Raw genomic sequence first — 112,247 nt, 5'->3', positions numbered from 1 at the left:
CACGGACGCAGGCATTTATTGACTTGTTCAGGCAGGAAATGCAAAACACCTGAACAAACCCAATGAACAGGCTGTTATTGCCTGGCTATTACTTCATTCTTAAAGACAATGAGACAATGAGATAAACCGGTATTCTGCTAGTGGAACACCGGTTCTTGCCTGATATGAAACCGGGCATTTAAAAGCGAGGAAAAGTCGATTTTTATTTAAATGCATTCACCGGCAATTTCAAATAAACCAGCCCGTTATCTTCGGCTTCTGGCATATTGCCTGCCCTGATATTAACTTGCAGTGACGGCAAAATAAGGCGTGGCATGCCAAGCGTCTTGTCACGGGCCTGGCGCATTGCTACAAATTCTTCCTGGCTAATACCTTCCCTGACATGAATATTATGTGTTAACTGGTCTGCCACCGTGGTTTCATAGACATATTCCCGATCGTTAGGCGCATAATCGTGGCACACAAATATACGGTAATCTTCCGGCAGACTTAAGATTTTATGAATCGAGCGATAAAGCTCAGCGGCGTCACCACCCGGAAAATCGGCACGGGCCGTACCGCCATCGGGCATGAAAATAGTATCACCCACAAAAATAGCATCACCAATAATATGACTCATGCAGGCAGGCGTATGGCCCGGCGTATATAGGGCAGTACCTGTTAAATGACCGATTTTATAGGTTTCATTATCCTTGAACAGGTGGTCGAACTGGCTTCCATCACGTGCCAAAGCCGGGCCATCGTTAAATAATTCACCAAAAGTTTGCTGAACGGTGGTTATTTTTTCACCAATGGCGATTTTTCCACCCAGTGCCTGCTTGATATAAGGGGCGGCGGAAAGATGGTCAGCATGGGCATGGGTTTCAATAATCCACTCTGTTTGCAAATCCTGCTGTTTAACCGCGGCAATAATGGCATCAGCCCCTTCATAACTGGTTGTACCGGATGGAGAATCAAAATCCAGAACCGGGTCTACAATAGCGCAGGCCCTGGAAAGCGGGTCTTGTACAATATACGAATAGGTATTGGTTTGTTCATCAAAAAAAGCAGTCACAATTGGTTTAATTAATTGATCAGCTTGCGGGATGTTTAAATCATTCATGGCGGAGCACTCCTGTAATGAGGTAATATTTTTATTATTATATCAAAAAATCATGAAGTTTAAATATACTGATATATATTGATTATTGCTATGGTAATGTCTATAATTACAGTATTTTTAATTATACGAGCTCATTATGCAAGACATGGCTGCCAGTGCCGAAAAAGCGGCCCGCTTTTTAAAGCTCATCGCCCACCCTCACCGCTTGCTAATTTTATGCACGCTTCTTGAGGGCGAGCGTAACGTAACAGAATTAACCAAAATTGTTGGTATCAGCCAAACATCCATGTCCAATCATCTAGCCAGGTTACGCAGTGAAGACGTGGTTGATTTCACACGCGAGCAGCGCACCTTAACCTACCGCTTAAGTACGGCAAACGCCGAACCCATTATTGCCGCCCTGTACAAAATTTACTGTTCCGGCCCTGAAGCTGAAACGGACAAATAAATACCGTTTAAGGACAATAGCCTTAAGCAATGCTTTCCACAATACCACCTTCAACACGCAAAGCAGCGCCCGTTGTTGCGCTAGCCTGTTCAGACGCAATATAAACGGACATATTGGCCACTTCCTCGGGGTTGGCAAAACGATTAAGCAAGGTGGAAGGCCTGTTTTCTTTCAAAAAAATACTTTCCATTTCCAATGCAGACACACCACGCTCATCCGCCATTTTTTTCATCATATTGATGGCGCCTGTTGTTCGGGTTGGTCCTGGCAAAACAGTGTTCACGGTTACGCCTGTACCCGCCAATACTTTGGCAAGCCCACGTGAAACACCCTGCAAAGCGGCTTTACTTACCCCATAATGAACCATTTCAGCAGGAATATTAAGGGCTGATTCACTGGAAATGAACTGAATCCGTCCCCAGCCTTTTTCTTTCATGCCTTGGGCATAATGACGGGATAAACGAATGCCACTTAGTACATTAACCTGGTAAATTTCTTCCCAATCGGCATCAGTAATATCAAAAAATTCTTTGCCGCCATAAATACCTAGCGCATTAATCAGAATATCAGCCTGAGGTTGGGCCGCGATTAACGTTTGGCAGCCTTCTGCAGTACCAATATTGGCAAGCACACCCAGCACTTCAGGTGCATTGGCAGCGGCAGCGTGAATTTTTTCCAATGCGTCATCAAGACGTGATTGGGTACGCCCGGTAATGATGACGCTGGCTCCTGCTTGGGCAAGCCCAGTGGCAATCGCCAAACCAATACCATCGGTAGAGCCAGTCACAATGGCAGTTTTACCTGTAAGATCGATATTCATTATTATCCTTTTCTGTTGTTAATACTTAGTGGAAATAACATTCTAGGGTAACCTGTCCCAAAACAGAACCCCATAAAATGAACTTGTCAATTCCATTAGCGGAACAATAAGCTTGAATATCAGTTATTTAGCATGGGTACGTTCATTCCCCGTTTTAGACAAACGGGGTCGACCAGATGACCGCTTAAGCTTTTCGCTTCATGCCCAACAAGGGCCATACCAGCAAGGCCCCATAGGCACCAATGCCTATTGCCATTGATGTATTAAACAACCAATCAGGAAGATAGTTTAATTCGGTCACCGAAGAATCCACCCACAGAGGGACTCCGAAAAACGCTGCAATCGCCACCAACAAACCCACCTTCCAGCTTAGTGGCCAGCTGCCTTTCCAGTTAAGCGGTTTCCTGGCCACCGCCCACACATAAGCAACAATTAACAAAATGGCCATCACTGTTGGCAAAACAGGACTTAACAAAAACCATTCATACAGGATATTCAGGCCCAGTAACAATTCAGTCATTATGTTCTCCTAAACTAAGCCTTACCTTTAAGGACAGCCATATAAGCGGGTTTTAACAATTCATCTTCAAGGAACCAGGCCAGGTAACTATCCTTTAAGGGATCAATAAGTGGCATGGTGGGGGTCAGCTCTCCGGCATAGTTGAATTCAACCAGCCAGGCCGAACCACGACGAATCAGCATGGGGCACGAAGTATAACCATCAAATATCTGGTCTGCCGGTTTGCCTTGCATTTGTTGCAACAAGTTATGCACCATAAGGGGGGCACTTTTCTTGATGGTGGCCGCTGTTTTTCCGCGTGGCGTACCATTGACATCACCCAATCCGAACACATTCGGGTAACGGGTGTGCTGAAGGGTTCCCTTATCAACATCCAGCCAGCCTTTTTGCACACCATCGGGAACTACCAGGCTGCTTTGCCTTACTGCATCGGGGGCATACATGGGAGGCACCACATGCAGGAAATCATAATCTTCTTTATGAACCGCACCGTTCTGATCGGTAAAGTAGGCGGTTTTGGCCGAAATATCAACCCCGGTCAGTTGCCGATGGAAATGGACATTGGTGGTAACCGGCAAGGCAGTCCAGCGCTTTAACACCAGATCATTAACCGTTTTCACACTGAAAATAGAGGTGGATGGCGCAAAAAAATCAACCTGTGAATTGTTTTTAACGCCTGACTCATTAAGCCAGTCTGCCACCATAAATGTCATTTTCAGGGGCGCACCAGCACATTTCATGAATGTTGGCGCCAGTGTCATGACGGCGCGGCCGCCTTTCTGGCGAAACGCATCCATAGCTCTCCAGGTATTGGCGGCGGCATCGGGACTATGATAAACACTGCCCACACCATCCTGGCCAATAATGGACGTATCCATGCCTTCAATTTCGTCGTATTTTAAAACCAGCCCCGTGGCGACAACCAAGTAATCATAATCAAATTTTTTGCCAGAGACGGTTTGGACCTGGTTCAGTTCGGGCTCAAAACTGGCAACGGCTTCTTGCACCCAATCAACCCCGGGTGGCATTAAACGTTCATTGCGATCACGAACACTATTGGTTGAATGCCAGATACCAGTTGCCAGCAAAGTATATCCCGGCTGGTAATTATGTTCTTTCTTGGCATCAATGATGGTGATTTTTGCATTGGGAAGCTGCTTGCGCAAACGATGCGCAGCTGCCAGACCTGCCAGGCCACTGCCAGCGATCACAATACTGACGTTAGCCTCTAGTACTGTTTGCGCAGAGGCAAGTTGAGTAGTAGAAACCATGCCAGACATGCCAAGACTGGAAGCTCCCATGATTTTAATAAATTTTCTTCTGGCTGTTGATAACTCTGTCTTGGTGTTAGCCATATTATCTCCTTGGTGATGCTTATGTAAAACATAAAGACCTATTCACAAATATTATAGGTTGTAACAAAAAATATATCAATATATTTAAACGTATAGATATAAATAATCGTCATGGCACATTTTCAAATACCTAAAATCATTTTTTTAGATAAACCCATCAATTTGCTCAAAAAATCATCAAAAAAGAGGGAATAAAATAAAAAAGAGCCTGTGGATAACTACTAAGAAAGCAGCTTGTGGATAATTTTTGTATGAAAAGTTCATAAGCGACAGGTGAAAATCAATCTGCCAACTTGTTCAACTTTATCCAAATTCAAAAAGAACAGGAGTAAACAGCAAAATTTTACTGCAATTCATTGAAAATAAAGGAAATTATAGGGTAAACAGACTTATCCACAGAGTATCTATCTATTAATCATTTATATATAAATAAGTTTAATAACATTAAAGAAAAGCCGAAAAACAGCATAAACACCTGTTTTTCGGCTTTTTCTAAAATTATCTTAAAAATATAAAATTGATCAATAAAAAAGCTGTATTTATTGATTTGGAATATAAATCCAACGATAAATACAGCTTTGAAAAAATATTGCTATTAAAAATGGTTTGTTAAGACAAGAAAAACCTGTTTTTATAGTTTTGCAGGTTCAACACCCGCCGCTTTTGCCGCTTTCCCCCAACTTTCAATTTCCTTTTCAATAAATGCCTGGCTTTCTTGCGGACTGGCAATAAAAACCTCATTGCCAATAGTGGCCAGTTTGGCGTTAAGTTCAGGATCCTGCAGAATTTTGCTCATAGTTTTGTTTAATGTCTGAATGGCTTCATCGGGTGTACCGGTTGGCGCAATTAATGCGATCCAGGCAGTGGCATCAAAGTTGGGTACGCCCAGTTTATCCAGTGGCTGTACGCCTTCAAAAGCCTGGGCACCACTTTTATTGGCAACGGCAAATACTTTCAGGCGACCATCCTGAATCAGCGGTTTAATAGCAGGAGCCGCTTCAAACATGACACTGGTATCGCCACCTACCAGACCGGAAACCGCAGCAGTGGCACCCCGGTAGGGAACGTGCAGCAAGCTAAGACCAGTCGCTTGCTTGAACATTTCCATGGTTAAGTGATTGGTTAAGCCAATACCGCCAGAACCATAATTGATTTTGTCCGGATTTTTTTTGATATGCTCAATCAGTTCGGGGACCGTATTTGCCGGAAAATCGTTACGGGTAACCAGAAACAAAGGCACCATGGAAACCATCCCAACGGCCGTGAAATCCTTAACGGGATCATAAGGCAGGTTGGTATAAAGAGATGGGTTAATACCCAGTGGACCCGATGCGGCAATAAGCAAATTATAACCATCGGGTTTGTCACGTTTAGCGGCTTCCACACCAATAATGCCACCGGCCCCGCCTTTGTTTTCAACCACAAAAGGCTGGCCCAGTTCTTTTGAAAACTGTTCTGCCAGCAAACGGGCAATCACATCGGTAGTTTGACCGCTTGGATAGGGTACGGTAATACGAACGCTTTTTTCAGGGTAAGCGGCTAATGCCGCACCAGTACTAAGTGTGCAGCCAAGTAAGGCTGAAGCTATAAATTTTTTCATATATTGTCTCCATAAGGAAGAATGAATGAGCTCTTATATTGAATAACATTATTTAATTAAACTTGTGGTTTACTCATTTTCTTTCTGCCACGTGGTAATCAGGCGGAAATTGTTTTCAATATAGAAGTTGTCTGAAGCCGCCAGCAGGCGGTTTGATTTGTCAAAATAAACACGGGTAATGCGTAAAGCCAGGCAATCTGGTTTGAGTTGCAGTGCCTGTATGCCTTGATGGGGCATATGGCATGCCTCTACTTCCTGGTGAATTTTCACGATTTCCTGATTGAATTCTGTTTTTAAAAGCTCAAAAATGCTGGGGTGGTTACCTTTAAGGCGGTTTTTAAGGCTTTTGAAAGCAGGATTCAGGTAAATGTGCGAATAGGAAATTAGTAAATCATTCTTGACCAGTTTGCGATAGGCGTGTAAACGGAGCAGTTTTTCGTTAAGTGGTATAAGCAGTTGTTGTGCGATGTCCTGATCGGCCTGAATGATTTCATGGGCAAATGGCTCAATCCGGGTTTGTGCGGTATACAGCATGAGGTCATTCATGGAACCAAAGGTTGACACATAAACGGACTGGTTTTGTATGGGGGTTGCCGAATTGACCACCGTACCGGTGCTGGGAGACCGGGTAATCATCCCTTTTTCAGCCAGACGACGGGTTGCCTCACGTACCGTATGCCGGCTGACACCGTATAGGGTGCCCAATTGTTCTTCGGTTGGCAAATGACTGCCTACCGGATATTTACCTGATTCAATATCTGTGAGCAAAGTTTGATGCAACCAGGCATAGCGGGGCATCCGCTTGTTGCCGGATTCCCTGGGAGGAGACTTTTTTAGGGGAACAGATTTTTGTTGCATGACCGGGCTCTTGATTATCTGGATGGAAGATCTGAATTTATTTTAATATACGTACAATTTTAAATTGTATAAGATAATTGATTTAATTGAATTTAATCAAACTTTATTTATAATGTACGTACAAAGAATAGTAAATATTAATGCCTGTGAAAATAAATTTATATAGGGACAAACATGGCTTTTGATTTAACTGGATATGAAACCATCACAACAGAACTGCATAATGAGCATATTCTGGTGGTCACGCTTAACAGGCCGTCTGCCGGCAATTCCTTAAATACCCAAATGGGCCATGATTTACTGGATTTATGGAATCGCCTGACGGCGGATGCCGGTCCGGTTCGTTGCGTGATTCTGACCGGCGCACAAGAAAAAATATTCTGTGCCGGGGGCGACCTTAAAGAACGAAATGGCATGAGCCGGGAACAGTGGCAAAAGCAGCATGAACTGTTTGAGCGTATGTACTGGACGCTGGTTGATTTGCCGATTCCCGTGATTGCGGCTGTTAACGGTCATGCCTACGGGGGCGGTTTTGAAATGGCCTTAAGCTGCGATTTTATTTATGTTGGCAGCCATGTCCGGTTTGCCTTGCCCGAGGTTGGACTGGGTATCATGCCAGGGGCGGGCGGAACACAAAACCTGCCACGTGCCATTGGTGAGCGGCGTGCTAAAGAAATTCTCATGACAGGTAAACCTTTTACGGCCGAACAGGCACTTGAATGGGGCTTGGTCAATCAGGTTTGTGCACCGGCTTCAGTGTTTGAAGAAGCCCTGGAAACGGCAACGGTGATTGCCGGTAATGCGCCACTTTCGGTTAAACAAATCAAGAAATCAGTTCGCTATGGCGGTCAGATGGAATTGCGTACTGCTTACCGTTTTGAAGTGGAAGCCTACAACCATTTGATTGAAACCGAGGATCGTTACGAGGGCGTGCTGGCTTTTAATGAAAAGCGCAAGCCGGTCTTCAAGGGTAAATAAACATAATTTTATTCAGGATGAGACAAATGAGTAGTTTGACGCAGGATATTGTTCATTTTATTAGTCAGTTTGATCAATACAAGGTAGATCCAGCGGCGTATCGGCTGGCCAAAATGGGCATTATGGACAGCATGGCTTGCATGTTTGCGGGTAGTGAAGAGCCGGTGGTGCAAATTCTGGCAAGGCATTTTGGCCAGCAGGCAGGTAATGGCCAAGCCGATGTAGCTGTGCCATTTCTGGGGCAAAAAAAACTGCCGCTAGAGCAGGCGGCTTGCCTGTGGGCAACCGCAGCGCATGCACTTGACTACGACGATGTGGCCATGTCGGCCCACCCCAGTACGGTATTAATGCCGGTGGTCATGACGGGGGCGTTCAAGATGTCGGCCTCAGGGCAAGAGGTGTTAAACGCCTATGTGGTGGGTTATGAGGTGTGGGCTGAATTGTTTACCCGTGAAAAAGACCCTTATCACATCAAGGGTTGGCATCCGACCGCTGTTTTTGGCATTATTGCAGGTGCCGCTGCTTACGCTTATTTAAACCGTTTGCCTCAAGAGCAACTGCTTAATGCATTGGGTATTGCTGCCAGTATGGCCAGTGGTCTGGTAGCCAACTTTGGTACCATGACTAAACCTTTTCATGCTGGCCGCGCGGCCAGCATGGCTATAGAAGCGGTAGAACTGGCGCGGGCTGGCATGACGGCTTGTCCGGATGTATTCGAGCACAAAGCGGGTTTTCTGAAAGCCATATCACCGGCAGGTAATGTAGATACGGATAAACCGGCGGAATTGGGCAAAACCTGGCGTCTGGCTCAGCAGGGACTGAATATCAAGCAATACCCGGTGTGTTATTCGGGTCATCGTGTCATAGACGGTGCATTGGATATTATCAATAAAGAAAATTTTGATCTCGAAGAGATAGCCACTATTGTCGCCACGATTGGTCAGCCACAGGCGTCCATGCTAAGGAATCCCTGCCCTGAAACAGGGCTTGAGGCCAAATTCAGCCTGGAGTTTGATATTGCCTGTGCCTTGCTGCTGCGCAAAGTGGGGCTGGCTGAATTAAGTGATGATTTTGTAAAAAGGGCGGATTTACGTGCTATTTACCCCAAAATAAGTATCGCTATTACCGATGCGCTTGATCCGGCGGATGCCGCCTTTGCCTTGCATGACCGAATTGTCATTAGCTTGAAAAACGGCCAGGTTTTTGATTCGGGTGATATTCGTTATCCGGTTGGGCATGCCAATTTACCACTTGATGCCGAAACACTGAAAGCCAAATTCATGGATTGCCTGCAGATCTGGCACAACCATACGGGTATTGCCGACAAAGCCCAGCCCTTGTTTAAGGCGCTGTCCGGGCTGGAGCAGCAGGACAATATTCGCGTCACCCTGGACGGGATTTTTGCCTGAATATGACATGATCAACCTCCTGTCCGTTATGTCCGGAAAGTTTGTTAATGATGAAGAGATTATGACTATGCTTGCTTCAGAACCCCGCGGCCCCCTTAAAGGTATCCGCATTATTGACCTGACATCGGTAGTGATGGGGCCTTTCAGCACGCAGATTCTGGCGGATCTGGGGGCGGATGTTATCAAGGTTGAGTCGCCCGCCGGGGATACCACCCGGAATATGGGTTATTGGCAGCATAAAGGCATGGGCGCCAATTTCCTGCACCTTAACCGCAACAAGCGTTCGGTCATGCTGGATCTTAAAACACAGGAAGGGCGTGAGGCCTGCCTGGCGCTGGCCAAAACCGCCGATGTTTTTTTATACAATGTGCGCCCACAGGCAATGGCGCGTCTGGGGCTGTCTTATGAGGCGGTAAAGGCTGTTAATCCGCAGATTGTATATGTGGGTGCCTACGGATTTAGCGATAACGGTCCTTATGCCGGCAGGCCGGCCTATGATGATCTTATCCAGGGCATGACGGGTATTCCAGCCCTGTACAGCCAGCATACGGGCTTGCCACCCCGTTATGTACCCCTGACTATAGCCGATCGTATTGTGGGCCTGCAGGCGGGCGTTGCCTGCCTGGCAGGCGTACTGGAAAGCCGGCAATCGGGGCAGGGGCAATCAATTGAAATTCCCATGTTTGAAACCATGGCGCAGTTTGTCCTGAATGACCATCTTGGTGGTGCCACATTTGAGCCGTCCAAAGGTGAAATGGGTTATTCCCGTCTGCTGGTGGAACCTCGCAAGCCTTATCAGGCTGCTGACGGCTATGTGTGCGTGATTGTGCATACCGATGGGCACTGGCAGCGTTTTCTGGCTCTGGTAGGGCGACAGGACCTGTTGGTAGCTGGTTCTGTGTTTGAGTCGGTAGAGTCCCGGGCACGGCATGTGAACCAGGTGTATGGTTTTCTGGCCGATGTGGTGTTGGGCAATACCGTTGCTTATTGGGTTGAAGCCCTTTCGGCAGTGGATATTCCGGTTGCCCCCTTGAACACGGTGGAAGACCTTTTGCTTGACCCACATTTGCAGGCCACGGGGCAAATAGTAAAACTGGAACATCCCACCGAAGGCAGTTTGCGTACGGTGGCACCAGTGGGTAATTATTCGCGTACGCCGCCCGGTATTTACCGGCATGCACCCAATTTGGGCGAACATACCGAAGAAATCTTGCGTGAAGTGGGTTTTTTGCCCGAATCCAGCCCGCCTTGCGAAACGTAAAATCCAGTCGTGGCGACCTGAATGTGGATGTAAGGGGGTCATTAACATGGCTGGTGATCTGTCATGCGTAAAACTCGGGTCGCAATTGCGGTTAAAATTGTTTTCTTTAAACGGAGAACGATTGCATGAGTGAAAAAATCAGAGTGGGTATTGCCGGTTACGGCAATTTGGGCCGTGGTACGGAACTGGCCATTGCCAAAACACCCGATATGGAATTGGTGGCTGTTTTTACACGCCGTGACCCGGAAAGTGTTTCATTGGTCAATCAAAATGTGCCGGTTTACAAGCTGGATGACATTGGCCAATTCCAGGACAAAATAGATGTTCTGGTGTTATGTGGTGGTTCAAAAAGCGATTTGCCCGAACAGGGGCCGGCCCTTTCTGCCTTGTTCAATACGGTTGACAGTTTTGACACCCATGCCAAAATTCCCGAGTATTTTGAAGCGGTTAACAATTCGGCCGAACTGGCAGGCAATACTTCTTTAATTGCCATTGGTTGGGACCCGGGCCTGTTTTCAATTAATCGCCTGTTTGGCGAGGCCATTTTGCCAGAGGGCGCCACTTATACGTTTTGGGGCAAGGGTTTAAGCCAGGGGCATTCTGATGCCATTCGCCGCTTGCCGGGTGTCAAGGCCGGTGTGCAATACACCATTCCGGTTACCGAGGCAATGGACAAAGTGCGCAGTGGCAGCATGCCTGTTTTAAGCACCCGTGAAAAACACAAGCGTGATTGTTATGTGGTGTTGGCTGAAGGCGCCAGTGCCAGCGAAGTGGAACAGTCTATTGTGACCATGCCCGATTATTTTGCCGATTACGATACCACGGTTAGCTTTATTACCGAAGAAGAACTCAAGCGTGACCATGCCGCCATGCCGCATGGCGGGTTTGTGATTCGCAGTGGTAAAACCGGTGCCGGCACTAACCAGGTGATGGAATATTCACTGGCGCTGGATAGCAACCCCGAATTTACCTCCAGTGTGCTGGTTGCGTATGCCCGCGCGGCTTATAAGCTGAACCAGATGGGGCAAACTGGCGCGAAAACCGCTTTTGATGTGCCACCCGGCCTGTTGTCGCCCAAAAGTGCGGCACAGTTGCGCAAAGAGTTGCTGTAAAAATATTTAATATTTAAAGTATATATTTTATCAAAGCCCTGCCTGTAAATGGCGGGGCTTTTTTTTTGAGTTAAGCCTGGATGGTAATCAGGTTGCGCACCGTTCTGGCGGCTTCCAGCACTTCACCTGCGGTCATGCCAATGGGGCCAATACCCTGTGATACCAGATAATCGGCAGCGGCACCATGCAGCCAGACGGCACCGGCAATGGCCTGTTCTGCCGTAATGCCCTGTGCCAGGCAGGCGCCAATCATGCCTGCCAGCACATCACCGGTACCGGCTGTGGATAAACCCGGGTTGCCGCTATGATTAACTGTGATCTCACTTGCAGGGGTACAGATAACCGTTTGATAACCTTTTAACACCGTCCAGGCCGCATATTTGGCAGAAATCTGGCGGGCAGCCTGCTGGCGGTCTTTTTGAATGTCAGCGGCCGTGCAGCCCAGCAGCCTGGCGGCTTCGCTGGGATGGGGTGTTAGCACCAGGGGTGCTTTTTCATGGGAAAGCGAAAAAGCATGTTCGGACAGCAGGGTTAAGGCATCGGCATCCAGTACGATGGGGGCATTGGGGTAACGGTTGAACAGGGTGGCCAGGCAGTTTTGTGCCAGGGGGGTCAAGCCCATGCCACAACCGGCCACCCATACGGTGATATCGTCTTTACCCAGCAGTTTGCCGGCTGTATTCAGCATTAATTCGGGCTGTATCGGGTCTGCTTCCAGTGGCTGGTTTTCTTGTGAAAACCCGATATGAACCCGGCCGGTTCCTTGCTTGAGGGCGGCCCGGGCTGCCAGCAGGGCGGCGCCCACCATGTTTTTGCCTCCGGCCAGAATGCCGAGCGTGCCAAATGTGCCTTTATGGGTGTCAAGCGGGCGGGCACGGCACAGGTCAGGAAAATGTTGTTGGGCAAAACTGGCAATTTCAGTAATCATTTAAAGTTAAAATTTATTATGGGTGATTGGGTTGAGAGGAAGCATCTGCCGAAAAAACGACATAGCTCCAGTGGATGTCATTACGCCCCAGGGTGTCGCCTTTATGGACACTATGGTGCAGCAGCTGTAGGCCATGCGCCTTGCCCAGTGCGATCACTTCTTCATCGGGCACATCAAACATATGGCGGTCGGGTGGAACCGGGCCGTGGCGCAGGGACAGGGAAATCACGCCTTGGGGCAGCAACAGGCTTTTGCAGGTGGTCATGGCGGTTTCCCTTTCTGCGGGGGTAAGGTGCATCCATACTGCGGTTAGCAGTAGCAGATCATATTTTTTGTGGCTGGCGGTAATCTTGTGCAAATGCGGCAGGTTGTCGTCAATCCAGTTGATCTGTTCATTGGCATGTAATTGTTGGCCGTTTTCACGCATGCCAGCGGTGGGTTCCACGGCATCTACAAAGTGGCCTGCCCGTGCTAAAGCGGCTGCATCGCGACCGGTACCGGCACCAATATCCAGAATGCTGGCCAGTTTGTCATGAATGGGATAATGGCGTATGACAGGTTTGTGAACTTTTTCAAAGCTGACGCTCTCGTAGTCTTTGGCAAATTTTTCAGGCCTTTGTGCATAGCCACGGGTACCGGGAACAGGGGACATAATAGTAAAGTGCTATAAAGAATGTTAAAAAAGATAGGATAATCATAGCGTATTAAAAACTCAGGGAAAAGCATGAAAGATGCAGATGTAATCGTTTCTGTCAGGCAGTTGAATAAAACGTACAAAAATGGCTTCAGCGCCCTTAAAGGGGTGGATCTGGATATTAAACGAGGTGAGCTTTTGGCTTTACTGGGCCCCAATGGTGCCGGTAAAACCACCATGATTGGCATTATCACGGGGCTGGTGAATGCCAGCAGCGGTTCGGTGACCGTAGACGGCTATGATATTGGCCGTGATTTCAGGCAGATAAGGCCCAAAATTGGCCTGGTGCCACAAGAGTTGCTGACCGATTCATTTGAAACGGTATGGGCAACGGTCAGCTTCAGCCGGGGCCTGTTTGGCAAACCTGCCAATCCGGAACTGATTGAAAAAATATTGCGGGATTTATCGTTGTGGGACAAACGTAACAATAAAATCCTGAGCCTGTCGGGTGGCATGAAAAGGCGGGTATTAATTGCCAAGGCCCTGGCCCATGAGCCTGTTTTGCTGTTTCTTGATGAACCCACTGCCGGGGTTGATGTTGAGCTGCGCCATGATATGTGGCGCATGGTGCGAAAGTTACAGGAAAATGGCGTCACCATCGTTCTTACCACGCACTATATTGAAGAAGCGGAAGATATGGCCGACCGTATCGCCGTGATTAATCAGGGTGAAATCATGTTGATTGAAGAAAAGGAAAAACTCATGCATCAGCTGGGTAAAAAAGAATTGCATATACAGCTGGACAAGGCCTTAATGTTTATCCCGCCTGAACTGGCAAGCTATCAATTGGGCCTGGTTAATGAGGGTAAAACACTGATTTATACCTATGATACGCAACAAGAACATGGCCAGCAGCTTGGTATTGCTTCATTCATGAAAAGGCTGGATCAATTAAAGATTGAGTTTTCTGACCTGAAATCAAAAGAAAGCTCACTGGAAGAAATTTTTGTGAATCTGGTTCGGGAGGCAAAATGAACTGGTACGCCATCAAATCCATTTATCTGTTTGAAATGGCCCGGGCCCTGCGTACCTTAACGCAAAGCATTGTTTCACCGGTATTGTCCACCTCCCTGTATTTTATTGTTTTTGGTGCGGCAATCGGTTCCCGTATGGGTGAAGTGGATGGCGTCAGTTACGGGGCTTTTATTATTCCCGGTCTGGTCATGATGTCTTTGTTAAGTACCAGCATTGCCAATGCCTCGTTTGGTATTTATATGCCGCGCTGGTCTGGCACCATTTATGAAGTGCTGTCGGCACCGGTGTCGTTTATAGAGGTTATCCTGGGTTATGTGGGTGCCGCCGCCAGTAAAACCATTTTACTGGGCCTGTTAATTTTACTAACCGCCCGGCTGTTTGTTGATTATGAGGTTTTGCATCCGGTCTGGATGCTGTTTTTTCTGGTGTTAACCGCCGTTACGTTTAGCATGTTTGGCTTTATTATTGGCTTATGGGCCGATGGCTTTGAAAAACTGCAAATTATTCCCCTCATGGTGATTACACCCTTGACCTTCTTGGGCGGTGCGTTTTATTCCATTGATATGCTGCCCGAAGTCTGGCAGAAGATTGCTTTGCTTAACCCGGTCGTGTATTTGATTAGCGGTTTTCGCTGGAGTTTTTACGGGGTGTCTGATGTCAGCCCGGTGATTAGTTTGACGATGATTGCCGTTTTTTTAATTGTATGCACGGCATTTATCGCGTGGATATTCAAGACGGGATACAAGCTTAAGCAGTAGGATAGGTGTTCACTGGTAGGCATTCCTACGCTGGAGTGAACTGACCCCAATAAGTTAAATAGGTGTCCAACTTTTTGGGGTCAGTTCAGAGCATGGGAACGAGGACCCGTCCTTTCTTGGACGGGGGGAGTATTAAGCGCTCAGGCAGCCGGTTTCCTGGGCTCTTCAGAAGCCGGTTTTTCTGCGTTGATTTTTTCTGTATCAACGTCCACTTCCGGGGCTACCACGGTTTCAGGGTTGGCGGTAGATGGCGCGGTTTCTGCTGGGGCCGTGCCGCCCGTGTTACCACTGTCGCTTTGTCCGGCCTCAGGGGTTGCTGAAATAGGCTGCTTGCCTTCATCTGGCGATTCAGTATTGGGTGTATCGGTGGATACCAGTTCCACCACTTTGGCCCGTGACATCATGCCCAGAAATTGGTCGTTTTCATCGGTAACCGCAACTGGCTGGGTTGACTGTAGCATATGGGTCAGCACGGCATCCAGACCGGTACTGGCCGGCACACTGATAATATCCTTGACCATGCTGGAAATATCGCGCAGCCCGCTTTTGACTGCCTGTTCGGTATCGCTAAAATGCAGGATACCGGCAATCAGGTTGCCATCCAGGACCGGTGCGAACTGGTAGTCATACTGCTTCATTCTTTCCAGTGCCAGCGCTGGACGGGTCCGCATGGTTAAGGTTAAGCGGGTTTTATTAACGGCATGCCCTGCATTCAGGATTTTGCTGCGGTTGACGTCATGCAGGAAGGCTTCAACATATTCATTGTTGGGCGACAGCAGGATATCTTCAGGGGTGCCTTCCTGAATGAGTTCACCGTCTTTTAAAATGGCAATCCGGTTACCCAGCCGCAATGCTTCATCCAGGTCGTGGGTAATGAACACGATGGTTTTGTTCAGGCGTGATTGCAGTTCCAGTAGCTGGTTTTGCATTTCACGGCGAATCAGCGGGTCAAGGGCCGAAAAAGCCTCGTCCATGAGCAAAATTTCAGCATCGGTGGCCAGGGCGCGGGCCAGACCAACCCGTTGCTGCATACCACCCGACAACTGGTTGGGGTATTGATTTTCAAAACCCGCCAGCCCAACCTGTTCAAGCCAGTAACGGGCGGTTTCCTGTGCCTTGTCTTTGCTAACACCCTGGATATTCAGCCCGTAAGCCGCGTTTTCCAGAGTGGTTTTATGGGGTAGCAGGCCGAAGCGCTGAAACACCATGCTCATGGTTTTCTGACGGAATTTTTCCAGCTCTTTTTTGCCCAGCTGTGTGACATCGGTGCCATCGACCAGAATCTGTCCCGAAGTGGGTTCGATGAGCCGGTTAAAGTGCCGGATCAGGGTGGACTTGCCAGAACCTGACAGGCCCATGATGACATAAATGCTGCCTTCTTCAATATTCAGGGAAATATCTTTCAGGCCCAGGGTATGCTGGCTTTTGGCCAGCAATTCTTCTTTGCTCATGCCCTGTTTAACGGCATCCAGCCATTTTTCAGGGTGCTTGCCGAATATTTTGTAAATATGCCTGATTTCTATTTTGCTCATTGAACACCCCTGATTTGCTTGCGTTTTCCATAAGATTGGGTAATACGGTCAAAAATGACAGCCAGAATGACAATACCTAGACCGGCCAGTAAACCGCGTCCCACTTCAAGGCGGTTGATACCCAGCAAGACTTCATACCCCAGGCCACGGGCACCAATCATGGAGGCAATAACCACCATTGAAAGTGCCATCATGGTGGTTTGGTTAATGCCCGCCATGATATTGGGCAGGGCCAGGGGAATTTGCACACCAAACAACTGTTGGGTGCTGGAGGCGCCAAAGGCACGCGAGGCTTCAAGCACTTCGGCGTCAACCAGGCGAATGCCAAGATCGGTTAAGCGGATAACCGGTGGCACGGCATAAATAACCGTGGCAATAATGGCCGGAATTTTACCCAGGCCAAAAAGCATCACGACCGGGATCAGGTAGACGAAGCTGGGCATGGTTTGCATGATGTCCAGTATAGGCAGCATAACCGAGCGTAAACGGTTAAATTTGGCCATGAAAATACCCATGGGAATGCCAATAATAATGGAAATGCCGGTAGCCATAATCATGAGTGACAGGGTTTGCATGCCAGCATCCCATAGCCCCATGGCGCCCAGCAAAAAGAGCAGGGCACCCATGCCAAAACTGAATGCAATGCGACGGCTCATGCCATAGGCAAGAAGCATGGTGAGGATAATGATGCTCCACCAGGGAGCGTTACGTAACAGTTGCTCAAGCCATACCAGGGCGGCCAGAATGGGTTCGGACATGCGGTTCAGGCCATCGGCATAATTGATGACCAGGTAATCGACAAAACCGTCGATACTGTCACGAACGCTGCGTGAGGAAATGATTTCTGGGAACATATAAGGTCCGTTTTTTCTAATTAATGATGTGACAAGCCGCAACCTTTTTCCTGTGGAGGAAAAAGGCCGGGCGTTATCATGTTTTTATTGTGACGGGTTATATTACAGTGAAGCCTGAACGCGTTTTGCAACGTCTTCAGGAACCCATTGTGTCCATGTTTCGGCATGGTTTTTCAGGAACCATGTGGCGATGTCGCTGGCGTCATCACCCGTTTCTTCCATACGTGCCAGCGCTGCATCAAGAACGTTAACTGGCAGGGCTATTTTCGAGAGAAATTCGGCTAATTTAGGAGCCTGTTTGGAAAACTCTACGTTAATACCGGTATAAACAGGCGTGGTGGGGTAGGCGGATGGTTGCGGATCGGGACAGTCGATGGCCGTTAGGCAAGTGAATGTTTTTTCATCGTGTACAGGCATTTCAAGCTCTACCAGGTCAAGCGAACCAACCAGCGGGGTTGGATACCAGTAGTAGAAGGCAATATCCTGCTTGCGTTTATAGGCAGACATGAGGGCGGCTTTTTGTGCGGCACCCGTGCCTGGTGAATACATATTGAAATCGTTGTTCAGCTTAAGGGCTTTATGCAGGTTATTGGTAACCACTTCGCAGCTCCAGCCGGCCGGGCAACCAAAGATACGGCCTTTGGAAGGGTCTTCGGGGTCTTTGAATTTGTCTTTGTATTTAAGCAGGTCGGTGGGGGTTTTGATGTCAGGGTATTTTTCTGCCGTGTATTTTGGTATGTACCAGGCTTCACCGCCCGTGAAAAGTGAACCGATGGCTTTGACTTTACCGCTTGCTACCGCTTTTTCCCAGGGGTCTCGTTCGCTATTGAGCCAGATTTCGGGTTTGATATCGAGATCACCGCGCTCAAGGGCGGCAATGGCTGACAGGGTTTCGGTAGGCAGGATATCGGTTTTGCAACCATAGCCTTTTTGCAAGATATAGCTTTCTACTTCGGCCAATATGAGATTGGATTCCCAGGTCATGCCACCAATATTGACAGGCCGGTTAACTTCACATTGAGGGGTGTCAGCAGCCTGAGCAGATTGGGCCAGGCCCAGGATAGCCAGGGAAAAAATACTTGCTGAGATGAATTTATTAGGTTTAAGCATGGCGCTAAGCCTCCTTAAGTGTCGCAGGTTACTAAGTAATAACTGTGCTTGCCAAAGAGGGTGTGCGGAAAACGGCGCTGCCGTCGATACATACCAACATTAATTGAAGGGTGAAATAAATTTACCCATTGACAGGTTAAATCATGTGATTTTTACATGATGAACACAATTTGAAAAATAAATTTTTATTAAGACCGCTAGTTTAACAAAAATAACCATATTTATCAAATGTTTCCATGCGATAGTTTTTATTTCATATGTAAATGAATAATTATTTAATATTTAAAATTATTTTATTTATTGGTTTTTTATTGAATAAATATGTGACAAATTTCTTATGGAAAATGTTTTTCCTGTCAATTTTTCAATTAAAAATTTTACTTTTCAAATTGCAGGTGCCAGCAGTGCCGTTTACGCCAGAAAAGGGAAATGTGATTGGCTGAATCGTATCTGCTTGTGTCTGGCAGGATTGGTCTTAACAAAAAGCCAAATTAAGCTATGATTAGGGGGCAGGAGGACGGGAAAAATCGGATTTCGGCTCTTATCAATCAAACATACGCCAAATAAATTTTATGGGTACCGATAATAAAATTCTTTTCTTTGGAGATACGCACGGTGGGTTTGATCATTGCGCTGATATTGTCAGGCAAATCAGACCACAGGCCATTGTGTTTCTGGGAGATATACAAACCCCGTATCCGTTTCACGAGCAGTTGGCCAATATCATCAACCTGACTGAAGTCTGGTGGATTCATGGCAATCACGATACCGATACCGAACAGCAATACGATAACCTGTTTCTTTCCGAACTGAAACACCGGAATTTAAGCGGTCGTGTATGCGAGGTGGCTGGCGTGCGGATTGCCGGTTTGGGGGGTGTTTTTCGCGGAAAAATCTGGGACCCGGCCAAATCCGCGTGGAATTTTTACTCTCCTGAAGAATTTATCGCCAAAGGCGGTTTTCGGGCAGCCTGGCGAAATGGCGTGAATTTACGGCACCGTAGCAGCATTTTTCCTTCCGAGTACGAAGCCCTATTAAAAGAAAAAGCCGATGTATTGGTGACGCATGAGGCCCCTTCATGTAACCGTTTCGGCTTTCAGGTGCTGGATGGTCTGGCCGGCCATTTGGGCGTGCAGACGCATTTTCATGGGCATCATCATGATAATTACAATTACAGTGCTCATTACGCCCGTATGGGTTTCCGCACCTATTCAGTGGGTTACCGGGGGGTAACGGCCCTTGATGGCCGCATCGTAAGGCCCGGTGAAATGGATGGGCAGCATGAAAACCGGGTGGCCAGGATATCGGTGGGCAGTTAATGCACGGCAATGGCTTTTTCTGGCGGGTGCTGGCAGGCGGGCAGTGCCTGGCCAGGATAAATAATGGTTTGAGGATTATTTCAATTTTTTGCCTTGACACTACAGCCATGGGAAGGTTTAAGATAAGCCTGTATGTTCAACCTTGTTTAAGCAATAGGAAGCAATCATGGAAAAGGAACTGGAATTTAATGTAGAGGGCATGACTTGTGGCAATTGTGTTGCGCATGTCAAGAAGGCGGTAGAGGAAATCAACGGGGTAGAGGCCGCCCTGGTCAGCCTTGAAGAAAAAAAGGTGAAAGTCCGTACTAACGGGCAGGTTAACCCGGCGCAAATCAGGGAAGCAATTGAAGAAGCTGGCTATGATGTAGTTTGAAAAAACAGTCAATAGAACAATATGAAACCGCCCCGTTACCAGACGGGTGTCCGTGTGGCAGGGCGTTTTCAGGCCAGTACAGGCCGTTTGTTGCCTTGGTTAACTGCTAAAACAGGCGAGTTAATGTCAGTAACGACGGTTGTCCCAGTACCTTCGGTTATCCCTGTATCGGCGGTCATTATCGTAACTGCGCCGGTAGTATCTATCATCACGATCGCGGCTACGGCGATATGAACGGTCATCATCGCGGTAAAGCTGGTTGCCAATGAGGCCACCAAGGGCCGCGCCACCGACGGTAACCAAAGGATCTCCTTCAGAAACAACAGCACCGGCCACACCACCCAATGCGGCACCACCAATAGTGGCGGTTGTACGCTGGTTACCGTTGTAGCCATAACGGTCATATCCGGCACATCCGGTAATGGCGAGGCTAAACAGACCGATCAAAATAATGCGACTTTGGCTTTTGAGGTTCATTATCAACTCCTTGCAATGTCAAACCATGTCAAGTTGATCATCTCAAATGCAAGGGTGCCAGACTGTTATTGTCAGCAACAGTTGTTTCCATACTTGGCTATTACGCTTTTTGGAAACCTATTGAAAAAACAAGAAAAATTAGTGGGTTGCTGATTATGCCGATTATTCCGTTTCCATGGGAAATTGCATGAACAGCGCTTTCCCCAGGGAAGGGTTAAGATGGTTATCCAGGAAGCCTTCTTCCTCATATAACTGGCGCGCGATGGTATTGCCCTCCAGGACTTCAAGGGTAATTTTGCAACAACCCAGGTTTTTGGCCAGTTGTTTGACCCGGGCAAGCATAAGTTTGCCAATACCCTGGCCACGGTAAGGCCTTAATACTGCAAAATCATGAATATTAAGCAGAGGTTTACAGGCAAAGGTGGAAAAGCCTTCCATGCAAAGGGCAATACCGGCCGGCTGTTGTTGGCGGAAGGCCAGAATCGTGTAAATATTGCTGCGTTTTTTCAGGGAGGCAATCAGGTTTTTCTGTACATGGGCTGATAATTCCTGTGCACCACCGGTAGGGCTGGAGGCGTAATCATTCAAGACAGTTAATATTGCCGCAGCGTGAGCCGGGTTTTCCAAATCGGCAATAATGAGGTCAATCATGCGTATTCCTTACTTTTATTTAATTTGGGTGTATTTCAAATCGATATAGCCAACGGGATGACGCAGTATTCCACTGATATTATCTTTTTGCAGATAAATTTGATTATAGAAAAAAAGCGGAAAAATGGGCATTTCGTCAAACAGGATCTTTTCAGTCTGCAAAAGCAGGTCCCAGCGTTTTTGGGCATCCGGTTCGGTGTTGGCCTGGCCAACCAGCCTGTCGTATTCGGGGTTTGTCCAACCGGTACGGTTCATGGACGAATCGCTCAGGAAGCTTTCCAGCGAATTGTAAGGGTCGGCATAATCATTAACGAAAGAACTGCGGGAAAACTGCAGCTCAAGGCCGCGTTGCTTGGCATAAAAAACCTTGCTTTCGATGCTTTGCAGCTGGATATCCACGCCAAGGACTTCCCGGTACATGTTTTGCATGGTTTCGGCAATTTTCCGGTCGCTGGGGTTGTTAATATAGCTAAGCGTTACAGGGGGCAGGGTGCGGTAGTTTTCATCGGCCATCCCCTTGGCAAGATGCTGTTTGGCGGCATCGGGATTGGTATTTAGCAGATGACCGTTTTCTTCACGGAAATCGTTGCCATTGGGGCCGGTAAAACCCGGTGCCACAAAACCGTAAGCGGCCTGGCGTCCTTGTTTGGTGACATATTTCACAATGTCATCCTGGTTGATGGCCAGGGCAAATGCCTTGCGGATATCCGTATTCTGGAAAGGCGGCATCTGGGTATTGAACCTGAAGAAATAACCCCCTGCCTGCGGCACATTCCTGAAGTCTTTATGGTCCTTGACTTTGTCATACAGGGCAGAGGGCAAGGGGGACGGTGTCATGTCCAGTTCGCCGGTACGGTACATTTGGTACGAGGTATTCGGGTCATTGACCATGGCAAAGTCGATGGCATCAATGTGCACATTGCCAGCATCCCAATAATGCGGGTTTTTTTCAAAACGCATGCTTTGCGCATGTTTCCAGTTTTTCAGCAAAAAAGGCCCGTTGCCCACATAGGTCTTGGCTTCGGTATGCCATTTAGGGTTGGCGTTGGCCACTTTTTGGTTAAGGGGGGCAAAGTTGGGGTTGGTAATAATATTAAGGAATGACACATTGGGCGCTTCCAGCGTGACTTCCAGGGTGTGGTCATCAAGTGCTTTAAGGCCCAGGTCCTGGCCTTTGCCTTTGCCTTCATTGAAGGCTTTGGCCCCGGCAATGGGATAAGCCAGAAACGCGGCCGGAGAGGCGGTTTCGGGATTGAGCATGTGGGTCCAGCCATAGACAAAATCATGGGCGGTTAACGGATCGCCATTGGACCATTTGGTATTGGCACGCAACTTGAAGGTATAGGTTTTGCCATCGTTGGAAATTTGCCAGCTTTCGGCGGTGGCCGGGGCGGCCAGATGTTTGTCATCCAGCCTGACCAGGCCTTCAACCAAATTGTTAAGGGGCTCCCATGAAATCAGATTGAAACCGGCGGCCGGATGCAGCGAGGTGGGCTCTTCGGTATTATTCAGGCGCAACACTTTTTCGGCAAAAGCGGGGCCAGACAGGGCAAAACCCAGAACCGTCACCAGACAGGCAGCCAACAGTTTTTGTTTCATAACTAGAATCCTTCAATAAGCAGTTGCGAGATGGCCCGTTTTGTTTTACGGCTGGATTGATAAATTACTACGGGTGCGTAAGTCTTGCAACCAGCACAGGCTTTGTTGAGTGTGACTGATTGTAGTCAGTTTGGGGGGCACTTTGTTGCAAACCACCAGAGCATGGGGACATCGCGGGTAAAAACTGCAGGCCGGTGGGGGTGAAAACAGGTCAGGCGGCTGGCCCGGAATGGGACGCAGGCTTTCGCGCGTCATGTCCAGTCTTGGTACAGATTGCAGCAGACCCTGGGTATAAGGGTGTTGCGGATGATAGAAAATGTCCCGCTGGGAACCCGACTCTACGCATTGCCCGGCATACATGACGGCTACCTGATTGGCAATTTGCGCTACCACGCCCAGATCATGGGTGATCAGGATGATGGCAATACCGGTGGCGGCCTGGATCTGGCTGAACAAGTCCAGGATTTGCGCCTGAATGGTCACGTCCAGTGCGGTGGTGGGTTCATCGGCAATCAGCAGTTCGGGTTCGCACATTAAGGCAATGGCAATCACCACGCGCTGGCGCATGCCGCCCGATAACTGGTGCGGATACTGACCCAGCCTTTCTGGCGGATTGGCAATGCCCACCAGGGACAGCATTTGTTCGGCTTTGCGCCTGGCCTCATCGGGTGTCAGGTTTTGATGCTTGATAACGCCTTCGGTCAATTGCTCGCCGATGGTCAGGGTGGGATTGAGTGCCGTCATCGGATCCTGGAAGATCATGGAAATCCGGTTGCCCTGCAACTGGCGCATGGCTTTGGCATCCAGATCCAGCAGGTTTTGCCCTTTAAACAGGATTTCACCCTGGGTAATAGTGGCGGTTTGACGGGGCAACAGCCCCATGATCGCGTTGCAGGTCACCGATTTCCCGCAGCCTGATTCACCCACAATAGCCAGGGTTTGGCCGGGGTGCACAGACAGCGACAGGTCACGTACGGCATGGATGTGTCCACCATGGGTACGGAACTGGATTGAAAGATGTCGAACTTCAAGCAAGGGAAGTGTATTCATGGCTATTTCTTCAGTTTTGGATCCAGGGCATCCTGCAGGCCATCGCCCAGCACATTGAAGGCAAACATGGTGAGGGAAATGAACAGGGCCGGGAAAAACAATTGCCACCAGTCACCCGACAAAATAACGGGTAGGGCATCATTAGTCATGACGCCCCAGCTGGCATGGGGAGCTTGTATACCCAATCCCAGGAAGCTTAAAAAAGCTTCCGCAAAAATCGCGCTGGGTACGGTTAGGGTCATTTGCACAATAATGGGGCCCATGGTGTTGGGCAGCAGGTTCTTGCGGATAATGCGGCCGGTGCTGGCACCGAAGGTTCGTGAGGCGGTGACAAACTCAAGGTTTTTAAGTTGCAGCACCTGGCCGCGCACAATGCGTGCCATGCTGATCCAGCCGGTAATAGTCAGGGCAATAATAATGGTTAACAGGCTGGGCTTCATGACCACCATTAACAGGATGACCATCAGCAAATAGGGTAGGCCATACAGGATCTCGACAATACGCATCATGATGGCATCGGTTTTGCCGCCTTTCAGGCCGCTGTATCCACCGTATGCAACTCCAATCACAAAATCAATCAGGGCCGCCATGAATCCGACAAACAGGGAGATCCGGGCGCCCTGCCAGGTTCGTGTAAATACATCGCGGCCCAGATCATCGGTGCCAAACCAATGTAGGGCTGAAGGGGGCAGGTTTTGGTTTCTAAGGTCCTGGGCGGTGGCGGAATACGGGGAGAACAGGGGAGCAAAAATGGCCATGCTGACCAGGGCCAGCAAAAATACCAGTCCAAGCATGGCCAGTTTATTGCGTCGCAGGCGTTGCCAGGCATCCTGCCAGTAGGAAACATAAGGGCGTTCAATCGTATTGTGGAGATCGCCGGTATTCCTGATGGCCGGTTGCAGCCATTCGGGTGGGAAAAGGTCTTGCTCGTGCGGCTTCATGCTTGCCCCTTGTGATGGTGAAGCCGTATGCGAGGGTCTAGCAGGCAATAGGCCATGTCAACCAGAAACAGCATGAAAACCAGAATGGTACTGTAGAAAACGGTGGTGCCCATAATAACGGGATAGTCCCGGGTGCTGATGGAGTCGATGAAATAGCGGCCCATGCCGGGAATGGCAAAAATCTTTTCGATCACGAACGTGCCGGTTAAGATAGACGCCATCAGGGTGCCCAGCAGGGTAACCACCGGCATTAAGGCATTGCGTAAGGCGTGCCGGATAACCACCCGCATGGGTGACAGGCCTTTGGCACGGGCCATTTTGATGTAGTCTTGCGTAAGCGTTTCAAGCATGCTGGAACGAATTAGCCGGGCAATAATAGCCATGGGGGCGGTTGCCAATGCAAGCACTGGCAAGACCATATGCATGGGGGTGCGCCAGGTGGCGGCCGGAAACCAGCCCAGATTGACGGCAAATTCCTGGATCAGCAGGGTGGACAGCACGAAATTGGGGATGGAAATGCCCAGTACGGCAATACCCATGCACAAGTGGTCAAGCAGGCCATTATGGTGCAGCGCAGCCATGACGCCCAGCACCAGGCCGGAAACCAGGGCAATGCCAATGGCCCATAAGCCCAGTTCGAATGAAACCGGAAAACCGCGACCAATTAATTCATTGACGGTGGTGTCAGGGCTGGCAATGGAGGGCCCGAAGTTGAAGGTGGCAATGGATTTCAGGTAGCTGAAATACTGGATGTACAGGGGCTGGTCAAGCTGGTGGAAGGCACGCAGGTTTTCTTGCACGGCGGCGCTGGTTTGCCGGTCCTGCTCAAAGGGAGAGCCCGGAATCAGGTGCATCAGGATAAAGGTGAGCGAGGCGATGATAAAGATCGTGCCAATCATGAGCAGGAATCGTTTGATGACGTAGTTTTTCATGTTAGCGATTTCTTTCGGCAATAAGGTGGCAGGCGGCAAAATGACCGGGCGCGTGTTCTTGCCAGACAGGGAGCTGTTGCCGGCAGATAGCCTGTGCCTGCGGGCAGCGGGTATGAAACACACAGCCGGCGGGCGGGTTGATGGCACTGGGTAGTTCACCCTTGAGCAAAATGCGTTGGCGTTTTTTTTCCAGGTCGGGATCGGGAACCGGAATAGCGGAAAGCAATGCCTGTGTATAAGGGTGCAGGGGGTTGGTATACAACTCATGGCTGCTGGCCAGTTCAGCCATCTGGCCCAGGTACATGACGCCGACCCGGTCTGACAAGTATTTCACCATGGCCAGGTCATGCGCAATAAACAGGTAGGTTAGTTTTTTATCCTGTTGCAGGCGTTGCAACAGCAGCACGATCTGGGCCTGGATTGAGACGTCCAGGGCTGAAATCGGTTCATCGGCAATGATGATGTCCGGTTCAAGGGCCAGTGCACGGGCAATGCCTACCCGCTGGCGCTGCCCACCCGAGAATTCATGCGGATAGCGATGGGCGTGGGCGGGATTCAGGCCCACTTCTTTAAGCAAGCTGTCAATGTGTTGGCGCAGGTCATTTTTGTTTTTGTGAACCCGGTGAATTTCCAGCGGTTCGGCAATAATTTCAAAAATGGTGGCGCGTGGGTTAAGCGAGGCGTAAGGATCCTGGAAGATCATCTGGATCTGGCGCTGCCTGATTTTGTTTTCTTGCGCGCTGGCTTGGTGGATGTCTTTGCCATGAATGTAGACCTGGCCCGCAGTTGGCGGGTACAGGCCCATGATGGTGCGTCCAACCGTGGATTTGCCGCAGCCCGACTCACCCACCAGACCGAAGGTTTCCCCTTTATGGATCTCAAACGAAACACCGTTCAGGGCTTTGATGGTTTGATGCTTGTTGAGGAAGAAATGTTTTTTGAGTGCCTGGACTGATACCAGCGGCAGCTTATTGTTCTTATGGATGGCCATGACAATGGAATGAAAAAAGTCTTGTTGGGACGATTTTAACAGCAATGTTGGCGTAAACCATGGTCTGGCGCAGGGGTAAGGGTTAGGCCTGATCGATTTTTTGCATGGCCAGGCGCATGACCGGACGGGTCAGCAAGGCATAGATGCCCGCCAGGGCAGCGCAGGCAAGGCAGAGCCAGGATAAATGGGTGCTGACATAAAGCCATTTGAACGCCTCGATGCTGATGGCGGACATGAACATCATGATCAGGCTCATGGCACCGGCCACCACGCCTTTAGGGGCCGTTGAGGAGAGTAGGGTAAGGCGGTACAAGACCGCAAAACTCAAGCCTTGGGCAAAAGACAGCAGGCTCATGCCCAGAATCAGGCCGGTCAGGGTAAAGGCAGGCAGCAGGCCGGCCAGCAGCAGGCTAAGCCCGCCTAGCAATACCAGTGGTAGCGCATGGTAGACAGTTTGGCCAAGCGGCACTTTGCCAGACAGGCGGGACAGGGCCAGGTTGCCCAGGATCAGGCAGGCAAAAATGGGAAGCTGAGATTTGGCATAGCCCAGGTTGTCCAGGCCCAGGTCTTTGACCAGAAAGACCGGAGACAGTCCAATCCAGACCAGCATCGGCAATCCGATAATGGGACTGAACAGGGCCAGTTGCATGAATTTGTGGTTGCGCAAGGTGGCTTTATAGTGATTCAGGACGGTACTGATGGACTCTTTGGGGGCGTCAAGGTTGACGGTTTCCGGCATGTGGCGGAACAGGCCAATCAGGCTCAGGCAGCTAATGCCGGCAATCAGGATGAAGCCCCAGTGCCAGGACACATAGCTGATGAGGGCAGCACCGGCCAGCGGACCCAGCAGGGGGGCGATGAGTGCAATATTGGCCATGAGTGCCATCACTTTGATGGCTGTGCTTTCCCGAAAGGCTTCCTGGATACTGACATAACCCACTGCCCCGATAAAACAGTGTGACACGCCCTGTAGCAGGCGCATGAGCATGAAGCTTTCTATATTGACACTGAACAGGATCAGGATATTGGTGATGGCGTAATACAGGGTGCCGGCCAGCATGACCCGGCGCCGGCCATACCGGTCTGACAGGGGGCCGATTAACCACATAAAGAGGGCACCACCCAGGATATATAGCGACATTGAGGAAGCAACCCAGCTGTCATCCACCTTGAATTCTTGCGTAATGGTGAGCATGGCCGGCTGCACCAGGTCATTGCCAATATAAACCGCAAATTCAAAAAGAACCAGTGCCACTGGAAACCAGATCAGGTCCCGTTGATGTTTTTTAGTGTGGGCGGATGTCATGAGTGGGGGGAGCTAAGGGTTTGGTGAATGATAGGGATTTTGCTTGAAAGACAAATATTGCCGCAATCCTTGTATTGGGTATTTATTTGGTATTGCGTATTTCGGGAAGGAGTATAGCAGCTTGAATACAGTGAGCTGTATGTTTTTTGCCTATATTAATGCATGAACAGATTATTAAACAGTCAGGTTAAAAAATCTATACATGATTAAACATTAGTATGTTACGTTAGAAAAAAATCAATCATAAAAAAAACAAAAAATTGATGGATACCGTTTTTTATTTATAAGCAATAAGGAGGTATGTGGTGCGTATTGGTATACCTAAAGAAAGCATGCAGGGGGAGACCCGGGTGGCGGCAACGCCAGCAACGGTTGAGCAGCTGCAAAAGCTGGGTTTTGAAGTCATGATTGAGCATTCGGCTGGCCAGTTGGCCAGTTTTGATGATCAGGCTTATATAAAGGCCGGGGCACAAACAGGCGCACGGCAAGAAGTCTGGCGCTCAGACCTGGTTTACAAGGTCAACGCCCCCAACGATGAAGAAATAGCCCTGCTTCAGGAAGGCAGCACGCTGGTCAGTTTTATCTGGCCGGCACAAAATCCCGAACTGGTACAACAGCTGGCTGGCAACAAGATTAACGTTCTGGCCATGGATATGGTGCCACGTATTTCGCGGGCCCAGTCCCTGGATGCCCTGTCTTCCATGGCCAATATTGGCGGTTATCGCGCTGTTATTGAAGCGGCCCACCAGTTTGGCCGTTTCTTTACCGGCCAGATTACGGCAGCCGGCAAGGTGCCACCCGCCAAGGTGCTGGTGATTGGTGCCGGGGTGGCTGGCCTGGCGGCGATTGGTACGGCCGGTTCTTTGGGGGCCATTGTACGTGCCTTTGATACCCGCCTTGAAGTGGCCGAGCAAATTGAATCCATGGGGGGGCAGTTCCTGAAACTGGATTTTGGTGATGAAAGCGGCTCGTCGTCAGACGGCTATGCCAAAACCATGTCCGAGGAATTCATCCGTGCTGAAATGGCCCTGTTTGCTGAACAGGCCAAGGAAGTGGATATCATTATTACCACTGCCTTAATTCCCGGCAAACCGGCGCCCAAGCTGATTACCCGTGATATGGTGGACAGCATGAAACCGGGCTCAGTCATTGTGGACATGGCTGCCGCTGCTGGCGGTAATTGCGAATATACCCGTGCGGGCGAAGTCTTCGTGACCGATAACGGCGTCAAGATAGTGGGCTACACTGATTTACCCGGCCGCTTGCCGGCCCAGTCTTCGCAGCTGTACGCCACCAACCTGGTCAATTTAAGCAAATTGCTGTGCAAGGAAAAAGACGGCCAGATTGATATCAACCAGGAAGATGTGGTGTTGCGCAACATGAGCGTGATTACCCAGGGTGATATTAGTTTTCCGCCCCCGGCCATCAGTGTCTCGGCAGCACCTGCCGCCGCCAAGCCGGTTGTCGCAGTCAAAAAGGCTGAACCGAAATCTGCCCGTTTCAAGCTGGGGGTACTGGCCGTACTGCTTGTGCTGTTTGGCCTGGCCGGTGCCTGGTCACCCCCCGAGTTCCTGGCTCACTTTACTGTCTTTGTTCTGGCTTGCGTGGTGGGTTACTACGTGGTCTGGAACGTAACACATTCCCTGCATACACCGCTTATGTCGGTTACCAATGCCATTTCCGGCATTATTGTGGTGGGTGCCCTGTTGCAAATTGGTCATGGCAACGGGTTGGTCAGTGCGCTGGCATTTATTGGCATTCTGATTGCCAGTATTAATATCGCAGGTGGTTTCCTGGTTACACAGCGCATGCTGAAAATGTTCAGAAAAGACAAGGGTGAATAATATGTCTCAAGGTTTGGTTATGGCGGCATATATTATTGCCGCATTGTTATTTATTGCCAGCTTGGCCGGTTTGTCAAAACAGGAAACCGCCCGCAACGGCAATACATTCGGGATCGCCGGGATGGCGATTGCCTTGCTGGCCACCATTTTCAGCCAGAACGTAGAAGGCCTGGTTTGGATTATCGTTGCCATGGTTATTGGTGGTGCCATCGGGATGCGGCTGGCGCAAAAAGTTGAAATGACACAAATGCCCGAGCTGATTGCCATGTTGCACTGCTTTGTGGGTCTGGCAGCGGTTTTTGTAGGCTACAACAGCTATATCACGGCCGACAGCCATGGTACGGTGTCAGCTGCCATGCAGAACATTCACCTGGGTGAAGTCTTCCTGGGCGTGTTTATTGGTGCGGTAACCTTTACGGGCTCCATCGTCGCTTTTGGTAAACTGCGCGGTTCCATCAGCTCTAAGGCCTTAATGCTGCCACATCGTCACAAGCTTAATGCGCTGGCCTTGCTGGTGTCATTCCTGCTGATGTGGCAATTTATTGCTTCGGGTGGTTCAACCTTTGCCCTGATTCTCATGACCTTCATCGCGCTTGCGTTTGGCTGGCATCTGGTGGCTTCCATCGGGGGTGCCGACATGCCGGTGGTGGTATCCATGCTTAACTCCTATTCGGGCTGGGCGGCGGCCGCTGCCGGTTTCATGCTGTCCAACGACCTGCTGATTGTGACGGGCGCTTTGGTGGGTTCATCGGGGGCGATTCTTTCCTACATCATGTGCAAGGCCATGAACCGGTCTTTCATTTCGGTCATTGCCGGTGGTTTTGGCAATGATGCCGTTGCCAGCAGTGGCAATGAGGAAATGGGCGAATACCGTGAGATGATGCCTGAAGAAGTGGCAGACATACTGAAAAACGCCAGCTCGGTTATTATTACCCCCGGCTATGGCATGGCCGTGGCCCAGGCGCAGTATCCGGTAGCTGAAATTACCCAGCACTTGCGTGATCAAGGGATTAAGGTGCGTTTTGGCATTCATCCGGTGGCGGGTCGGCTGCCCGGTCACATGAACGTGCTGTTGGCCGAAGCCAGGGTGCCTTACGATATCGTGCTTGAAATGGACGAAATCAATGAGGACTTTGCCGATACCGATGTGGTGCTGGTGATTGGTGCCAACGATACCGTGAACCCCGCGGCCAACGAAGACCCGGCCAGCCCGATTGCCGGCATGCCGGTTCTTGAAGTCTGGAAAGCGCAACAGGTTATCGTGTTCAAGCGCTCCATGAATACGGGTTATGCCGGTGTGCAAAACCCGCTGTTCTTCAAAGACAACAGTTTCATGTGTTTTGGTGATGCGAAAGGCACGGTAGAGTCCATATTACGGGCTTTGTAATATAGATGGCACCCGCAGGGCTATAATCGTTTTTTTACGGTTTAGCCCTGTTTTTATCTTCATGTCTCAATCTTTTCCCTTGCCCGTGCGCGATGGTATTGTACCCAGCCGCCTGTATTTGCCGCGAGCGCAGCAATGGCCTGATTTGTTCAGTTTTTTGCTGCTTAAGTTTCCGTACATACCCCCTGATATTTTGCGTGAACGCCTGGCTCGCGGGGATATGGTGGATGCCACTGGCGTGCCCATGCGATTGGACAGCCCTTTTGTGGCGGACAGCTGGCTGTGGTATTACCGTGAAGTGCCTGCCGAAGTGAATGTACCCTTTGTGCTAGAGGTGCTGTACCAGGATGAATATCTGATGGTCGCCGACAAACCGCATTTTCTGGCCAGCATTCCGGGGGGGCGTTATTTGCAGGAAACCGCCCTGATCCGCCTGCGCAAACAGTTGAATAACTTCGAACTCAGTCCGATTCACCGCCTTGATCGGGATACGGCCGGTTTGCTACTTTTTTGTACCAACCAGCGTTACCGGGGAGCCTACCAGATATTGTTCCAGACGCGTGAGGTTCATAAAACCTATGAGGCCATCGCTCCTTTCAGGGCCAGCCTGGCGTTTCCCCTGATACGCGAGAGCCATATTCGTAAAAGTGCGCAGTATTTCACCATGGAAGAATCTGCCGAGGCACCCAACAGCCGTACCCGTATCAGCCTGTTAAATCATAACGGGACATTGGGCCATTATTTGCTTGAACCGCTGACTGGTAAAAAGCATCAGCTGCGGGTACACATGAATGGCCTGGGCATGCCCATTTGCAATGATGCGTCATATCCCGCCATGTTGCCAGCCCGTGAAGATGGTCGTTTTGATAAACCCTTGCAGCTACTGGCCCGTTCAATTGGCTTTACCGATCCGGTCACCGGGCAGACCCGCTTTTTTGAAAGCCGTCGAACGCTGGAAATGCAGGCCGATATTAACAAAACCCAAGAATAGGCTAATGGGGTGTGGTGTCGATAATGCCAAGATGGTTGGCGACATTGCGCTCCAGGAAAAACTGCCGTGAGGGCAGTTCATTAACGCGGGTGCGATTGATAATCATGGTGCTGCTGCCGCCCCCATCCAGGTTCAGGGCATTGTTTACGTCCAGCTTTTTAAACAGGCGTGCCAGCTGATTCAGGGTGTATCCCTGAAAATCGGTTTTGCGGCCTTCCACTACGACCAGATATAAATAGCGATGGTTGTTACTTAAGCCCACCGCCGTGCGTGGGTGTTGGCCACGGGCATTTGAATGGCAGATTTTCTGGCTACCGCGCGGGCAGATATAACGGCCATTTTTAAGGGTTTGCCAGCCCGAGATAACCGTATGCCAGGCGGGATTATGGGCGGTTTTGCGGTTGGGGGCCTCTATAAAACAGCGGTTTTCAATAGTGCAGGCCAGAAAAGAGTGGTGGATGGTGTCGTAGCTGCCGGGCCAGCGGATGCCATTACTCACATTCAGGCCCTGTGGTTTGCTCTTTTCATCGAAAAAAGCCCCGTTGATGGCAACGGTTGTTTTGTTGGGAAAGGCAAAGTTGGACGTGGTTTGACTGGACTGCTTGACGGGGGTGCCAATGATCTGGATGCCGGGACAGTGCAGGTCTACCTTGGCAATATGCACCCGGTTCTGGTCTGTCGTTTCATACTGTACGCATGGGCTGACCGGTTCATTGGCATGTACTTGGGCGGATAGCAAAAGGCCCAGTGGCAGCAAGAGGCGGAGCAGGAACACATGAAGCATGTTCAGGAAGATCGACAACGTTCTATCCGGAGTGCGCTCCATAAGGCCAGCCAGCAGCTTACTAACAGGGCCAGCCAGTAAATGGCGGTACCTATCCAGAACCGGGCATTGGATTGCTGGCCATCCAGTACGCCAAGCACTTCGGCAGTATAGGGGTTAAGGAAGATACTTTGGTTATAAAGGCCGTTTACCTTGAATTTGAAATGGGCACTGCGGTCGGGGGCCTGATCCAGTTGTGCGCTGACCAGAATGGCATTGGCGGGAAGATATTTGCGGGCTTCTTCGTAGAGGATTTGTGAAGGAATGAGATCCTGGTTTTGCGTTTCGACATAAAACCGGTCATGGTAGGCCCAAGTGTCGATATGGGTATTGTAGAAATTGGAAATGGCGTTGCAGACCAGAATGGTAAGAACCGGGATAAGCAGCAGGGCCAGATAAAAATACCAGCGACAGCGCATGCCGGCAGCGGCGCCTTTTGTTTGCCCTGAATAGGGGGTGTTCGGGGTTTGCATGTTAGTATCTGAATTGACCTTTTCCATCGTCTTGATCCTGGGTGACGTGGTGTGTCTGGTTGGGAATCCCATGCGGGAAAAACGACGTTTTGATGATCCTAAGCGTTTGAGTTTACTACCATTCAAAAAGATAAGGCAAGCAATAGCGTTGATTTTAATGGTTTTTCGCTTAAGTTCTGTCAATTTCATTGGAAATGAAATTGACTTTTTGTTACTTAACCTTGGTCGCACCCCATGCCCTGGCGGCAAGTGCATGGGGTTTATTAATGGGCGTGCTGTTAGCGGTATTGTGCCTTGGCGACCTGACGCCAGTGGTGCAAGAGGGGCTCGGTATAACCGTTAGGCTGGGTGAGCCCTTTGAAGATCAGGTCACTGGCTGCCCTGAAGGCGGGCGAGGTATCAAAGTTGCCAACCATGGGCCGGTAAGCCGGATCGCCTGCATTTTGCTTGTCAACCACGGCGGCCATGCGTTCAAGCGTGTCGCGTACCTGTTTTTCGGTCACAATGCCATGGCGCAGCCAGTTGGCAATGTGCTGGCTGGAAATGCGCAGGGTCGCCCGGTCTTCCATTAAGCCGATATCGTGGATATCGGGCACTTTGGAGCAACCAATACCCTGATCAACCCAGCGCACCACATAACCCAGGATACCCTGGGCATTGTTGTCAAGTTCTTCCTGTTTCTCGGCATCGGTCCAGTTGGTGTTTTCAGCCACGGGAATTGTCAGGATGTTATCCAGATAGTTGGTGGTGTCGCCTTCCAGACTTTTCTGGACTTCTTTGACATTGATTTGATGGTAATGTAGCGCATGCAGGGTGGCGGCGGTGGGTGAGGGTACCCAGGCGGTATTGGCGCCGGCTTTCAGGTGGCCGATTTTTTGTTCAATCATGGCGGCCATTAAGTCGGGCATGGCCCACATGCCTTTGCCGATTTGTGCCTTGCCCACCAGGCCGCAGGCCAGCCCGGTTTGTACGTTATTACGCTCGTAGGCGTCGATCCAGGCGGTTTTCCTGATGTCGCCCTTGCGGATCATGGGGCCGGCTTCCATGGACGTATGGATTTCGTCGCCGGTGCGATCAAGGAAACCGGTATTGATGAAGGCGATGCGTTCTTTGGCTTCAAAAACGCAGGCTTTCAGGTTGACACTGGTCCGGCGTTCTTCGTCCATGACACCCATTTTGATGGTGTTGGGCGCCAGGCCCAGCAGTTGCTCGGTGCGGTTAAACAGTTTGTTGGCGAAAGCGACTTCGTCGGGGCCATGCATTTTGGGTTTCACGATATAGATGGAACCGGTGCGCGAGTTGCCGCCTTCTTTGCGTTTAAGGTCGTGGATGGCTGCCAGACTGGTGATGACCGCATCCATAATGCCCTCGGGCACTTCATTGCCGTTTTCATCAAGGATGGCCGGGTTGGTCATGAGGTGCCCCACATTGCGGATGAACATCATGGAGCGGCCGGAAAGTGACTGGGTTTGACCTGATTTGGCGGTAAATACACGGTCAGGGTTGAGGACCCGGGTAAAGGTTTTGCCGTTCTTGGTAATTTCTTCGGCCAGGGTACCATCCATTAAGCCCAGCCAGTTGCTGTAGGCCAGTACCTTGTCGTCGGCATCGACGGCGGCAATGGAGTCTTCGCAGTCGATAATGGAACTTAAGGCGGCTTCCAGCAGCAGGTCTTTGACACCAGCCGGGTCTTGTTTGCCGATGGGGTGGTTGCGGTCAATCTGGATTTCGAAGTGCAGGCCGTTATGGCTCAGGATGATGGCTTCAGGGTTGGCGACATCACCACGATAGCCCAGGAAGCAATCGGGATCGGACAGCCCGGTTTGGCTACCATCATTTAGGGTGGCGGTAAACGCGCCGTTGTCTGCGCTATATTGCGTGACGTCTTTATGTGAACCCTTGGCCAGGGGAATGCTTTGGTCCAGGAAGTCGCGGCCGTAGGCAATGACTTTTTCGCCACGAACCGGATTGTAGCCGCCTTCGCGGCTGGCGCCGTTTTCTTCACTGATGGCATCGGTGCCATATAGGGCGTCATACAGGCTGCCCCAGCGGGCATTGGCCGCATTCAGCGCATAGCGGACATTGGTAATGGGAACCACCAGCTGCGGGCCGCCCTGGTCGGAAATGGCATAGTCGATATTTGAGGTGCTGACCTTGAAATCGGCCGGCACGTCTTTCAGGTAACCGATTTCTTTTAAGAAGTTTTTGTAGGCATCCATGTTTTTAATGGGGCCGGGGTTTTTGCGGTACCAGCTGTCAAATTCAGCCTGGATGCGGTCGCGCTCGGCAAGCAGCGCCTTGTTTTCAGGGGCCAGGTCGTGAATCAGGGCATCAAAGCCTTTCCAGAACGCATCGGGATCGACGCCGGTTCCGGGCAGTGCGCGGGTATCAATAAATTCTTTCAGTACCGTGGCAACTTGCAAACGGTGGCATTGGATTCGGTTGGTCATGTTTGGCTCCATCATTATGATTCACGAGTATAGTTGGATAATGCGTCAATGCTATTATGACGCGATGCAGTATAAGCCTCAAGATAGTTGGGGTAAACATAGTTTTTACTTTTAGTAAAAAGCAATATTTATTTTGAGTTTATAAACGGAAGCATTGATTCATGCAAAACCTGTTCAATCATTATCCTGAAAAGGCCTTGCTGGTCGAAGGCGTGGCCGGTAGCGGGAAATCTACCCTGATTGCGGAAGAGGCCAGGCACTGTGTGCCCGGAGCCCCGACATTGTTGATGACATTCAGTCGTGCCGGACGCGATGTATTAAGTGCTTATATGCAAAAACGGGGACTGGTGTCGGCCGAACAACCCAATCTGACCATTAGCACGATTGACGGCCTGGCGCACCAGCTGTTGCGCCGTCTGGGTGATGAACGCTATGTATTGGACCGCGCTGCCGTCGTGCGGGACTTGTTGCCGCAACTGGTGGAAGAGGCCTGTGAAGCGGGTTTTGACTGGGCATTCACGGCACCGCAGATTAATGAAGAACACATGAGTGCGCTCATGGCGGACCTGGATTTTTTCCGGGCCTCGCGGGCCTGGGAGGCCGAGTCTAGCGAAGATTGCGAGTTCATTTGCGAGGGCAAGCTTCATTTTGATTACCGTTTCGTGCAACGCGTTTTTTATGCTTATGACTCATACCGTGCCCATTGGCCCGGGCCCGAGGCAGGCACGGAAAGCCTTCTGCTGGATCCTTACGTGGCGCCCGCCCAACGAACCGGGGTGTTCGGGTTCCGGCTTATTTCCGAAGCGGTGTTTGACTTGCTGGAGCGGCTGGAGTCCGACACTCTGGATGAGCGCTTTATGGGTGGCTACCGGTTTGTGTTTATTGATGAGTTTCACGATACGACCCCTTTGCAGCTGGCGTTCCTGTTCAGGATATTAAGTCCGCAGGCGCGCATTCTGGCGGTTGGCGATCGCATGCAGAATATTTTTGCCTGGCGCGGCACCGATACCGATGCGGTGTTTGATACCTATGTACAGCATTATTCGGCCCGTATTATTCATTCCCTGCAAACGTACCGTTTTGGCAATGCCCTGGCCGAGCTGGCCGGCAAGCTGACAGGCCGGTCATTGCAGTCAATGGCAAGGCATAAAACAGAGATGACAGCCGTCACGGGGACGATGGCCGATTTGCTGCCACAGATCAAGCCTGCGCGTTGGTCGCATCTGGTGGTGGTTTGCCGCAATGGGGCAGACAGGGTTAGTGCCGCCTTCGACCTGTTCAATAGTAGCGACAGCAGCCCTGCATTGGCCTATCCGTTGGTGAATACGTTTGCCGCCAGCATGCTGGTTTATTTATATTCGGTACGGTTTCCCCGGCTGGCCCCCATGGTTAAAAAAATGGATGAGGCGGTGTTGCAGTTTTTAAGCCTGCCGCATTGCTTGCTGGATGAGCAGGCCAAGCATGAAATTGCCCATAAGGCGACACCGGGCAGTTTGCGCATGTATCTGGATTTGCATTTGCGGGGTGGTTCGGTGAAAGGAGAAGCCTTTTCCGATGACATGAAAAACGCCCTGCAGTGGTGGCTTGAACAAAAAGACTCAAAAGCCGGGCTGGTGGCAGAGCTGGAAACCTTTGCCCGGATGTCGGGGGTGTTCAGCCTGGGAGCCAACCAGAACCGGGTATTGGAACAGACGGCCTGGCGCTCATGGCAGGGCTTGTTGCAGTTTTTGTCTGGCCGGCAGGCAAGTATCGAGCAATGGCCGGCCCTGTATGCCCGGCTTTTGGCAAGCTGGAAAACACGGGGTGGTATCCGGTTTTATACGGTGAGTGAAGCCAAGGGACGAGAATTTGATGAGGTACTGGTCTATAACGCCCGGCTTGGGGGGTTTAGTATCCGGGGCAATGATGATGCGATAGAACGCAACCGTTTTTATGTGGCCATTACCCGCGCGAAAAAATCGCTGTTTCTTTTAGCCGGTTAGCTGGGATTGACAGCGATTTTATGGTGTTTACCGCCCGCGTTGTGCAGGTCAGCCTTAAAGTATCGCTTTTGGGCGGATGACAGGTGGCAGTTTCACGCGGGCGGTATACATTGTCGCAAGTTGGCTGCTGACGGTTTTATTGGTCAACGAAAGCGCGTTCAACCACATAGGCACCCGGTTTAGAGGTGCTGCCTTCTGCGAAACCGCGTTCTTCCAGCATGGGTTTGAGGTCGCGTAGCAAGCCGGGGCTACCGCAAATCATGATACGGTCTTCTTCGGCATTAAGGGTGGGTATACCCAGGTCGCTGAATAGTTTTCCGTTGTTGATCAGGTTGGTAATGCGGCCTTCATTGCGGAAAGGTTCGCGGGTAACGGTAGGATAATACTTAAGCTGATTGCTGACCATTTCGCCCAGGAATTCGTTGTTGGGCAATTCGTTAATGAAATAATCGTGATAGCACAGTTCGTTAACGAAACGGACACCATGAACCAGGATGACTTCTTCAAAACGCTCATAGGTTTCAGGGTCGCGGATAATGCTCAGGTAAGGCGCCAGACCGGTACCGGTAGACAGCAAGTACAGGCGTTTGCCGGGCAAGAGATAATCTATTAGTAGCGTGCCGGTAGGTTTTCGGCCAATAATAATATTGTCGCCAACCTTGATGTGCTGCAAACGTGACGTAAGCGGGCCGTCGGGGACCTTGATACTGAGGAATTCGAGATGTTCTTCGTAGTTGGGGCTGGCAATACTGTAGGCACGCAGTAGCGGTTTGCCATTAACCGGTAAGCCAATCATGGTGAAATGGCCATTGCTGAAGCGCAGGGCCTGGTCTCGGGTAGTAGTGAAACTGAAAAGGCGATCTGTCCAGTGGTGGACACTTAATACTTTGCCTTCAAGAAAAGCAGCAGCCATAAACGATTGACCTGTTGGAGTTATTGAAAAAGAATCTGTTATTCTACAAAAGAAAGCAAAATCATTTCTTGAATATAATCAAACAATCTTCTTTTATTTAAGCAAAAAGCAGTAAATTACTACTAAATTCGTTTTTTTCAGGTTAAAACCGCCTTTTTCCAATTATTCAGTAATAAGTTTATAAACAGCTTGTCTATCGTGTGTGGCAGGGAGTCTACAAATATGGTTATGAAATCATTTTCCAGAAAAATCTGGCAATGGAGTGCTGGTTCACTGCTTGCCGTGTCGGTGTCTGCAACGGCATATGCACAGGATGTGATCCGCATTGGTGAAATTAACAGTTATAAAACCATCCCGGCCTTTTTGGAACCGTATAAGAAAGGGATCGATCTGGCCGTTGAGCAAATTAACCAGGCGGGTGGACTGAATGGCAAAAAAGTGGAGGTCCTGATTCGGGATGATGCCGGCAACCAGGGCAATGCCATTCGTGAAGCTCAGCAACTGATTACCCGTGACAAAGTTGATGTATTAACCGGCAGTTTCCTGTCCAATATCGGGCTGGCACTGGCTGACTTCGCCAAACAGAAAAAAGTGTTCTTCCTGGCCGGAGAACCCTTAACCGACAAAATCGTTTGGGAAAACGGTAACCGGTATACCTATCGCCTGCGAGACTCCACTTATATGAAGGTGGCCATGCTGATTCCCGAAGCGGTCAAGATGAACAAAAAGCGCTGGGCCCTGGTGTATCCCAACTATGAATATGGCCAGTCGGCTATCGAGTCTTTCAAGAAACTGCTGAAAGAACAGCAGCCCGATGTGGAGTTTGTGGCCGAGCAAGCCGTGACCCTGAACAAGATTGATGCAGGTAACGTGGTGCAGGCCCTGGCCGATGCCAAACCCGATGCGCTGTTTAATGTCCTGTTCAGCACCGACCTGACCAAATTTGTGCGGGCGGGTAAAACCCGCCAGTTCTTTGATGGCCTGCCAGTGGTCAGCCTGTTAACCGGCGAGCCGGAGTACCTGGACCCGCTGGGTGAAGACACGCCCAAAGGCTGGTTCGTGACCGGTTACCCCTGGTACGCCATTGACACGCCCGAACACAATGCGTTCCTGAAGGCCTACCAGGACAAGTTCAACGATTATCCGCGTGCCGGTTCCATTGTGGGTTATGCCATGATCATGTCACTGGCCGAAGGTATCAAGAAGGCCGGTTCTACCGATACCGAAGCCCTGATTGAAGCCTTCAAGGGGCTGAAAGTGCCCACGCCCTTTGGTGAAATTGAATACCGTGATATTGACAACCAGTCAACCATGGGTGCCTACGTTGGCAGGCTGGATGTTAAAGACGGCAAGGGTATCATGACTGATATCCGTTATGTGGATGGTAAAGATGTGCAGCCTTCCGACGAGGAAGTGAAAAAAATGCGTTCTGCCGAATAAACCATCATGGAAGTCTCAGGTTTAATTGTTCAGTTACTGAACGGGCTGGCGGGAACCTCATCCCTGTTTCTGGTGGCTGCCGGGCTGTCATTGATTTTCGGGGTGACCCGGATTATCAACTTCGCCCATGGTTCCCTGTATATGCTGGGCATTTATATGGCCTATTCGCTTACCTCATGGCTGGGCGGCACGGTACTGGGATTCTGGGGGGGGCTGCTGGCGGCCGGGCTGGTGGTGGCGGTACTGGGTGTGCTCATTGAAATTTTTCTGCTTAGGCGCATATACCGGGCTCCAGAGCTTTTTCAGTTGCTGGCCACTTTTGCCCTGGTACTGATTGCCAGTGATGCGGTGCATTGGTTATGGGGGCCTGAAGACTTGCTGGGCATGCAGGCACCGGGGCTGGAAGGTGCCATACCGGTGTTGGGACGCATGTTTCCAACGTATAACATTTTCCTGATTATTATTGGCCCCCTGGTCTTGCTGTTATTGTGGTGGTTGCTGAACCGTACCCGCTGGGGCACGTTTGTGCGGGCGGCGACCCAGGACAAGGAAATGCTGGGTGCGCTGGGTGTTAACCAGGCCTGGCTGTTTACCAGCGTGTTTGCACTGGGTTCTTTTCTGGCCGGTCTGGGTGGTGCGCTTGAATTGCCCAATGAACCCGCCAGCCTGGGTCTGGACATGCGTATTATTGGCGATGCCTTTGCCGTGGTGGTCGTGGGGGGCATGGGCTCCATTACCGGTGCTTTTCTGGCGGCGTTGCTGATTACCGAAATGAAAGCCATCTGTATCTGGCTGGGGACGGTACAGCTGGCGGGCCTGCAGATTGAGTTTTCCCAGCTGACCATGGTGGTTGAGTTCCTGATTATGGCACTGGTACTGGTCTTCAGGCCGTGGGGCCTGTTGGGCAAGGAACAGGCCGCTTCGCGCAATTCTGCACCTATCGAGGCACCCATTCGCCCGGCTGGCCGTTTCCTGAAAGTGGCCGCTTTCCTGGTATTGCTGTTACTGGCGGGCGTGCCGCTGCTTGAAGACGCCTTTCCTTATCTGATGATCCTGATGCAGGATGCCCTGATTGCCGTGCTGTTTGCCACCAGCCTGCATTTTATTGCCGGGCCGGCGGGCATGCATACCTTTGGTCATGCCGCTTATTTTGGCCTGGGGGCCTATGCTGCCGCGCTGCTGATGCAAAAAGCCGGTCTGCCCATCGAGGCGACCCTGTTCATTGCCCCCCTGTTTGCTGCCTTGGGCGCCCTGGTGTATGGCTGGTTCTGTGTCCGCTTAAGTGGTATTTACCTGGCCATGCTGACCCTGGCGTTTGCACAAATTACCTGGTCGGTCGTCTTCCAGTGGGACAGTTTTACCGGCGGTTCCAATGGCCTGATCGGGATCTGGCCGCCAGACTGGTTAAGCAGCCCGCAATCCTACTATTACTTTACACTTATTGTCGTTGCAGGCAGCGTACTGATCTTGCGTCGTCTGCTGTTCTCACCGTTCGGTTATGCCATGCGGGCCGGGCGCGATTCGGTATTGCGCAGTGATGCGATTGGCATTAACGTGAAACAAACCCAATGGCTGGCCTTTGTGATCGCCGGCCTGTTTGCCGGCCTGGCAGGGGTGCTGTATGTGTATTCCAAAGGCAGTGTTTCTCCTGAAGAATTGCATATCAGCAAGTCTATAGATGGCCTGGTCATGGTGTTGCTGGGGGGTGTGCAGTCTTTGCTGGGTCCCATTGTCGGCGCCTTTTCCTATACCGTACTGCATGATTATGTGGTGGGTATTACGGATTACTGGAAAGCCCTGTTCGGCCTGGTTATTCTGGTGCTGGTTTTATTGTTTCCGCAGGGTATTGCCGGGTTTTTTGCCCAGCTGGGCAGGCGTTTTCAAACCCGTCAGGCTATTGCTCCCAAAGGACAGCCATGAGTTTGTTGCAGGTTACCGATCTTCATAAAGCCTATGGCGATTTCATGGCGGTCCGGGGGGTGGATTTTAGCCTTGATCAGGGTGAAATGCTGGCCCTGATCGGCCCCAACGGGGCAGGCAAGTCAACCACTTTTAACATGATTGGCGGGCAAACCAGGGCCAATCAGGGAACGGTTTGCCTGAACGGCCAATCCATCCTGGGCATGCAGGCACGTGATATCTGGCAGCTGGGCGTGGGTCGCACCTTCCAGATTGCCGCCACTTTTGCATCGCTCACTGTGGTGGAAAATGTGCAAATGACTCTGCTGTCCTTTCACCGGAAAATGTTTTCGTTTTTCAGGCCGGCCGCCGCGCAGTACCGGGAACAGGCCTTGGCTTTGCTGGCGCAGGTCGGCATGGCCGATCAGGCTGACCGGCCCTGCAGTGAACTGGCCTATGGTGATGTGAAGCGGGTGGAGCTGGCCATGGCACTGGCCAATGAGCCGGTTTTATTGCTCATGGATGAACCCACGGCAGGCATGGCGCCCCAGGAACGTAATGAATTGATGGCCCTGACGCGCAAACTGGCCAAGCAGCGCAATATGGGTGTCCTGTTTACCGAACATAGCATGGATGTGGTGTTTGCCTATGCCGACCGGATTATTGTGCTGGCCGCGGGTTGGCTGATTGCCGAAGGCTCACCCGATGAAATCCGCAACCATCCGCAGGTCAGGGAGGTGTACCTGGGTTCGGGAATAGGCCTGGAAACATTGAAAAAAGGGTTATAACATGAATGCGATCTTGCCGGAAAAATCAACGCTGGGGGCGGGTGAGGTAGACCTGTTAACGGTTTCTGGCCTGAATGCCTGGTATGGCGGGGCACATATCCTGTTTGATGTGAACCTGACGGTAGGCCCGGGAGAAGTGGTGGCGTTAATGGGGCGCAATGGCGCCGGTAAATCAACCACCCTCAAATCCATCATGGGCCTGCTGGATCGCACCAGTGGCAAGGTGACTTTCATGGGCCAGGATATTTCACGCTGGCAACCTTACCGGATTGCCCGGCAGGGCCTGGGTTATGTACCCGAAGACCGGCGGGTGTTTTCCGACCTGAGCGTGACCGAGAATCTGGACGTGGGGCGCCAGCCCGTGCGGTATTGGCCCGATGGCCGTGAAGCCGTTGTCTGGACCCGTGAATCCCTGTTTTCCCTGTTTCCCAATCTGGGCAAGATGCTGGACCGGCCTGGTGGCAAGATGAGCGGTGGCGAGCAGCAAATGCTTAGCGTGGCCCGGACCTTAATGGGCAACCCTTTCATGGTGCTGCTGGATGAGCCCTCGGAAGGGGTGGCACCGGTGGTGGTGGAACAAATGGCCCGCATGATACTGGCCCTTAAAGAAAAAGGGCTTGGTATTTTGCTGTCTGAGCAGAACCTGCACTTTGCTGAACTGGTGTCGGATCGGGCCTATGTGCTTGAAAAGGGACAAGTCAAGTACAGTGGTTCCATACAGTCACTGATGGCAAATGAAGACGTCAAACGGGCGTATCTGACGGTTTGAACTGGTTTCAGTGTGTCTTTAGTTCACGGCAAGACGCCGTTTGATCCATCTGAGCAGGCTGCCGAGCAGGGGGAATTTCTCATACAGTTCCTCGGCGACATCCCAATAGTCGCGGTGGTAGCTGACCATGCCTTTTTCATTGAAAATCACATGGCTGGCGCCGTGAATGGTTTGCTGCATAGTCGGTTTGGGACTTTTGAAATAAAACGTGAAATCCCAGATAAGAAAGCAATGATTGTCCTGGGCAATACACTTTGAAATGGTGAATTTCGGTTTGTTTAAAGCATTAAACATATGCTCGAATATTTTCCTGATTTGCACCGGGCCCTGTATTTCATTGAAAGGGTCTTTGAAACTTGCCTCAGCGTCATAAATAGCCCCCAGCTGGTCAAGATTGCCGGGATTAAGCGTTGCGTAAAGCCCGGTAAGGCGTTTGACGGCGGCAGTGATGTCAGGGTTGGCAGGTGTCATGGCATTCTCTATTGTGCTTGAGGGATGGTTAAAGACCGGTTATTTTGCGGACAAGCCGAAAATACAGCGGGTATGGCAGGATTCTTAGCAAACGCATAAACAGCGTGAATTTTTTCGGGAAATCAATGTGGAAGCGGCCCCTCTCCCAGCCTGCAATGATATGGTCGGCGGCCTGATCGGGTGTGATCAGGGCAGGCATGGCAAAATCATTCCGGGCGGTGAGCGGTGTTTGTACAAATCCCGGATTTATCAGGCTGATCCCCAGCCCACGGTCATGCAAGTCAAGATACAGGCACTCGGCCAGATTGATCAGGGCCGCCTTGGTGGGGCCATAGGCCAGGCTTTTGGGTAAACCGCGAAAACCGGCCACGCTGCTGATCAGGCTGATATGGCCCTGGCCCTTTTCCAGCATCAGGGGAAGTAGCCGGTCCAGCAAATAAAGCAGGCCGGTCACGTTGATTTGCTGATGACGCAGCATCTCTTGCAGATCGTATTCAGGGGCGCGTAGCGGCTTGTAATGGCCGGCACAATAGCACACCAGGTCTGGGCAGCCATTGGTGTTGCACAGGGTATCAAGCGCCTGAACCAGGGTTTCGGGTTGGCTGACATCCAATGGCAAGGCCTGGCAGCCGGGGTGTTTTTCCACAAAAGCATCCAGTGCCGCACGGTTGCGTGCCGAAACAATCACGTTTGCTTTTTGGGCGGCCAGTTTTTCAGCCAGGGCCAGTCCGATGCCGCTAGAGGCACCAATCAGCCATACCCGTTTGTTTTGCCACTGGGTGATGGGTGGATTCAGGTTCATCATGATTTGTAAAATGACAACGTCACTTCGCCCAGCTTGATGCCGAATTTGCTCATGGTGGCCCGGTTCAGCATGACCCGGTCGTCCATCAGGTACATCCAGTCATCAAACTGGACAGAATAGGTTTTGCCATCCACCGGCAGTTTCAGCGTGTACTGCCAGTTGAAGGCGTTGCCCGAGATCTGCCCCTGTGCCTGGCCTTCAACATCACCTGCGGTGCCGGTATAGCGGCCATCGGCGAGTTTTTCAAGATGCCATACCCGGCGTTCTTTGGTGCCGTCAGAATAAGTGAAATGTTCATCCAGAACCCCCTTGTTACCCGTCCAGCGGCCTTCCATTTTGACAATGAAGCGTTTGACCACCTTACCGCTACGGTCCTGGAAAATGCCATGGGCCTCAAGCGGACCATTAAAATAAGTAGCCAGATCCAGGGAGGGCGTTTCGTTTTGGTAATCGGCAAGCTGTTGCCCGGTGCAGCCAACCAGGGCAAGTGCTGAAAGCAGGGCGGTAGCTGAAAATAAAATACGTTTCTTCATGGTTAAAGCTCCTGAGGTGAATGTGGTGCCTGGAAAAAACGGTAAAGTGCCCAGGCAGCCAAAGATTTAAGCAGGCAGGGCAAGCCGGCATAAACCAGGCTGAGCATTTGCAATGCCTGCGTATCCCGGATACCTGGGGTGTAACCCAGCCATTCAAGCAAAGGCAGTGTCAGGCCGGCCGCCAGTGCCAGATTGGCTTTGGTCATGAAGTTCCACCAGCCCAGATAGGCGCCTTCATGCTTGCCGCCATGGCCCAGCGCGCGGATCAGGCCGGCAAGCATGGCGCCAGGCAGGGCCAGATCGGCACCCACGGCAAAACCGGAAAATGCGCAAATGAACGCAAAATAAATGGCATCGCCCTCACCCAATGAAAGTGTCCAGATAAACACCAGAATGGATAAAAGCATGCCGCTGAGCCAGGTTTTGGCCAGGCCAATGCGACGCACGAGATATAGCCAGAAGGGCATGGACAAGGCGGCACATAGAAAATAAAGACCTAAAAACCAGGGTTCGCTGGCCAAAGGCGCACGGATGCGGTCCTGAATGAAAAAAAGCACGAGGGTGGCCGGAATGGCCGAGGCAATACCATTGAGCACGAAGACCAGCAAGAGACGCCGAAACGGTGCCTGCCTGAAGGGATGCCAGAGGGAAGTGACTTGTGTCGGGTTTAAATGATTGTGGGCCGGTTTGGTGGCCAGGCTTAAGCAGAAAAACCCCAGGCCAAGGCAATTCATGAAGCTGATCAGCATGGCCGGGTAGCCCAGCCATCCGGGAATGGCTGAGGCCAGCATGACACCGATCAGCCCGGCGCTTTCCCGTGCAGCAACAATCTTGCCACGCATGACGGCATCGCCACCCAGCCGGGCACCCCACGCCTGGTGCATGATCATCAGGAAACTGTAGACGGTATAGGTGATGAGCAGGCAGGTGGCAATCCAGATAATCAGTTTTGACCCGGAGGCGACCAGAGCGGGCGGAAACAGCAGTCCGGCCAGCCCCAGGATGAGCGTGATGGATGCCAGGCCAATAAAGGGCATGATGTTGGCATTTGACCTGTTGAACAGGCGATCGCTTAAGCGGCCCAGCAAGGGATCGGTCAGGGCATCAAACAGCCTGCTTGCCAGGAAGAGTAAACCCAGGACGGTCAGCGAAACCCCGAACTCATTGGCATAGTAATTGGGCAGCAGGATATAAAGCGGTAGTGCAATGAAGGCCAGTGGCAGCCCCAAAGTCCCGTAGCTTGCCGCCTGTGGCAGGGTAAGTTTGGCAGGTGATGTCATGGTCCGCTCAGGGCTGTTCAGTTGGCGGCCGGTTTACCCAGGGCAAGCAAGGACTGTCGCAAGGCCGGTTCCGAGGTTTTTTCAGAAAGCCAGATACCAAAGAACAGGTTCGAAAATTCAGGATCACGAATACTGCCAAGCGGGCGTCCGGATTGCATGAAAACCGCGCCTTGGCCAGGCTGGTGCAAGCCCAGTATTTTGTCACCTTCCTGGACATCAGGAAGAATTTCGGCCAGTGCCTGTTGCCATTTTTCTTCCTGTTCGGAGGTAACGCGGCCAATACGACGCATTTCTTCCAAAGAGCGTTCGGCAATCGCCTTACCCTTGAATGATCTTGAATAGGTCAGCTTAAGCGCCAGCGGGTAATCGGCGTAACGTTGTGGGTTAAAATCGGGAGCCGCCCAAAGTGACGCCTGGTAGATATTCCATCCCAGGAAACGCATGGTGGCATTGCCTACCGGCTGCAAATTGGCAGGCAGGGACACTGTCATGGCAGTTGGGGCAACAGGGCCGGCCTTGCCGGCAGCCATGGCGTTTGGCAACGTGGCGCAGCTGGTGGCAAGTGTCAGCACGGTCAATAAAGGGGTCGCGTTCATTTTTTACTCCTTGACAAGCGTCAGTTGCATGACATCAATACTGCCTTCCGTAAAGGCGGCTTCACAATAGGCCAGGTAAAATTCCCATGTCCGCATGAAGGTTTCATCAAAGCCCAATTGTTTGACCTGTGTCTGCTGATTCAGGAAGGCTTCGCGCCAGAGCCTGCATGTTTTGGCATAATCCAGGCCAAAGGCAAATTCGTTTTCCAGTTTGAGTCCGGCCTTGTGTATTTGACGGCGTAATTCGTCGGGACAGGGCAGGCAGCCGCCTGGAAAAATGTATTGTTGAATGAAGTCGGTGCCATTGATGTATCGCTCGTACAGTTCATCCTTGATCACAATGCTCTGGATGCAGGCGCGGCCACCCTGTTTGAGCAGGCGGTTGATGGACTGGAAATAAACGGGCCAGTATTCTTTGCCCACCGCCTCGACCATTTCAATGGAACAAATGGCATCGAAAGCGTCGTCGTTGATATCGCGGTAGTCTTGCAGGCGTAAATCGGACTGAGCGCTCATGCCCAGGCTGTCCATGCGTTGGCGGGCATACGCCAGCTGTTCGCTTGAAAGCGTGACGCCCGTTGGGTGTGCCTGGAATTGAACGGCGGTCATCTCGGCCAGGGCCCCCCAGCCGCAACCAATTTCAAGCAGGCGATCGCCCGGCTTCAGGTGCACCATTTCCAGTGCCCGTCTGATTTTTGCCATCTGCGCGGTTTCAAGATCTGCCTGGGGGTTAGCCTCAAACAGGGCGCTGGAGTAATTCATGCTTTTATCCAGCCATAAGGAATAAAAATCATTGCCCAGATCATAATGGGCATGAATGTTTTTGCGGCTGTTGCTGCGGGTATTGCGATTGAGCAAATGGCGAATGCGATACGCCAGCCGACCCAGCCAGTTGCCGTAAATCAGTTGGCTCAAATGCTGGCGATTTCGTACCAGCAGGGTCAGCAGGGCGGGCAGGTCCGAGGTGCTCCAGTCACCTGAAATATAGGTTTCGGCAAAACCAATGTCACCGGATTTGAAGACGGCCTGGCAAACCTGCCAGTTGTGCAGGTGCAGAACAGGAACACTCTGGTTTGCGCTTGTCTCCTGGGTACCAAAAAGCTGGGACTGGCCGTCGGGCAAGACAACAATCAATTTGCCATATTGCAAATGGCTTAACAGGCGAAAAGCGTTTTTGACACTGGCCGGTACGTTGCGGGGCAAGCTCAGGGTTTGTGGGTTGCTGGCGGTGGTGGTATTCATCGTGAATAGTCTCAACGGGTTACAGGTTGATCAGGAGGACTGGGTTTGTGACGGAATCCGGTGCGTTTGACCCAGAGTTTGAGTGCCTGCCAATGGATGCGCAGCATGATCATGATTGTCATGGCAGGATAGCGCCAAAGCGCCCGCCTTAAAGTGGCCGGTGTAATGGGCAGCAATGTTCCGCTGATGCTGGTTTTCAGGATCGGTTTTTCGGCTTCGTGATAATGAATCAATACCGATGTTTTCAGGCCGTCCTGGTGTTCGCTGCGCATGAAGCAAAAGTGATACTGGCCTTTGACGTCGCAAAACGGGGAAACATGAAAGACTTTCTGAATGTCTACCCATGCACCAAAGCGGGGCTGGTCAAGCAAATAGAAATGCCGTTCGCCAAAAGTGTTATTGACTTCCGCGACAATGGCCCGAAGATGCCCGTCGGCATGATGGCAGAACCAGAAACTGACGGGTTTGAAGGTGTACCCCAAAACACGCGGGTAGCAATGCAGCCATATTTCACCGTTGGCATCATCAATGCCCTGGGCCAAAAGCAGTTCATTGAGCCAGGCCAGGGCGCCACCCTGTTCGGGGCTCCGGCCATCGCCGTGGTCGCAATCATGGAAACTGATGGCCCCCGGCTTATTGATGGCCAATGCACCACCACTGTCATGCAGATGTCGCATGGGCAACATCAGGAAAAAAGTGGGATAGCGAAAACGATTGACGGTGGGTTGCAACCGGGCATGGTAGACCTGTCCGAAACCGATCAAGGCGCAAGGGGGAGGCGTTTTGCTGCTCATGTCAGGCTGCTTTTTTCAGGCTGTCTTCATGCTCTGCCATGAGCTGCCTGGCCACTTGCATGCCCGACACGAGTCCGTCTTCGTGGAAACCATAGCCGGTCCAGGCGCCACAGTACCAGGTGCGGTGTTGACCCTGTATTTTTTTCAATATTTTCTGGGCATAAATGGCGGCCATATCAAAAACGGGATGATCGTATTCATATTCGCCAATAATGGTTGCCGGGTCGATCGGCTTGACCGGGTTCAGTGACACAATAACCGGTTGGCTGAAAGGCAGGGGTTGTAAACGGTTGATCAGGTAATGCAGGCATATACGGGCGGAAGAAGCGTCTGTGTTTGCGCTTCTTTCATAATTCCATGAAGCCCAGGCACGCTTGTTGTCGGGCAAGACAGCGGTGTCGGTGTGCAAAATGGCATGGTTTGTCTGGTACTGGATGGCCCCCAGTATGTCCCGTTCCCTTGGCGTGGCCTGTTCCAGCAAGGCCAGGGCCTGATCGGAGTGGGTGGCCATAATCACATGGTCAAAGTGTTCCAGACCGTTTGCAGTCAGGATCTGCACGCTGTTTTGGTTGCGCCTGATCTGTAGAACGGGTGTATTCAGGCGTTTGTCGGCAATACTTGCGGTGATTTTCTCAACATACTGGCGCGAGCCGTTGTTGACCGTCAGCCATTGTGGCCGGTCGGTAACCTGGACAAGGCCGTGGTTGTGGCAGAAGCGAATCATGGTTGCCACAGGAAACTGCAGCATTTGCTGAGTAGGGCAGCTCCAGATGCAACCCAGCATGGGCAACAGGTACCATTCCCTGAATGTCTGGCCAAATTTGTGCTGCGCCAGAAAATCTTCCAGGGTTTGTGTTAACAGTTTTTTATCATCCAGGTTGTTCGCCAGCTTTGTGCATAAGGTATTGAAACGCAGAATATCCTTGAGCATGAGCCAGAAACGGGGGCGCAGAAAGTTGCTTCTTTGTGAAAAAACCGTATTCAGGTTGCTGCCGCTCCACTCCAGATTGCGCTGCCTGAAGGCATTCGGCACCTGTACTGAAAATGACATATCAGAGGTGGCTGTGGATACATCCAGGCTTTTGAAAAGACGGATCAATTCCGGATAGGTTTTTTGATTGAACACCAGGAAACCGGTATCTATGCCATGGCTGATATTGCCTGTCGGGGTTGGCAGGGTCACATTGACGGTATTGGCATGTCCGCCAAAATAGCGGTTGGCTTCAAACAAAGTAATGTTGGCGCTGCTGCCAAGCGCATGGGCAGCTGCGAGGCCGCTAATTCCGGAACCGATAATGGCAACTTTCATAATTAAAACCTTGATGCAGAAAAAAATACGACTTCTAAATGGCATCTAAAAAACGATGAATTTTTATAATTGTATAACCAAAATATTATTTTGTATAATACAATTTAAATAAAAATATTTTTTGTATATGTGTAGCGTGTTTTTTTTAGGACCAGCTTAAGGTTCACTATTGTTTTTATTGCTTCGAGTGGTGAAAATGGCGGCAGAGCATGCCTGCCCCATTAATGCCGCAAAGTGTGCACAGCCAGTCAGGCACTTTTTCAAATGACCGTTTTTTCTTTTTTTGTAGATTTGTAATGAACCAAACCACCCATACGATTCTTCCTGCCGAGAACTACTCAATATCCGATATTGAACGTGACACGGGGCTAAGCAAAATGACCTTGCGTATGTGGGAACATCGTTACGGGTTCCCGAATCCACAAAGGGATGCCCAGGGCAATCGCAGCTATCTTCAGTCTGACCTTGATAAATTGGTGGTTATCAAACGCTTGCTGGTGGCGGGTTACCGGCCTTCAAAGGTGGCCCGCTTATCGCTGGATGAATTGCATGCCTTAAGCAAGACGGCCCAAGAGTCAGGATCCGAGCGTCATTCAAGAAAAACAAAAAACGGACAGACCCTGGATATTGAATGGATACAGTGGCTGAAAGACAATGAGTCCGAACGGTTTCGTCGTGCCGTGCAACAGCAATTGGTTAAATATGGTTTGGCTGCAACCATAGAAAATATTATTTCCCCGTTGGCCCGAGAGGTGGGTGTTGCCTGGATGCATGGTGAGCTTTCCGTGTTTCAGGAGCACCTGTTTACGGAAACCATCCAGGGGATTTTAAGAGACGCCATGACGGCTATCGACATCAAACTACCCGATGAAATCCGTACTCCGCGTGTGTTGTTAACCACTTTGCCGCAAGAAAAACACACGTTGGGTTTGCTCATGGCCGAATGCTTTTTTGCCCTTGAAAATTGTGAGCGCCTGTCCCTGGGGGCGGATACCCCCTTGTCGGAAATTCTGGCGGCGGCCGGGGAATTGAATGCCGATATTGTGGCCATTGGTGTCAGTACCCATGCACCGGTTCAGGAGGTCATCCAGAACCTGAAGCAATTGCGCCAGAATCTGCCTGTCGGTACAGCGCTTTGGATGGGGGGGAATGCCGCTTTATTCAATTCAAAACGGTTGCCGGCAAATACCGTCTTTTTTCGTAAAGCCCAGGATATTATCGAGGCCTTGGCCGCCTGGCGTGCCAAGCGGGAGGCAATTTGATGCTCAAGCATGATACAAAAAAACCGGCCGCTGAGCCCGCGCCCATGACAGCGGCCCTGGTCTGGTTTCGCCGTGACTTGCGCTGTGAGGATCATGCCGCGCTTTATCATGCTTTGCGGGTCGCACAAAAAGTGTATTGTGTGTTTGTTTTTGATACCGATATTCTAAATGCCCTGCCCAGCCGTAAAGACCGCCGGGTTGAATTTATTCATCAAAGCGTTCTGGCCCTGGATGCCGGCTTGCATGCCTTGTCCTTGCAGGCAGGTGGGCAGGGTAGCGGCTTGATTGTCAGGTATGGGGCTGCCCGGGATTGTATTCCCGAATTGGCCCGGCAGCTGGGCGTGCAGAAAGTATTCACCAATCGCGATTATGAACCGTTGGCCATCGCGCGTGACCAAAGGGTGGCGGCCAGCCTTGATGTCATGGGTATCGGGTTTGCCGATTTCAAGGATCAGGTGGTTTTTGAAACCCATGAGGTGTTGACGCAGGCGGGCAAGCCATACAGTGTTTTCACCCCCTACAAGAATGCCTGGCTGAAGAAAGTCGATGATTTCCAGCTTAAAGCCTATCCGGTTGAAAAATATGCCGCCCGGCTGGCCAGCAAACCACGGGGGGAAAGTATTCCTTCATTGGAACAGATGGGTTTTGAGTCCGGTACTTGGGCATCATTGTCCATGCCGGCCGGCAGCAGTGGTGCGCAAACCCTGTTTGAAGACTTCGCCACCCGGATGGCGCGCTATAAAGAGGCGCGTGACTTTCCGGCGGTCAAGGGGGTGTCGTACCTGTCGGTACATATCCGTTTTGGTACGGTGTCTGTGCGCAAACTGGCCCGTTTTGCCCTGCAACAAAACAATGACGGCGCGGTAACCTGGCTATCCGAGTTGATCTGGCGAGAGTTCTATCAGGCCATTCTGTATCATTTTCCACATGTCGTGAACCGGTCTTTCCAGCGTGCCTGTGATCGCATTGTCTGGGACAATAACCCCGCGTATTTTGTGGCCTGGTGTGAAGGCAGAACAGGTTATCCGATTGTGGATGCCGCCATGCGCCAGCTGAACCAGACCGGTTACATGCATAACCGGCTGCGCATGATCACGGCTTCTTTCTTGTGCAAGGACCTGGGTATAGACTGGCGTGAAGGTGAAAAATATTTTGCCGATAAACTGAATGATTATGACCTGGCCTCGAATAACGGCGGCTGGCAATGGGCAGCCTCTACCGGGTGTGATGCCCAGCCCTGGTTTCGCATCTTTAATCCGGTGACCCAGTCCAAAAAATTTGATCCCGAAGGAAAATTCATCCGGCGTTATGTGCCCGAGCTGAAGCAGGTGCCCGATAAGGCCATTCATGAACCCTGGCAGATGGCAGGCGTGTACTTGCCACCTATTGTGGATCATGCCCAGGCACGCGAACGCACCCTGTTGCGATACGGGGTGCTAAAAACCGGCGATTAAGCCCAGGAAGCGGGTTGCCGCGCCGTCAGGCAGCATGCTTGACGGCGCATTACACCGCTTGTCAGGTGTTGGTGTTGTCGTTAACCGTGGCGCTTGCTGCGGCTTTGCATTCGGCCATGGCGTAGTGTCGCGTGGCTTCATCGGCAAACATGGGGCTGGTCCCAATGATTTGCCCATTACCGGCTTTCAGGTTGAAGAAAAATTTGCCGTTTGAAGATGTTTCGGCCACATAATGGGCGTCTTCGGTACAGTTTTTTTGTACGGAAGCCAGACCATTTTGGGCGGCCGCAATGGTGGTGTATTGTTCGCTGCTCAGGATGGTGGAACCATTTTCAGCCTTCAGTGAAAAATGAAATTGGCCATTGCTTGATTTTTTTAGATCGAAAGACGCAGACATGTAGGACTCCTTGAAAGCGGGACAAATCAGTGTTGGGAACAGAAAAATCCTATACAAGCTATGATAATGATCTTCAGGATAAAAAGAAATCTTTTCAGCATGTATTTTTAAGATTTTAATTTTCCGGGTGGTGATGGTTTCTCTCTTGCCGTTGTAAAAGGTGGTTGAAATGAAAAAGATTTATCTGGCCGGCCCCGATGTATTCAGGCACGATGCCGTTGACTATGGCCAGCAGCTAAAAGCGCTTTGCGCGTCATTCGGTTTTGCGGGCCTGTATCCGCTGGATAATCATACCCCGGTGGGGCTGGATAAACCGTTGTTGGCGCACTGGATTTACCAGGCCAATATCGGGCTGATCCGCCAGGCAGATGCCGTCATGGCCAATCTCAATGCCTTTCGGGGGCAGGAGCCCGATTCGGGCACGGTGTTTGAAGTGGGGTTTGCCATTGCCCTGGGCAAGCCGGTTTGGGTGTATACCCATGATGGCCGGTCGCTGGTGGAGCAGGTTTCGCTTGGCCATGAGCAGGGGCGTGATATTGATGCACACGGTTTTACGGTTGAGAATTTTGGCTTGAACCTGAACCTGATGATTGCCTGCAGCGCCAGGGTGGTGGTGGGCGATGCCCGGGATTGCCTTGAAAAAATGGTGGCCGAACTGACCTGATGCTGTTGATGTTAATGGGGTCTCCGGCGCACAAGGCCGGGCTTTGGGCAATGACTGGCGTTAAGCCGGATCAGCCAGTTTCTTTTTTGCAGCCGCTTTTTTAGCGGCTTTTTTCTTTTCAGGCAGGGCCAGCATGGTGCCGCGGCAGTTTTCCGAGCCACACAGGCATTGGTATTGCTTTTTCAGTTTGGCGGTCAGTTTATCGTCAATCACCAGGCCATAATCGTAAAACAGTTCTTCGCCGGCTTTGATATCCCTTTTGGCAAATACATACACCCGTTTTCCGTGGCGTCCTTCCTGGGTTTCACAGTTGGGGTCGCAGCTGTGGTTGATCCAGCGTGCATCGTTGCCACGCTGGCCACCATCAATGATTTTGCCTGAACTTAAGGAAAAGAAAAAAGTATGGAACGGATCATCGGGATTGACCGGAAACATGGCATCGGCCTGTTCGGGCGTAATGCGTTTGCCGGTGTATTCGATGATTTTGGTACCGGCGGGAATATCCCGCAGGGCAAACACCCCGTTGCCATGCAGCGAGGATTGGCGTACTTCATGCCATGGAGCACCGTTAACCTGTTTTTCCGGTTTAGCCATTTTTGGGTACACCGAAGCAGTGGTTCAGGGTGGGGAAAGAGCCATCACGGACCTGGTTGGCATAGGCTTCAACACCCTGGCGGATGGTTGCCTGCACGTCCGAAAATTGCTGGGCAAATTTTGGAATACGTGAACCGCTTAAATTGAAGATGTCTTCGGCCACCAGAACCTGGCCATCACAGTCGGGCGACGCGCCAATGCCAATGGTGGGGATTTTGACGTTTTGCGTAATGCGGCGGGCCAGCGGTTCGGCAGTGCCTTCAATCACGATTCCCCATGCGCCGGCCTGTTCCTGGGCAATCGCGTCATTGAAGATGCGGTTGGCGGCTTCTTCACTTAAGCCTTGCGCCTTGAAGCCGCCCATGGTGTTGACATACTGCGGCATTAAGCCAATATGGGCTAGTACGGGAATGCCACGGTCAACCAGGAAACGGGTGGTCTCGGCCAGGTATTCACCGCCTTCAAACTTCACGGCATCGGCACCACTGACTGACAGCATGTTGGCGGCATTGCGAAAAGCCTGTTCGGGGGATTCCTGGTAACTGCCAAAAGGCATGTCCACCACAATGCAGGCCTGTTGGGTGGAACTGACCACCGCTTTGGCATGGGCAGAAAGCTGGTCGACGGTAATGGACAGCGTGTCATCCATGTTGTAGCCCACCATGGCGGTTGAATCGCCAATCAGGATCATATCTACGTATTCGTCAAGAATACGGGCAAAGGGCGCAATATAGGAGGTCAGGGAGACAATTTTTTTCTGGCCCTTGTAGGCCATCAGCTGAGGGACAGTGATGCGTTTGATGTCAGCGTGAACACTCATTTAAAAATTCCTTGAAAGTGAATGCAGCAGGAAGAATGCGGATAGTTTAACGTGTATTGCAGGCAAGTTCAGACAGGGGTGAATAAAATATTGATATTATCGAAGAATCATTAATCTGTTTATAAAATTACCATGACTTCCCTACCTACACAAAATACCGCCATGAATGGCGCCCAGGTTCTTCTGGAAACGCTGATCGCCAATGGCGTTGATACCATTTTTGGCTATCCGGGCGGTGCCGTGCTGCCGCTTTATGATGCCCTTTATGCCGAGCCGCGCCTGCGGCACGTTCTGGTGCGCCATGAACAGGCCGCCATGCACGCGGCCGAAGGTTATGCCCGCTCTACCGGCCGCACCGGCGTGGTGCTGGTAACCTCCGGGCCCGGCATGGCCAATACCACGTCGGGCCTGCTTGATGCCCTGTGTGACTCCATTCCGGTGCTGTGTATCAGCGGCCAGGTCGCTACTGGGGCGATTGGCACCGATGCATTCCAGGAATGCGATGCAGTGGGTATTTCCCGCCCGGTGACCAAATGGAATGCACAAATCAGGCGGGTTGAAGACGTGGCCGGTCTGGTGGCCAAAGCCTATAACCTGACTGCGTCCGGACGTCCCGGCCCGGTACTGATTGATTTTCCCAAGGATATCCAGATGGCGTCAGCACTTGATACCGAAGCCAGCATTAATAGTGAGGTACCGGTCAGTGCAGTTTCCCAGGTCGCGCCATCGGTGTTGCAGGCGGCCACTAAACGGGCGGCGGCCTTAATCGTGAATGCCCGGCGGCCGGTGTTTTATGGCGGCGGTGGCCTGATCAACTCTGGCCCCGATGCCTGCGAAGTGTTTAGCAATATGGTGAATTACCTGGGTGCCCCCTGCACCCTGACGCTCATGGGGCTGGGCGCTTTCCCCGGCACCGACAGGCAGTTTCTGGGTATGCTGGGCATGCATGGTACGCTTGAAGCCAACCTGGCCATGCACCATGCCGACCTGATTGTTTGCGTGGGTGCCCGTTTTGATGACCGGATTACCGGGCGCCTGTCTGATTTCTGTCCGCACGCCACCAAGATTCACCTGGATATCGACCCGGCATCCATTGACAAGGTGGTGCGGGCCGATGTGGCGCTGGTGGGCGATTGCTATCCTTTGCTGAAAGGGCTGTTTACTGAAGTCAAGGCGCTGGAGCGCGACAATACCCTGCTGGATGACTGGTGGACACGTATTGGCAAATGGCGTGAAAAAGACTGCCTTGGGTTTACGCCCTCCGAGACCCATATTTTGCCGCAACACTTGCTCAGTACGGTGAATGCCTTAATTGAAAACCGTGACGCCATTGTGAGCACCGATGTGGGCCAGCACCAGATGTGGGCGGCCCAATACCTGAAATTCAACCAGCCCAACCGCTGGCTGACCTCGGGTGGTGCCGGTACCATGGGTTATGGGGTGCCGGCCGCCATTGGCGCGCAAATTGGCAACCCCGATTCGCTGGTGGTGTGCATTAGTGGGGATGCCTCGGTGCTCATGAATATCCAGGAGCTGGCCACGGCTACCCAGCACCGTACCCCCGTCAAGGTTATTTTGTGTAATAACCAGCACATGGGCATGGTGCGTCAGTGGCAGGAACTGATTCACGATGGCCGATATAGCCACAGTTACAATGATTCGATGCCCGATTTTGTGGCGCTGGCGCGATCGTTTGGCTGGGAAGCCGCCCTGGTGTCCGACCCCAATGAACTGGAAGCGGCCGTGCAAGAATGTCTGGATACCGAAGGCCCGTATTTTCTGGATGTGCGGGTTCAGGCCCAGGAAAACTGTTTCCCCATGATGCCAGCCGGATACGGTCACCAGCAGGTGATGTTGTCCGAAGATAACTGGTATGTGGAGGAATGATAAAATCAAAAGAAATATACTTATAATTAAAAAGTATAAATAATATTTCTTATATTATTTAAAATATACATTATTAGAATTCTTATATCGCCACGTTATAATCAAAGAGCGTGGCGATATTTTTGTCCTATGTATGGCCTGCCTGTGCATGGATAGCAGTAATCACATAGAGTCACTTGAAATGAGTCAAATTTCCACAGAAAAAACCGGCCTGGGCAAACTTGAAGAACGATTACAAGAAGATTTGTCCCGCCTTGAATTGCCCGCCAAACCATGGGTACGGGAACGAACGGTAAATGGTGTCAAGTTGCTGGATGTGGCCATTATCGGGGGAGGGATGGCGGGCCTGACCGTTGCCACCGCCCTGAAGCATTTGGGTATTTCATCACAGGTGTTTGACCGTTCACCCGCTGGTTTCGAAGGCCCCTGGGCCACCACCGCCCGCATGGAAACCCTGCGTTCTCCCAAGCAGCTGACCGGGCCGGCGCTTGGTCTGCCTTGCCTGACCTTCCGGGCCTGGTTCGAGGCACAATTTGGTGCTAATGCCTGGGAAGAGCTGGACAAAATTCCGCGCCTGCAATGGATGGACTACCTGCGTTGGTATCGCCAGGTGATGGATATCAATGTGTTGAATGAGCATGCCATTACTCGCGTGGAACTTAACCCTGACAACTATCTTGAATTGACGATTGAAAACAGTGAAGGGCAACAGCGGGTACTGGCTCGCCGCCTGATTCTGGCTACCGGCCGTGACGGGCTGGGTGGTCCATCGGTGCCTGATTTTGCACAGGCCATTCCACGTCATTTATGGGCGCATTCGGCTGATGAGTTTGACTATGGCACCCTGACCGGTAAACGGGTAGGGTTGATTGGTGCCGGCGCTTCGGCCATGGACAGTGCGGCTACCGCGCTTGAAAATGGTGCGGCCAGTGTTGACTTGCTTATACGTCGACCGGATATCCCACGTGTGAACAAAGGCAAGGGCTCGGGCAATCCGGGGATTACCCATGGCTTTGCCCGCTTGCCGGATGAATGGAAATGGCGTATTCGTCACTACATTAATGTGCAGCAGGTTCCCCCGCCACGTGGCAGCACCCTGCGCGTATCCCGCCATGAAAACGCCCGCTTCAACGTGGGTTGCCCGATTGAAAAAGTGGAGGTGCGTGACGAGCAGCTGTTCGTGCACACGCCCAAGGGTATTTTCAATCTTGATTTTCTGATTTTTGCCACCGGTTTCAAGATTGACTGGCATTTGCGTCCTGAATACGCCAGTTTTGCTTCTTATGTACGCACCTGGAGAGGCCGTTATGCCGCGCCGCTGGGGCAGGAAGATGCCGAACTGACGGCGTGCCCGGATTTGGGGCCTTATTTCGAGTTCCAGCCCAAGAATGGCACCCCGCTAAGCGGTATTGAAAATATCCATTGTTTCAGTTATCCGGCCGTGGCCTCGCACGGAACGGTTTCCGGCGATATTCCGGCGATCTCGGAAGGGGCACAGGTACTGGCTAAAGGCATTGCCGGTTCGCTATACAATGAAGACGTTGCCTATTATTATGAACAGCTGGAGGCCTACGAAGAGCCAGAACTGGAAGGCGACGAGTGGGAGCCCGCTCCTGCCCCTTCCAAACCGATGGGTGCTGAATGACGATATGGTTGATTAAGCGCGTTTTGCAGGCCCTGGTCATTGTGTTGCTCATGACCGTTATTGTGTTTCTGGGACTGCACGCAATCGGTAATCCGATTGATATCCTGATTGGCCCCGATGCCGACCAGCGGGATCGTGCGCTTGTGATTGCCCAGCTTGGCCTGGATCAGCCCTTATGGATGCAATACCTGAAGTTCCTTAACGGGGCCATTCATGGTGATCTGGGTAAAAGCTTTATCTATAACGAATCTGCGATCAAGCTGGTCTTGCAGCGCTTGCCGGCGACCATGGAGCTGGCCTTTGCCGCGCTGTTTATTGCCATTGTGGTGGGCGTGCCGCTGGGGCTGGTGGCGGGGCTGACTCCGGAAAGCACGCTGTCACGCACCATTATGGCGGGTAGTATCATGGGCTTTTCCCTACCTACTTTCTGGGTGGGCCTGATGCTGATCATGGCGTTTAGTGTCAACCTTGGTTTGCTACCTTCCAGCGGTCGCGGGGACACAGTCGAGGTATTTGGCCTGCAGTGGTCTTTCCTGACGGCCAACGGCCTGTATCACATGATTTTACCGGCCATCAACCTGGCGCTGTTCAAGGTATCGCTGGTTATACGCTTAACGCATGCCGGCGTTCGCGAAGTCATGCCACTGGATTACATCAAATTTGCCCGTGCCAAGGGGCTGTCATCATTGCGCATTATTACGGTGCATGTGCTGCGCAATATCATGATTCCGCTGGTGACCGTATTGGGTCTTGAATTGGGGTCCACCATTGCCGGGGCGGTCGTCACGGAAAGCATATTTTCCTGGCCAGGCGCCGGCAAGCTGATCCTGGATAGCATTAACGGGCTGGACCGTCCGGTGATTCTGGCGTATTTGATTGTGATTGTTTGTGTGTTTGTCACGATCAACCTGCTGGTGGATATTGCCTATCGCTTGCTTGACCCTCGTGTGCGGCTGGAGAAAGCATCATGAATAACAAAGTACAGGTACTTGAAAAGACACCGACCGCGCCCGGGGAGTCCTTGTTGCGGGAATGGGTGAGTGCGTTTTTTGCCTCAAAACTGGCTACGATTGGCCTGGTGGTTGCCGTTATTCTGGCTTTGGCCGCCATTTTTGCACCCTGGATCACGCCACAGGATCCGTATGACCTGCTGCAGCTGGATATTCTTGATTCGCGTCTGCCACCGGGCAGTGAAAACGGGCTGGGCACGTTTACCTATTTGCTGGGCACCGATGGCCAGGGCAGGGATTTGCTCTCTGCCATTATTTACGGCCTGCGCATCAGCCTGATGGTAGGCCTGGGTTCTGCCCTGATTGCCAGTGTGGTGGGAACCATCGTGGGTGTTATATCGGCTTATTTTGGTGGCAAGGTAGATGCCTTTATCATGCGCACTGTCGACCTGATGCTGTCTTTTCCGTCCATCTTGATTGCCATGATGATCCTGGCCTATCTGGGCAAAGGTATTGGTAATGTGATCCTCACGCTGGTGGTGCTGGAATGGGCGTATTATGCCCGCACGGCAAGGGGACAGGCACTGGCCGAAAGACAGAAAGAATATGTCGAGGCGGCGCTTAATCTGGCTATTCCGCAATGGCGCATCATGTTGCGGCATATTTTGCCCAACTGCCTGCCGCCCCTGATTGTGATTGGCACCTTGCAGGTCGCCCGGGCCATTACCCTTGAAGCCACCATGAGTTTTCTGGGCTTGGGCGTACCCATTACCGAACCGTCGCTGGGCCTGCTGATTTCCAATGGCTATCAATACATGCTGTCGGGTCAGTTCTGGATTAGCATGTTCCCGGGCCTGACCTTGCTGTTGACCATTGTGTCGCTGAATCTGGTGGGTGACCGTCTGCGTGAAATTTTCAATCCGAGGTCATTCAAATGAGTCAGGACCTGTTATTGGATGTGCGTCACCTGAAAACACAATTTCATACCAAGGCCGGTGAGATACCGGCGGTTGATGATGTTTCCATTCGCCTGGAAAAAGGCAAAATCCTGGGGCTGGTGGGTGAGTCCGGTTCGGGTAAATCCGTGACCGGGTTTTCTATCATGGGTCTGATTGATGAGCCTGGCCGGGTTGTGGGTGGCGAGATTTATTTTCAGGGCCGGGATTTGCGGACCCTTTCTGGCAAGCAAATGCGGCAAATCCGGGGCAACCGGATTGCCATGATTTTCCAGGACCCCATGATGACCCTGAACCCGGTGCTGCGCATTGATACCCAAATGGTTGAAACCCTGCAGGCACATGAAAAGATCAGTTATAAGCAGGCCTGGGCGCGGGCACGCGATACGCTGGGGCTGATGGGTATCCCCAGCCCGGAAACCCGCCTCAAGGCCTATCCGCACCAGCTGTCTGGCGGCATGCGCCAGCGGGTGGCGATTGCCATTGCCCTGCTGCTGCGTCCCGACCTGATCATTGCCGATGAACCCACCACGGCACTGGACGTGACCATACAGGCACAGATTCTGTCGGAAGTGCAAAACCTGACACGCCAGTATGGCACCGCGCTGATCTGGATTACCCATGACCTGTCTGTGGTGGCGGGGCTGGCCGATGACTTGTCGGTCATGTATGCCGGCCGGATTGTTGAATCGGGTACGGTTGACCAGGTACTGGACCAGCCGCAACACCCCTATACGGTTGGACTGATTCACAGCTTGCCGGGTAATAATGTACGCGGGCAGCGTCTGGCACAGATCAAGGGCATGACGCCCAATTTGCTGGACTTGCCAGCGGGCTGTGCGTTTTCCCCCCGTTGTCCAAGGGCCAGCCGTGCCTGCGAGGTACGGCCTGAATTTACCGACCAGGGTGGGCAACACCTGGTGCGCTGTTTTCATCCGGGCAGCCAGCTTGCCGGAGGTGTCGCATGAGCCAAGAGACTCCTTTGCTTCGCCTGGACCATGTTTCCAAGCGTTTTGGCGAAAAGAAAGTCGGTCCTCTGGGGCGCTTGGGGCAAAAGCTGGGTCTGGTTTCTCCTCCGGCGGTGACCGCTGCGGTGAGTGATGTCAGCCTTGACGTTTTCAAGGGCGAAGTGGTGGGGCTGGTGGGGGAGTCGGGCTGCGGCAAGTCTACCCTGGGCCGTATGGCGGCCGGCATCCTGAAACCCAGTTCAGGAGATATTTATGTTGATGGACAAAATATCCGTCAGATGAATTCGCGTGAACGCAAGCATGCCCAGCTGCGCATACAAATGGTCTTTCAGGACCCTTATGCCAGCCTGAACCCCCGTTTGCGGGTGAGTGATATAGTGGGTGAATCCCCGTTGATTCATGGCCTGACGACCGCTCGGGAGCTGGACAGCTATGTGTCGGCCCAGCTTGAACGGGCTGGTTTAAGTGCCACATTCAGAAACCGCTTTGCGCACCAGTTCAGCGGCGGGCAGCGCCAGCGCATCGGAATTGCCCGCGCACTGGCCGTGCAACCGGATATGCTGGTGTGTGATGAAGCGGTGGCGGCGCTGGATGTCTCTATCCAGGCCCAGATCCTGAACTTGTTCATGGACTTGCGTGAAGAACTGGGACTGACCTATTTGTTTATCAGTCACGACCTGAGTGTGGTGGAGCATTTTTCAGACCGGGTGGCGATTATGTATTTGGGCAAGATTGTGGAAAGCGCCTCTGCCCAGGATATTTTCAGCAAGCCCAACCATCCTTATACCCAGGCTTTGCTGGCGGAAATCCCGCGTATGGGAGAGCGCAAAAAAGTGTTCACCACCATTAAGGGAGAAATCCCCAGCCCCTTGAATCCACCTTCGGGCTGCCATTTTCATCCCCGTTGCAAGTATGTCATGGAGCGTTGTAAAACCGAAGTACCCAAGTTGAAGGGCATTGCCATCAATCATATTAGTGCCTGTCATTTGAATGACATGCCCTAGAAAGATGGCCTCATAAATTTAAAATTAAACAAATTGAACGCTTGTTTGAAAAAAGGAAGGAAACTGAAATGAAAAAACGATTATTAGCAATAGTAGCCGCAGGCGTATTGTCTGCCGGCAGCCTGGCCCAGGCGGAAGACCTGAAAATCGCCTTTGCCGACAACCTGTCGTCACTGGATCCCCAATTGAACAACTTTGCCGGTGACCGTTCGGCCGGATTGTTCTTTTTTGACATGCTGGTAAACAACTACTACAACAAACTGTTGCCCGGCCTGGCCACCAGCTGGAAAAACATCGACCCGAACACCTGGGAATTCAAGCTGCGCCAGGGGGTTAAATGGAGTGACGGCGAGCCCTTTGTGGCTGAAGACGTGGTGTATTCCATTAACCGCCTGATTAACAAGGTGCCCGGTTCAGTGGCGCCGTTTACCGGCTATGTGCGCACAATTGAAAGCATCACGGTCCAGGACCCGGAAACCCTGATCATCAAGACCAATGTACCCAATCCTGATTTGCCCCTGAACCTGGCTTCGGTGCATATCGTGAGCAAGCATGGCACCGAAAATGCCGGCAGTGAAGATTTCAATTCGGGCAAGGCACTGATTGGCACCGGTCCTTACAAACTCTCCTCTTATACACCCGGTGCCCGCATTGTGGCCGAAAAAAATCCCAACTACTGGGCTGAACAGCCAGTCTGGGACAAGGTGGATTACATTTATACCGCCAATGCCGCTTCCCGCACCGCCGCTTTGCTGGCCGGTGATGTTGACGTGATCGATAAAGTATCGGTGTCTGACTTGCCCAAGCTGCAAAAAGAACCCAAAGTCAGCGTGTTCCCCTATAACGGCCTGCGTGTTTTCTTGCTGCAACCCAGCTTTAATCCGGATGTTAACCAATATATTACCGACAACAACGACAAGCCCCTGGACAAAAACCCGCTACTGGATGCAAGGGTACGCGAGGCGCTGTCACTGGCCATTAACCGCGAAGCCATTGCCGACCGTATCTTGCAAGGTGGTGTAACAGTGGCCAGCCAGTGGATGCCCGAAGGCTCCATTGGCTATAACCCCGATATTAAACCGATTGCCTTTGATGCCGAAAAAGCCAAGGCCCTGCTGGCCGAAGCCGGTTACCCTGAAGGGTTCAAACTGACGGTTCACGTGCCCACCGATCGTTACCCGCTGGCACCTGAAACCATCCAGGCGGTGGCCCAGTTCTGGACCCGGATTGGCGTTAAAACCAATGTTGAAGTCGTGCCCTGGGCGGTTTATTCCAGCGCTGCCCGCAAGAATGAATATGCCATGTCTGTAATTGCATGGGGTAACGGTACGGGCGAGGCCAGCTATGCCATGGTGAATATTTTGGCAACGGTTGATCCTGATAAAGGCCTGGGCGCCTCTAACTGGGGCCATTACAGTAGCGAAAAACTGGACGGCTACCTGGCCCAGGTCACCACCGAGTTTGATGATGCCAAACGTGAGGCCATCATGCGCGATGCGGCGGTAACGGTTTCTGAAGAAGTGGGTGTGATCCCGCTGTTTCATTACAAAAACATTTGGGCAGCCAAAAAAGGCCTGGTGGTTAAACCCTTAAGTTCAGACCGTACGGTGCCAGCCATGGTTTCCAAGGAATAAGTTTATATGACAAGAGCGAAATTAATCATCACGCCACAGGATGCACTGATCGATGTGCCCCGCACGATCCGGATTGAATGCCTGGTGCCCGAAACGGTGGTGATTATCACCGCCTCTACGCTGCGCGGCAATGGGACATTGTGGCAAAGCAGGGCACGGTTCCAGGCCGATCGCGACGGTGTGGTGGACTTAAGTCTGCATGCACCGCTGGACGGCTCGTATTCAGGCGTGTCCGCCATGGGCATGATTTGGTCACAAACACCGGCCAGGGCAGGTGAGCGTGAGGTTTTTCCGCTTAATGTCTTAAGTCCTTTGGAAACTGACATCCGGGTTGCCTATGATGACCGTGTGCTGCAGGGCCGGTTTACTCAGCGCCTGGCCGGCGAAGGGGTAAAATGGATCGAAATCAGGGAAGAAGGCCTGGTGGGCACTCTGTTTATGCCTGCCTCGGCCGGCCCGCATCCGGCCATCATGATCATGAACGGTTCGGGGGGCGGTATTAACGAACCTCGGGCCGCCCTTTATGCTTCGCATGGCTACCTGGCTTTTGCGCTGGCCTATTTCAAGGCGCCGGGTCTGTCCGACTACATTTCCAACACGCCCCTGGAATATTTCAAAAAGGGGCTGGACTGGTTGCGTAAAACCCATAAACCTTACAAGGATTTTGTGGCCATTAACGGACAATCGCGCGGTGGCGAACTGGTCCTGTTGCTGGGCAGCCTGTTTCCCGATGATGTGTCTGCCGTGGTGGCTTATGTGCCGGCTGCACTGGTGCACAGCGGGCAGAATGCGGCCGATCCGAAAGTGGGACGTGATGGCCCGGCCTGGTTGCTGAATGGCCAGGAAATTCCGCACCTCTGGAAAGACAATAAAACCGCCACCTGGGCGCCTTTTGATGAAGGGCCACCACCCCATCGGCATGAAAAGGCCATTCTGACCGCCTTGCAAGACAAGGAGGCGGTTGAGCGGGCCCGCATTCAGGTGGAAAACATCAAGGGGCCGGTTATTTTGCTGTCAGCCACTGATGACGGTTCCTGGCCGTCCAGCCTGTACAGCAAGATGGTGTATGACCGTCTTAAAGCCGTTAATTTTCCTTATGATGTTCACTGGATAGATACACAAGATGCCGGTCACAGCATTGTTTTTCCGTATGTGCCCACGACACAGCTGGTGTATACCCATCCGGTGTCTGGCAAAATCAGTACCAGTGGTGGCCGTGCCGATACCAATGCCCGCTCAGACGAACGGACTTGGGGCGGAATCAAGAAATTCCTGTCCGAGGCCGTGCTGAATCATGATCTGCAGGAAGATGATGGCTCCGATAAAAACAATGTTTTAAATTCAAAATAAAAGGAATGATGATGAGCAATTCTGATTCAACCGACCTGATTGATGACTTGCTGGGCTTGGACCCGCAAGGCAGTACCCATGCAGCAAGGCATTTCAGGACAAAAGTACTTAAAGGCACGCAGGCCAGCTACGAAGCCTTGTTTAGCCCTGCTGTTGGCCTGTCGCTAACGTACCGCTGGCTGGTGGCCCTGTATGCCAGCCGCCTGTCTGGTGCCAATGAACTGGCGGAACACTATCTGGAACAGGCTCGCGAGCATAATGTGCCCGAGGTCTTGATTGAAGCCGTGGAAAGTGGCCAACTTGACGGGGTTAATGACAGTGTGCTGGAAGCCATTCTGGTCTTTACCCGCAAGCTGGTCCAGAAACCCGTGGAAGGTGACAAGGCCGCCTTGCTGGCGCTTAAGCAGGCGGGTGTGGCCACGCCAGATATTGTGGCGCTGGCCCAGTTGATTGCTTTCCTGTCCTATCAGATTCGCCTGGTTGCCGGTCTTAAAGCCATGCAGGCATTGGAGAAAACAGCATGAGTGAGTTCATCAAGATTAATGGTTTCACCAATGAAAGCCTGGACTGGAAAGCCTGGCTGGACGTCGTCAATGTTGAAACCGCCACGCCCGAGCAGGTCAGGATTCTGGAAGCCAGTCATCCGCAGGCCAAGACATCTGATTATTACCTGTTGCTGGTCCATGAACCCGAAATTCTGGATCACCGTTCGGAAACCTATAACGCCATTATGTATGCACCGGGTGGCGTACACCGGGCCGACCGTGAACTGGCTGCCCTAACCGTTTCCCGCATTAATGGCTGCGTCTACTGTGCCTCGGTACATGCCCAGCGTTTTGAGCAGTTGGCCAAGCGCAACCAGATTGTGGCTGATGTCTTTACAGACCCGGCCACTGCCGGCGACAATGAGCGCGATAAAGCCATTATCAGATTGGCCACAGCGTTAACCGAATCTCCTGAGGATTTTGATGCCTCGCTTGTACAAGCCCTGAAAGACCTGGGCATGACTGAAAAGGAAATCCTGGACATCATTCACGCGGCTTCCATCTTTGGTTGGGCCAACCGTTTAATGCTAAACCTGGGTGAACCGGTCTTCCCTTAACTGTATCCTCGTAACTCGTTACCACGCTCCAGCGTGGTAACTGGTTTTTATTGGGTCAGTTAGTAGGCAAAGCGGTCGGCCAGTCCCTCAAGGTGGCATTCTTTGAGGATTTGCAACTGGCGCTCATGGGCGCTTTTTTTGAATCCGCCGGTTTTCTTGGCAATGATCAACTCGTTTTTCATGGAGTGTTCCCAGCCTACCAGTTCAGTCACGGTTAGCTGGTAGCCACGGGCCTCCAGTTGCAGGCAGCGTAAGACATTGGTGAGCTGGCTGCCAAATTCACGGGTATGAATCGGGTGACGCCACAGTTCGGACAGGGGGGTTTTGCCCAGCGTACTGCCTTTGTTGGTACGCAGGGCGGCCGCCACTTCGGCCTGGCAACAGGGCACCAGCACAATATATTGCGCATCCCGGTTCAGGGCAAAGCGGATGGCGTCATCAGTGGCGGTATTACAGGCATGCAGGGCTGTCACGATATCAATTTTTTCGGGTAACTGCGTTGAGGCCATCGATTCCTCTACGGTCATGGCCAGAAATGACATGCCCTCAAACCCCAGCCGCTGCGCCAGCGCTTCCGATTTGTCCACCAGTTCGGCACGGGTTTCAATGCCGTAAACATGCGCACCGGTGTGCTCTTTCAGGAACAGGTCATACAAAATGAAACCCAGGTAAGACTTGCCCGCGCCATGGTCCACCAGGCTCAGGCTGTCTTTTTGCTTAAGCACATCGGCCATTAACGGTTCAATGAACTGGTACAGGTGATATACCTGTTTAAGCTTGCGACGCGTGTCCTGGTTGATTTTTCCGTCACGGGTCAGGATATGGAGCTCTTTGAGCAATTCAATCGATTGCTGGGGCTTTATTTCGGGGATCAGGCTCATTGCTTATACAGTCATTGAAAAAATACGGGTGCCGGGCTGCTCGCGCAGCATGCGCAGGTCAAAGGCCATGCAGATATTGCGTGAAAACGTGCGGCCCTCTTCGGTAATATCAATCCCGTTGGGCAAAATGTTGATCAGGCCATCGGTTTCCATTTCGCGCAGGCGCTCAATCACCTGGGGCAACTCTGGAAATTGCTGTTCGGGCTGGTCCCAGCGGGTGGATTGCAGGCACATCAGGTTCAGGATATGCCGGCGGATAACCAGGTCTTCCTGGTCCAGGATATGGCCACGATAAAGCGGCAACTCGTTCTTTTCCAGGCGGGCATAATAGTCTTCAATCACTTTTTCGTTCTGGGCAAAGGCATACCAGGAATCGCTAATGGCTGAAACGCCCAGGCCAATCATGAGCTGGGTAGAGGAAGAGGTATAACCCATGAAGTTACGGTGCAGCTTTTTATTCAGCATGGACTGGTAAAGTTCGTCGGTTGGCAAGGCAAAGTGGTCCATGCCAATTTCAACATAACCCAGTTCTTCCAGCAGCTTTTTGCCGTTTTCATACAGGGCGCGTTTTTCTTCGCCGCTGGGCAAATCATTTTCATCGTAACCGCGCTGGCCAACTCCCTTGATCCAGGGTACATGCGCATAGGAATAGAACGCCAGGCGATCAGGCTTCAGGGAAATGGTGCGCTTGATGGTGGTTTCCATGGATTTCCAGGTCTGGAACGGCAGGCCGAAAATCAGGTCATGGCTAATGCTGTGATAGCCGATCTTGCGTGAGGCATCGGTCACATTGAAAACGTTTTCATAAGGCTGGATCCGGTGGATGGCTTTTTGCACCATCGGGTCGTAATCCTGTACCCCAAAGCTGACGCGCCTGAAACCCAGTTCATACAGGGTTTCCAGGTGTTCGCGGCGGGTATTGTTGGGGTGGCCCTCAAAGCTGAACTCGTGATCGGGGGCAATCTCGGACGTATCAAAAATTGCCCGCAGCAAACGGGTCAGGTTTTCGGTGCTGAAAAAAGTGGGGGTGCCGCCACCCAGGTGGATTTCCCTGATTCGGGGCTTGCTGCCCAGCAGTTCCAGGTACATATTCCATTCTTTGATAACGGCATCAATGTAGGGACCTTCAACCGCATGCTTTTTGGTAATGCGTTTATGACAGGCACAAAAAGTACACAGGCTTTCACAAAAAGGCAGGTGAATGTACAGGCTGATGCCTTCGGAAGCATTGGATTCATTGAAACTGCGGACCAGGGTTTCTTTATATGAATCCACCGTAAAACAGGCCTCGTCCCAGTAGGGAACGGTTGGGTAGCTGGTGTAGCGGGGACCTGGAATATTGTACTTTTGGATAAAATTGCTCATGCCTTTCAATGCCGGTTACGCCCTGCAGAAGATGCCTGCAGGGCTTGGTCTGGAACAGGATCAGAAAGCCGGATCGTCATCATCCGGAATGTCTGAAGCCAGCTTCCTTGTGGTTGATTTTACCGCTGTTTTGGAGGCAGCTTTTTTGGCAGCCGTTTTTGTTGCCTTTTTGGCAGCGGTCTTGGTGGCGATTTTGCTGGCGGTTTTAGTGGCTTTTTTGGCAGCGGTTTTTTTGGCTGCTGGCTTGTCATCGGCATCAGCCGCTGCTTTTACAGCCTTTTTAGCCGCCGTTTTTGACGCTGCCTTGGCTGGGCGAGGTTCAAATTCGAAGCCGATTTTGCCGTTTGCCTGCAAGGTTAAAAAGGCCTTGAATTTACGATTGGTACGATTTGAAACAAATCCGTCCAGCAAATCGGTTTTGCCCGATTCCAGCAGTTTGGCCATTTGTTCATTGGCAATTTCCTGCTGCAAAATTACTTTGCCCGATTTGAAATCGCAGGTTTTTTCCTGTGCCACGGCTTTTTCACAAATGTAATTCATGCCATTATCAAACACCCCGGCACTGCATTTGGGGCATTTTCCAACTGCCGTCTGGCCTGTGAAGTCAACCGGTTCGGCATCGTCCTCATCGTTCTGGCCAAAATCAAATTCCAGCTTGTTTTCATTGGTAATGCGCAAAATGGCGGAAAACGGCCGGCCCATTTTACTAATGAAGCCGCTTAACGGGCCCAGGTTTTTTTTCTCCAGCAGTTCTTCAACTTCGGGAATTTCAAACGTGCGTCCGCCCGGGTGCTTGGTAATTGAAAAATCACAGCTGGTGCAGGCGTAGCGGCGGTAGTTTTCCTTAACCACCGAACCACATTGCGGGCAGGGGGTTTGCAAGGTGGCGTAATCACCGGGAATGGTGGCCTGTTCATATTCTTTGGCGCGCTTGACAATGACCTGGGTGGTTTGCGCAATCTCGCGCATGAACGCTTCGCGGTCAAGCTTGCCCTGTTCCATTTGCTTAAGCTTGTGCTCCCATTCGCCGGTTAGTTCAGGGGAAGTCAGCTCTTTGACATTCAGGCCGGTCAGTAGCGTCATTAGCTGGCGGGCCTTGGCGGAAGGCACCAGCTCGCGCCCTTCACGGCGCAGGTAATGTTCGTTGATCAAGCCTTCGATAATGGTTGCCCGCGTGGCTGGCGTACCCAGGCCGCGTTCGGACAGGGCTTCACGCAGTTCACCGTCGTCCACCAGCTTGCCAGCGCCTTCCATGGCACTTAGCAAAGTGGCCTCGGTGTAGCGTGCGGGGGGCTTGGTTTGCAGGGCTTTGGGTGCAATATCTTCGGTGCGTACCGATTCGCTGTTAGCCACCGGTACCAGGTTGGCATCATCTGTCTGGCTTTCTTTGCCGTAAATCTCCAGCCAGCCTGGCTTGACCAGGACCTTGCCCTCGGTTTTGAAGTGATGTTGCGATACCTCGGTAATCCGGGTGGTGATACGGTACTCGGCAGGCGGGAAGAAGACCGCCATGAAGCGCTTGGTGACCAAGTCGTAAATCTTGGCTTCGGCTTCGCTTAACTCTTTGGGCACCTGCTGGGTTGGGATAATCGCAAAGTGATCAGACACTTTTTTATTATCGAAGATGCGACGGTTGGGTTTGACCCAGCCATTGGACAGGATTTTTCTGGCAAATGGCTTGTGACCCCGGTTCAGGTGGGACTCACTGGCTGAAAACGTGTCAAACGTTTGCGTGACCGTGCTCAGATAATCTTCGGGCAGGTAGCGGGAGTCGGTACGCGGGTAGGTTAAGGCCTTGTGGCGTTCGTACAGAGTTTGCGCCAGGGCCAGGGTGGTTTTGGCGGTAAAGCCAAACTTGGAGTTGGCTTCGCGCTGTAATGAGGTCAGGTCAAACAGGGCGGGAGACATCTGGGTAGATGGCTTGGACTCTTCGGTAACCGTACCGTTTTTACCCCGGCAGGCCGCCACAATGGACTGTGCGCTGGGGACAGACCACAAGCGGTTGTCTTTTTTCTCGGGGTCGAGTTCGTCTTTCTTGAAGTTGGGATCAAACCAGCGGCCTTCATACAGGCCGGCTGCTGCTATAAATGTGGCATGTACTTCCCAGTAGTCGCGTGTCTGGAAGGCGCGGATTTTTTCTTCACGTTCGCACACAATGGCCAGTGTGGGGGTTTGCACCCGCCCGATCGGGGTCTTGAAAAAGCCCCCTTCTTTGCTGTTGAAGGCGGTCATGGCGCGGGTGCCGTTAATGCCAATCAGCCAGTCGGCTTCTGCACGGGAACGCGCAGCCGCTTCAAGTGGCTTCATGGTGTCATCGTCGCGCAGGTTTTCAAACGCTTCAACAATGGCCGTTTTGGTCATGGATTGCAGCCACAGGCGCTTGACGGGTTTTTTAACCCCTGAATACTGCACAATGTAGCGAAATATCAGCTCACCTTCACGGCCGGCGTCACAGGCATTAATAATCGCTGTGACATCTTTGCGCTTTAGTAGTTTCACTAATAATTTCAGGCGATCGGTTGATTTTTTATCGGTGGGCTTGAGATCAAATTCTTTGGCCGGAATAGCGGGCAAATGGGTGAACGACCACTTGCCCCGGACGACATCGTCGGGATTGATCAGCGTTAATAAATGCCCTACGCTGGAGGAAAGGACGTATTCGTCACTTTCAAAATAATCACCTTCGCGGGAGAACCCGCCCAAGGCCCTTGAAATATCAAGAGCTACCGATGGTTTTTCGGCAATAATCAGTGTTTTAGTCATATGCTTCCGAGTATCCAAACCGTGGACTTTGGGAGTATCTTATAAAATATAGCGTTACGATACTGCCTGTTTCACCAAAATGGTGAAACCCGATCCGGTTTTAATAAGTGTATGGCGTGGATAATACGAGAGGAAAAACAGTTCATGCAAGTGCAAGATGACAATTTGAAATATTTATTTTTAAATTATTGGCAGGGATTCCTGGTTTTCCTGGCTCTGGTGGCGGGCGTTTCCTTTGCCTCAAGTGGCGTGGTTACTTGGGTTGCGGCAAACTGGAGCTACTTTTCAGGCTTGCAAAAACTGCTTGGAATCCAGCTTTTATTTATAATTGCCTGCATGTCGGCATTTCTGGTTTATTTACGTACTGCCAAAAAAACCGGCCAGGCAAAAGCGGGAGCGGGCAGTCAGGGAGCCTTGTTTCTGGCTGCGGTCATTACCGGTGCCCTGCTGGCACTTATTGGCCAGGTGTATCAAACGGGGGCCGACCCCTGGACCCTGTTTGCCATCTGGGGGGCCTTGATGCTGCCTTTCTTGCTGGCAGCGCCTAATGCAGCGCTTGCCCTGCTATGGTGTGCGGTCATCAACCTGGCCTGGCAATTGTACATGAACGATTTTTGGGGCATGTTAAGTCGCCAGCATTATGACCAGGCGCTGGTTTTTGCCGGGTTCAACCTGCTTTTGCTGGTGGTGGCCGAATGCAATATTGCGCGTTTGGGTGACCGCTTCAGGCTGGTGCCGCGTTTTCTGGGTTTCTTTTGTCTTTGGCCTTTGCTGGGCATTGATGATGGTGGATACGGTAATGCTAAAAGCAGTGTGACAGATCTGCTGGTATGGGTGGTGCCCACCTTGGTGTTTGTGGCCGGTTTCCGGTTTTACAGCCGCCGGCGGGTGGATTATTTCATGCTGGCCAACCTGGTCGGGTTTTTGTCTGCCGTGGTATTGGTCCGTTCCTTGAGCTTTTTCAGTTTCTGGCGTATGCCTGAATTGGCGCTCTTCATGATTGCCAGTCTGGTGCTGTTAACGGCAGGTCTGGGGGCCGTTGTGATTAATCGTCTGTACCGCAAAAACAATCCCGATCGCGGTCACAAGAGCCTCTGGCCGGTTCACTTGCTGATGGTTTGTGTGGTAATGGTGGTGTCCCTGCTGTTTGCCCTGTTTCTGGCCATGATGAACGTGTCGTTTCTGAGTAGCGGTATTCTGCTGCTGGTGATTGCCGGCGTGATCTGTTTTTCAGGCAAAGACCGGGGTCAGGATGGCCTGGTATCCGGTTCGCTGGCGCTGATTGGACTTGGCATGATGGCGGCCTCGCTGTTGGAAATCCATGATGATTTCTTCAGCCCCGAAGTGCGGGCAGTGTTGCGCCTGCACGCCAGTGCCATTGCCGCGGTCAGCATGGCGGTTTATGTTATGTTCAGACAGGGGTGGGTGCGCTTCCTGTCCGCCGCGCAGGCGATTGGATTGATATTGCTGGTGTTGTATACCTTTATGTGGGTTGATGACAGTTATAGGGCGACCGAAGTCGCATTTTTCACACTGTCTTTGCATTCGGTTCCCTGGCTGGCGCTGGCCTCGGTGGTGCTGTTTGTTTGCACGCATCAGTATGAACGTAACGGCCTGCGTCCGCTGGCGTGGGCTTTGGCCATGACAACGCTGGTATTGACAGTATTCAATACCGTGGAAACCAGCTGGGAACCGGGCCTGGGGCAGGTTTTGGGGCCGCTTGACATGTTCAGGACTGTCCTGGCGGGGTTAAACCCCTTGAAAGTGGGTAATTGGGGCAATATTGTATTCCAGTTCCTGCCAGCGGCCCTGGTGGTTTGGGGCATGCGCAAGCAGGAAGGGGCGGGCCGGTTTACCTGGCTGGCCGCTGCCTTGGTGTTTGTGTTGTGCCTGTATTGGGGCAATGGCAATGGGGTGGTGTATGGCCTGATACTGGTACTGCTGGCTTACCAGTGCCGTGACTGGGTCCTTGGGGGGGCCGGAACGGTAGCCATGATCGGCTTCCTCTGGATGTTTTATTATCAGATGGAGTTAAGCCTGCTGCAAAAGGCTTTCCTGCTACTGGGCACCGGTCTGGTGCTGCTGACGGTAACCATTGCCTGCCGCCATTGGCTGCGCAAGGACCAGGAAGAGCACGCCATGGCAACTGTCCAGGCGCCAGAGGCACTGTCCACTTCTGAAGCACCCGCCAAAGCACGCGGCTTGCTACCGCTCATGACGGCTCTGGGTGTGGTGTCGGTATTGGCCGTGGCCAACTGGGGGATCTGGACTAATGAAACTATTTTGCGAACCGGTCAGCGCGTGGTGCTGGCGCTGGCACCGGTTGATCCGCGCTCGCTGATGCAGGGTGACTATATGTCGCTGAATTTTGAACTGGTGGATCATTTGCGCACGGCAGTATGGGCAAAGAAATCTACCGAAAATGCTGATAGTGCTCAAAAAGTAACGCAAGGATACGCCATTCTGGCTATAGATGACAAAGGGGTGGCATCGCTTGCCGGTATTTCCGAAACCTATCCCAGTATGGTTCTGGCCGATGGCAATACAGTCATCATGCGTTACAAAACCGGCCCCTTCGGAACCGTATCCCTGGCCTCACACGAGTACTTTTTTCCCGAAGGCAAGGGCAACCATTTCGCGCAGGCCAAATATGGCGAGTTCCGGGTTCGCAAAGATGGCAAGGCCCTGCTTAGCGGCCTGCTGGATGAAAACCTGAATCAACTGTAAACGTTGTCAAACCAAAGCGCCGGTGCCACACGGGCACGGCCTGTTGCCAGAATTGCGTTACGCTGCCGGCCGGCAAGGGGGCAAACCCCAGCGCCTGCCAGGCTTTGCCCAGGCTGGCCAGCGGGTTTTGCAAATCTATCGCGGTGGCGTGGTTCTGTTTGGACAGTTTGCGCCCTGCTGCGTCCAGCACCAACGGTACATGCATCATGCGAGGGGGGGCATAACCCAGCATGTGGGCAATGCAATGCTGGCGGGCGGTAGAGCTTAACAGGTCATTACCCCGCACAATGTCCGTGATGCCCTGGTCATGGTCATCAATCACCACCACCAGTTGGTAGGCAAACAGGCCATCGGCACGTTTAACAATAATGTCCCCCACTTCATTGACAACATCCTGGCTTTGTTCTCCCTGCCAGCGGTCCACAAAACGGGTTATGCCTTCGGGCATGACAAGGCGCCAGGCCCGGGCAGGGCGGTTGCCGGCAATGCCATGGCGGCAGGTACCGGCATAAGGGCGTTCGCCGTTCAGGCCAAGCCTGCCGTTTTTAATCGCGTTACTGGCAATTTCCTTGCGGGTGCAGGCACAGCCGTATATCAGCCCGCGTTCTTTTAACTGGTTAAAAACGTCCTGATAACGATTCAGGCGTGAAGACTGCCAAATAACCTTGCCGTCCCAGTGCATCTCAAGGGCCTGCAATTGCTGCATGATAATGCGGTCGGCCCCGGCAACCACACGCGGGGTATCAATGTCTTCAATGCGCAGCAGCCACTGGCCCTGGTGGGCGCGGGCATCAAGAAAGCTGGCCATGGCGGCCACCAGCGAGCCGTCGTGTAACGGCCCGCTGGGGCTGGGCGCAAAACGACCAATGTAATTAGTGCAGGAGTTTGGCCCCATCTTCGGCGAGCAGTTCTTCCAGTACCAGATGATCTACTTCGGCCTCTTGGCTCCAGAGCACCATTAAGGTAATGATTTTGAAATGTTCAAGGGAGACCGGGGCATCGGGGGTGGCCATGGCGCGGTCGATCACGATCTCACGCAGTGCAGGTGTGATGGCACCGGAGCTTTCAAGAAAATAAAGAAAACCGATGGCCTCGGTGCCCAGATGCAGTTGTTCATGTTTTGCATAAACACGTGTGCTGGTGTTAGACATGTCCGACAACTCACCGCTTTGTTCGGTGGTTTCGGCAAGACCATACAGCCAGCCAATAGCGTCGCTGATGTCTTCATGTTCGAAGCCAGCAGCCACTAAACGCTTGGTTAGCACATCGGTAGATGGACATGCATCTGGTGTATAGTAATTTTCAAAGAGATAAACCAGAACATCGAACATAGTTGTAATTTCCGAAAAAGGTTTATTCAAAGACAGGCTTCATGATAACTGAAAATAGCCAAAAGAATCGCTAAAAATAAAGGTGCATGAACTTTTGGGAGGCGATCGTTGTTTCAGCCAGGTACGGGTGTGTGACTTTGCCCACAGAATTGGTTTTTAATCGCACAGCCACGGGTATTTTGACTAAAATGCGGTGTCTATTTTGTTTAGTTCATTGCCTCTGAAAGGAATTGTCATGGCATTTAATCCTGCTGACGTAAAGTCGTTAATGGAAATCACCTCCCGCCCCGATCTGATCTTTGTTAAAGGGGAAGGTTCCTGGCTGGAAGACCAGGATGGCCGACGATACCTTGACATTATGCAGGGCTGGGCCGTTAACTGCCTGGGTCATTGCCCACCTGAAGTGGTCAATGCCATAGAGCACCAGGCCAAAGTGTTAATTAACCCGTCCCCCGGGTTTTACAACCAGCCGTCCATAGACCTGGCCAATCGCCTTACCAGCGCTTCCTGCTTCGACCGTGTGTTCTTTGCCAATAGCGGCGGCGAAGCCAACGAAGGCGCGATCAAGCTGGCCCGTAAATGGGGACAACTCCATCGCAATGGCGCTTACAAAATCATTACCTTTGAACACAGTTTTCATGGTCGTACCCTGGCCACCATGTCCGCGTCTGGCAAGGCCGGCTGGGACAAAAAATTTGCCCCCCAGGTTGACGGTTTTCCAAAAGCCATCATGAACTATCTGGATTCGGTGCGCGAGCTGATTGATGACCAGACGGTTGCGGTCATGCTGGAACCGGTGCAGGGTGAGGGCGGTGTGATTCCCGCCGATACCCAGTTCATGCAAGAACTGCGTGCCTTAACCCGCGAGAAAGGCATTTTGCTAATAGTGGACGAAGTGCAAACCGGCATGGGTCGTTGCGGCACCATGTTTGCTTACCAGCACTATGATATTGAGCCCGACATCATGACTCTGGGTAAAGGCATTGGTGGTGGGGTGCCATTGGCAGCCTTGTTGTGCCGTGAAGAAGTGGCCTGCTTTGAGCATGGCGACCAGGGTGGTACCTACAATGGCAACCCGGTAATGACCGCTGCAGGTGTGGCGGTGTTTGATGTGCTGAATGCACCGGGTTTTATGGAAAACATTAATGAGCGTGCCCAATACCTGTCCGATGGCCTGAATAAGCTGTCTGCCAAATGGGGAATGAAAGGCGAGCGTGGCCTGGGCCTGTTACGGGCCCTGATACTAGACCGTGAAGATGGTAATGCCATTGTAGAAGCTGCCCGCACCCGCGCGCCTGAAGGCCTGCTACTGAACGCACCACGTACCAACCTGTTGCGTTTCATGCCTGCCCTTAATATTAGCAAAGAAGAAATTGATCTGATGCTAAGCTGGCTTGATGAGCTGATTGCGCAAGTTCGCCAGTAAGCAATCAAGTGTTTTTTCACAGAAAGCTTGGCTCCTTGTCCATTAACAGGAGCCTCTCTTTTGTATTAAAAGGAATCGTATCTCATGAACAATGAAATTGACGAGTTGAGAGCGCTGGTTATTGAGCTTTACTATAATCTGAACCAAAGCATGGCCCAGCAGGCTGCTTTGCAGCATGGGCTTTATGCGCTTATGGCCAACGTGACCGACAGGCAAGCCGTTGCCAAATCGCTAACTATTTGTGCCGAAAGCTTTATAGCGCACAGGCAGGAACTGGAACTGCCTGAAGAAATGATGGAAACCTACCAGGATGAAATAGCCGAGTTGCTGGACAGCCTGGAAGAATAACTGAGTGCATTAATGCAGCAGGCCAATGAAGTGTTCTTTGGCCTGCACGGTGAGCTTTTTGAGCAGGCGTTCGGCCTGTGCCTGGCTAACCCCTTCGTTTTTTACGTTTTCAATAAAAACCAGTAGAGAGGATTGAACCAGTTTCATGCCACCAGCCTGGTCGGGTTCAAACTGGAGCCCTGAAACATGCTCAAGAATACCGTTGCTGTGGCGGCGCCAGCCGTTAGGGGCAAATTTGGGCAGTGATGTCATGATTGCGTGTTCACATAAAGACTAAAGTGTCAGTTTAGCGGTTTTTGTAAAATATGTCGGGTTCATTTGCACGATTGGCCATTCAAATGATAGAATTTAACGCTTAACTAATAATAACAAGCCGCTTTAGCTCAGTTGGTAGAGCAGTTCATTCGTAATGAAAAGGTCGCCAGTTCGATTCCGGCAAGCGGCACCAATAACAACAAGCACTTACGCCAATCTTAACGGGTTGGCGTTTTTGTTTTGTGATCTGTGTAGCCCCTGTGTAGCCTTTTATCTTTTCAGCATTTTAACCAGTGCCAGGGCCACTTTTTCTGAAGAAGCCGGGTTCTGTCCGGTAATCAGCCTGCCATCAATCACCACGTGCGCTTCCCAATTTCCCGCCTTGCTGAATTGGGCGCCTTTATTAATCAATTCGGTTTCAAGCAAATAGGGAACAATACTCTCACAGGCAACCGCTATTTCCTCTTCATTGCTGAAGCCGGTCAGTTTTTTGTCTTTGACAAGCGCAGTGCCATCTTGGTTGATGACGTCCAGCAAAACGCATCCGGCATGACAAACGGCCGCAACAATTTTGTCGTTATTCCAGAAATCCTGAATGAGTTTTTTTGAGTGCTCATCGTAACGAAGATCCCATAAAGGGCCATGCCCACCAGGATAGAAAATGGCATCGTGGCCGGTCGCGAAGGTTTTTTTCAGCACGACGGTGTTTTGCAGCAACTGCTGCAGCTTGGTGTCATTCTTGTAACGCTTGTACAAAGCGGATTCTTCAAGGGCGGCAACCGAAGCTGGGTCAATCGGCACCGCTCCGCCTTTGGGGCTTGCCAGCTCTACAGAAATTCCCCTGTCGTTAAAAACATAATAGGGGGCCAGGAATTCTTCCAGCCACACCCCGGTTGCTTTACCCGAATCACCCATTTTGTCGTTAGACGTTAGTACGATCAGTATGGACATTATTGTCTCCCATTGGCAAGATTGTTTCTTTGATTGTATATGATCGTGGTGCTGGTAGTCGATGAGCTAGATACTAGTTTGCATCCTGTGCTGGTGCATCATTAGGTCAAAGGAAAAAAATCAGTGGGAGATCAGGTTGTTTCAAAGTTAAAAACCAAACCTGGATTTGCTAAGTATGCAAAAGGTGGAAGAGGTGTTTATAGTCAGCTGAAAAATAAATTGAATACCGCGCTTGAAAATGCAGATAGATTACGTAGACATAATGAAGCAATGAATAGCAGTAATCCTGCAACAGATGTCGATAAATTAATTCTTGCATTAAGAGAGTTGGAAATGAACAAATAAAGATTGAACTGCAGTATGATCCGAAAAGATATTTCCCGTTAACAAACAAAACAGGATGCTCCCATGCAAATCGTTCAAGATGTTCTTCACTTCTGGTTCGTTGAAAGCACACCACAAATGTGGTTTCAAGGTGGTAACACTTACGACCAGGCCATTCGCGAGCGCTTTGGCGATACTTGCGAAGCGGCGGCGCGTGGCGAGTGTGATGAATGGCGTGCCACCATGCAAGGGCGTCTGGCTGAAATTATTGTGCTGGACCAGTTTTCGCGCAATATATGGCGTGATACCCCGCAGGCCTTCAGCCAGGATGGCATAGCGCTGGTTCTGGCCCAGGAGGCCATCAAACTGCCCGAATACCAAACGCTGTCCGCCATGGAAAAAAAATTCGTCATCATGCCGTTCATGCATTCGGAGTCACGGCTTATTCATGAAAAAGCGCTGGTCCTGTTTACCGAGCTGGGTGATGTGGCAACGCTGGAACATGAAATTCAGCACAAAGGCATGATAGATAAATTTGGCCGTTACCCAACCCGCAATAAAATCCTGGGACGCGCGTCCAGTGAAGAAGAAATTGCCTTTTGTAAAAACCTGACCCAAATGCTGGAAGAGTTTGTTCGCCAGGCGCAGGGGGCACCGGATTAGTTTTTCGGTGATCCCCTTTTGCTTAATCAGTAAGTCCTTAAGCGATAATTCCTTTTTAACTATTCAACCTTGATGCCCGCGTCTGCAATAACCTGACGCATTTTTGAGCCATATTCCGCTACCCAACGCTGGGCTTCTTCCTGGCTACCGTTAACCAATTGGATAGTTAGCGTATTAAATTGCGCTTTTACCTCGTCTGATTGCATTGCCTTGCCAAGCGCTTGATGCCATTTTTCTGTAATGGCCGGATCCAGTCCTTTAGGGGCCATCAGGAAAAAAGCGAACTGCATGTCAAAATCCTCAAGACCGGCCAGACCGCTTTCTGCGACCGTTGGAATGTCTGGCAGTTTGGGTTCACGCGTTTTGCCAGAAGTAGCGATGGGGATCAGCGTACCCGCCTGGATATGTTGCAGGGTTGAACCACCCATGACCAGAAAGCCGGCATCAACTTGATTGCCCAGCAGGGCATTCATGGCTGGTGCATTGCCGTTAAAAGGAATATTCAGCATGTTAAGGTTTGTGGCCAGACGAAAACTCTCCATCGTCAGGTGCCCCGGGGTGCCTGGACCGGCCGATGAATAGTTCAGGTCACGATCTTTGGCAAGTGCCGCCAAGCCCTTGATGTCCTTGATCTTGCTTGCCTTGTTAACCATCAGGACTTGGTTGAAGGTGCCCATCAAGCCTACCAGGTCCAGGGATTTTGCAGGATCAAACTTTGTATTTTTGTAAATGTAGGGGTTAACCGTTAGCAGGGAGTCAATGGTTGCCAGCATGGTGTAGCCATCGGGTTTCTGGCGTGACACGTTCTCGGCACCAATAATGCCCGAAGCACCGGGCCTGTTTTCAATCACAATGGGCTGGTTGAACTGTTTGCCAAGATTGGTTGCCAGCGCTCGGGTTGCCAGGTCAAGCGCGCCTCCGGCCGGATAGTTGATGATGATCGTGACTGGTTTTTCAGGGTAGGCGGCCAGCGCTTGTCCACCAAAAATTGCTGTGGCCAGCAATACAGCAGCCATGCCGTTTTTAATCATTAGTGTCTGTGTTTTCATTTTGAATTCGTCTCCGTGTAATTTTGATACTGATGTTGGTGGTAGCCGGATTTAACAGGCCAAGCCCTCACAGTAAATGCAAGCGCAAAATTAATATTTTTTATTTTTTGAAATCAGGCCAATGCTGTCGGGTAAGGGCTTTTATCGACCAATTCCAGGTTGGTGTATGCCAGTTTTTCCATCATCATTGCCTTTATACCAGCCATGTCTTTGTTGTTCCATAAGTTGTTCAGTTCATTGGGGTCTTTTTCCAGATCGTAGAGCTCACCCCAGGATGCGGTGTCATAAATAGTCATGCGATATTGTTGCGTCAGCAAGCTGCGGCAGCGGATCCGTGTATTCAAACCCAGAATTACGCGCTGGCCCTCTTCCTCAATGAGCAGCGCATCACGCAACTTGTCGATTTGACCAATGATAACGGGCGCCATATCTTTACCCTGGATACCATTAAACAGGGGAACTCCCGCGCGGTTAAGAATGGTGGGTGCCAGATCAATCGTACTGGTTAATGCATTGGAACTATCGCCGGTTTTTAGCTCGGGGTTTACGGGATCTGCCCAGATGAAGGGTACCCGGGTCAGGCCGCGATAATGAAGAGGGCCTTTCAGAAGCAGCTGGTGGTCACCCAGAAAGTCACCATGGTCACTGGTAAAAATCACCACGGTATTATCAGCCAGCCCTGTTTCTTCCAGCTTGTCCAGAACCCTGCCTATCTGAGCGTCAATATTGCTGATGGATCCATAGTTCAGGGCAAGGGCTTCTTTGGCTTCACGTTCATCGCAGGCAAAAGCGGCTGTTCCTTTTTTAGCGGCAGTGCCCGAGTCACGTTTTTCATGCAGCCATTTTACGTGTTCAGGACGCTCATGTTCAGAATAAAAAGAGTCTGGCAGCGTCATGTCTTCCGGTTTGTACATGTCCCAGTACTCTCCCGGTGGTGTGAACGGGTGGTGGGGATCGGGAAAGGAAACCTGAAGAAAGAAGGGTTGCTTGCTTTGGGCGTAGTCTTCAAGTAAATCCATGCTGCGATTGGCAATATAGGCAGATGGGTATTGATCTACCGTTAACCGTGTGCGCCATGCCTGACCAACTTTGCTCAATTGATAATCCGGGGTGGGGATGGCGTTTTCAGGGCCAATCAGGCTTTCTCCATTGGGGATATTCTGCCGCAGCCAGTAACGATAATGGCCGTGTACGATATCGGCATGGTCATCCACCAGTTTGACTTTTTCAAAACCGTAATAAGGATAGTCAAGATCATAATCATTGCTCTCTAGCCAACGGTCACGTTTTTCCTGGTTGTAGTTGCCGTCGTCGGGTTCAAATGCCTCAAGCCTGGTGCGTTCTTCCGGTTCTAGCGGCCAGAGCGGCTCCATGCTGGTCATGTTCTGCAAATGGATTTTGCCAACCTGGGCGGTGTTGTACCCGGCAAGGCGCAAGCTGTCTACAAAAGTCTTGGCTTTAAGTGAAAGCGGAATGCCGTTATGCCGTGCACCATGCACGGAAGGATACCGGCCCGTCATCATGCTGGCGCGGTTGGGCATACAAATGGGTGTGGCCACATGCATATTGGTAAAATGGAACCCCCGACGGGCCAGTGCGTCAATCACAGGGGTTTTAACTACCTGGTTGCCATAACAGCCCAAATGGTCTGCACGTAGCTGGTCAGCGATAAAGATTAGAAAATTGACGGGTTTAGTCATGATTTACCCTTTAATTATTGGTTAGTGGTAGCGGGTTGCTGTATTGTTTTTTTCCAGAAGGCCATGTTTTCCTGTACTTTTGTGGAAAACTCATCCCGGCTTGAGATGTTGGGCACCATACCCATCGGTATTAGTTCTTTTTTGAATGAATCTGAAGTGAGTATTTTCTGTACGGCACCATGCAGTTGATTAACAATGCTGGTATCGGTTCCTGCCGGAGCGAACAGGGCAATCCATGACTGGGCTGCTGTTTCAGGCTGTATATCAGAGAAGTACTGTATGTTGGCTACCTCCTTGACGCCTGAGAACATATCGCTTTTGGGATTGGCGATCCCCAGGATCTTAATGCGTTTGTCTTGTAAAAAGGGCATAGCGGGTGCAATGCCGGCCATGACAAGCTGTACGTTTCCTGCTGCCGTATCGGCCATAGCCGGACCTGCACCTTTATAGGCAACGTGTACGACATCCAGTGCCAGTTTATCTTTGAATTGCTCCATTGCCATTTGATGAACGGAACCAATGCCCGGTGAACCAAAACTGTATTTCCCGGGTTCCTTGCGTAGCAACTCGATGGTTTCTGTCAGATTCTGGGCTGGAAAATTTGCATTGGCTGCCAAAATAACAATATTTTCCGCGACATCGGCAATGGGTGTGAAATCCTTGACCGGGTCATACTTTAATTGGGGGTTAAGGTGTGTGTTGATGCCATGTGTATTGGTGGTGCCCATAAGAATAGTACGGCCATCGGGCTTGGCTCTGGCTACTTGTGCAGCAGCAATTGCACCACCGGCCCCTGGTTTGTTTTCCACAATGAAATTGGTGCCGGTTTCAGTGGCCAGTTGCCTTGTTAGCAGACGGGTAAGTACATCAACCGCTCCACCGGGAGCAAAAGGCACGATCACGCTGATCTGGTCGGGCAAGGGGGTTGCTTTAACAGCCGTGATGCTAACGCAAAGGGCGGTCAAACCCGCCCCGATGTATTTAAATGGGGTATATTTCACTTCAGTCTCCGAACATTATATTTAGCGTCAATGATTTATTTGTTTTTGACGATTGTTCCACACCCCTTGATAACTGTAAAATTCATTTTTGGACTAACCTGATAACCAAATTGGCATCTACCATGTTTTTCCTGAAAAAACGCCAGGCTGAATTAATCACTTCCTTGGCCGAGACGGCAAACCTTCGTCGATCCGCTGAGCTGTTGCACATGACCCAGCCAGCAGCCTCTAAAGTACTTGCCCAAATAGAGGCAGAGCTTGGTTTCACGCTGTTTGATCGCAGTGCCAGCGGAACGGTACCCACTGTTTTTGGCGCAATGCTCATACCCTATGCACGTGAAATTCTGCATTCGGCACAGCGCATTCAGGATGAGCTTGCCCGTTTGGGACAAAGCCGTCAGCGTTGCCTGAAAATTGGTGCCTTGCCAACCGCCACGATTTCCATTGTGCCGGAACTGGTCTGTTCTTTAATGGAGCACGTCAAAGGCCTGCAAGTGAGCATTGAAGATGGTACGGTACTGCCGTTACTGGAAAAGCTGCGGGTCGGTAAGCTGGATCTGGTTATCGGGCGTAGCAGCGAACAGATTGACCTAACCGGTTTTAACCGGATTATTCTTGATTATGAACCCATGGTACTGGTGTGTGGCCGTCAGCATCCCCTGGCAAGCAAAGCCCGGATTACTTCAGATGACCTGCATCAGTGCAACTGGATTTTTCCGCCAGAAGACACATATGCCAACCTTCGGTTAATAGAGCTGTGCGACCGGTACGGGCTTAACCAGCCGCATATCCTGATCAGGTCAAGCGTTACCATGAGCAATGTCATTTTGCTTGAACGACAAAACCTGATTGCGGCTTTGCCACTGGGGATTGCGCAATATTTCATTGATCAGGGCATTTTACACATACTGCCCACAACCCAAACCGTTAATTTCGGGGAAATGGTTTTGTATACCCATAAAGACAGTATCTATGCGCCCAACGCAAATTTAATTAATAAAGTGTGTGCCATGATGAAGTCTGAAAAAGTTAATTCATAAACTTTTTTAAAAATCTAAATATGCGCTTGAACTCATATGTATTGTGATGCATAATATGCACTCTGATCCATATCGAGAAAACTTACATGTCAAAAAAGCGTGACAACACAGCCATTGCAAAAGCGTCTGAAAACAGCGCCAAAGGCGATGTTTTCGCCATGCAGCGCGCTACGCTGAAACAGCTGCGCAAAATGGTCAAGCTGACACAGGCAGATCTCTCAGAAACCATGGGCGTTGGGCAGGACACCGTTTCCCGTCTTGAAAAACGTCATGACATGCTGCTTTCCTCTATCAGCCACTATGTTGAAAGCCTGGGCGGCAAGCTCGAGTTGACAGCTATTTTCCCTGGCCGGTCTGCCATTTTCATTGATTGTCTTGAAGATGAATCAACGTCTTCATGCAAAAAAACCCGACCTCCCGATTAAGTAAAAGGTACACACAAAAAATGCTTCAAACCCCCTATTACCTGATTGATAAAACCGCATTACAACGTAATCTTGAAATTATTGATTACGTCAGAAAAAACTCAGGCGCCAAACTGCTGCTAGCCCTAAAGTGCTTTGCAACATGGTCGGTATTTGATTCCATGAAGCCCTACATGGATGGCACCACTTCTTCCTCATTGTACGAAGTCAAGCTGGGTTACCAGAAATTTGGCGGTGAAACCCACGCCTACAGCGTTGCCTTTGCCGACCATGAAATAGACGAAGTGCTGGCCAACAGCGACAAAATCATCTTCAACTCTATCAGCCAGCTTGAGCGCTTTGAAGCCAGGGCGGGCAACAAACCCAAAGGCCTGCGCCTGAATCCGGGCATCAGCAGTTCCAGCTTTGATCTGGCCGACCCTGCCCGTCAGTTCAGCCGTTTAGGTGAAGGGAACCCGGAACGTATTCTGGCCATTATCGATCGCCTTGATGGCGTCATGATTCACAATAACTGTGAAAATGCAGACTTCGCCCGTTTTGACGAGCTTCTTGCCCAGGTGGAAGCGCGTTACGGTGCCATTTTGCATCAGCTGAAATGGGTCAGTTTAGGGGGCGGTATCAGTTTTACCAAACCGGGTTATGAACTGGACAAATTCTGCCAACGCTTGCGCCAATTTGCGCAAACCTACGGTGTCCAGGTTTACCTGGAGCCCGGTGAGGCAACCGTGCGTTACACCACTACGCTGGAAGTCAGCGTGCTGGATACGGCCTTTAATGGTAAACATCTGGCTATTGTGGACAGCTCTACCGAAGCCCATATGCTTGATTTGCTTATTTACCGTGAAACAGCACCCATCGGTAATGAAACCGGAGAACACCGTTACCAGATATGCGGCAAGACCTGTCTGGCCGGAGATATTTTTGGCGAAGGCAATTTTGATGCGCCATTGCAGGTGGGTGACCGGCTTTCGATTGGGGATGCAGGCGGTTACACCATGGTCAAGAAAAACTGGTTTAACGGCGTAAACATGCCGGCTATCGCCATCAAGGAGGTCGATGGCAGCATTCGTGCCGTGCGTGAGTTTGGTTATGACGACTACGTTAATAGCCTGTCTTAATAAAATCTTTAAATTTAAATAAAAGGGGTACACCTATGAAACGTAATGTACTTATTATCGGTGCCGGTGGCGTCGCTCATGTAACCGCACACAAATGTGCTCAGAACAACAAACTGCTGGGCGATATTAATATTGCTTCGCGTACCGTAACCAAATGCGAAGCCATTATTGACTCCATCAAGGAAAAAGGCAACCTGCAAAGCCCGGGTGTGTTGCGTGCGCACGCACTTGATGCCTACGATATTGAAGCCACCAAGGCTCTTATCCGTTCTACCGGTAGCCAAATCGTGATTAACGTTGGCACGCCTTTTCTTAATATGTCCGTGCTGGAAGCCTGCATTGGCACCGGTGCCGCTTATCTGGATACCGCCATTCATGAAGATCCCAAGAAAGTGTGTGAGCCCCCACCATGGTATGCCAACTATGAATGGAAACGCAGCCAGGCATGTAAAGAGGCTGGTGTAACGGCCGTATTGGGTGCCGGTTTTGACCCGGGTGTGGTTAACGCCTATGCCCGTTTCGCCTACGACAACTACTTCGACCAGGTTGACTCCATTGATATTATTGATATTAATGCTGGCAGCCATGGCCGTTATTTTGCCACCAACTTTGACCCTGAGATCAACTTTCGCGAGTTTACCTCTACCGTTTGGTCCTGGGAGAACAGCCAGTGGAAAGCCAACAAAATGTTTGAGCATGGTAAAGAATGGGACATGCCCGTCACCGGTAAAAGCATGGCCTATTTAACCGGACACGATGAGCTGCATTCTTTGTCGCGTTTTCTTGATGTACCCAATATTCGTTTCTGGATGGGTTTTGGCGAGCACTACATCAATGTGTTTAACGTATTGAAGAACTTGGGTCTGTTGTCTGAAAAACCGGTTCGCACCGCACGGGGCCAGGAAATTGTGCCGCTTGAAGTGGTGAAAGCCGTTCTGCCCGACCCGGCTTCCTTGGCTGCTGGCTATACCGGTAAAACCTGCATTGGCGACCTGGTAAAAGGCACCAAAGACGGCCAGCCAAAAGAAGTCTTGATTTATAACACCTGCGACCATGAAGCATGCTATGCCGAGGTAGGCAGCCAGGCCATTTCATATACAGCGGGCGTACCTGTGGTTGCCGCCGCCATGTTAATAGCCAAAGGCACCTGGGATGCCAAGCGTATGGTTAACGTGGAAGAGCAGGATCCGGCTCCGTTCATCGCGCTGATGAACGACATGGGCCTGGTTACCCGCATTAAAGATGAACACGGCGACCGCATCCTGAACCCTATGCAGGAATTGGCCAGCAGCGAACCCGAGAAAGTGTTCGCCACGGCGTAAAAGGGTTGCAAGGGGGCGTGGCGACACACCTTGCCCCAGTTGCATACCTGTCAAAATCACCTTATTATTGCCTTGCATGGATAAAAAACAAAACAATTAATGGAAAATTAAAAAATCCACTGGCAATCAGCATCAATCGGTGACTACCTGAAAAGTAGTATTAGCTGCTTGCTATGCATTCTCAAGTTCAAACAAACTGATGAGTGAGCAAGTCATGATAAAAGATTTACAGGGTAATAGTATTTCTGAAGCCAGTGCAGATGCCGTTGATTATTACAACCAGGCGGTAGCCGCTTTTAATATTTATACGGGTGACCCCTTCAGCCTGGTTAGTAATGCCATCGAAGATTCACCCCACTTTGCCATGGCGCATATTTTCAAGGCTTATTTGTTAGGCCTGGCGACCGAGCCCATCTTGAACGGGTACGCCAAAGACACGGTACGGCACCTGAAAACCCTGCATCTAAGCGACCGGGAAGCCTCGCACCTGGGTGCACTGGACCTGATGCTGCACGGAGAATGGACCGCTGCCGCCCTGGTGCTGGATATTCACAACAGTAATTATCCGCTGGATATTGTGGCCCTGCAGGCGGGGCATTTGATGGATTTTTACCGTGCCAACGCCCGTAACCTGCGCGACCGCCTGGCTCGTGTCTTGCCCTATTGGTCAAACAACGTACCGGGGTATTCCGTCTTGCTTGGCATGTATGCCTTCGGGCTGGAAGAAACCGGCGATTACGACAGGGCTGAAGAAACCGGCCGTAAAGCCACCGAACTGCAACCCCGGGATTGCTGGGCCCATCATGCGGTTGCCCACGTATTGGAAATGCAGGGGCGGGTGATTGACGGTGTTAAATGGATGTCAACGCGTGAAAAATACTGGTCTGAAGAGGACAATTTCTTCAAGGTACATAACTGGTGGCACAGGGCAATTTACCATCAGGAGCTGGAGCAGAATGATGTGGTATTAAGTATTTACGATAATCATATTCGCCATGGCAACAGTACCGTGGCGCTGGAACTGGTGGATGCCTCGGCCATGTTGTGGCGCCTTCACCTGGACGGGGTGGATGTGGGCGACCGCTGGGATGAACTGGCTGATTGCTGGCAGACCCATGCCGATGGGCATTCTTACACCTTTAATGACTGGCATGCCGTTATGGCCTACCTTGGCGCAGGACGGGATATTGACGCTGAACAAATCCTGAAGGATTGTAAAAAAATTAACCCCGACCCGAAATCGGAAATGCAGCAATGGACCCAAAAGCACACATTGCCCTTAATTGAAGGATTTATTGCTTTTTGGCGCAAAGATTATCAAACCGCCATTGAGCAGTTGTACGGAGCCAGGTTTATTGCCAACAGCTTTGGGGGCAGCCATGCCCAGCGCGATATTATTGACCTGACCCTGATAGAGGCCGCCATTCGAGCCGGACAACCCGAACTGGCCCGAGCCCTGGCTAACGAACGTCTGGCGCTGAAACCAAACAGCCGGCTTAACCAGGGGTTTCTGGCGCGAAGCAAAAGCTGGGCGGTTTCGGGTATCCAGTAACCACCCCGTCAGGCTCCGCCTGCCACCCCTCCTTGGGAGGGGAATTATTTGGGGCTTTGCTGGGTAGTTCGGTTGATTCAGAACCACCCCGGCGCTGTGCGCCACCCCTCCTTGGGAGGGGAATTATTTAGGGCTTTGCTGGGTAGTTCGGTTGACCCAGAACCACCGCGGCGAAGGAGGGGAATGTGCAGCACAGACGTTTCCACGAAGCAGGGAAATTCCCCTCTGCGGAGGGGTGGCGCACAGCGCCGGGGTGGTTTTTCTGCACTGTCCTAAACTCCTGGTTCTATTACGGGGTGGTTTTTCTGCACTGTCCTAAACCCTTAATTCTATTGCGGGGTGGTTAACGCCCGCGTTGGAATGCATAAAACAATGCCAGGCATTTACTGCAGCAGCCTGCCGCCATCCACCACGATGCCTGTCCCGTTAATCATTCTGGCATCTTCGGAAGCCAGAAAAACCACGGCAGCGGCCACATCGTTAACGCTTACAATCTGGTTCATCGGATTCATGGCACGTACCGCTTCCAGTGCCTTTTCTTCTGAACCAAACTGTTTGCTTAGCGTGGCATCAACCAGCTGCGTCCAGACATAGCCCGGATGCACCGCATTAATACGTACTTTCTGCCCCGAACGGGCGGCGCTAAGCGCGGCCTGTTGCGTCATATTGATAATGGCGCTTTTGCTGGCTCCGTAAGAGCCGCCACCCACAGAACCCACAAACCCGGCAATTGAACCCATATTCACAATGGCGCCACCGTTTTCATTGCCCTGCATGGCGGCAATACCCGCCTGAATACCCAGGAACGTGCCATCCACATTAATGGTAAACAGGCGCTTCCATTCCTGGAAATCAATATCGCTGAAGGGCACGCTCTGGGTGGAAATTACCCCGGCATTATTCACCAGGACATCGCAGCGGCCATGCAGGGCCACCACCTGTTCAAAGGCGCTTTTCCAGCTTTCTGCCCGGGTCACGTCCAGCTGCACGTAATCGGGTACCTGCCCATCCTGAAAACGTGCTGCCAGTAACGCGGCATCTTTTGCTTTCAGATCACCCAATACAACCCTGGCACCTTCCTGCATCAAACGGGTGGCAATGGCCATACCAATATCACCCATACCGCCGGAAATCAATGCCACTTTATTCTTGAGACCTTTCATGTATCAACCTGTATGATTAATTAACCTGCATATTGGCATCTGCCATGACCTTGCTCCACTTCTCAATTTCCTCATTGATATAAGCGGTAAACTCGGTCGGTGTCGTGGTGTTGATAAGCACCCCCTGGCTGGTGAACTTGCCGGCAATTTGTGGGTCGTTCATGGCTTCGGCCACCGATTTGCTTAACAGTTCAACAATCTCGCTGGGGGTGCCTTTTTTCACGGCGACACCCCACCAGAAGGTAGGCACAATCTCACCATAACCCAACTCTTCCAGTGTAGGTACATTGGGCAGCAGCGGAGAGCGCTCTTTGGAACCAATCGCCAGCGCACGCAGCTTGTCACCCAGCACAAACGGGCCGCTGGTGGGGATGGCATCATACATGAAATCAACCTGGCCGCTGATGGTATCTTGCAAACCGGGAATCGAGCCCTTATAGGCCACGTGTGTCATTTCCTGGTTCAGTTTGTTTTGCAGCAAAGTGCCAAACAGATGGCCGCCCGTACCCACACCCTGTGAGGCATAAGTCAGGCCCTGGGACTTGTCTTTGGCACCCTTAACCAGCTCTTCAAACGTATTGTAAGGGCTGTTTACGGGAACCACCACCAGCGCTGGTGACACAATCAGCTCAGCCACGGCTTGCAGGTCGGTACGCGGGTCATAATTCAGATTTTTGAACAGGCCCACATTGGTGGCCAAAGAAGGCACATCGCCAATAAACACGTTGTAACCATCGGCCGGTGCTTTTTTCAGCACATTCATGCCCACCTGGGCGGCGCCGCCCGGCTTGTTGTCCACCACCACTGGCTGCCCCAGTTTTTTGGACATATGGGCACCCACTTCACGGGCCAGCACATCGGTTAAACCACCGGCAGCGTAAGGCACCACAAACGTAATGGGTTTGCTGGGGTAGGTTTGCGCATTGGCCATACCGCTAAAGCCAACCGCTGCACAAACAGGCAATAATAATTTGAACAGGTTTTTTTTCATGAAAGTCTCCAGTGTTCTAGGTATTTAATATCAAACTTCGGCAGCAATGGTATTGCGCAGGACACCAACGGCATCCACTTCAATTTCAACCACATCACCTTCTTTCATGAAAACGGGCGGGTTGCGTTTGGCGCCCACACCACCAGGGGTACCGGTCACAATCACGTCACCCGGGTTCAGGGGCAGGAAAGAAGAAATATAGGCAATCTGGCGTGGAATGCTGTGAATCAGCATGTCGGTAGTGGCACGCTGCATTTCAACCCCGTTCAGGCGGGTAATCAATGTCATTTTCTGGTTGGCTTCAATTTCATCGGCCGTGACCATCCATGGGCCGAAACCACCGGTTTTCCAGAAGTTCTTGCCCGGACCCCACTGTGACGTGGCGGTTTGCCAGTCGCGGATACTGCCGTCGTTGTAGCAGGCATAACCGGCAATGTGATCCCAGGAATCTTCTTCTGAAATGCGGCGGCCACCCTTGCCAATCACAATCGCGATTTCACCTTCGTAATCCAGTTTGACAGACTCAGGAGGCAGCACAATACTGTCGTTGTGGGCAACCTGGGATTCTGCCACACGCAGGAAAATTACCGGTGACTCGGTTTTTTCTTTATTGGTTTCTTTTACGTGCTCGTCGTAGTTCAGCCCGATACAGAAAATCTTGCCGGGTTCCGGAATTACGGGCAGCAACTCAAGGTCAGCAAACTTCAGGGTGGCTGTTGCATTGGCAGCCAGCTGTTCGGCCTTGGCCAGCAGGTCTTTTTCAAGTACCTCTTTAAGGGTGTTGGCTTCGCCTTCAAACAAAGGCTTCAGGTTGATCACATCATCGCCATTCACGGCACCGAATGTTTCTTCATTGTTCAAGTTAAAACTGATTAATTTCATTTTTTTCTTCCTGCTTATTTAATATCAAAAATTCAATGGGATACTTGTGGGGTTTAATCTTTGGGGCTCATAAGGTCATGCATTTGCTTTACCCATTCGGAACGGGGCATGAACTTGGGAGATGCCTGGGCAATTTCCTTGACCCGGGCCATGATTTCGTCATCGCTCAGGCTAAAGTCAATGGTTTCCTTAAGCGGCTGGTCGCAATACCATTCGGTGTCCATAAACACCTCAATCCGGTTACCTTCCGGGTCAAAGCTGTAGATGGAAAGGGCGTTGCCATGGGTGCTGGGGTCCATTTTTTCGGCACCGGCCGCTTTCAGGCTGGCGTAATAATTGCGCAGGGTGGGTAAATCCTGTACCCGCATTGAAATCTGGTTAATCACACTGAAAGTGACTTCTTCGGGGCGACCGCTTACCAATGCCATTTGATGATGTTCTTCTGGGTTCTGGCTAAGGAACACGATGTCTTTGCCGCCAATCACGCCTTTGTCGGTAATGAACATTTGCAACGCCTGCTGGTAAAACTGCGTCATGCGGGCAATATCTTTGACAAAAATGCCGACATGACTAAAAGACAAGGCTGGTTTTTGCACATCTTCTTTGATAAAACTCATAATTTATCACTATTTAATAAAAACAATGAAAATTATTATATTTAATTATTTAATATAAATCAATTATCAAATAAATAAAATATTATAAGTTTTTGTAAAACGGTATAATGTGAAGTTTTTCCACCAAAAAACCGGGTTTCCCCCATGTCTAGTTTGACCAAAATGCTGAATGTGCTGGATCTTTTCACGCCAGAACACCCCTCGTGGACCATAGAAGAAATGGCCGAGCATTTGGGTTATGCCGTGCCTACCATGTATCGTTACGCCAAAGAATTGAATAACGCCGGCTTGTTGCGGCACAGCTCGGGTGCCCGCTACGTGCTGGGCACGCGCATTATCGAGCTGGACTACCAAATCAGGAATATTGACCCTTTAATCCAGGCTTCCTCGCAGGCCATGCGCAGCCTGGCAGAAAAGTCCGGTTCCGATGTCGTGCTGGGCACCATATATGCCGATCGCATCATTACCGTCAGCCATGCCTTCGGGGAAGAAAATTTAAAAATCAGCTTCGTGCGTGGCAAGCGCATGCCCTTGTTCAAGGGGGCGTTGTCAAAATGCGTGCTATCCACACTATCCAAACCCCAGTTGCGTAAAGTCATGGCAGACAACACCGGCGAATTTGCCGGGCTGGAAGCGCAAACCATTCATGAGCAATTGAAGGAAATCCGTAAAAAAGGCTATTGGGCTACCTTCAGCGAATTGAACCAAGGCGTGGTGGGCATTGCCATCCCGTACCAGAACAAACAGCACCAAATCAACGCCTCACTGGGTTTCATTGTTTCAGACAAACGCTATAGCCTGATGGAAGAAGACAAGGCAGTGGCAGAGCTGCAAAACTGTGCAGAGGAAATTGACTTTGCCTTGCGGCATTATGGGTAGGAGGTTGTGGCGGGGGGGCGTTCCCATGCTCCGTGTGGAAATGCATATTTTAAAATTTGGTTGACCGGTGCTTGACTGGAAATATGCTGTCATCACTCAACGTTCAATAACATGCGTATACATGCTACGAAGTCGTGATTGTTGGGGGTCAAGTGTTGCAATAAGGGTAAAACCGTGTCGCTCATAAAGTTTAATTAAATCCTCGGAATCTTCGCATTCCAGAATAATTATGCGACCACCAATCAGTTCTTTCGCTGCTGAAATGACAGCGTAGATTTCAGAAAGAATGTTTTCCAGGGATATTGGATTGGATGCAACCGCAGTGTTTTTTCCTATTTGACCAATGAGGAATGCACGGATGCGCCCGGCATTTTTTGAAATACCATCCATGCGTTGAATTTTTGATTTACTGATACTGGTATTTGTCAGCCGCAACTCTTTGAAAGATAATGAAAAATATGCCAGTATCTCACCAGAGTCGTCATTCAGAATAAGATAAGTTCTGGCATTGTCAGTTTGTTCAAATCGAATGGCTTTGCCGGGTTGTGTAAGAAAATTTTCTACATCAGCATTAAGATTGCAACAAAATTGGGAAAGGAGCTTGGTGGTTGAGGTTTCACCAAGCTCTTTTAGCAGATTTTTAAGTTGGACAATTGTTGTTTTAATAACTGAACGCCCCGTTTGTTTTCGGCTTTATAGTCACGTTTTTTTACCGTGATTTGACGGGGAGATGCCAAATCCTGGTGAATCCGTTTAATGGATTCTTTATCTTTGACTACAAAATCTTTATCAAAGGATACAGTAGCCATGAGCACTTCCTTTTTGCTAGTAATAAAGTACATTTTAGCAGATTTTTTGCAATTACCTATACCGTATAGTGGACGTTTTGAGCCTATTGCTCAACCACGTCCTATTTGGCAACCACCCCGTCAGGCTGCGCCTGCCACCCCTCCGCAGGAGGGGAATTTTCCTGCTTCGTGGATATACCGGTATATGCATTCCGCTCCGCTAGTGAACTTATAACAGATGCAGGTGAACTTAGCATAAATTCCCCTCTGTGGAGGGGTGGCGCGAAGCGCCGGGGTGGTCACGGCGCATAGAGGACAGTTCACTTCGCATGGGAATGCCTACCACCGCAATCACTCAGCGGGACACATCCGTTTCCAATAACATGCGTATATAACGTGTATATGGAATACCTTTTGCTTTTGCCTTGGCTTTCAGGGCATTGAGCAGTGATATGGGCAAACGCATGCTTAGCGCCGCTGATTTGGGTTCCAGTTCAAAATGCATGGGTTTAAAACCGGATAAATCATATTTCGTCAGATCGGCATCTGCAACGAACTGTTCAGCCGCAGCATCGTTTTTTAAAGACGGCATGGATTTATGTTTGGCTTTCATTTTTAGAAAATAATTAAGTCAAAGAATTGCAACAATACAATAGAAGCGCTTTACTTCACCACATAAAACGGCAAATTTATCTACCACTAAATTCACCGGTTATCATTGGGCATCACCATACCAGCCAGTTCCCACGCTCTAATTGGAAATACATACAACACACAGGAAACAAAAACACATGGCACAGGCAATAGTCATTCACCAACCCGGTGGCCCCGGCGTTTTACAGCCGCAAACCATCACCGTAGGCAAACCCGGCCCCAACGAACTGCGTATCCGGCAAACCGCCATTGGCGTGAACTTTCATGATGTTTACGTGCGCTCCGGCCTTTACCAAACCCTGCCGCTACCGGGCATTCCCGGTATAGAAGCCGTGGGCATAGTAGAAGAAACCGGCTCACAAGTTAACAACTTTACCGTTGGTGACAGAATTGGCTACATTACCCGCAGCTATGGCGTTTACGCCTCGGAGCGCCTGCTGCCCGCCGACCTTGCCATCCGCCTGCCCGACAGCATTAGCGACGACCTGGCCGCCACCCTTTTGCTTAAAGGCCTGACCGCAGAAATGCTGGTAAAACAGGTACACCCCGTTAAACCCGGTGAGCGGGTACTGGTACATGCCGCTGCCGGTGGTGTGGGGCGTTTGCTATGCCAGTGGGCCAGCCACCTGGGGGCGACCGTAATAGGCACGGTTGGCAATGCCGAAAAAGCCGAACTGGCTCGCCAGGCCGGCTGTGCGCACACCATTTTGTACCGTGAAGAAAACGTTGTGGAACAGGTGCTAGACATCACGAATGGCAAAGGCGTAAATGTGGCCTATGACTCGGTGGGTAAAGACACCTTCCAGGGCTCGCTGGACAGCTTGGCCATTTGTGGACACCTGGTTAACTTCGGGCAATCGTCGGGCAGCGTGGCGCCGTTTGAGGTATCTGCCCTGTTTGCCAAATCCAACAGCCTGACGCGGCCTAGCGTGTTTCATTACGCCAGGGAAAGACACATGCTGGACAGCATGAGCCACAACCTGTTCAATGCGCTGGAGCAGGGGGCCATCAAGGCCGAACCGGGCATGGCCTTTGCACTGGCAGATGCCGCCAAGGCACATGAAATGCTGGAATCAAGGGAGAGAGCAGGGGCTTTGTTGTTGAAGCCTTGAGCTGGGGTATTTGATTGCGTTTGTTTTAAATGGGGCAATGACCTTGCGGGTTATTGCCCATTGTTTTTTTGTTTCCAAAACCAGTAACCATTTCCAAAACAACCCAATTAAAACCACCGAAACCAAACCATCAACAAAATAATGCCAGCCTAAATAAACGGAACCAAACCATATAAAAAGCGCATAAAAGCTCATTGTATAGCCAAGCCATTTGTTAACTGAAAAGCTGCCAAGTGCAAAAAGTGTGGCAAGAGCTACATGAACACTGGGCATGGCTGAAATTCCTCCTCCAATAGCTACATTATTTTTATTAAAAGCATCAGCCAGATATTGTTGATAAATTAAAGCATTAACAGGTGTTTCTTGATGATAGGTGTAAAGCTTGTTCATTAACTTTGTATAACTTTCATGATTAGGGTTAATGAAATCAATATAAAAACAAGGCCCGGCAGAGGGAAATAACCATGCCAGTATTGAACCGATCATAACCCAACTGAATATATAACAGCTCATATAGCGAATCCGGATTGTTGCTGATGAACAAATTGAAACCAGAATAACACCTAAAATCATGGGTAAAAACCAGGCATGGTATAAATTATCAATTACCAAAGTGGTTTCCAGGCTACCGATTAATGAATGTAAAATAAGGCCGGGGTCATTTTGAAAAATATAAAAATCCAATTATTGCCAATAAAGGGTCTGTAGTAAATCCCCGTTCATACAAGATGGTTTGCTTGAAAACATTAAAACTTGGAATAAGAATGATCAGCGTGGAAATTGGCCAAATAAAGCTGAAAAACCGGTCTTGCTGCCATTTTTCTTTTAATTTGTTAAAACAGAATGCGAAAGGTGACGCCTTGAATTTGGTTTTTATGCCAAGCGTAATAATGCCTGTTATTTGCGTAATAAGAAAAATGGCAATAAAAGCAATAGGTAGTGTTTTGCCATAAGTTCCTATCAAGGCTAAATATTCAGGCAAAGTAACAGGACTAATGAAAAAAACAATTGCCGCATACAGTAAAACCAAGCTAAAAAGAAAGCTCCCCGCTTTGAAATCAAGGGAACTGGATTGAAAACGGTTAATCATGATTTTGTGGCTGTGTAGTTTGGAACAGTCGCCAATTACTCTTGGTTGTTGAGTTTAAATCTATCGGTTCTATACCGGATATGGGCTTGGAATTGGCCAGCCAATTATGAAAAAAAGTTGGACGCAACTTCTCCGCTACGTCATCCTGGGCTGATTGGCATACAAGAATATACTCAACATTCCGTTTTTTAATAATTTCTTTAGCCGTTTCCCACGGTTCTGTATCCAGCAAGGCCCTGTGCACATCCAGCAACCCACCTACATTATGGTGATAATTACCCGCAATTACCTTGTGATGGGTACGGTAAAGTAGTTCAGAAGCCGCGCTGCTGGTGGTTAGAATAACCGAAGGGGGTAAGGCGTTTAACTGTGGGGCAATATCCTGCATGGCACACTGATTTTTTTTGTCTTTATTTGCATTAAGAATAGCGCTGTCATTGTCCAGCAGGGCAACGCCAATAATGGCCAATAGTTGCAATGGTCCCAATAGAACCAGCAATACTCCGCCCGTTTGGGCCTTGATGGAATGTCGTTTTTCTTCGTTGGCAAAAACGGGCATATAGCTTACCGACAACCCAAAAGCCAATGCAGACACCAAAGCGCCTGCTGCACCCATGCGGACATGAAGCCCCCCTAGCAAGGCATAAAGCAGGGCACCCATACCCAAAACACCCAGCCAAAGCAGGCGTTTATGCCATGTCCAATAAAGCGCCAGCAACCCGGCCACCATTGGGGTCGTGAGCCATGCAATCATTTTTTCAGGGGAACTGGTAGCGGGCTTCAGTTCCTGAATTTGCGCCCACCAAACCGTTTTTAATTCATCGGGTAACAAGCCACTGGCGCCGGCAGTGGCACCGGGTGTAAGCAGCAACCAAATGCTGGCCACTGTAATGCCAGTAATGCTAACCCAGGCAAAAGATTTTGGTGCACCTATCTCATAGGCAGTGACATAATCCGCAACCAGCATGACAAGGGCGGTAAGGCAAACAAACAGCAACCAGGCCAGGCTGACATGATCCAAAGACCAGACAGAAAAGGTGGGTGGTGGTGGGTCTATCAGCCATGCCAGCAATAGCATGCCGCTTAGCCCGGCAGCCATGGGCCAGATTTTTCCACTGTCAGGAAATTGCAGGCGAATTGCCATACGCAATACCACCATAATAACCACTAGCGGCATGGTTTCTGGTGATATCCACAAAGCCAGGCCTGCTAGTACTCCGCCAAGTGTATCCCTGATAACACTGGGGGTGTTAAGGGCGCTTATAACACACAGGGCGGCCCCAGCAATGGGCACCAGCATAAAAATATGGTGGGTAACTTGTTGCAATTGTCCGTACCCACCTAATGGCAGGCTGCTGGCCATTAACAGGGCGGTTGCCAAAGTGGCTTTGTAGGTGCCAATGCTTAAAACAGTAGCCGCCACCAGTGCCGTTAACAGCAACATGCTTAACAGGGTCAGGCTGGCACCGGCCCAGATTAAGGCACTTTGGGTATCCAGGCCAAACAGGGTAAAAATCTTGTGCAGTTGCCATACTGTCCAGCTATGCGGCAAAGACCAATGAATCCAGTTGCCATCGGGCGCATTGTCACGGGGGTTAAAATTAATGGGATGGCCTTGGGCATAGCCTTCCAGCAGTACCAGTTTGTAATAACTGTCAGGGTTTGAAAATTGCCCTGCAGCCACATCGCCAAACTGGGCATAGGTTGACCTGAACAGGGCAATAACCATAAATAGAATGGCTAAAACAAAAATCCCGTTTCGGGAGCGTAATAAAGATAATTTCATTCTTTGTATCCGGATGCCAGGAAAAACAGTTTTCTTTGTTCTATGCGGTTTCTGGCAAGCGCCTCCAGAATAATGCCAGTGGTAAAAATAACAAAAGCAATCATGCCCAGGCTGCTGGCCAGTATGGCGGTGGGAATGCGGGGTACCAGACCGGTTTGCATGAACTCAATAATCACCGGTACACCTAGCAATAAACTTAGCAAGGCAGTTAGGCTGGCCACTGTGCCGTAAAAATGGGCGGGGTAAAAATGGCGGAATAACCTGAAAAATGATTTCAGTATTTTAAAACCGTCGGACCAGGTGCGTAATTTACTGTTGCTACCAGCAGGGCGGGGAGCATAATGTACCGGAAACTCACCCGTAGAAATTTTAAGAATACTGGCAATGGCCGTCATCTCTGTTTCTATTTCAAAACCCGAAGACTGAATAGGCAGGATGCTGGCAAAGCGGCGGGTAAAAACCCGGTAACCCGAAAAAATATCCTGGGTGGGGGTTTTGAACAGTTTGCCAAAAAGACGGTTGAACAGGGCATTGCCCCAGATATGGCCGGTGCGGTAGGAGTGGCTTTCTGTGTGCTGGCGAATGCCTGTGACCATATCCAGATGCGCCTGTTCCAGCAATTTAATCATGGCGGGGGCACTTTGGGCATCGTAAGTTTGGTCGGCATCAGCCAAGATATAAATATCGGCATTAACGGTAGCCAGCAAACGCCTGACCGCATTGCCCTTGCCTTTAAGCGGCTCATGAATAACACGGGCCCCTGCCTTACGGGCGATGTGGGCGGTTTGGTCGGTAGAGGCATTATCACAAACAACCACTTCACAATTTGGCAGGACTTGTTGGAAAGCCTGAACCGTAGCTGCAACGGTTTTTTCTTCATTATGGGCCGGCAAAATAATGGCTATGTTGGGGCAAGGGGGTATGGTTGCGGGCAAAGTGTGATTAACAGGCATGGAAGAGTAACAATTGTGGCTTGTGTGTAATTTGAATGTATCGTATTGAAAATAAAATAGTATGGTTTTGTGTATTTTAAACGACACTAAAGTTCAAAATATTGCTAAAAAACAACGATATATGCCTGTTATTATCAAATTAACAGGAACTTACTTTGTAAAATAGGTTCGAATAAACAAGGATTTATGTTACATTAAGTTATTGGTTGTAGACTTTAAGAAACATAAGTGTTTATACCTATTTACAAGGCTGGCTTATGTTTTGTTTCTAAGATTTTTGTTTTGATTGAGCGCTTTGCCGTTCCTTCAATATGTAATCCACGGAGGATTTGAAAATGAAAGATCAATTGGTTAAGTTTTGGAAAGATGAAGAAGGTGCAACGGCAATTGAGTATGCATTGATTGCGGGTTTGATTGCTGTGGCGATTATTACGGCCCTTGGACTTTTAGGGGGTGGGCTAAGTAATGTTTTTGAAGGTATTCAAAGCAAGCTTTCTGATTTAGGAGCAGAGATTGAAGGTGTGGAATTACCTTCAGGGGACGGGGGCGCCTAGCCTAGTCTATTGGCATAAAAACGATTTCGCTTTTATGCCTTGCAAAACTAAAATGCCCCGGACCGGGGCATTTCTTTGAAACAAACAATGTTCACCAGCATCTGGCTTGCCCTTTTTGGTATTTTCACCCTGTTGGTTATCGCAGGTGATGTCAAAAAACGCAGAATAAGCAATCAGCTTTTGCTGGTTGCTTTTGCCGTGCAGGTGGGTTTTTTGCTGGTGAGCGGATTTATGCCTGATTTCCCGATTTTGCCTGCATACATAAACTGGCGCCAGTGTGTTACCGGCTTTTTAATGGGGCTGCTGGTTTTCTTCCCCTTATGGAGCCTGAAACTGCTTGGCGCGGGTGACGTAAAGCTCATTGCCACCCTGGGCTTCTTGCTGGGGTTTGCAGGCTTATGGCAAGTGGTGCTGGTGGCAACGGTATTAACCGGTTTGCATGCGGTGGTAACCGTATTGCTACAAGGCTGGTTACCGGCAAGGGCAAGCTGGTGGCAGGAAAGCAAGGAAAAAAGACGAGGGGTTCCTTATGGGGCCTGGTTGGGAATAACCGCATTGGCATGGGTGTTAATGGTTCACTGGAGAGGTCATGCTTGGTTTTGACAGTAGCACAATAAGGAAGACGCGCAAGGCGTCTTTTGTCGCTTCTGCCGCCAGCCGCCAGAAGGGTGCCTATGCGGTTGAATTTGCCTTTGTTTTTGTTATTTTCTTTCTGGTGCTGTACGGCATAATTACCTACGGGCTGATTTTTGCCGCCCAGCAATCCATGAACTTTGCCGCTGAAAACGGGGCTCGTGCCAGCTTGCAATGGCAAGCGGGTAATGCCGCATTAACGCTTGAAACTCGTGCAGAAAAAGCGCTGGAAGTGTCTAAAGATCATAGCAGCTGGGTAGATCAAATGGCAGGCGGAAATAAGTTGAAAATGGTCGCTTGCAGTGTTCAATTGAAGGAGCCCGAACCTGAGGATGAAACTCGGATATTCCAGGTTTTGGCCTATCCTGACGATTCTAATAAATCCTTATGTTCGCTTACCAATACTGCTGTTGATGCCAATAAGCTTGAGGTGGTGATTTATTACCCTTACCAAGAAGCACCCATGATTCCGTATTTGGGGCCGTCTTCCATTATGAGTGTGGCAGTGCCAACAGCGCTTCAAGGTCGTGCTACGGTAGACTTGGGCATTGCATTGGATCATTCATCATGAGAAATGCAGCCATGCCAAAAACACAAAAAAACCAGCAAGGGGTGGCAGCCATTGAGTTTGCCCTTGTCATTATTACGCTGTTAGTAATTTGTTTTGCCATTGTCAGTTTTGGCATGCTTATGTGGACGCAGCAAAAGGTATCTCATATTGCAGGCGATAGTGCCAGAGTGGCTTTGCAGTTAAGTATTAGTGGCGACAGTGATTATGCGTCTAAGGCCTGTGCCCATGCCAATAATTTAGTGACTAAAGATTTTGTTTTAAACGGGATTGCTTCCAATGTGATCTGCACCCCTAAGCCAGTGGATTGTCCTGGCGATGAGGAAGATGCGCATACATGCTTGAAAGTAATCATGAAAATTACAGTAGATGATAAGTTTCCATTAATTAATCTGATACAAACGGCGGCACTGCTTGTGGGAAAAGATGAGGCAAGTTGGAAGCCTGGTATATTATCGGCAGCCGCTATTGTAAAAATTACAAATGTTGTAAAAACCTGAATTATCCGGAGCTTGATTTTTTTATGAATAACTTTACCAAAATCGTTGCAATAGGGCTGGTATTGCTGGCGGCTGTTTTGGGCTTTTTTGCCTATAAAATGTCAACCGCGCCCAAGCCAGAGCCGGTTGTGGTGGTTCAGCAGGTAGAGCGGCCCGTGGTGGCCAGCAAGCCTACCCAAACAGTGATTCTGGCCGCCAAAGATATTCTGGCAGGTCAGGTTATTCAGGACGACATGCTTAAGCAAGACCAGTGGCCTAGCGTGCCGGGTCGTGGTTTTGCCAACACAGAAGACCTGGTGGGCAAGGTGGTGCGTTTTGACATAGCGGCTGAAGAACCCATTACCAAAGGCCTGCTGGCCATGGGGATTGCTGCTTACCTAAGTGACGGACAGCGTGCCATTACTATTCCGGTTGATGAAATTGTGGGTGCTGGCAATCTGGTGGCTCCGGGCGATATTGTTGATGTTTTCTTCACGCTTAACAGTAAAGGTGATGTTGGGGCGCAGTCCCGTATGCTGTTGCCCCAGGTAAGGGTGCTGGCTTATGGCGACAACACGGTAGATGGTCCGGCCACGCCACCAGCCAATGATGAGCGTCAGCAGCGTACCCGTGCCACCCCGGCACGTATTGCCATGCTGGCCGTGTCGCTTGAAGACGTGAACAAATTGTTGCTGGCCACCCGCAATGGCAAATTGCAGCTGGCCTTGCGTGCGCCCAAGGACGAAAACCGGCCCGATATGACCCTGTTCCCAGAACCTGAACCGGTTCTGAAAGGCAAGCCCGATCTTGAGCCTGCGCAGTTGGCCGCGCTTGCCGATGCGGGCAACCAGGCGTATGCCGGTATGAGCCTGCCTGATCTTTCTGGTGAATTGCAGGAAAAAGAAGACACCCCTGGTGCGCCGGTGGTGAAACAAGGCAATTCGGGCAAGTCGGTACAAATTATTCGTGGTACGCAAATTGAAAACGTCAAGTACTAGGGTTGAATGGGTTTAATAATGAAATTTTCAGTGAATAAAATTTTTTCCGCCTTTAACAGGAACGCAACGCAAGTACTAACGGCTGCAGCCTTGGGGTTGGCCTTTGTTTCGGTGCAACCGGCCATGGCGCAGTCCACTGGCTTTACCCGTCCGGGTGGTTTGGGCATGGTGGTAAATTCGCAACGCATGATTAAGGTGGATGGTTCACCAGCACGCATTGCCGTGGGTAACCCTGCGGTGGTGGATGTGCAGATTCTACCGCTGGAAGAAGGCGTGGGCGATATTTTGCTGGTGGCCAGACAACCCGGCGTCACCGATGTACAGGTGTGGGTGGATGGCGACCCAACCCCACAACGCTGGCAGGTTAGCGTGGTGTCTGGGGAGCAAAGCGCACTGGAGTCGGCTAAACGGCTAGAAGCCCCGGTACGCGCAACGGGCGGGCAGGCCGTGGTCACAGGCCGTTCTTCTAATATGGTTGAACACCAGCGCTCAACCGCCGCCGCCCGGGCTACCGGAAATTCCGACAAGGTTATTGATACGTCTATTGTTAACCATAGTGGTATGGTGCAGGTAGAGGTAAAAATTGTTGAGTTGTCTCGTACGGTAATGAAAGAAGTGGGTATTGACTGGAATTCAGGAACCTCTCGTGCAGGAGGCGTACTGCCAAATGGCAAGATCATGGAAGGCGGCTCAGGAACCTGGGGAGCGGCTAGCCGTTTTGCCCCTTCCATTAGTAATGGGTTTTCCCTGATGTTTGATTCCCGCAACTTTGGTGCCAAACTGAAGCTGCTTGAAAACAATGGCATGGCCCGTACCTTGGCCGAGCCTACTTTGGTGGCGCTTTCCGGCCAAAGTGCCAGCTTCCGTGCGGGGGGGGAAATCCCTGTGCCAGAATCAGGTGGCCTGGGCACGCAAACGGTTTCTTATAAATCTTTTGGTATTGGCCTTACCGTTACGCCAACCGTGCTTTCACCCAACCGTATTGCCTTAAAGGTAGCGCCAGAATCCAGTGAGCTGGATTATGCCAATGCGATTCCTGTTGTCAGTGGAGATCAAACCACACTGATGCCTGCCTTAACGGTACGCAAGGCTGACACCACCGTTGAAATGGGCGAGGGCGAAAGTTATATCATTAGTGGGCTGGTTTCCCGCCAAACCAGAGCCAATGTCAGTAAAATGCCCTTTCTTAGCGAATTGCCTATTATTGGGGCTTTCTTCCGCAGTGTGTCCTATTCGCAAGATGAGCGCGAGCTGGTCATTGTGGTGACGCCTCGTTTAGTCAAACCCATTGCCAAAGGCACAGAACTACCCCTGCCTGGCCAGGGCAAGGAAAACCTTAACGAGGTGGGCACGGCCTGGGGCTATTTTTTGGTTGGACCGGCTTCGGGCGAGCAGATGCCCGGGTTCTCCCGCTAAATCAGTTGTTATTTACCCCTTGCGGAGCAGTAGATTTTGTCCAAGCATAACCGGTATGTATTTTTTTCTTCAGACACCGAGATCGCCGCAAAACTGGCGGACTCGCTGGAGGAGATGGGCACGCTTGTCCATGAACAGCCCGCGCCAGATATCTTAAGTCGCCACTTGGATGACAGTCAGGTCAATATGGTGTTTCTGGACTTTGTGCCTGATGACGCCAACAACGAGAAGCTGGCCCGTTCCATTGATTTGGCCCGTTTGCTTAACCGTCATAAACCCGATATGCCCTGTGTGGCAGTGGGTCGCTTGAACTCACCGGGGGCAGCCGTGGCAGCCCTGCGTGCGGGCGTGAACGATTTTATTGATCTGGACAATCCGGAAGAAGTACGGGATACGGTTAAACGCCTGGCCCGGAAGTTTTCCAACGGCCGCGAAGATGAAACCCATTACCGCAACGTATTGGTGTTGGGCGTGCGTACCGGAATGGGTTCAACCCTGCTCTCGGTGCACTTGGCTAGCCTGTTGCAGGAAATGCAAAATGACGAACGCACCGCCCGTTTACAGGAAAGTGGCAAACTGGATGAAAGCCAATCAGAGGTCGATCTGCTTTCCCTGCAAGAGCGTACCTGCCTGCTGGACTTGGGCATGCCGGTGGCCGATGGCATGCTATACATGAATGTGAATGGCAATTTTGATTTTGTGGAAGGGGTGCGCAATTTGCGTCGCCTGGACCGGACCATGCTCATGTCGGCTATGGCGCATGACACGACTGGCGTTAGCGTGATGGCCTTGCCGCGTGATCTGGATCAGCTCAACAACGTTTCTCACGCCGATTCCCTGTTTCTGGTAGAGAGCTTGCGCGATCATTTTGGGGTCATGGTGGTAGATGTGGGCGGCATGCCCAATCCGGCTTTTATTGCCGGACTGGTTCGTCTTGCCGATGAAACCTGGCTGGTGACTGACCAGAGCATTGCCGCACTGGTATCCCTGGCGGATATTCTTAAAGAATTCAAGGAAGATGGCATTGCATCCAATGAGCTGTCGCTGGTGGTTAACCGCTATGATATTCAATATGGCATGAGTGCCGAACAGATTGCACAGCGTTTCGGTTTAAAATTGAAAGGAACGTTGCCAGACCGTACGCTTTCTATCATGAAAAGCACCAGCCAGGGGCTTCTACTGCATCAGGAAGCACCCAAGGACCCCTATATCAGAGCCTTGCGTACTTTAGCCAATACACTGGTTGTGCCTGCCGCTGGTAAAGAGCGGCCGCAGGAACAGAAATCGGGATGGCTGGCATCCTTCCTTGGACGGGACGCCCGTTCAGGATCAGCCCGGTAGGAGATCTGGATAATGATAAGGACACCCATCAGATTTGGCGAAGACGGCTTCATTGACAGTGGCCGTTTTCAGGAAGTAAAAAACCAGGCGTTTGAGCACTTGTTAACCCGTATCGAGGAAATGGGCACCGAGTTTGCCCGCTGGAATTCCGATGCGATCAGGACGTTTGTTGATAGTGAAGTTAATTCGTTTGTGCGAACCCGCCGGTTTGCCGTCAATGAAAGCGAGATTCGTGAAATTGCCGATGCGCTGACCAAAGAACTGGTTGGGCTGGGCCCGCTGGAAGACTTGTTAAGCGACCCTGCCGTCGAGGATATCCTGATTAACGGCTACGATAACGTGTTTGTGTCGCGCCGTGGGGTGCTGGAGCGCGAACCGGCCCTCTTTACCGATAATCAGCACGTGATGCGCATTGTACGCCGCATTCTGGCACCGCTGGGTCGCCGGCTGGACGAATCCACCCCCATGGTGGATGCGCGCCTGCCCGATGGTGCCCGCCTTAACGTGGTGATTGGCCCGCTGTCGCTGGATGGCCCGTTGGTTTCCATTCGTAAATTCCGCAAAGATCCGCTTAAACCCGAAGATCTCATGGGTTTTGGGACTTTCAATGAGGAAATTTATCAACTGCTGGAAGCGGCGGTTGCGTCGCGCTGCAATATTCTGATTTCCGGGGGTACCAGTTCGGGTAAAACCTCTATGCTGAATGCGCTGGCATTTTTTATTGGCCCTCATGAGCGGATTATTACCATTGAAGATACCGCTGAAATGTCTCTAAACCACCGGCACGTGGTTCGACTGGAGTCGCGCCAGGCGGGTTACGATGGTAGTGGAGAGGTGGCAATTCGTGACCTGATCCGTAACAGTTTGCGGATGCGTCCCGACCGCATTATTGTGGGCGAGGTGCGGGGGTCTGAAGTGATTGATATGTTGCAGGCCATGAATACCGGGCACGAAGGGTCCATGGCTACCATTCATGCCAGTTCACCGCGCGAGTGCCTGTACCGGATGGAAATGCTGGCCGGGTTTGCTGGTTTCCATGGCAGTGAAGAAAGCTTGCGCCGCCAGATTTCTGGCGCTCTGGACTTTATTATTCAAATTGGTCGTTTGCCCAATGGCAAGCGGCGGATTTTATCGGTTACCGAAGTGATTGGCATGAGTGATGGCATTATTACGACTCAAGAGCTTTATCGCTATGAAGCGGTAACGGACGCCAATGGTGAAGAAAAAGACCAATGGGTGAGTATGGGTATTTTGCCGCATTGCAGTAAGCTGGAAGGCCATAAAGGAAAAATGCGTGAAACGGTGGTGAAGTCGTCGGCCCCAGCGGTTGCTCAGACGGCATCGCGTGATGCCGCTACGGGATTCTGGAGCAGGAGGCGTTAATGAACAGTGTGGTTTTATTGGCGCTAATGGCCCTGGTTCTGCTTGTTCTGGCGTTTGTGTTGTTGCAGGGGGCCCGTCAACAAGGCAAAAAAAATACCAATGACCAGTTTGTACTGGCGCAGCTGGAGCGGCGTCTGGGGCAGGAAGACGTCTCTGAGGCCGAAGCCCTGCGTCAGCGCAAGGTTTGGAAAGGTGGCCCACGGAACTGGAATGAATTTTTATTGCGTGCCGGTGTGGTGCCAACTACCGGGTTCTATGTCACATTCTGGCTCATTATCTTAATCCCCACCATACTGGCCGTGGTTTTGGGTGGCGTGATTGCCGCCGGCGCTGCATTTGTCCTGATGCTTGCCTTGTCTTTATTCCATTTGTGGCTTAAAGCTGAAAGGCTTCGCAAAAACCTGGTGCGCCAGTTACCCGATTTTCTGGATCGGGTGGTGCGCATGATGACGATCGGCAACAGCATGGGTTCTGCTTTCCATAACGCGGCGGCGGGTACCGAGTTGCCGCTGCGTGATGTGATAGATAAAACCGTCGGCCTGAACCGTTCGGGCAAAGAAATTGACGTTGCCCTGCATTATGTGTCGCGCCAGTATGGCCTGCATGAATTGTATTTGCTGGCTTCCGTTATTGGCGTGGCCCTGAAATATGGGGGCCGCAGTGACCAGGTGCTGGAGCGGATGTCTGCGTTTATGCGTGACCTTGAGCAGGCCCGTGCAGAAATGAAAGCCATGTCGGCCGAGTTGCGCCTGTCGGCCTGGGTACTGGCCTTGTTACCGGTAGGCCTGGCCTGCTTTATTCTGGTGTTCAACAACGCCCTGTTCATGGGCATGTGGGAAGACCCGGCTGGCAAGATGATGCTGGTGGGGGCGGTGGTTTTGCAAATATCCGGTTCCTATTGGCTGTATCGCCTGGCCAAGTCTATCTAGCATGAGGGAAATGAGATGCCGGATTTAACAAGTATGATCAGCCCTGCCGGCCTGCAGGCAGGGGCCTTGGTATTGCTGGCCATTGCCGCCCTGGTGGTGGCTATCTACCTGATTGAAACCATGGTGCGCCAGGAAAAAAGCAAAGACCAGGTAGAGGAAATTCTGCACAAACGGGAGCGGGCCAATACCTTGGTCTTTCCCGGTGCACAAGCCCCGGCGGAAGAAGAACACCAGCGTTTGGAAAGCGCGGTTGTGAAAGCTACGGAATTGGGAACGCGCTGGGGCCAAGGCCGTTTTGGCGATCTCCTGCTGGCTGAAGAAGACAGGGCTTACCTTGAATTGGCGGGTTTTGAAGACTACGGCAAGGCAAAAGCGTTGTTTTCATTTGTTCGTGCGGTTTTATGCATAGGCTTGCCGGTTATTTTGCTGTTTGTGACGGGGCCTGTGGAAATCATGGGCGGTCATTTAATGACCTATGCGCTGTCCATTTTCTTTGGCTTTGCGCTGGGCTGGATGTTGCCTAAATGGGTGCTAATGAGGCGGGTTAACCAACGCAAGAAAGCGGTTGATGATGAATTGCCGCTGCTGGTAGACCTGTTGCGCCTGTTGCAGGGGGTGGGTATGTCCATGGACCAGAGCCTTTATATTATTGTGAAAGATTTCAAGGCGGTGTTCCCGGTCTTAAGCCTGGAGCTGGGGGTGGCGGTAGAGCAGTATAACCGTGGTATGCCGCGCGAACAGTCAATGGATCGCATGATTAACGGCATGGAAAATGATGACCTGACCGCTATTTGCCATTTGATTGCGCAGGTGGACAAGCATGGTGGCGCCGTACAGGAACCCCTGACGCGTTTTAGTGAACGCCTGCGCGAACAGCGCCGTTCAGGATTGAAAGAAAAAATTGGCAAATTGACAGTCAAGATGACCGGGGTCATGGTGTTGACCTTGTTGCCCGCGTTAATGATTGTGACCGCAGGTTCTGGCTTTATTGCTGTGTTCCGCGGATTATCTCGAATGGGAGGTGGTTGAAAATTATGAAATTGGTAAAGAAAGCAACAGTTATTGCATGTGTGGGTGTATTGGCAGGGTGTGTGAACGGTTCTTCGGATTCGGCCTGGCGGCTGATGGAAGACCAGCAGCAGGAACAGGCCATGATTCAGCGTCAGGAAATGGATGACGCGCGCAAGAAAGCGCCTGAAAAAGAACAATTGCTCATCATGACCATTAAAGAAGCGCAAGACCAGGGACGTTATTTCGCTTCTTTGGCGTTTATTGATGAGCATGATGTTAAATACGGTAAATCCCCCGATGTAGAAATTTTGCGGGCCGAAGCCCTTAGAAAAACCGACCAGCATGCGCAAAGCGAGAAAATTTACCGCAGCCTAACCAAAACCCGCCAAAAGGCCCAGGCCTGGCACGGGCTTGGCTTAATGTCCGGCCAGCAGGGTGATTTTGCCGAAGCAGCCAAAAACCTGGCCAATGCTTCTGCCGCAGCTCCGTCGGATGCCGTTATTCTTAGTGATCTTGCCTATGCCAGAATGCGTCTGGGTGATATTGAAGGTGCCCGCATTCCCATCGGTAAGGCCGCCGAGTTAATGCCACAAAACTCCAAAGTATTAAGTAATATGGCCCTTTACCTGCTGGTTCGTGGCGCCACGCCCGCTGCCGAGCAGGTGATGCGAAGCGCCAACCTTAGCCAGCAGGCCCGGCAGGAAATTTACGCCATCGCCGATCAGGTACGTCGCACGCCACCAGCCCCCATGCAGGCGGCCGGCAGTGTGTCATCTCGTGACGATGGTAACCAGGTCAGGGGGGTAGACAATTTGATGGCATCGTCTGCTGACGTTAAAAAAAAACAGGATGAAACAGTAAGCGCTTCAAGTTATCGCCAGGCCCAAAACAGTCAACCATCTGAATTTGAATTGCAGTTGCCCGCCAGTGCACCGCTTCCGGGGGATATCCAGCCCCGGCCCGACGCACAGCCGCAAGCCCGGATACAGCCAGAACCAGCGCCACAACTGGTTAATGTAGAACAACCAGCGCCCCGTGCAGCTGAACCGGCCCGTGCAGCGGCACAGCAGCAACCACAGCAGCAACAATTGGTCAGGGGTAATGAACAGCCATTGCAAATGGCACCGCCCACCAATGACCCAATAGCCATGATGCAACCTGATTTTGTCTGGCCACCTGTGGCGCAGCAGCAGGCTGAAGAAAAACGTTTGGCCGAAGTGGCACAGAAGCAGGCAGAATTGGCACAACGGCAGGCTGAAGAGCAGCGTCAGATTGAATTGGCACAGCAACAGGCGGAAAATAAACGCCTGACAGAAGTAGCGCAACAACAGGCCGAAGAAAAACGCCTGGCTGAAATGGCACAACAGCAAGCCGACGAAAAACGTCAGCTGGCTCAAGCCCAGCAGGAAGCACAATCACAACCGCAGCAACTGGTCAGAGGTAACGAGGCACCATTGCAACTGGCACCGCCCACCAATGACCCGATAGCCATGATGCAGCCCGACTTTGTCTGGCCACCAGTGACCCAACAGCAGGCCGAAGAAAAACGCTTGGCCGCAGTGGCACGACAGCAAGCTGAAGAAAAGCGCCAGGCTGATTTGGTTCAACAGCAGGCTGAGCAGCAACGTCAGGCAGAGTTGGCTCAGCAGCAAGCTGAAGAAAAGCGTCAGCTTGAGTTGGCGCAACAGCAGGCCGAGCAAAATCGTCAGCTTGAGTTAGCTCAGCAGCAAGCAGAAGCAAAACATCAAGCAGCATTGGTGCAGCAACAGGCAGAGGCACAGCGTCAGCTTGAGCTGGCGCAACAGCAGGCCGAAGCAAAGCATCAGGCTGAATTGGCGCAGCAACAAGCCGAACAGCAACGTCAGACTGAATTAGCCGAGCAGCAAGCTGAAGCAAAACGCCAGGCTGAAGAGAGACGTCTGGCAGCGGCAGCGGCAAGCAAAAAACCGGTGGCACAAACGCAAGCTATTCCCACCACCCGGTCAAAAGGTAGCACCAGCGCTATTGACCGCTCCATTCTGGATGAAGTCTCTATTGTTGGTGGTGATTTCATTCTTAAACGGAAGTAATCAAGCTATTTTTAAAGGTTTATATCCATGAATTTACTGAATTTTCGTGCGGTGCTATTTACCGCTTTATGCATGCCGGGACTGGCCATGGCTCAGGGTGCGGTAACGGCACCACTGGACGTGCCCGGTACGGGCGTAAACCCATATCAGCCCAGCAAGAAAACCCATGCGTTTCCTGAGTCCAAATCTTATGCCGAAGATACATCACTATATGTATATGTACCGCCTGAGGCTTTAGGTAAAACCACTCGTTCACTGTTGGCCATGCAGGCCGACCCCAA

The 112,247-nt window shown here is 51.0% G+C and carries 110 protein-coding genes and 1 tRNA gene (2 of these 111 cut by a window edge); 56 read left to right on the top strand and 55 right to left on the bottom strand.

Annotated features, from left to right (window positions below; genetic code table 11):
* Window positions 1-53, top strand: partial view of a LysR family transcriptional regulator gene (locus JHL22_RS02400; RefSeq protein ID WP_234041060.1) — the 3' end only. The gene continues 856 nt to the left of window position 1, outside the view; the window shows 53 of its 909 coding nt (coding positions 857-909); its start codon lies beyond the left edge, outside the window; its stop codon occupies window positions 51-53.
* 149 nt (window positions 54-202) lie between these two features.
* Here the strand turns inward: JHL22_RS02400 and JHL22_RS02395 are convergent, their stop codons facing one another.
* Window positions 203-1,102: an MBL fold metallo-hydrolase gene (locus tag JHL22_RS02395; protein ID WP_234041059.1), complete on the bottom strand. Its 900-nt coding sequence runs from the start codon at window positions 1,100-1,102 to the stop codon at window positions 203-205.
* Window positions 1,103-1,238: 136 nt separating this feature from the next.
* Here JHL22_RS02395 and JHL22_RS02390 point away from each other — a divergent pair, with 136 nt between their 5' ends.
* Entirely contained in the window at window positions 1,239-1,550 is a 312-nt protein-coding gene (locus JHL22_RS02390; protein WP_200233430.1) for an ArsR/SmtB family transcription factor, read from the top strand.
* A 22-nt stretch (window positions 1,551-1,572) separates the two neighbouring features.
* Here the strand turns inward: JHL22_RS02390 and JHL22_RS02385 are convergent, their stop codons facing one another.
* From JHL22_RS02385 to JHL22_RS02365, 5 genes are all read right to left on the bottom strand, one after another.
* Window positions 1,573-2,370, bottom strand: a complete 798-nt coding sequence (locus JHL22_RS02385) for an SDR family NAD(P)-dependent oxidoreductase (RefSeq protein ID WP_200233429.1) — start codon at window positions 2,368-2,370, stop codon at window positions 1,573-1,575.
* 184 nt (window positions 2,371-2,554) lie between these two features.
* Complete coding sequence (locus JHL22_RS02380) at window positions 2,555-2,890, bottom strand: hypothetical protein (RefSeq protein ID WP_200233427.1); 336 nt, start codon at window positions 2,888-2,890, stop codon at window positions 2,555-2,557.
* 14 nt (window positions 2,891-2,904) lie between these two features.
* Complete coding sequence (locus JHL22_RS02375; RefSeq protein WP_200233425.1) at window positions 2,905-4,245, bottom strand: NAD(P)/FAD-dependent oxidoreductase; 1,341 nt, start codon at window positions 4,243-4,245, stop codon at window positions 2,905-2,907.
* A 631-nt stretch (window positions 4,246-4,876) separates the two neighbouring features.
* Window positions 4,877-5,845, bottom strand: coding sequence for a Bug family tripartite tricarboxylate transporter substrate binding protein (locus JHL22_RS02370; RefSeq protein ID WP_200233423.1), 969 nt, complete (start codon window positions 5,843-5,845; stop codon window positions 4,877-4,879).
* A gap of 69 nt (window positions 5,846-5,914) precedes the next feature.
* On the bottom strand, window positions 5,915-6,703 hold the full coding sequence (locus tag JHL22_RS02365) for a GntR family transcriptional regulator (protein ID WP_200233422.1): 789 nt from the start codon (window positions 6,701-6,703) through the stop codon (window positions 5,915-5,917).
* A gap of 174 nt (window positions 6,704-6,877) precedes the next feature.
* Between JHL22_RS02365 and JHL22_RS02360 the strand changes: the two genes are divergently transcribed.
* From JHL22_RS02360 to JHL22_RS02345, 4 genes are all read left to right on the top strand, one after another.
* A complete protein-coding gene (locus JHL22_RS02360; protein ID WP_200233421.1) occupies window positions 6,878-7,681 on the top strand; it encodes an enoyl-CoA hydratase/isomerase family protein in 804 nt (267 codons plus the stop codon).
* Between the two features lie 26 nt (window positions 7,682-7,707).
* Window positions 7,708-9,090, top strand: a complete 1,383-nt coding sequence (locus tag JHL22_RS02355; protein WP_200233420.1) for an MmgE/PrpD family protein — start codon at window positions 7,708-7,710, stop codon at window positions 9,088-9,090.
* 61 nt (window positions 9,091-9,151) lie between these two features.
* Window positions 9,152-10,351, top strand: coding sequence for a CaiB/BaiF CoA transferase family protein (locus tag JHL22_RS02350; protein WP_200233419.1), 1,200 nt, complete (start codon window positions 9,152-9,154; stop codon window positions 10,349-10,351).
* Window positions 10,352-10,476: 125 nt separating this feature from the next.
* Window positions 10,477-11,463, top strand: a complete 987-nt coding sequence (locus JHL22_RS02345; protein WP_200233418.1) for a diaminopimelate dehydrogenase — start codon at window positions 10,477-10,479, stop codon at window positions 11,461-11,463.
* Window positions 11,464-11,533: 70 nt separating this feature from the next.
* On the opposite strand, the gene JHL22_RS02340 is transcribed toward JHL22_RS02345, so the two are convergent.
* Window positions 11,534-12,391: an NAD(P)H-hydrate dehydratase gene (locus JHL22_RS02340; RefSeq protein ID WP_200233416.1), complete on the bottom strand. Its 858-nt coding sequence runs from the start codon at window positions 12,389-12,391 to the stop codon at window positions 11,534-11,536.
* 16 nt (window positions 12,392-12,407) lie between these two features.
* Window positions 12,408-13,043, bottom strand: coding sequence for a class I SAM-dependent methyltransferase (locus JHL22_RS02335; protein WP_200233413.1), 636 nt, complete (start codon window positions 13,041-13,043; stop codon window positions 12,408-12,410).
* A gap of 72 nt (window positions 13,044-13,115) precedes the next feature.
* On the opposite strand from JHL22_RS02335, the gene JHL22_RS02330 reads away from it, so the two are divergent.
* Entirely contained in the window at window positions 13,116-14,060 is a 945-nt protein-coding gene (locus tag JHL22_RS02330; protein ID WP_200233411.1) for an ABC transporter ATP-binding protein, read from the top strand.
* The gene (locus tag JHL22_RS02325) at window positions 14,057-14,818 is read left to right on the top strand and encodes an ABC transporter permease (RefSeq protein ID WP_200233410.1); all 762 of its coding nucleotides are present in this window, start codon (window positions 14,057-14,059) and stop codon (window positions 14,816-14,818) included. Before JHL22_RS02330 ends, JHL22_RS02325 begins: the two co-directional genes overlap by 4 nt.
* Window positions 14,819-14,958: 140 nt before the next feature.
* Here JHL22_RS02325 and JHL22_RS02320 read toward each other — a convergent pair whose 3' ends face one another.
* The 3 genes from JHL22_RS02320 to JHL22_RS02310 form a co-directional block, all read right to left on the bottom strand.
* Window positions 14,959-16,350: a quaternary amine ABC transporter ATP-binding protein gene (locus JHL22_RS02320; RefSeq protein ID WP_200233409.1), complete on the bottom strand. Its 1,392-nt coding sequence runs from the start codon at window positions 16,348-16,350 to the stop codon at window positions 14,959-14,961.
* Window positions 16,347-17,204: an ABC transporter permease gene (locus JHL22_RS02315; protein WP_200233408.1), complete on the bottom strand. Its 858-nt coding sequence runs from the start codon at window positions 17,202-17,204 to the stop codon at window positions 16,347-16,349. The genes JHL22_RS02320 and JHL22_RS02315 overlap by 4 nt, the downstream gene beginning before the upstream one ends.
* 102 nt (window positions 17,205-17,306) lie before the next feature.
* Window positions 17,307-18,314 carry an ABC transporter substrate-binding protein gene (locus tag JHL22_RS02310; RefSeq protein ID WP_200233407.1) on the bottom strand — a complete coding sequence of 336 codons (1,008 nt, stop codon included), beginning with the start codon at window positions 18,312-18,314 and terminating at the stop codon, window positions 17,307-17,309.
* A gap of 572 nt (window positions 18,315-18,886) precedes the next feature.
* On the opposite strand from JHL22_RS02310, the gene JHL22_RS02305 reads away from it, so the two are divergent.
* Window positions 18,887-19,633, top strand: a complete 747-nt coding sequence (locus JHL22_RS02305) for a metallophosphoesterase family protein (RefSeq protein WP_200233406.1) — start codon at window positions 18,887-18,889, stop codon at window positions 19,631-19,633.
* A 166-nt stretch (window positions 19,634-19,799) separates the two neighbouring features.
* The gene (locus tag JHL22_RS02300) at window positions 19,800-20,006 is read left to right on the top strand and encodes a heavy-metal-associated domain-containing protein (protein WP_200233404.1); all 207 of its coding nucleotides are present in this window, start codon (window positions 19,800-19,802) and stop codon (window positions 20,004-20,006) included.
* A 126-nt stretch (window positions 20,007-20,132) separates the two neighbouring features.
* Here the strand turns inward: JHL22_RS02300 and JHL22_RS02295 are convergent, their stop codons facing one another.
* From JHL22_RS02295 to JHL22_RS02260, 8 genes are all read right to left on the bottom strand, one after another.
* Window positions 20,133-20,483, bottom strand: coding sequence for a YMGG-like glycine zipper-containing protein (locus JHL22_RS02295; RefSeq protein WP_200233403.1), 351 nt, complete (start codon window positions 20,481-20,483; stop codon window positions 20,133-20,135).
* A 162-nt stretch (window positions 20,484-20,645) separates the two neighbouring features.
* Window positions 20,646-21,134 carry a GNAT family N-acetyltransferase gene (locus JHL22_RS02290; RefSeq protein ID WP_200233402.1) on the bottom strand — a complete coding sequence of 163 codons (489 nt, stop codon included), beginning with the start codon at window positions 21,132-21,134 and terminating at the stop codon, window positions 20,646-20,648.
* A gap of 15 nt (window positions 21,135-21,149) precedes the next feature.
* Window positions 21,150-22,733: a peptide ABC transporter substrate-binding protein gene (locus JHL22_RS02285; protein WP_200233399.1), complete on the bottom strand. Its 1,584-nt coding sequence runs from the start codon at window positions 22,731-22,733 to the stop codon at window positions 21,150-21,152.
* Window positions 22,734-22,778: 45 nt separating this feature from the next.
* Complete coding sequence (locus JHL22_RS02280; protein WP_200233398.1) at window positions 22,779-23,783, bottom strand: ABC transporter ATP-binding protein; 1,005 nt, start codon at window positions 23,781-23,783, stop codon at window positions 22,779-22,781.
* A 2-nt stretch (window positions 23,784-23,785) separates the two neighbouring features.
* Complete coding sequence (locus JHL22_RS02275; protein ID WP_200233395.1) at window positions 23,786-24,724, bottom strand: ABC transporter permease; 939 nt, start codon at window positions 24,722-24,724, stop codon at window positions 23,786-23,788.
* Window positions 24,721-25,656, bottom strand: a complete 936-nt coding sequence (locus JHL22_RS02270) for an ABC transporter permease (protein WP_200233393.1) — start codon at window positions 25,654-25,656, stop codon at window positions 24,721-24,723. The genes JHL22_RS02275 and JHL22_RS02270 overlap by 4 nt, the downstream gene beginning before the upstream one ends.
* Window position 25,657: 1 nt before the next feature.
* Complete coding sequence (locus JHL22_RS02265) at window positions 25,658-26,647, bottom strand: ABC transporter ATP-binding protein (protein WP_200233391.1); 990 nt, start codon at window positions 26,645-26,647, stop codon at window positions 25,658-25,660.
* Between the two features lie 82 nt (window positions 26,648-26,729).
* A complete protein-coding gene (locus JHL22_RS02260) occupies window positions 26,730-27,953 on the bottom strand; it encodes an MFS transporter (RefSeq protein WP_200233388.1) in 1,224 nt (407 codons plus the stop codon).
* Between the two features lie 332 nt (window positions 27,954-28,285).
* Between JHL22_RS02260 and JHL22_RS02255 the strand changes: the two genes are divergently transcribed.
* The 3 genes from JHL22_RS02255 to JHL22_RS02245 all read left to right on the top strand — a co-directional run bounded on the left by JHL22_RS02255 (window position 28,286) and on the right by JHL22_RS02245 (window position 32,175).
* Window positions 28,286-29,797, top strand: coding sequence for a Re/Si-specific NAD(P)(+) transhydrogenase subunit alpha (locus JHL22_RS02255; protein WP_234041077.1), 1,512 nt, complete (start codon window positions 28,286-28,288; stop codon window positions 29,795-29,797).
* Window position 29,798: 1 nt separating this feature from the next.
* Window positions 29,799-31,184 (top strand): Re/Si-specific NAD(P)(+) transhydrogenase subunit beta, encoded by a 1,386-nt coding sequence (pntB, locus tag JHL22_RS02250; RefSeq protein WP_200233384.1) that lies wholly within the window; start codon window positions 29,799-29,801, stop codon window positions 31,182-31,184.
* 61 nt (window positions 31,185-31,245) lie between these two features.
* Window positions 31,246-32,175 (top strand): pseudouridine synthase, encoded by a 930-nt coding sequence (locus JHL22_RS02245; RefSeq protein ID WP_200233375.1) that lies wholly within the window; start codon window positions 31,246-31,248, stop codon window positions 32,173-32,175.
* 1 nt (window position 32,176) lies between these two features.
* On the opposite strand, the gene JHL22_RS02240 is transcribed toward JHL22_RS02245, so the two are convergent.
* The 3 genes from JHL22_RS02240 to JHL22_RS02230 form a co-directional block, all read right to left on the bottom strand.
* A complete protein-coding gene (locus JHL22_RS02240; protein WP_234041058.1) occupies window positions 32,177-32,977 on the bottom strand; it encodes a phosphodiester glycosidase family protein in 801 nt (266 codons plus the stop codon).
* Window positions 32,962-33,498, bottom strand: a complete 537-nt coding sequence (locus JHL22_RS02235) for a PepSY domain-containing protein (protein ID WP_200233373.1) — start codon at window positions 33,496-33,498, stop codon at window positions 32,962-32,964. Before JHL22_RS02235 ends, JHL22_RS02240 begins: the two co-directional genes overlap by 16 nt.
* A 251-nt stretch (window positions 33,499-33,749) precedes the next feature.
* Entirely contained in the window at window positions 33,750-35,921 is a 2,172-nt protein-coding gene (locus tag JHL22_RS02230) for a malate synthase G (protein ID WP_200233371.1), read from the bottom strand.
* Window positions 35,922-36,082: 161 nt separating this feature from the next.
* Between JHL22_RS02230 and JHL22_RS02225 the strand changes: the two genes are divergently transcribed.
* Window positions 36,083-37,903: a UvrD-helicase domain-containing protein gene (locus JHL22_RS02225; RefSeq protein WP_200233369.1), complete on the top strand. Its 1,821-nt coding sequence runs from the start codon at window positions 36,083-36,085 to the stop codon at window positions 37,901-37,903.
* A gap of 136 nt (window positions 37,904-38,039) precedes the next feature.
* On the opposite strand, the gene JHL22_RS02220 is transcribed toward JHL22_RS02225, so the two are convergent.
* Window positions 38,040-38,816, bottom strand: a complete 777-nt coding sequence (locus JHL22_RS02220) for a ferredoxin--NADP reductase (RefSeq protein WP_200233367.1) — start codon at window positions 38,814-38,816, stop codon at window positions 38,040-38,042.
* A gap of 228 nt (window positions 38,817-39,044) precedes the next feature.
* Between JHL22_RS02220 and JHL22_RS02215 the strand changes: the two genes are divergently transcribed.
* Genes JHL22_RS02215 through JHL22_RS02200 form a run of 4 tightly spaced genes read left to right on the top strand, consistent with a single transcriptional unit; the run spans window position 39,045 to window position 43,712 of the window.
* Window positions 39,045-40,256 (top strand): ABC transporter substrate-binding protein, encoded by a 1,212-nt coding sequence (locus JHL22_RS02215; RefSeq protein WP_234041076.1) that lies wholly within the window; start codon window positions 39,045-39,047, stop codon window positions 40,254-40,256.
* Between the two features lie 6 nt (window positions 40,257-40,262).
* Window positions 40,263-42,176: an ABC transporter permease gene (locus JHL22_RS02210; RefSeq protein WP_200233365.1), complete on the top strand. Its 1,914-nt coding sequence runs from the start codon at window positions 40,263-40,265 to the stop codon at window positions 42,174-42,176.
* Entirely contained in the window at window positions 42,173-42,943 is a 771-nt protein-coding gene (locus JHL22_RS02205) for an ABC transporter ATP-binding protein (protein ID WP_200233364.1), read from the top strand. The genes JHL22_RS02210 and JHL22_RS02205 overlap by 4 nt, the downstream gene beginning before the upstream one ends.
* 1 nt (window position 42,944) lies before the next feature.
* Window positions 42,945-43,712 carry an ABC transporter ATP-binding protein gene (locus JHL22_RS02200; protein WP_200233363.1) on the top strand — a complete coding sequence of 256 codons (768 nt, stop codon included), beginning with the start codon at window positions 42,945-42,947 and terminating at the stop codon, window positions 43,710-43,712.
* A gap of 18 nt (window positions 43,713-43,730) precedes the next feature.
* Here JHL22_RS02200 and JHL22_RS02195 read toward each other — a convergent pair whose 3' ends face one another.
* The 8 genes from JHL22_RS02195 to JHL22_RS02160 are packed head-to-tail and all read right to left on the bottom strand — an operon-like array spanning window position 43,731 to window position 50,742.
* Window positions 43,731-44,183, bottom strand: coding sequence for a nuclear transport factor 2 family protein (locus JHL22_RS02195; protein ID WP_200233362.1), 453 nt, complete (start codon window positions 44,181-44,183; stop codon window positions 43,731-43,733).
* 28 nt (window positions 44,184-44,211) lie between these two features.
* On the bottom strand, window positions 44,212-44,985 hold the full coding sequence (locus JHL22_RS02190; RefSeq protein ID WP_200233686.1) for an SDR family NAD(P)-dependent oxidoreductase: 774 nt from the start codon (window positions 44,983-44,985) through the stop codon (window positions 44,212-44,214).
* Complete coding sequence (locus JHL22_RS02185; RefSeq protein ID WP_189384233.1) at window positions 44,985-45,521, bottom strand: DUF3833 domain-containing protein; 537 nt, start codon at window positions 45,519-45,521, stop codon at window positions 44,985-44,987. The genes JHL22_RS02190 and JHL22_RS02185 overlap by 1 nt, the downstream gene beginning before the upstream one ends.
* A gap of 2 nt (window positions 45,522-45,523) precedes the next feature.
* On the bottom strand, window positions 45,524-46,801 hold the full coding sequence (locus JHL22_RS02180) for an MFS transporter (RefSeq protein ID WP_200233361.1): 1,278 nt from the start codon (window positions 46,799-46,801) through the stop codon (window positions 45,524-45,526).
* 17 nt (window positions 46,802-46,818) lie between these two features.
* Window positions 46,819-47,397, bottom strand: coding sequence for a chalcone isomerase family protein (locus JHL22_RS02175; RefSeq protein ID WP_234041057.1), 579 nt, complete (start codon window positions 47,395-47,397; stop codon window positions 46,819-46,821).
* A gap of 3 nt (window positions 47,398-47,400) precedes the next feature.
* Window positions 47,401-48,639: an SAM-dependent methyltransferase gene (locus tag JHL22_RS02170; protein WP_200233359.1), complete on the bottom strand. Its 1,239-nt coding sequence runs from the start codon at window positions 48,637-48,639 to the stop codon at window positions 47,401-47,403.
* A gap of 11 nt (window positions 48,640-48,650) precedes the next feature.
* The gene (locus JHL22_RS02165; RefSeq protein ID WP_200233357.1) at window positions 48,651-49,433 is read right to left on the bottom strand and encodes a DUF1365 domain-containing protein; all 783 of its coding nucleotides are present in this window, start codon (window positions 49,431-49,433) and stop codon (window positions 48,651-48,653) included.
* Window position 49,434: 1 nt separating this feature from the next.
* Window positions 49,435-50,742: an NAD(P)/FAD-dependent oxidoreductase gene (locus JHL22_RS02160; protein WP_200233355.1), complete on the bottom strand. Its 1,308-nt coding sequence runs from the start codon at window positions 50,740-50,742 to the stop codon at window positions 49,435-49,437.
* A gap of 296 nt (window positions 50,743-51,038) precedes the next feature.
* Here JHL22_RS02160 and JHL22_RS02155 point away from each other — a divergent pair, with 296 nt between their 5' ends.
* On the top strand, window positions 51,039-52,004 hold the full coding sequence (locus tag JHL22_RS02155; protein ID WP_200233345.1) for a MerR family transcriptional regulator: 966 nt from the start codon (window positions 51,039-51,041) through the stop codon (window positions 52,002-52,004).
* Window positions 52,004-53,458, top strand: a complete 1,455-nt coding sequence (locus JHL22_RS02150) for a cryptochrome/photolyase family protein (protein WP_234041056.1) — start codon at window positions 52,004-52,006, stop codon at window positions 53,456-53,458. Before JHL22_RS02155 ends, JHL22_RS02150 begins: the two co-directional genes overlap by 1 nt.
* A gap of 61 nt (window positions 53,459-53,519) precedes the next feature.
* On the opposite strand, the gene JHL22_RS02145 is transcribed toward JHL22_RS02150, so the two are convergent.
* The gene (locus JHL22_RS02145; protein WP_200233336.1) at window positions 53,520-53,855 is read right to left on the bottom strand and encodes a YegP family protein; all 336 of its coding nucleotides are present in this window, start codon (window positions 53,853-53,855) and stop codon (window positions 53,520-53,522) included.
* 169 nt (window positions 53,856-54,024) lie between these two features.
* On the opposite strand from JHL22_RS02145, the gene JHL22_RS02140 reads away from it, so the two are divergent.
* Window positions 54,025-54,519, top strand: a complete 495-nt coding sequence (locus JHL22_RS02140) for a nucleoside 2-deoxyribosyltransferase (protein ID WP_200233334.1) — start codon at window positions 54,025-54,027, stop codon at window positions 54,517-54,519.
* A 60-nt stretch (window positions 54,520-54,579) separates the two neighbouring features.
* Here the strand turns inward: JHL22_RS02140 and JHL22_RS02135 are convergent, their stop codons facing one another.
* On the bottom strand, window positions 54,580-55,113 hold the full coding sequence (locus JHL22_RS02135; RefSeq protein WP_200233332.1) for an SET domain-containing protein: 534 nt from the start codon (window positions 55,111-55,113) through the stop codon (window positions 54,580-54,582).
* The gene (gene panB / locus JHL22_RS02130) at window positions 55,106-55,933 is read right to left on the bottom strand and encodes a 3-methyl-2-oxobutanoate hydroxymethyltransferase (RefSeq protein ID WP_200233329.1); all 828 of its coding nucleotides are present in this window, start codon (window positions 55,931-55,933) and stop codon (window positions 55,106-55,108) included. Before panB ends, JHL22_RS02135 begins: the two co-directional genes overlap by 8 nt.
* Window positions 55,934-56,065: 132 nt before the next feature.
* Here panB and ilvB point away from each other — a divergent pair, with 132 nt between their 5' ends.
* The 10 genes from ilvB (at window position 56,066) to JHL22_RS02080 (ending at window position 67,429) form a co-directional block, all read left to right on the top strand.
* Window positions 56,066-57,820 (top strand): biosynthetic-type acetolactate synthase large subunit, encoded by a 1,755-nt coding sequence (gene ilvB, locus JHL22_RS02125; protein ID WP_200233328.1) that lies wholly within the window; start codon window positions 56,066-56,068, stop codon window positions 57,818-57,820.
* A 181-nt stretch (window positions 57,821-58,001) separates the two neighbouring features.
* A complete protein-coding gene (locus tag JHL22_RS02120; protein WP_200233326.1) occupies window positions 58,002-59,465 on the top strand; it encodes an NAD(P)-binding domain-containing protein in 1,464 nt (487 codons plus the stop codon).
* On the top strand, window positions 59,462-60,436 hold the full coding sequence (locus JHL22_RS02115; RefSeq protein ID WP_200233325.1) for an ABC transporter permease: 975 nt from the start codon (window positions 59,462-59,464) through the stop codon (window positions 60,434-60,436). Before JHL22_RS02120 ends, JHL22_RS02115 begins: the two co-directional genes overlap by 4 nt.
* Window positions 60,433-61,353 (top strand): ABC transporter permease, encoded by a 921-nt coding sequence (locus JHL22_RS02110; RefSeq protein WP_200233324.1) that lies wholly within the window; start codon window positions 60,433-60,435, stop codon window positions 61,351-61,353. The genes JHL22_RS02115 and JHL22_RS02110 overlap by 4 nt, the downstream gene beginning before the upstream one ends.
* A complete protein-coding gene (locus JHL22_RS02105; RefSeq protein ID WP_200233322.1) occupies window positions 61,350-62,339 on the top strand; it encodes an ABC transporter ATP-binding protein in 990 nt (329 codons plus the stop codon). Before JHL22_RS02110 ends, JHL22_RS02105 begins: the two co-directional genes overlap by 4 nt.
* A complete protein-coding gene (locus JHL22_RS02100) occupies window positions 62,336-63,343 on the top strand; it encodes an ABC transporter ATP-binding protein (RefSeq protein WP_200233320.1) in 1,008 nt (335 codons plus the stop codon). Before JHL22_RS02105 ends, JHL22_RS02100 begins: the two co-directional genes overlap by 4 nt.
* 68 nt (window positions 63,344-63,411) lie before the next feature.
* The gene (locus JHL22_RS02095) at window positions 63,412-64,977 is read left to right on the top strand and encodes an ABC transporter substrate-binding protein (protein ID WP_200233318.1); all 1,566 of its coding nucleotides are present in this window, start codon (window positions 63,412-63,414) and stop codon (window positions 64,975-64,977) included.
* A 6-nt stretch (window positions 64,978-64,983) separates the two neighbouring features.
* The gene (locus JHL22_RS02090) at window positions 64,984-66,327 is read left to right on the top strand and encodes an acyl-CoA thioesterase/bile acid-CoA:amino acid N-acyltransferase family protein (RefSeq protein ID WP_200233317.1); all 1,344 of its coding nucleotides are present in this window, start codon (window positions 64,984-64,986) and stop codon (window positions 66,325-66,327) included.
* An 11-nt stretch (window positions 66,328-66,338) separates the two neighbouring features.
* Entirely contained in the window at window positions 66,339-66,851 is a 513-nt protein-coding gene (locus JHL22_RS02085) for a CMD domain-containing protein (RefSeq protein WP_234041055.1), read from the top strand.
* Window positions 66,848-67,429 carry a peroxidase-related enzyme gene (locus tag JHL22_RS02080; protein ID WP_200233311.1) on the top strand — a complete coding sequence of 194 codons (582 nt, stop codon included), beginning with the start codon at window positions 66,848-66,850 and terminating at the stop codon, window positions 67,427-67,429. Before JHL22_RS02085 ends, JHL22_RS02080 begins: the two co-directional genes overlap by 4 nt.
* Window positions 67,430-67,488: 59 nt before the next feature.
* Here the strand turns inward: JHL22_RS02080 and JHL22_RS02075 are convergent, their stop codons facing one another.
* Genes JHL22_RS02075 through JHL22_RS02065 form a run of 3 tightly spaced genes read right to left on the bottom strand, consistent with a single transcriptional unit; the run spans window position 67,489 to window position 72,438 of the window.
* On the bottom strand, window positions 67,489-68,310 hold the full coding sequence (locus tag JHL22_RS02075; RefSeq protein WP_200233309.1) for a class I SAM-dependent methyltransferase: 822 nt from the start codon (window positions 68,308-68,310) through the stop codon (window positions 67,489-67,491).
* 3 nt (window positions 68,311-68,313) lie between these two features.
* A complete protein-coding gene (gene hemN / locus JHL22_RS02070) occupies window positions 68,314-69,675 on the bottom strand; it encodes an oxygen-independent coproporphyrinogen III oxidase (RefSeq protein WP_200233308.1) in 1,362 nt (453 codons plus the stop codon).
* A gap of 60 nt (window positions 69,676-69,735) precedes the next feature.
* Complete coding sequence (locus JHL22_RS02065; RefSeq protein ID WP_200233307.1) at window positions 69,736-72,438, bottom strand: DNA topoisomerase III; 2,703 nt, start codon at window positions 72,436-72,438, stop codon at window positions 69,736-69,738.
* Between the two features lie 144 nt (window positions 72,439-72,582).
* Here JHL22_RS02065 and JHL22_RS02060 point away from each other — a divergent pair, with 144 nt between their 5' ends.
* Window positions 72,583-75,165: a GDYXXLXY domain-containing protein gene (locus tag JHL22_RS02060; RefSeq protein WP_200233304.1), complete on the top strand. Its 2,583-nt coding sequence runs from the start codon at window positions 72,583-72,585 to the stop codon at window positions 75,163-75,165.
* Here the strand turns inward: JHL22_RS02060 and gluQRS are convergent.
* The gene (gene gluQRS, locus JHL22_RS02055) at window positions 75,128-76,060 is read right to left on the bottom strand and encodes a tRNA glutamyl-Q(34) synthetase GluQRS (RefSeq protein WP_200233303.1); all 933 of its coding nucleotides are present in this window, start codon (window positions 76,058-76,060) and stop codon (window positions 75,128-75,130) included. The two genes, JHL22_RS02060 and gluQRS, sit on opposite strands and share 38 nt — an antisense overlap.
* Complete coding sequence (locus tag JHL22_RS02050; RefSeq protein ID WP_200233301.1) at window positions 76,038-76,496, bottom strand: Smg family protein; 459 nt, start codon at window positions 76,494-76,496, stop codon at window positions 76,038-76,040. The genes gluQRS and JHL22_RS02050 overlap by 23 nt, the downstream gene beginning before the upstream one ends.
* A gap of 235 nt (window positions 76,497-76,731) precedes the next feature.
* Here JHL22_RS02050 and JHL22_RS02045 point away from each other — a divergent pair, with 235 nt between their 5' ends.
* Both JHL22_RS02045 and JHL22_RS02040 read left to right on the top strand, forming a co-directional pair.
* Window positions 76,732-77,922, top strand: a complete 1,191-nt coding sequence (locus tag JHL22_RS02045; protein ID WP_200233299.1) for an acetylornithine transaminase — start codon at window positions 76,732-76,734, stop codon at window positions 77,920-77,922.
* A gap of 84 nt (window positions 77,923-78,006) precedes the next feature.
* On the top strand, window positions 78,007-78,270 hold the full coding sequence (locus JHL22_RS02040; protein WP_200233298.1) for a hypothetical protein: 264 nt from the start codon (window positions 78,007-78,009) through the stop codon (window positions 78,268-78,270).
* Window positions 78,271-78,279: 9 nt separating this feature from the next.
* Here JHL22_RS02040 and JHL22_RS02035 read toward each other — a convergent pair whose 3' ends face one another.
* Complete coding sequence (locus tag JHL22_RS02035; RefSeq protein WP_200233296.1) at window positions 78,280-78,522, bottom strand: hypothetical protein; 243 nt, start codon at window positions 78,520-78,522, stop codon at window positions 78,280-78,282.
* A gap of 120 nt (window positions 78,523-78,642) precedes the next feature.
* Between JHL22_RS02035 and JHL22_RS02030 the strand changes: the two genes are divergently transcribed.
* A tRNA-Thr gene (locus JHL22_RS02030) sits at window positions 78,643-78,718 on the top strand.
* 77 nt (window positions 78,719-78,795) lie between these two features.
* Here JHL22_RS02030 and JHL22_RS02025 read toward each other — a convergent pair.
* The gene (locus tag JHL22_RS02025) at window positions 78,796-79,476 is read right to left on the bottom strand and encodes a type 1 glutamine amidotransferase domain-containing protein (protein ID WP_200233293.1); all 681 of its coding nucleotides are present in this window, start codon (window positions 79,474-79,476) and stop codon (window positions 78,796-78,798) included.
* Between the two features lie 123 nt (window positions 79,477-79,599).
* On the opposite strand from JHL22_RS02025, the gene JHL22_RS02020 reads away from it, so the two are divergent.
* Both JHL22_RS02020 and JHL22_RS02015 read left to right on the top strand, forming a co-directional pair.
* A complete protein-coding gene (locus tag JHL22_RS02020; protein ID WP_169292979.1) occupies window positions 79,600-79,821 on the top strand; it encodes a hypothetical protein in 222 nt (73 codons plus the stop codon).
* Between the two features lie 63 nt (window positions 79,822-79,884).
* On the top strand, window positions 79,885-80,463 hold the full coding sequence (locus JHL22_RS02015; protein WP_200233292.1) for a DUF924 family protein: 579 nt from the start codon (window positions 79,885-79,887) through the stop codon (window positions 80,461-80,463).
* Between the two features lie 59 nt (window positions 80,464-80,522).
* Here JHL22_RS02015 and JHL22_RS02010 read toward each other — a convergent pair whose 3' ends face one another.
* The 3 genes from JHL22_RS02010 to JHL22_RS02000 all read right to left on the bottom strand — a co-directional run bounded on the left by JHL22_RS02010 (window position 80,523) and on the right by JHL22_RS02000 (window position 84,213).
* A complete protein-coding gene (locus tag JHL22_RS02010) occupies window positions 80,523-81,512 on the bottom strand; it encodes a Bug family tripartite tricarboxylate transporter substrate binding protein (protein ID WP_200233290.1) in 990 nt (329 codons plus the stop codon).
* A 113-nt stretch (window positions 81,513-81,625) separates the two neighbouring features.
* Entirely contained in the window at window positions 81,626-83,212 is a 1,587-nt protein-coding gene (locus JHL22_RS02005; protein WP_200233285.1) for a sulfatase family protein, read from the bottom strand.
* A 14-nt stretch (window positions 83,213-83,226) separates the two neighbouring features.
* Complete coding sequence (locus JHL22_RS02000) at window positions 83,227-84,213, bottom strand: Bug family tripartite tricarboxylate transporter substrate binding protein (RefSeq protein ID WP_200233284.1); 987 nt, start codon at window positions 84,211-84,213, stop codon at window positions 83,227-83,229.
* 122 nt (window positions 84,214-84,335) lie between these two features.
* On the opposite strand from JHL22_RS02000, the gene JHL22_RS01995 reads away from it, so the two are divergent.
* From JHL22_RS01995 to JHL22_RS01975, 5 genes are all read left to right on the top strand, one after another.
* Window positions 84,336-85,253 carry a LysR family transcriptional regulator gene (locus JHL22_RS01995; RefSeq protein ID WP_200233283.1) on the top strand — a complete coding sequence of 306 codons (918 nt, stop codon included), beginning with the start codon at window positions 84,336-84,338 and terminating at the stop codon, window positions 85,251-85,253.
* 86 nt (window positions 85,254-85,339) lie between these two features.
* The gene (locus JHL22_RS01990) at window positions 85,340-85,678 is read left to right on the top strand and encodes a helix-turn-helix domain-containing protein (RefSeq protein WP_200233282.1); all 339 of its coding nucleotides are present in this window, start codon (window positions 85,340-85,342) and stop codon (window positions 85,676-85,678) included.
* A 20-nt stretch (window positions 85,679-85,698) separates the two neighbouring features.
* Window positions 85,699-86,796 (top strand): carboxynorspermidine decarboxylase, encoded by a 1,098-nt coding sequence (locus tag JHL22_RS01985; protein WP_200233280.1) that lies wholly within the window; start codon window positions 85,699-85,701, stop codon window positions 86,794-86,796.
* Between the two features lie 35 nt (window positions 86,797-86,831).
* The gene (locus JHL22_RS01980) at window positions 86,832-88,118 is read left to right on the top strand and encodes a saccharopine dehydrogenase family protein (protein ID WP_200233279.1); all 1,287 of its coding nucleotides are present in this window, start codon (window positions 86,832-86,834) and stop codon (window positions 88,116-88,118) included.
* 214 nt (window positions 88,119-88,332) lie between these two features.
* A complete protein-coding gene (locus JHL22_RS01975) occupies window positions 88,333-89,670 on the top strand; it encodes a tetratricopeptide repeat protein (RefSeq protein ID WP_200233278.1) in 1,338 nt (445 codons plus the stop codon).
* A 383-nt stretch (window positions 89,671-90,053) separates the two neighbouring features.
* Here the strand turns inward: JHL22_RS01975 and JHL22_RS01970 are convergent, their stop codons facing one another.
* The 4 genes from JHL22_RS01970 to JHL22_RS01955 are packed head-to-tail and all read right to left on the bottom strand — an operon-like array spanning window position 90,054 to window position 93,323.
* Window positions 90,054-90,833, bottom strand: a complete 780-nt coding sequence (locus JHL22_RS01970; RefSeq protein WP_200233277.1) for an SDR family NAD(P)-dependent oxidoreductase — start codon at window positions 90,831-90,833, stop codon at window positions 90,054-90,056.
* Window positions 90,834-90,849: 16 nt separating this feature from the next.
* The gene (locus JHL22_RS01965) at window positions 90,850-91,824 is read right to left on the bottom strand and encodes a Bug family tripartite tricarboxylate transporter substrate binding protein (RefSeq protein WP_234041054.1); all 975 of its coding nucleotides are present in this window, start codon (window positions 91,822-91,824) and stop codon (window positions 90,850-90,852) included.
* Between the two features lie 30 nt (window positions 91,825-91,854).
* On the bottom strand, window positions 91,855-92,706 hold the full coding sequence (locus JHL22_RS01960) for a fumarylacetoacetate hydrolase family protein (RefSeq protein ID WP_200233276.1): 852 nt from the start codon (window positions 92,704-92,706) through the stop codon (window positions 91,855-91,857).
* 53 nt (window positions 92,707-92,759) lie between these two features.
* Complete coding sequence (locus JHL22_RS01955) at window positions 92,760-93,323, bottom strand: VOC family protein (protein ID WP_200233275.1); 564 nt, start codon at window positions 93,321-93,323, stop codon at window positions 92,760-92,762.
* A gap of 144 nt (window positions 93,324-93,467) precedes the next feature.
* Between JHL22_RS01955 and JHL22_RS01950 the strand changes: the two genes are divergently transcribed.
* Complete coding sequence (locus JHL22_RS01950; RefSeq protein WP_200233269.1) at window positions 93,468-94,202, top strand: IclR family transcriptional regulator; 735 nt, start codon at window positions 93,468-93,470, stop codon at window positions 94,200-94,202.
* Between the two features lie 96 nt (window positions 94,203-94,298).
* Here JHL22_RS01950 and JHL22_RS01945 read toward each other — a convergent pair whose 3' ends face one another.
* The 3 genes from JHL22_RS01945 to JHL22_RS01935 all read right to left on the bottom strand — a co-directional run bounded on the left by JHL22_RS01945 (window position 94,299) and on the right by JHL22_RS01935 (window position 95,582).
* Window positions 94,299-94,592: an N-acetyltransferase gene (locus JHL22_RS01945; protein ID WP_200233268.1), complete on the bottom strand. Its 294-nt coding sequence runs from the start codon at window positions 94,590-94,592 to the stop codon at window positions 94,299-94,301.
* A gap of 239 nt (window positions 94,593-94,831) precedes the next feature.
* Window positions 94,832-95,011, bottom strand: a complete 180-nt coding sequence (locus JHL22_RS01940) for a hypothetical protein (RefSeq protein WP_169293023.1) — start codon at window positions 95,009-95,011, stop codon at window positions 94,832-94,834.
* A gap of 334 nt (window positions 95,012-95,345) precedes the next feature.
* Window positions 95,346-95,582: a CopG family antitoxin gene (locus JHL22_RS01935; protein ID WP_200233267.1), complete on the bottom strand. Its 237-nt coding sequence runs from the start codon at window positions 95,580-95,582 to the stop codon at window positions 95,346-95,348.
* Window positions 95,583-95,781: 199 nt separating this feature from the next.
* Between JHL22_RS01935 and JHL22_RS01930 the strand changes: the two genes are divergently transcribed.
* Window positions 95,782-96,756 (top strand): quinone oxidoreductase family protein, encoded by a 975-nt coding sequence (locus JHL22_RS01930; protein WP_200233266.1) that lies wholly within the window; start codon window positions 95,782-95,784, stop codon window positions 96,754-96,756.
* Here JHL22_RS01930 and JHL22_RS01925 read toward each other — a convergent pair.
* The 4 genes from JHL22_RS01925 to JHL22_RS01910 are packed head-to-tail and all read right to left on the bottom strand — an operon-like array spanning window position 96,718 to window position 100,585.
* Window positions 96,718-97,440 carry a phosphatase PAP2 family protein gene (locus tag JHL22_RS01925; RefSeq protein WP_200233265.1) on the bottom strand — a complete coding sequence of 241 codons (723 nt, stop codon included), beginning with the start codon at window positions 97,438-97,440 and terminating at the stop codon, window positions 96,718-96,720. The genes JHL22_RS01930 and JHL22_RS01925 overlap by 39 nt on opposite strands.
* A complete protein-coding gene (locus tag JHL22_RS01920) occupies window positions 97,415-97,846 on the bottom strand; it encodes a hypothetical protein (protein ID WP_200233264.1) in 432 nt (143 codons plus the stop codon). Before JHL22_RS01920 ends, JHL22_RS01925 begins: the two co-directional genes overlap by 26 nt.
* Window positions 97,839-99,632 (bottom strand): hypothetical protein, encoded by a 1,794-nt coding sequence (locus JHL22_RS01915; protein ID WP_200233262.1) that lies wholly within the window; start codon window positions 99,630-99,632, stop codon window positions 97,839-97,841. Before JHL22_RS01915 ends, JHL22_RS01920 begins: the two co-directional genes overlap by 8 nt.
* Window positions 99,629-100,585, bottom strand: coding sequence for a glycosyltransferase family 2 protein (locus JHL22_RS01910; RefSeq protein WP_200233261.1), 957 nt, complete (start codon window positions 100,583-100,585; stop codon window positions 99,629-99,631). The genes JHL22_RS01915 and JHL22_RS01910 overlap by 4 nt, the downstream gene beginning before the upstream one ends.
* Before the next feature lie 335 nt (window positions 100,586-100,920).
* Between JHL22_RS01910 and JHL22_RS01905 the strand changes: the two genes are divergently transcribed.
* The 12 genes from JHL22_RS01905 to JHL22_RS01850 all read left to right on the top strand — a co-directional run.
* Complete coding sequence (locus JHL22_RS01905; RefSeq protein ID WP_200233260.1) at window positions 100,921-101,139, top strand: Flp family type IVb pilin; 219 nt, start codon at window positions 100,921-100,923, stop codon at window positions 101,137-101,139.
* A gap of 87 nt (window positions 101,140-101,226) precedes the next feature.
* Window positions 101,227-101,742, top strand: coding sequence for an A24 family peptidase (locus JHL22_RS01900; RefSeq protein ID WP_200233259.1), 516 nt, complete (start codon window positions 101,227-101,229; stop codon window positions 101,740-101,742).
* A complete protein-coding gene (locus tag JHL22_RS16180) occupies window positions 101,729-102,343 on the top strand; it encodes a TadE/TadG family type IV pilus assembly protein (protein ID WP_200233256.1) in 615 nt (204 codons plus the stop codon). The genes JHL22_RS01900 and JHL22_RS16180 overlap by 14 nt, the downstream gene beginning before the upstream one ends.
* Entirely contained in the window at window positions 102,340-102,840 is a 501-nt protein-coding gene (locus tag JHL22_RS01890) for a TadE/TadG family type IV pilus assembly protein (RefSeq protein WP_200233255.1), read from the top strand. Before JHL22_RS16180 ends, JHL22_RS01890 begins: the two co-directional genes overlap by 4 nt.
* 23 nt (window positions 102,841-102,863) lie before the next feature.
* Window positions 102,864-103,817, top strand: coding sequence for a Flp pilus assembly protein CpaB (gene cpaB / locus JHL22_RS01885; RefSeq protein WP_200233254.1), 954 nt, complete (start codon window positions 102,864-102,866; stop codon window positions 103,815-103,817).
* A 123-nt stretch (window positions 103,818-103,940) separates the two neighbouring features.
* Window positions 103,941-105,233, top strand: a complete 1,293-nt coding sequence (locus JHL22_RS01880; protein WP_407926756.1) for a type II and III secretion system protein family protein — start codon at window positions 103,941-103,943, stop codon at window positions 105,231-105,233.
* Between the two features lie 36 nt (window positions 105,234-105,269).
* Complete coding sequence (locus JHL22_RS01875) at window positions 105,270-106,574, top strand: pilus assembly protein CpaE (protein WP_200233252.1); 1,305 nt, start codon at window positions 105,270-105,272, stop codon at window positions 106,572-106,574.
* Window positions 106,575-106,586: 12 nt separating this feature from the next.
* Complete coding sequence (locus tag JHL22_RS01870) at window positions 106,587-107,957, top strand: TadA family conjugal transfer-associated ATPase (protein ID WP_200233251.1); 1,371 nt, start codon at window positions 106,587-106,589, stop codon at window positions 107,955-107,957.
* Window positions 107,957-108,886 carry a type II secretion system F family protein gene (locus tag JHL22_RS01865; RefSeq protein ID WP_200233250.1) on the top strand — a complete coding sequence of 310 codons (930 nt, stop codon included), beginning with the start codon at window positions 107,957-107,959 and terminating at the stop codon, window positions 108,884-108,886. Before JHL22_RS01870 ends, JHL22_RS01865 begins: the two co-directional genes overlap by 1 nt.
* 33 nt (window positions 108,887-108,919) lie before the next feature.
* Window positions 108,920-109,915, top strand: a complete 996-nt coding sequence (locus JHL22_RS01860) for a type II secretion system F family protein (RefSeq protein WP_234041053.1) — start codon at window positions 108,920-108,922, stop codon at window positions 109,913-109,915.
* 5 nt (window positions 109,916-109,920) lie between these two features.
* Window positions 109,921-111,966 carry a tetratricopeptide repeat protein gene (locus tag JHL22_RS01855; protein WP_200233246.1) on the top strand — a complete coding sequence of 682 codons (2,046 nt, stop codon included), beginning with the start codon at window positions 109,921-109,923 and terminating at the stop codon, window positions 111,964-111,966.
* A 27-nt stretch (window positions 111,967-111,993) separates the two neighbouring features.
* On the top strand, window positions 111,994-112,247 hold the 5' portion of the coding sequence (locus tag JHL22_RS01850; protein WP_200233244.1) for a DUF3613 domain-containing protein. It continues 127 nt past the right edge of the window; 254 of the gene's 381 nt are visible here — the first part of the coding sequence; the start codon lies at window positions 111,994-111,996; its stop codon lies off the right edge, out of view.

The organism is Advenella mandrilli, from assembly GCF_016595155.1.
In the GTDB taxonomy this organism is placed as follows: Bacteria; Pseudomonadota; Gammaproteobacteria; order Burkholderiales; family Burkholderiaceae_B; genus Advenella; species Advenella mandrilli.
Note: the sequence above shows the minus strand (reverse complement) of the source record. Positions and strands in the feature narration are given on the sequence as shown.

What these genes read in the sequence shown, in the direction of transcription:
- JHL22_RS02395 (WP_234041059.1), bottom strand. Translation starts at nt 1,102, where the DNA reads ATGAATGATTTAAACATCCCGCAAGCTGATCAATTAATTAAACCAATT.
- JHL22_RS02390 (WP_200233430.1), top strand. Translation starts at nt 1,239, where the DNA reads ATGCAAGACATGGCTGCCAGTGCCGAAAAAGCGGCCCGCTTTTTAAAG.
- JHL22_RS02385 (WP_200233429.1), bottom strand. Translation starts at nt 2,370, where the DNA reads ATGAATATCGATCTTACAGGTAAAACTGCCATTGTGACTGGCTCTACC.
- JHL22_RS02380 (WP_200233427.1), bottom strand. Translation starts at nt 2,890, where the DNA reads ATGACTGAATTGTTACTGGGCCTGAATATCCTGTATGAATGGTTTTTG.
- JHL22_RS02375 (WP_200233425.1), bottom strand. Translation starts at nt 4,245, where the DNA reads ATGGCTAACACCAAGACAGAGTTATCAACAGCCAGAAGAAAATTTATT.
- JHL22_RS02370 (WP_200233423.1), bottom strand. Translation starts at nt 5,845, where the DNA reads ATGAAAAAATTTATAGCTTCAGCCTTACTTGGCTGCACACTTAGTACT.
- JHL22_RS02365 (WP_200233422.1), bottom strand. Translation starts at nt 6,703, where the DNA reads ATGCAACAAAAATCTGTTCCCCTAAAAAAGTCTCCTCCCAGGGAATCC.
- JHL22_RS02360 (WP_200233421.1), top strand. Translation starts at nt 6,878, where the DNA reads ATGGCTTTTGATTTAACTGGATATGAAACCATCACAACAGAACTGCAT.
- JHL22_RS02355 (WP_200233420.1), top strand. Translation starts at nt 7,708, where the DNA reads ATGAGTAGTTTGACGCAGGATATTGTTCATTTTATTAGTCAGTTTGAT.
- JHL22_RS02350 (WP_200233419.1), top strand. Translation starts at nt 9,152, where the DNA reads ATGACTATGCTTGCTTCAGAACCCCGCGGCCCCCTTAAAGGTATCCGC.
- JHL22_RS02345 (WP_200233418.1), top strand. Translation starts at nt 10,477, where the DNA reads ATGAGTGAAAAAATCAGAGTGGGTATTGCCGGTTACGGCAATTTGGGC.
- JHL22_RS02340 (WP_200233416.1), bottom strand. Translation starts at nt 12,391, where the DNA reads ATGATTACTGAAATTGCCAGTTTTGCCCAACAACATTTTCCTGACCTG.
- JHL22_RS02335 (WP_200233413.1), bottom strand. Translation starts at nt 13,043, where the DNA reads ATGTCCCCTGTTCCCGGTACCCGTGGCTATGCACAAAGGCCTGAAAAA.
- JHL22_RS02330 (WP_200233411.1), top strand. Translation starts at nt 13,116, where the DNA reads ATGAAAGATGCAGATGTAATCGTTTCTGTCAGGCAGTTGAATAAAACG.
- JHL22_RS02325 (WP_200233410.1), top strand. Translation starts at nt 14,057, where the DNA reads ATGAACTGGTACGCCATCAAATCCATTTATCTGTTTGAAATGGCCCGG.
- JHL22_RS02320 (WP_200233409.1), bottom strand. Translation starts at nt 16,350, where the DNA reads ATGAGCAAAATAGAAATCAGGCATATTTACAAAATATTCGGCAAGCAC.
- JHL22_RS02315 (WP_200233408.1), bottom strand. Translation starts at nt 17,204, where the DNA reads ATGTTCCCAGAAATCATTTCCTCACGCAGCGTTCGTGACAGTATCGAC.
- JHL22_RS02310 (WP_200233407.1), bottom strand. Translation starts at nt 18,314, where the DNA reads ATGCTTAAACCTAATAAATTCATCTCAGCAAGTATTTTTTCCCTGGCT.
- JHL22_RS02305 (WP_200233406.1), top strand. Translation starts at nt 18,887, where the DNA reads ATGGGTACCGATAATAAAATTCTTTTCTTTGGAGATACGCACGGTGGG.
- JHL22_RS02300 (WP_200233404.1), top strand. Translation starts at nt 19,800, where the DNA reads ATGGAAAAGGAACTGGAATTTAATGTAGAGGGCATGACTTGTGGCAAT.
- JHL22_RS02295 (WP_200233403.1), bottom strand. Translation starts at nt 20,483, where the DNA reads ATGAACCTCAAAAGCCAAAGTCGCATTATTTTGATCGGTCTGTTTAGC.
- JHL22_RS02290 (WP_200233402.1), bottom strand. Translation starts at nt 21,134, where the DNA reads ATGATTGACCTCATTATTGCCGATTTGGAAAACCCGGCTCACGCTGCG.
- JHL22_RS02285 (WP_200233399.1), bottom strand. Translation starts at nt 22,733, where the DNA reads ATGAAACAAAAACTGTTGGCTGCCTGTCTGGTGACGGTTCTGGGTTTT.
- JHL22_RS02280 (WP_200233398.1), bottom strand. Translation starts at nt 23,783, where the DNA reads ATGAATACACTTCCCTTGCTTGAAGTTCGACATCTTTCAATCCAGTTC.
- JHL22_RS02275 (WP_200233395.1), bottom strand. Translation starts at nt 24,724, where the DNA reads ATGAAGCCGCACGAGCAAGACCTTTTCCCACCCGAATGGCTGCAACCG.
- JHL22_RS02270 (WP_200233393.1), bottom strand. Translation starts at nt 25,656, where the DNA reads ATGAAAAACTACGTCATCAAACGATTCCTGCTCATGATTGGCACGATC.
- JHL22_RS02265 (WP_200233391.1), bottom strand. Translation starts at nt 26,647, where the DNA reads ATGGCCATCCATAAGAACAATAAGCTGCCGCTGGTATCAGTCCAGGCA.
- JHL22_RS02260 (WP_200233388.1), bottom strand. Translation starts at nt 27,953, where the DNA reads ATGACATCCGCCCACACTAAAAAACATCAACGGGACCTGATCTGGTTT.
- JHL22_RS02255 (WP_234041077.1), top strand. Translation starts at nt 28,286, where the DNA reads ATGCAGGGGGAGACCCGGGTGGCGGCAACGCCAGCAACGGTTGAGCAG.
- pntB (WP_200233384.1), top strand. Translation starts at nt 29,799, where the DNA reads ATGTCTCAAGGTTTGGTTATGGCGGCATATATTATTGCCGCATTGTTA.
- JHL22_RS02245 (WP_200233375.1), top strand. Translation starts at nt 31,246, where the DNA reads ATGTCTCAATCTTTTCCCTTGCCCGTGCGCGATGGTATTGTACCCAGC.
- JHL22_RS02235 (WP_200233373.1), bottom strand. Translation starts at nt 33,498, where the DNA reads ATGGAAAAGGTCAATTCAGATACTAACATGCAAACCCCGAACACCCCC.
- JHL22_RS02230 (WP_200233371.1), bottom strand. Translation starts at nt 35,921, where the DNA reads ATGACCAACCGAATCCAATGCCACCGTTTGCAAGTTGCCACGGTACTG.
- JHL22_RS02225 (WP_200233369.1), top strand. Translation starts at nt 36,083, where the DNA reads ATGCAAAACCTGTTCAATCATTATCCTGAAAAGGCCTTGCTGGTCGAA.
- JHL22_RS02220 (WP_200233367.1), bottom strand. Translation starts at nt 38,816, where the DNA reads ATGGCTGCTGCTTTTCTTGAAGGCAAAGTATTAAGTGTCCACCACTGG.
- JHL22_RS02215 (WP_234041076.1), top strand. Translation starts at nt 39,045, where the DNA reads ATGAAATCATTTTCCAGAAAAATCTGGCAATGGAGTGCTGGTTCACTG.
- JHL22_RS02210 (WP_200233365.1), top strand. Translation starts at nt 40,263, where the DNA reads ATGGAAGTCTCAGGTTTAATTGTTCAGTTACTGAACGGGCTGGCGGGA.
- JHL22_RS02205 (WP_200233364.1), top strand. Translation starts at nt 42,173, where the DNA reads ATGAGTTTGTTGCAGGTTACCGATCTTCATAAAGCCTATGGCGATTTC.
- JHL22_RS02200 (WP_200233363.1), top strand. Translation starts at nt 42,945, where the DNA reads ATGAATGCGATCTTGCCGGAAAAATCAACGCTGGGGGCGGGTGAGGTA.
- JHL22_RS02195 (WP_200233362.1), bottom strand. Translation starts at nt 44,183, where the DNA reads ATGACACCTGCCAACCCTGACATCACTGCCGCCGTCAAACGCCTTACC.
- JHL22_RS02190 (WP_200233686.1), bottom strand. Translation starts at nt 44,985, where the DNA reads ATGAACCTGAATCCACCCATCACCCAGTGGCAAAACAAACGGGTATGG.
- JHL22_RS02185 (WP_189384233.1), bottom strand. Translation starts at nt 45,521, where the DNA reads ATGAAGAAACGTATTTTATTTTCAGCTACCGCCCTGCTTTCAGCACTT.
- JHL22_RS02180 (WP_200233361.1), bottom strand. Translation starts at nt 46,801, where the DNA reads ATGACATCACCTGCCAAACTTACCCTGCCACAGGCGGCAAGCTACGGG.
- JHL22_RS02175 (WP_234041057.1), bottom strand. Translation starts at nt 47,397, where the DNA reads ATGAACGCGACCCCTTTATTGACCGTGCTGACACTTGCCACCAGCTGC.
- JHL22_RS02170 (WP_200233359.1), bottom strand. Translation starts at nt 48,639, where the DNA reads ATGAATACCACCACCGCCAGCAACCCACAAACCCTGAGCTTGCCCCGC.
- JHL22_RS02165 (WP_200233357.1), bottom strand. Translation starts at nt 49,433, where the DNA reads ATGAGCAGCAAAACGCCTCCCCCTTGCGCCTTGATCGGTTTCGGACAG.
- JHL22_RS02160 (WP_200233355.1), bottom strand. Translation starts at nt 50,742, where the DNA reads ATGAAAGTTGCCATTATCGGTTCCGGAATTAGCGGCCTCGCAGCTGCC.
- JHL22_RS02155 (WP_200233345.1), top strand. Translation starts at nt 51,039, where the DNA reads ATGAACCAAACCACCCATACGATTCTTCCTGCCGAGAACTACTCAATA.
- JHL22_RS02150 (WP_234041056.1), top strand. Translation starts at nt 52,004, where the DNA reads ATGCTCAAGCATGATACAAAAAAACCGGCCGCTGAGCCCGCGCCCATG.
- JHL22_RS02145 (WP_200233336.1), bottom strand. Translation starts at nt 53,855, where the DNA reads ATGTCTGCGTCTTTCGATCTAAAAAAATCAAGCAATGGCCAATTTCAT.
- JHL22_RS02140 (WP_200233334.1), top strand. Translation starts at nt 54,025, where the DNA reads ATGAAAAAGATTTATCTGGCCGGCCCCGATGTATTCAGGCACGATGCC.
- JHL22_RS02135 (WP_200233332.1), bottom strand. Translation starts at nt 55,113, where the DNA reads ATGGCTAAACCGGAAAAACAGGTTAACGGTGCTCCATGGCATGAAGTA.
- panB (WP_200233329.1), bottom strand. Translation starts at nt 55,933, where the DNA reads ATGAGTGTTCACGCTGACATCAAACGCATCACTGTCCCTCAGCTGATG.
- ilvB (WP_200233328.1), top strand. Translation starts at nt 56,066, where the DNA reads ATGACTTCCCTACCTACACAAAATACCGCCATGAATGGCGCCCAGGTT.
- JHL22_RS02120 (WP_200233326.1), top strand. Translation starts at nt 58,002, where the DNA reads ATGAGTCAAATTTCCACAGAAAAAACCGGCCTGGGCAAACTTGAAGAA.
- JHL22_RS02115 (WP_200233325.1), top strand. Translation starts at nt 59,462, where the DNA reads ATGACGATATGGTTGATTAAGCGCGTTTTGCAGGCCCTGGTCATTGTG.
- JHL22_RS02110 (WP_200233324.1), top strand. Translation starts at nt 60,433, where the DNA reads ATGAATAACAAAGTACAGGTACTTGAAAAGACACCGACCGCGCCCGGG.
- JHL22_RS02105 (WP_200233322.1), top strand. Translation starts at nt 61,350, where the DNA reads ATGAGTCAGGACCTGTTATTGGATGTGCGTCACCTGAAAACACAATTT.
- JHL22_RS02100 (WP_200233320.1), top strand. Translation starts at nt 62,336, where the DNA reads ATGAGCCAAGAGACTCCTTTGCTTCGCCTGGACCATGTTTCCAAGCGT.
- JHL22_RS02095 (WP_200233318.1), top strand. Translation starts at nt 63,412, where the DNA reads ATGAAAAAACGATTATTAGCAATAGTAGCCGCAGGCGTATTGTCTGCC.
- JHL22_RS02090 (WP_200233317.1), top strand. Translation starts at nt 64,984, where the DNA reads ATGACAAGAGCGAAATTAATCATCACGCCACAGGATGCACTGATCGAT.
- JHL22_RS02085 (WP_234041055.1), top strand. Translation starts at nt 66,339, where the DNA reads ATGAGCAATTCTGATTCAACCGACCTGATTGATGACTTGCTGGGCTTG.
- JHL22_RS02080 (WP_200233311.1), top strand. Translation starts at nt 66,848, where the DNA reads ATGAGTGAGTTCATCAAGATTAATGGTTTCACCAATGAAAGCCTGGAC.
- JHL22_RS02075 (WP_200233309.1), bottom strand. Translation starts at nt 68,310, where the DNA reads ATGAGCCTGATCCCCGAAATAAAGCCCCAGCAATCGATTGAATTGCTC.
- hemN (WP_200233308.1), bottom strand. Translation starts at nt 69,675, where the DNA reads ATGAGCAATTTTATCCAAAAGTACAATATTCCAGGTCCCCGCTACACC.
- JHL22_RS02065 (WP_200233307.1), bottom strand. Translation starts at nt 72,438, where the DNA reads ATGACTAAAACACTGATTATTGCCGAAAAACCATCGGTAGCTCTTGAT.
- JHL22_RS02060 (WP_200233304.1), top strand. Translation starts at nt 72,583, where the DNA reads ATGCAAGTGCAAGATGACAATTTGAAATATTTATTTTTAAATTATTGG.
- gluQRS (WP_200233303.1), bottom strand. Translation starts at nt 76,060, where the DNA reads ATGGGGCCAAACTCCTGCACTAATTACATTGGTCGTTTTGCGCCCAGC.
- JHL22_RS02050 (WP_200233301.1), bottom strand. Translation starts at nt 76,496, where the DNA reads ATGTTCGATGTTCTGGTTTATCTCTTTGAAAATTACTATACACCAGAT.
- JHL22_RS02045 (WP_200233299.1), top strand. Translation starts at nt 76,732, where the DNA reads ATGGCATTTAATCCTGCTGACGTAAAGTCGTTAATGGAAATCACCTCC.
- JHL22_RS02040 (WP_200233298.1), top strand. Translation starts at nt 78,007, where the DNA reads ATGAACAATGAAATTGACGAGTTGAGAGCGCTGGTTATTGAGCTTTAC.
- JHL22_RS02035 (WP_200233296.1), bottom strand. Translation starts at nt 78,522, where the DNA reads ATGACATCACTGCCCAAATTTGCCCCTAACGGCTGGCGCCGCCACAGC.
- JHL22_RS02025 (WP_200233293.1), bottom strand. Translation starts at nt 79,476, where the DNA reads ATGTCCATACTGATCGTACTAACGTCTAACGACAAAATGGGTGATTCG.
- JHL22_RS02015 (WP_200233292.1), top strand. Translation starts at nt 79,885, where the DNA reads ATGCAAATCGTTCAAGATGTTCTTCACTTCTGGTTCGTTGAAAGCACA.
- JHL22_RS02010 (WP_200233290.1), bottom strand. Translation starts at nt 81,512, where the DNA reads ATGAAAACACAGACACTAATGATTAAAAACGGCATGGCTGCTGTATTG.
- JHL22_RS02005 (WP_200233285.1), bottom strand. Translation starts at nt 83,212, where the DNA reads ATGACTAAACCCGTCAATTTTCTAATCTTTATCGCTGACCAGCTACGT.
- JHL22_RS01995 (WP_200233283.1), top strand. Translation starts at nt 84,336, where the DNA reads ATGTTTTTCCTGAAAAAACGCCAGGCTGAATTAATCACTTCCTTGGCC.
- JHL22_RS01990 (WP_200233282.1), top strand. Translation starts at nt 85,340, where the DNA reads ATGTCAAAAAAGCGTGACAACACAGCCATTGCAAAAGCGTCTGAAAAC.
- JHL22_RS01985 (WP_200233280.1), top strand. Translation starts at nt 85,699, where the DNA reads ATGCTTCAAACCCCCTATTACCTGATTGATAAAACCGCATTACAACGT.
- JHL22_RS01980 (WP_200233279.1), top strand. Translation starts at nt 86,832, where the DNA reads ATGAAACGTAATGTACTTATTATCGGTGCCGGTGGCGTCGCTCATGTA.
- JHL22_RS01975 (WP_200233278.1), top strand. Translation starts at nt 88,333, where the DNA reads ATGATAAAAGATTTACAGGGTAATAGTATTTCTGAAGCCAGTGCAGAT.
- JHL22_RS01970 (WP_200233277.1), bottom strand. Translation starts at nt 90,833, where the DNA reads ATGAAAGGTCTCAAGAATAAAGTGGCATTGATTTCCGGCGGTATGGGT.
- JHL22_RS01965 (WP_234041054.1), bottom strand. Translation starts at nt 91,824, where the DNA reads ATGAAAAAAAACCTGTTCAAATTATTATTGCCTGTTTGTGCAGCGGTT.
- JHL22_RS01960 (WP_200233276.1), bottom strand. Translation starts at nt 92,706, where the DNA reads ATGAAATTAATCAGTTTTAACTTGAACAATGAAGAAACATTCGGTGCC.
- JHL22_RS01955 (WP_200233275.1), bottom strand. Translation starts at nt 93,323, where the DNA reads ATGAGTTTTATCAAAGAAGATGTGCAAAAACCAGCCTTGTCTTTTAGT.
- JHL22_RS01950 (WP_200233269.1), top strand. Translation starts at nt 93,468, where the DNA reads ATGTCTAGTTTGACCAAAATGCTGAATGTGCTGGATCTTTTCACGCCA.
- JHL22_RS01945 (WP_200233268.1), bottom strand. Translation starts at nt 94,592, where the DNA reads ATGGATGGTATTTCAAAAAATGCCGGGCGCATCCGTGCATTCCTCATT.
- JHL22_RS01940 (WP_169293023.1), bottom strand. Translation starts at nt 95,011, where the DNA reads ATGGCTACTGTATCCTTTGATAAAGATTTTGTAGTCAAAGATAAAGAA.
- JHL22_RS01935 (WP_200233267.1), bottom strand. Translation starts at nt 95,582, where the DNA reads ATGCCGTCTTTAAAAAACGATGCTGCGGCTGAACAGTTCGTTGCAGAT.
- JHL22_RS01930 (WP_200233266.1), top strand. Translation starts at nt 95,782, where the DNA reads ATGGCACAGGCAATAGTCATTCACCAACCCGGTGGCCCCGGCGTTTTA.
- JHL22_RS01920 (WP_200233264.1), bottom strand. Translation starts at nt 97,846, where the DNA reads ATGATTAACCGTTTTCAATCCAGTTCCCTTGATTTCAAAGCGGGGAGC.
- JHL22_RS01915 (WP_200233262.1), bottom strand. Translation starts at nt 99,632, where the DNA reads ATGAAATTATCTTTATTACGCTCCCGAAACGGGATTTTTGTTTTAGCC.
- JHL22_RS01910 (WP_200233261.1), bottom strand. Translation starts at nt 100,585, where the DNA reads ATGCCTGTTAATCACACTTTGCCCGCAACCATACCCCCTTGCCCCAAC.
- JHL22_RS01905 (WP_200233260.1), top strand. Translation starts at nt 100,921, where the DNA reads ATGAAAGATCAATTGGTTAAGTTTTGGAAAGATGAAGAAGGTGCAACG.
- JHL22_RS01900 (WP_200233259.1), top strand. Translation starts at nt 101,227, where the DNA reads ATGTTCACCAGCATCTGGCTTGCCCTTTTTGGTATTTTCACCCTGTTG.
- JHL22_RS16180 (WP_200233256.1), top strand. Translation starts at nt 101,729, where the DNA reads ATGCTTGGTTTTGACAGTAGCACAATAAGGAAGACGCGCAAGGCGTCT.
- JHL22_RS01890 (WP_200233255.1), top strand. Translation starts at nt 102,340, where the DNA reads ATGAGAAATGCAGCCATGCCAAAAACACAAAAAAACCAGCAAGGGGTG.
- cpaB (WP_200233254.1), top strand. Translation starts at nt 102,864, where the DNA reads ATGAATAACTTTACCAAAATCGTTGCAATAGGGCTGGTATTGCTGGCG.
- JHL22_RS01880 (WP_407926756.1), top strand. Translation starts at nt 103,941, where the DNA reads ATGGCGCAGTCCACTGGCTTTACCCGTCCGGGTGGTTTGGGCATGGTG.
- JHL22_RS01870 (WP_200233251.1), top strand. Translation starts at nt 106,587, where the DNA reads ATGATAAGGACACCCATCAGATTTGGCGAAGACGGCTTCATTGACAGT.
- JHL22_RS01865 (WP_200233250.1), top strand. Translation starts at nt 107,957, where the DNA reads ATGAACAGTGTGGTTTTATTGGCGCTAATGGCCCTGGTTCTGCTTGTT.
- JHL22_RS01860 (WP_234041053.1), top strand. Translation starts at nt 108,920, where the DNA reads ATGATCAGCCCTGCCGGCCTGCAGGCAGGGGCCTTGGTATTGCTGGCC.
- JHL22_RS01855 (WP_200233246.1), top strand. Translation starts at nt 109,921, where the DNA reads ATGAAATTGGTAAAGAAAGCAACAGTTATTGCATGTGTGGGTGTATTG.